The sequence below is a fragment of the Kribbella sp. NPDC048915 genome (genome assembly GCF_040649595.1).
Classification (GTDB): Bacteria; Actinomycetota; Actinomycetes; order Propionibacteriales; family Kribbellaceae; genus Kribbella.
Genome location: NZ_JBEZFT010000020.1, coordinates 1 through 95439 on the forward strand (window position 1 = coordinate 1; position 95439 = coordinate 95439).

Genomic DNA, 95439 nt, shown 5'->3' on the forward strand with positions numbered 1-95439 from the left:
GGTTGTACCTACGGACGGCGCACGAGCCGAGAGTGGCGCGGGCCGAGAGGCCAAGTGAGAGCGCGGGGTCCAGGCGGATCTGTGCAGGATCTGGGCGGGTCTGACGGGGTTTCGAGCAGCGTTGGTGGTGAGGGGCGCGACTTGGAGGGAAGGCTGGGTCAGGCGGCGGTGGGGAGAGGGCTGAGGCGTTTGCGGAGGGCTCGGTGGCCGCGGTGCAGGCGGGACATCACGGTGCCCAGGGGGATGTCGACGATGCCGGCGATTTCCTTGTAGCTGTAGCCGTCGACGTCGTGCAGGAGGACGACGCGGCGGTAGTGCTCGGGCAGCGACCACAGGGCGTCCTGGAGGCGCTCGTCGAGCACGGTGTCGATCACGACGGTTTCCGCGGAGTCTTCGACGTCGGCGCGGTCGATGCGGGAGTCGGCGGAGGTTTCCTCGGGTACGACGACCGGGCGGCGCTGGCGCTGACGGTACGTGTTGATGAAAGCGTTCTTGAGGATCCGGTGCAGCCACGCGTTGAGGTTCGAACCGGGCTCGAAGCGGCCGAAGCCGCGGTACGCGTGCAGGTACATCTCCTGCAGCAGATCCTCGGCGTCGGTGGGGTTTCCGGCCAGCCGGAGCGCGGCGATGTAGAGTCGGGGGCGGAGCGGCAGGACCTCGGCTTCGAATCGGTCCCTCAGCTCCCCTGAGCGGTGTGAGGTGCGGTGCGGGGTGTCCATACCAGCAGCATCCGCCGGATCGTCCGGCACGGCGTCGACGTGAGCACCCAACCGCGCAACCGGCTGCCGGTAAACCCGCAGTACCGGCTAGCAGGTATGCCAGAACAGACCAGAACCGGGCCGGACCACGACGGCCCGACCCGGTTGGCAACACCAACGACAACTGTATCAATCACCAATAAATCAACCACGTCCACGCCGTACGACGGCGTCGAAACCGGCCGCCAGCAACAGCACGGCGCCGGTCACGACCCACTCGTAGCCGGCCGAGTTCGCGCCCTGGATCAGGTCGCTCATCCCGTTGGTGATCACGGCCACGACCAGCCCGCCCAGTACGGCGTCGATCATCCGGCCGTGTCCGCCGAACAGTGACGTACCGCCGATCACCGCCGCACCGACGGCGAGCAGCAGCGTGTTCCCGGCGCCCGCGTTCGACTGAACGGACTGCAGCAGCGACGCCGCCACCACACCGGAGATCGCGGCCATCCCGGAACAGATCGCGAACGCCGAGATCCGGATCCGCGACACCACGACACCGGCCCGCCGCGCGGCTTCCTCGTTGCCGCCCACCGCGAACAGATGCCGCCCGTACCGCGTCCTCGTCAGCACGAAGTGCCAGGCGACGTACAGCAGCACGAGCAGTACGACGACCCACGGCATCCCCTGTGCCTTGTTCGCGAAGAACGCGTTCGAGGTCAGGTTGCGGTTGACGCTCATCTCGTACGTGAACAGCGCGCCGAGCACCGCCACCACGATCACCTTGGCCGCGATGACGGTCAGCGGCGGATGGCTGAGTCCGTCGCGACGCCGGCCCAGTACGTCGTTCACCTTGATGGCGGCGTACCCGACGACGAAGACCACGAGCAACGTCCAGCCGAGCCACAGCGGGACGAAGCTGTTCTCCAGCTTGATCAGCGGCGAACCGTCAGGCAGGTTCACCGACCCCTGTCCGCCGATCAGGATCAGCGTGATGCCTTGAAAGGCCAGGAACGTCGCCAGCGTGATGACGAACGACGGGATCCCGACCCGCGCCCGCAACCAGCCCATTCCCAGGCCGATCCCGACACCGGCCGCGAGGCCGACGATCAGCGCAAGCCACCAGGTCACCCCGTGCCGCAGGATCAGTACGGCGATGATCGCCGACGCCAGACCGCCCGTCGTACCGGCCGAGAGGTCGATCTCGCCGAGCAGCAGGACGAAGATCAGGCCCATCGCCATCACGATCACCGGCGCGGCCTGGATGACGAGCGCCTCCAGGTTGTACGCGCTCAGGAAGCCCTGGTGCACGATGGCGAAGACCGCGGTGATCACAATCAGCCCGGCGAGTGCCGGGATGGAGCCGAGCTCGCCCCCGCGGACCCGGGCGACGTACTCCTTGACGTAGCCGGCCAACGAGCTCGGTTCGTCCTGCGACGGCTGGAGCTGCTCGACGACGTCGGAAGTCTGGACGCTCATACGGCCGCTCCGGACGCCTGCTCGGACAGCCCGAGATCCCCGGTACGCCCGGTGGTGATCAACTCGACCACCTGGGTCTGGGTGACGTCGCGGCGGCGCACCTGCGCGGCCATCCGCCCGAGGAACAGCACGCCGATCGAGTCGGCGACCTTCATCACGTCGTTCATGTTGTGCGACACCAGGATCACCGCGACGCCCTGATCGGCGAGCCGGCGGACCAGGTCGAGGACCTGCGCGGTCTGCGCGACACCGAGCGCGGCGGTCGGCTCGTCGAGGACGACGACCTTGGACTGCCACAGCACGGACTTCGCGATCGCGACGGTCTGCCGCTGGCCGCCGGACAGGCTCGACACCCGCTGGCGGACGGAGTGCACGGTGCGGACCGACAGCGACGCCAGCGTCTGGCGGGCCAGTTTCTCCATGCCGTTCTCGTCGAGCGTGCGCAGCCGGGAGATCCGCTCCCGGCCGAGGAACATGTTCTGGACGATGTCGAGGTTGTCGCACAGCGCGAGGTCCTGGTGGACGATCTCGATTCCGAGCCGGGCGGCCTCCCGCGGATCGGCGACGGTCTGCGGCGTACCGTCCACGACGATCTGACCGGTGTCGATGCGGTGGATACCGCCGATGCACTTGACCATCGTCGACTTGCCGGCGCCGTTGTCACCGACCAGTGCGGTCACCTCGCCCGCGGCCGCGGTGAAGTCGACGTCGGTCAGGACGCGCACCGGGCCGAACGACTTGTCGACGCCATGCAACTCCAGCGTCGGTTGATTGCTCATATCTGTCACCTGTCTCTGTCGAAAGCGGGGCCGGCCGCGCGGCCGGCCCCACTGTTGAATGCTGCTCACGCTGTCGAGATCGGACGGCGTCGATCAGGGCACCTTGAGGCCGTTCGCGGCGCACAGCTTCGCGATCGCGGGCGTCGGGCACACGGCCGCGGCGCTCACGTAGCCGTCGTCCACCGGACGGGCGACGTTCGCCTTGGTGATGACGGTCGGGTCGGCCAGGTACGCCGGAACCTCGCGGCCGGTCGTCGGGTCCTTGACCGTCGTCGGCGCGCTCGGCTTCTGACCCGAGAGGATCTTCGCGGCCAGGTCGACCGCCACGTCCGCCTCACCGGCGACCGGCTTGTAGATCGTGAAGCACTGGGTGCCGGCCATCACGTTGTCCAGACCGCCGGCGGTCGAGTCCTGTCCCGAGACCGCGACCTTGCCGGCCAGTCCCTGAGCCTTCAGGACGTTGATGACCGACTGCGCCATGGTGTCGTTGGCAACCATCACCGCGTTCAGGTTGGGGTGCTGACCGAGCATTGTGGTGAACACGGTCTGCGCCGTCGCGGCGTCCCAGTTGCCGCTCTGGTCCGCGAGCTTGGTCCAGCCCGGCTGCTTGGACAGCACCGAGTTGTAGCCTGCCGCGAACTGGGTCGCGTTGTTGTCGGTCGCCGCGCCGTCGATCTCGACGTACCCGACCTGGCTCTTGCCCTTGACCTGCGGGCAGGCGGCCAGCGCGGTGCCCTGGTCCTCGCCGACCTTCACGTTGTCGTACGAGACGTAGTACGACGCCGAACCGCCGGTGGTCAGCCGGTCGTAGTCGATCGTCACCACGTTGTGCTGCTGGGCCAGCGCCTCGATCGCCTTACCGGATCCCGGGTCGAGGTTCACGACCATCAGGACGCCGACACCGGCGTTGATCAAGGCCTGTGCCTGCGACTGCTGCGTCGTCGCGCTGCCATTGGCGTTGTCGATGTAGCACGTGAGCTTGTGCTCGGCGCACTGCTGGCGCAACACCGTCGGGTCGGCCGAGACCCAGCGCGGCGAGGACGCCGTGTCGGGCAGCAGGATGCCGACCTTGGTGTTCGCCGGCGCCGAGCTGCCCGAGGAGCTGTTGCCGCTCCCGCAGGCGGCCAGACCGCCGAGCAGCATGACCGCGATGCCGGTGCTCGCCAGCGCGGTACGGAATGTCGTTCGCATCGATGCGTCCTTCCTAAGCCTTGGTCGAGCTCAGGATTCGCCTTCGGAGGGTGTCCGGGCGACGACGCGAGCGTCCATCTTCGGTACCCGCTAGTGGGAAGCGGGTGGTCCCGGCATCTGCAACGACTCCTCAGCTACCTGCCAGCAGGTAGCTGCGGAGTCAGGGCAACGGTCTTCGGCCCGCCGCGATCACGAGGCAGGCCGAAGCGGGCTGTGGGCAACGACCAGCGCTGACGATGAGTGTCGGGCGACGATCAGTGCCGGCCGACGACCGGTGCCGGCGTGAACAATCAGTGCTGCGAGCGGCCGAGCAGCTCGAGGATCGCCGCGGCCGACAGGTCGGTCTTGGCCAGGAACCCGGCGGCCGGGCTGGCGGCGATCAGGTCGCGGTAGTCCTGCTCGGCGTGCGTCGAGATCAGCACGATCGGCAGCTCGGATTCCCGGCACAGCCGCGCGGTCACCTCGAGCCCGCTCTCGCCGCCGAGGTCGATGTCCATCAGCACGACATCGGGCCGCAACTCCCCCGCCAGCCGCTCCGCCTCCACGCCGTCGTGCGCCGTACCGACGACGTCGAGTCCTTGCCGCCGCAACAATCGAGCTGCCGCCGCCAGGAACCCGGCGTTGTCATCCACGATCAGACAGCTCACCATCCCCCCACCCTCACACCGCGAGCACGCCCCGAGCATTCCTGCTAGCGGGAGTTTCGGCCACCATCGGTGCCAGCCGGTTGACAGCGAGTGCGCAGGTCGGGTTACGCTCCCGCGCCGCCGTCCACGGGAAGAATGGCTCCGGTGACCATCGAGGCTCGGTCGCTCAGCAGCCAGGCGGCGGCTTCGGCGACCTCGCGAGGCTCGGCCATCCGGCCGAGCGGGATGGTGGCGGTGATCCGGTCGATGGTCCCGGGCGCCGCCGCGTCCCAGGCGTCCATCATCTCGGTGGCGGTGCCGCCGGGCGTGATGCCGTTCACCCGGATGCCCCGCGGTGCCCACGTCACGGCGGCGGACTCGGTGAGGCTGTTGAGTGCGCGCTTCATCGCGCCGTACGCCGGCAGCACCGGGTTCGCCCGCCGGCTGCCGATGCTCGACGTGTTCACAATCGCGCCGCCCTCGCGCATCAAGGCGGCCTCGGCGGTCATCGCGATCCAGTGCGCGTGGAAGTTCACCACGAACTGCTCCTCGACGACCTCGTCCTCGAGCGTTTCGACGGCGCCGGGGTGTCGCTGCCCGACCGCGCCGTTGTTGAACGCGCCGTCGAGCCGCCCGTGCAACTGCTCGACCCGATCGACCGCGGCGCGGATACTCGACCGGTCCGTCAGATCGAGCGGCGTGGCGTCCGCGACACCGCCCTTCGCCCGGATCTCGCGGACGATGCGGTCGAGCGCGTCGGTACTGCGGGCGCCGAGCACGACCGCGGCACCATCGTCCGCGAAGAGTCGCGCCGCCGCCTCGCCGATCCCTCGGCTCGCACCGGTGATGAACACGACCTTGCCCTCGAGCAGGCCGATCGGGGCATGGTTCCTGGAAACGGTGGTTGTTGTCATGCAATCCACCCTGCGGCGGCCGCCGGCGCCGAGACAGGCACAGGTTGTACCAGGCTCCGCCGGCGCGCGACCTGCACACTGGACGCATGGACAAGCAGGAACTGGCAGCGTTCCTCCGCACTCGTCGCGAGCGGCTGCGCCCCGAGGACGTCGGCCTTCCGTCCGGTCAACGCCGCCGTACGCCGGGACTCCGTCGTGAGGAGGTCGCCGTACTCGCGCACATCTCAACGGAGTACTACGTCCGCCTGGAGCAGGGCCGCGCGCCGAGGCCGTCGGGTGAGGTGCTCGCGGGGATTTCCGGTGCGCTGCTGCTGACCGATGCGGAGTCCGACCACCTGCACGCACTCGCCGGTACGGCGCCGACGCGGAACGGCCTGCATCGCCGCGACGTCCGCCCGAGCATCCTCGCCCTGATCGAACGGTTGCCGCAGACGGCCGCGTTCGTGACGTCGGCGATCTTCGAGGTGCTCGCGTGGAACGAGCTCGCGGCCGCGCTCATGCAGGACTTTTCCGTCCTCGAGCCCGCGGAACGTAATCTCGCGCGGCGCGCGTTCCTCGGCTCGCGGGAGGTGGCGGGCAGCCTGTACGGCGTGTCCGATCCGGCCGAGTTTCGTCACCACGTGGTGATGGAGCTGCGAACCGCGCTCACCCGCTACCCGAAAGACCCGGAGGTGACCGGGCTGATCGACGAGCTGTACGACGTCAGCACCGAGTTCGCCCGGCTGTGGGATCGGCACGACGTCCAGGGAGCGCCGATGCTGAGGAAGACCTTCCGGCATCCGGCCGTCGGTGAGGTCACCGTCGACTGCGACTCGCTCACCCTCACCGACCGCGACCAGCACCTCGTGCTCTACAGCGCCCCGGCCGGCTCCCGCGACGCCGAAGCCTTGGCCCTGCTCAACGTCATTGGCGTCGGCGGTTCGTTCTGACGTTTCTCCAGCAATGCAGAAGTGCCCGAAACCTGCTCAAAACCCGGGTCGGGACCGGGTTCTGCATACCTGGAGGTACCGTCAGCGAACCCAGGTAGGGGTCCAGGTCTCGCCGGGCGGCGTGTTGCGGCGCTGCTCGTGCAGGTGGTCGAGGAATCCGAGCAACACCGGATGCCGGTTGTCGTCGCGCCAGATGATCGAGTGTGGGTAGACGGGGGTGGGATCCACGATCGGGATTCGGCGCAGGTCGTAGCGCTCGGGCCACAGGTACCGCGTCCCCTCCCCGACGAGAGTCGCCAGGTCGGCCGATCCGGCGAGCTCGTCGAGGAGAACCTCGACACCGAAGCTCGGTCCGACGGTGTCGATCCGCAGGCCGAACGTCGCGGACAGGTCGTCGTAGTACGACGCCCACTCGGTGCCGGCCTCCAGTCCGGGCATCCAGATCGGGTGGCCGTGGAGATCCGCGAGCCTGAGGCTGGTCGCGTCCGCGAGCGGGTGCCGCGGCCCGACGAGTAGTTGATGACGGTCGTCGATCGCCCGCGCGGCTCGGAGCGGAGGGTTCACCGGACGCGGCGACCGCAACGCCCGGAACGTCGCGTCAATGGTGCCGTCGGCAACGGCCTTCACGACGTCCGCGTCCGGTAGCGTCACCACCTCGAGCTCCGCATCGGGGTTGGCCAGGTGAAAGCTGTGCAGCGAGGTGGCCGGAGCGGTACGTCGATTGAGTACGTCGATGCGCAGCGGCCGGCTGCTCGTGCGGACCGCTTCTGCCGCACGCGCCGCGACCCGCACCAGCTCCCGCGCATGCGGCAGAAAGATCTGCCCGTCAGCGCTCAGCCGAGCCCCCCGCGCGGACCGGACGAACAGCGGGACACCGAGCGACCGCTCCAACGCCGCCATCCGCTTCGAGACCGCCTGCTGGGTGATCCGCAATTCGTCGGCGGCAGCCTGGAACAGCCCGGTATCGGGGCTCGAGCGCAACGTCTGGGTCGGCGCCTCGGCGCTCGTCCTGCAGGGCGTGACAGTCGGCGCGGACGCCGTCGTCGCTGCAGGCGCTGTGGTCACGCACGACGTCCCTGCACGGACGGTGGCGGCCGGCGTACCGGCGCGGGTGATCCGCGAACTCTAGTACTGCCTCTTGACGCGGTCTACGCCGTCGCCTGTCCCCGAGCGAGCTCAAGCCTGACCCGCGCTCCACGCCGGCGCGCTAGAGCTCAGGCCCCGGCCCGCGCTCTGGCACGGCGACCGCGAACATTGGCCCGGCAGGCGGGCTGGGCCTGGTCCGCGAGCTGGGGCCGTGGTCCGCGGGCTTCAGGCCTGGTCGAGGAAGCGGTCGAGGACGCGGGAGCCGAACTCCAGCGCCGACGTCGGCACCCGCTCGTCGATGCCGTGGAACATGCCCATGAAGTCCAGGTCCGGCGGCAGTTGCAGCGGCACGAAGCCAAAGCAGCGCACGCCCAGCCGGCTCCACGACTTGGCATCGGTGCCGCCCGACATCAGCAACGGAGCGAACCGGCTCTGCGGATCCTCGGCCTGCACGCACGCCTTCATCGCCTCGACCAGTCCACCGCTGAACTCGGTCTCCAGCGCGATGTCGGTGACCACGGTTTCGCGCTGCACCTTGTCGCCGAGCAGCTCGTCGATGGTCGCGTGGAACTCGTCCTCGTACCCGGGCAGGAACCGCCCGTCGATGTGCGCCTCGGCGTCGCCCGGGATCACGTTCACCTTGTAGCCGGCGTTCAGCATCGTCGGGTTCGCGGTGTTGCGGATCGTCGCGCCGAACATCCGGCTGAAGCTGCCCAGCTTCGCCAGCGTCCCGGTCATGTCCTCCGGGTCGAGCTCGACGCCGAGCACGTCCTCGAGCGTCTTCAGGAACTCGCGCACGGTCGGCGTGATCCGCAGCGGCCATTCGTACTCACCGATCCGTGTCACGGCCCGGGTCAGCTCGGTGACGGCGTTGTCGGTGTTGACCATCGACCCGTGCCCCGCCGTACCGCGGGCCTTGAGGCGCATCCAGTTCATGCCCTTTTCGGCGGTCTCGATCAGGTACAGCCGGAGGTCGTCCTTGACCGTGATCGAGAACCCGCCGACCTCGCCGATGCCCTCGGTGCAGTCCGCGACGGTGTCCGGGTGGTTCTCCACCAGCCACTTCGCGCCGTACACACCCCCGGCCTCCTCGTCCGCGGTGAACACGAGTCGCACCGGGCGTCGCGGCTTCACGCCGGCGCGCTGCCGAGCCCGCACGACCGACAGCACCATCGCGTCGAAGTCCTTCATGTCGACCGCGCCGCGACCCCACACGCAGCCGTCGAAGATCTCGCCCGCGAACGGGTCGACCTTCCAGTCCTTCGGGTCCGCGGGGACGACGTCGAGATGCCCGTGCACGAGCAACGGGTCGGCGCTCTGGTCCTCGCCTTCCCAGTGCGCGACCAGCGTCGCCCGGCCCGGCTCCGACTCGTAGATCGTCGACTCGATGCCGACCTCGTCCAGCCTGGCCGCGACGTACTCCGCGGCGCCCCGCTCGCCGTTGCTCTTGCCGTTGCCGTAGTTCGTGGTGTCGATCCGGATCAGCTCACTGCACAGCTCCACCACCTCGGCGTCGGGGGCGTACGACGTACGGTCACTGGGGGTCGTCATGAGGCCCATCCTCCCCCACACCTGGTCCGTGGACCACGTCAGGTCTGGGAAAGGTCCGGGCCGGTTCCGGGAAAGTTCCGGACAAGGTCCGATCTGGCCGGGGGCCTGCATCAGGCCTGGGTTTGGGTCGGGCCCGGGATCGGTGTCAGGTCAGCGTGATCGTGCCGCCGGTGATCGAGATCTCTTCCGGCGGCAGCGGGCGCGGCGCCGGCCCGGCGACGACCGCGCCGGTCGCAACGGCGTACTTGCTGCCGTGGCAGTCGCAGTTGATGGTGCCGTCCGAGACGGTGGCAACGATGCAGCCCATATGCGTGCAGACCGCGCTGAACGCCTTGAAGGTGTCCTTGTCCGGCTGCGTCACCACGACTTGGTTCGCTGCGAAGATCACGCCGCCGCCGACCGGGATGTCCGCGGTCTTGCCGAGCACGGTGTTGGCCGGCGCGGGCGCCGGCGTCGACGTGGGTTCGCCGTACTTCTGACACGCGGTGACGCCCGCGAGCCCGGCGGCGGTTCCGGCCAGGATGGCACGGCGGCTTGGTGCATCCACGACTGCTCCCTTCAGCGGATGATGCCGAACGTGGTGAAGAACCACAACGAGGACGTCAGCCACAGGCCGACGAGTCCGGTGAACACCGCGCCGCCGGCGACCGGCAGCAGCCAGCGCGGCGCGTCGGCGCGGGTGAGCGTCAGCATCTTTGCGACGAAGGCGCCGTAGAAGAAGCAGCCGAGCAGCGAGTGGATCAGTACACGCGGTTCGCTGTACTGGAAGCCCAACGCGTACCGGCGTGACGGCACTGGCCGCGGCCGGACTGCTGGTCTCGTTGGTGCTCGGGTGCCGGTCGGGGTGCCGGTCTGGGTGCTGTTCACGACGAGCAGGCCCACTCGGCTCGCCGCCAACGTCACCAACGGATTTCGCTGCCCCATGTCACCCCGCCCCGACACGAGGATCCCGCCCACGCAGCAGTCCGGTCAACGGCGTGGACGAGTACGTTGGGTTCATGAAGGGCGATCGCGTCGAGATCGTCGTCGACACCGGCAACGGCGTCTCGTCGTACGAGATCGCCGCCACCAAGGCCGGCCGCCGCGTCGAGATCACCACGAACCGCAGCGTCACCGAGGTGGCCGAGGTGACCCGATCCGGCACGCCCGTCCGCACCGCCCGCTTCCTGTCCGCTCGCGTTGTCGCCCTCGTCGAGCATCCGGCCGGCGAACCTTCCCCGGACGGCTCGGCCGCCACCGCTTGACCGAGCCGCCGCAGGGCTCACAGGACCTTGAGGCCGTACATCTCGCCGAGCGGGTCGGCGATCAGTTCGATCCGGGCGCCGTCTGGGTCGCGGAAGTAGATCGACGTACCGCTCTCCTCGAGGTACTCCACACCCGCCTCGTCCAGGTTGCGCTTCAGTCGCTCCCACTGCTCGGGCGCCACGGAGATCGCCAGGTGGTGCAGTCCGCCGAGCACTTCGGCGTACGGCCCGAGGTCGAGACCCGGGAAGTCGAAGAACGCCAACAGGTTGCCGTTGCCGATGTCGAAAAAGAAGTGCGTCGAGCCCTCGTAGTCCCGGTTGCCGACCATTTCGGTCAGCGGGAAGCCGAGCACGTCCTGGTAGAACCGCACCGTGCGCTCGACGTCCGAGCTCAGTAACGCAGTGTGATGAAGCCCACGTGCGGACGATTTCTGGCCCTTCTTCAGGTACGCCGACCTGATCCGGTCCCGCTCGGCTTCGATCGTGGGCAGGTCGATCTCGGTCATCCACTCCCCCTCAGATCCGGAAGAAAAGATTCAGGTACCGGTCGGCGACCGCCCGGTCGCCTCGGATCGTACCGGCGTTGCTGCGCCCGAACGCGGTCAGCACGAAACTGCCCGGATCGAACTCGATCACCGCGGGCAGGTCGTCGATCTCCCCGGCCGCGTAGTCCATGCCGTCCGGACCGACCGCCACCCGGGTGTCGCCCGCGTTCGGGCCGCTGGTGATCCGGATGCCGAGCTCGCACGGATCCTTCCCCCCGGTCGTGTACTTCCACAGCACGAACATGAACGGGACCAGCAGATCGGCGGCCTCGCCGGACAACCCGTGCGCCCGGCCGGTGCCCTGCCGGATGTCCCACGAGTGCACGCCGTAGTCCATCAACTGGAACGCCGGGAAGAAGAACGCGGGCAGCGGACCCATGTAGAAATGCGGCACGACGAACCCGCCCCAGTCGTCCGGCCTGAGCGCCTCGAAGATCCCCATCATCTTGTCGAAGTCGGTGCGCAACCGCTCGATCAGCTCCGCCTGCGGTACGCCGCGCAGCGCCAGCGCCTGTTTGTCCACCCGCTCGGCCATCCCCGGCAGCCCGTACGCCGGCGGCACCTCCTCCTGCGAGCGGGCCGCGTCGAACGCGACGAAGTACGACTCGGTGGTGTCCGTGAGATGCGCCACCACATCCCGCACTTCCCAGTGCCCCGCGCCGGTCGGCGCCTCCCAGACCCCGTCCTGTTCCACCATCCCGAAGAACAGCTCCGCCTCCTGCCGGACGACCCGGAGCAACGTCTCCTTACCCGCGTACGACATGCCGTTCCACTCGTCCACGGCGTCCTCACCTCCACCCCTGAGGCCACTGTTTGAATTTCAAACTACGCTGCCGACACGCCCCCGTCACCACCCCCGAGCCCCGATGTGAATTCCACCCCTGGAGTTTGCTACTGTTCTCCGGTCAGCACCGCAGAGGTGCGGATCACTCGTCCGGGTGGCGGAATAGGCAGACGCGCTAGCTTGAGGTGCTAGTGCCCGTTTTAGGGCGTGGGGGTTCAAGTCCCCCCTCGGACACCAACGCTAAAGCCACGCAGAGCGGGGCTCATGGCGACTTCAGCGGATCTGGTCTCGTGGTTGTAACTCACTTGCAGACCCAGGGCTTCATATAGCGATCTCATGTCGCTCGCGTCGGCCTGATCGAGAGCCACGGTCATGTCCCCCAGGTCCTGGACCATCTTGCGGATGTCCTCGGCCGACACCCGCTCGGGCACCTTCAACGCGCTGAGCTCGGCCTCTGCGGACCGCTTCTCGGCCGCCGCCGCGTTGTACTGCTCCGTCAACGCCACCGGATCCCAGCCGGCCTCCAGCGCCCGCCGCAAACGCACCATCGCGGCCTTCGCTGTCTGAACCCTCTGCGCCAACCGGGCCGCAACTGATGCCAACTCGTGATCATCGTCGACAGCCGCCAGCGCGTGCGCGGTCTCGTCGAGGTGCTCCGAGCTGAACAGCGTCGCGATCCAGGCGTTCAGCTTCCGGGTCAGGACGTCCTCGCGGAGGTACACGTTGGCGGGATGGAGGTCCGCGACCGGCGTACCTGGTACCAAGGTCCGCGCGCTGCACCGGTAGAAGATGGCGTGCTTCCTCGCCGCGCCCTGCATCTTCCGCCCGCACAACTCACACCTCACGCGAGCACGTAGCCGGTACACGCGCGTCGTGGTCACCCGCGTCCGCTCCCGCTTCGCCTGATCCGCCGGACCACTCCCCCGACGCACACGCAGCTCCAACTGCACGCGCGTGAACGTGTCGACGGACACGATCGCCGGGTGGGCAGGCTCGCGCGAACGCACGATCTTTGACTGCGGCGACCGCCGGAAGCGCACGACATGACCTGCAGCCACGTCCTCGGGATCCAGCAGTTCCTCGACCTTCTGCCACCGCCCGTAGATCGCGAAGCCCGTGTACCGCGGATTCTCGAGGATCGCCTTCACCGTGGTGTGCTGCCAACCGTCACCTCTACGGTGCCGATTCTGCTGAGGCGTGTGAGCCGATGGGCACGGCACGCCTTCGAGGTTGAGCGTCTCAGCGATCGACTTCAGCCCCAGGCCGTCGAGGTAGAGCTGAAAGATGCGCTCGACGACGGCCGCCGCCTCGTTGTCGATGGCAAGCACCCTGAGCCGGTAGCCCTCTTGCGCCTTCCGCGGATTCGGGTGTGGACCGGCGTCGACGACCACATACCCGTACGGCGCCCTGCCGCCTTGGTACCGGCCATCGGTGATCACCTGGGCCGCCATCGCCGCGCGTACGCGCCGTTGCACATGCTGACGTTCCGACTTCGACAGCCCACCCGTGATGGTCATCGCCATGTCGTGCACGGTGTTCTCAGGATCGAACTGCCCGCCGAGGCTCGGTATCCACAGCGAGACGCCGTAGCGATGGAACTTCGGCCAGGTCAAGCTGAACTGATTGCCGTACCAGCACCTCGTCGCCTCCCCCACCACGAGGCCGTCCCAGCCGCGCCGAGGATTCTTCAACTCCTGGAATACCCGGCTGGCCTCGTCGCGCCGCTCCCACGGCAACGACCGCGACTGCCCGATATCGAAGAACTCCTCGACGATCTCACCCCCGAGCGGCTCGACGAACCGCGCAGCCTCACCCAGTTGCCAGGCCAACGACGACTTCGGATCCTGGTTGTCCTCCGTCGAACACCGCCAGTAAAACGCGAGCCGCCCCATCCCCTCGCTACTCGCGGGTCGGTCCGCCAACGCCTCCATCCCAAGCAGGTCATCCAAGGTCGCCCACTCATCTACCCCACCCACGATGCGTCCTCCTCCGCCCGAGACCGCTGATCGGCCCCACGCCGCGACCTTGCCAGACGAATGATGATCCGCCGAAGCACACGAGCAGACTGTGGAGAAAGCACCGGGACCCGATCCGGCGTTTCCACTCCAACCCACGACTCACGCCGTTCCCGCTGAACCTCTCGCCCATCCGCCATGAACGCTCAACGCTCGCGGTCACGAGAGAATTGTCAATCAGGAACCGCTGCGAAACGTCGCGAATGACTGAGCAATCCGGGCCGAGGAGCGGCTTGCGTTGGGGACGGCCGACGAGCCTGCGGCTATGGCGGAACACCCACAGGTCGCCGAACTCGCATGCGACAAACCCACCGGTAACTGTCATCTGGCCAGCCGGCATCCACCGCGATCTCCGTCGCCCGCGCGCGCCCTCATCATCGCAACCGATTCATCTGCCCTCAGGGCCATCGACACCGCGACCGGTCCGGAATCTCCCGAACCGAGAACGGTTGCCGGTGTCACGTCGACCAATTGCGAGGCTCCCTGCACGGCTGAAGCATCACGGCTGAAACCCGTCGCCGAATTGCCGCCAGAACGCCTCGTAGCGACTCTTCACCTCAGGCCATTCATCGACGAAAGCGGCAGCGCCCTTCATGGTGAGGCCGCGCCACTCCGCCAAGCAGGCGATCGCTCCGTCTCGGGAGATCAATCCCTGATCCATGGCGATCCCGAGACTGTCGAGTTGCTCGATCAGGGGCGTCACCTCTGCGCCTCCGGCTGGTCGCTGCTCACGTGGAGGCGAGACGGAGCGAACGCGATCGACGCGCGCGTCCCGTCGCTCAGTCCCGCGGGTCGTACGGGCGCTGCGTCAGCCAGTCAGGACGAGCCATGTCACCGTCGTCCAACCACTCCACGCCCATCTCGTCCCGGTGATAACCCTGGTGATGACCGAGCACACAGTCCCGATCAGTCCTCGGGTTTCGCCCGTCGCAATCGAAGTCCTGGGCGGCCTTCAAGACCGGCCAATCCCGCATCCGCTCCTCGGTGTCATTCATCCCTGCCATGAAGCGAACCTAAGAGCAACACGCCTCGCTGCGCGACGAACTTGCACGAACTTGCATGACCTACTCGAGGGCCTCGATCGCCCCGGCGATCAGTCGCCGCGCGGGCGCACCTACGACAGCGATTTCCGCGAGCCGGGCGAACGCGTCGGCGTACGTCGCCACCTCTCCGGGCTGCGTGATCGTGAGGTATCCGGAGATCAGTTCGACATTGACCTGGGCGTCGTCGAAGATCCAGAAGTCCTCGACCGGTGGCATCGCCGTTCGGTCGGCGCCCATGGGCAGGATCCCGAGCGAGACCGACGGCAGCTCGCCAACGGTGAGCAAGTGCCCCAGCTGACCGGCCATGACATCGGAGTCGCCGATCACATTCCGCAGGACGGCCTCCTCAATCAGGACCGCAAAGGTCCGGGTGCCGTCGCGCAGCAGCCGCAAACGGTCCTTGCGTACCGCTACCGCGGCCTCGACGTCGTCCGGCAGGCCGCGACGGGCGGAGGTTCCGCGAAGAACGGCCCGCGTGTAGCTCTCGGTCTGCACCGCTCCGGGGATCAGCCACGGCGAGTACGTGCGGAAGCGCTTGGTGCGCTCCCAGAGCGGCAGTACCGCCTGCTGTGCGCGGCGCAACCCGGTCCGCTCCATACGACGCCACTCGACGAACATCCCCTCGATCGCTTCGAGGGACGCCACGAGGTCGGGGATCTGATCTGTGGCCCCACACTCGGCTGCCCAAGCACGGATGTCGTCCACAGATGGCGAGGTCTTGCCGTTCTCGATGCGCGACACCTTCGACTCGTGCCAGCCACAGGATGCAGCGAGTGCCCGCCCGGTGAGGCCGGATGCTTTCCGGATCTCACCGAGGCGGGCACCAAAGTCGCTCTTGGCCTTCTGCGCATTGGAGAAGGCGGGTGGTGTCGGCAACGGTGTCGCTCTCAGGTCGGCTGATACTCCTCGTGTGGGATGGCGCGATCCCAGACGGCGTCGAACGATGCTACGCAAGCCTTCGCGAGTTCCGGGTCGTCGACCCGCTCCTCGCCCACCCACGTTCCGTCGCCGTCGAAGAAGTTCCAGAGCACGATCTGCTCGTCGAACACCCAGAAGTCGTTCGCAGGCACCGTGAGCCCAGTGGCCTGCTGCCGAGGCAACCACCTGACTTGCTCGCCGGCCGCGACGTTGTGCGCCTCGGTCACGTCGTACTCGAACCGGACATACTCGCTGATCGGCTCAGACACGATCCTCGCCCGCCGGACTTCGACGCCGCGCCCCGTCGTCTCGCGCACCAGGTCATGAAAGGCCGCCCACCGCTCGGCCGGGTCGAACCGGTGACCGGACTTCCACTCGTTCCAGTCGGGATCGGCTGGCTCGTACAGGTCACGTGCCTCGAGGTGCAGTGCGCTGTGCTCGGCCTCCCCGAACAGTTGGAAGGCTGCCGGCTCAGCCGTCACCCATCGCCTCCTTCAGGTATGGCGCCATCCGCGCCGGGATCCGCAGCACCGTCTCGTGCTCCGGAATCGGAGCGGTCGCATTGACCTCCGCCGTCGCCGTGTCGTCCAACTTCCAGCCTTGGATCACCAAGCTGCCGTCCGCCTCGTCCACCCACACGGTCGGCGAGTTGGTGTTCGGCGATTCCGGATCCTTACCAATGAACCTAAGTGCCACGATCTGCTCCCCTCAGAGATCGAATTGCATGAACTTGCAGCGTAGGCCACACGGGCGCACCAGGACATCCGCCGACGGCGTGTCGGACCTCATGGGGTTCCCGGCTGAGCGAGATGCCAATCCGGGCGCCGCTCGAAGGTATCGGGACGGAGCGAGCCCAACCAGCACAGTGATCTGCTCGCCGTTGCTGCAGGCCTGCTGGGCCTGCTGGTGGCGCAGTTGTGCGGCCGAACGCTTGGAATACCAAGTTGGATGCGCGGATGCGGACCGGGCGGTTCAATCGGCATCGAGCACGCGCGCAAACGCGGGAGGAGCGCAGCGATGTCGACCAGAGCGGCCGCATAGCACGCGCGGGTAACCCCATTCCCCGACAGCATCACGTACCTGATACGTCCAGCCCGAGATGGCTGGGGCGATCACCAACCGCCGGATCTCAGGGGTGACTTCGAAGATGGTGTAGATGTCCTCCAGCCTGTTGAGCGTGTCGGCGGGACTATGATGATCTGCGGTGTGACCTGCCGTTTTGTGTCTCATGGGTGCCCGGTGGTCATCGTGGTTTGTCAGCGTTCCACGTAGCAGCGACGTAGCAGGAATTTGCCTCGGGCAATCTTCCTCGGAGGGCAGGCAATCCACTCGTGGTGCTCCGTGGCGCCGATGCCGATGGTGGAGTTTGGCGATCGGAGGTTGGTCGACCTGACTTTGTTCCAGCATCCGACCGGAGAACTCCAACGCCCAGGCAACCCGTCTCGAGCGGACCTCGATCAGGTACCCCGCGGTGTTGTGTGATCGCGTTTTCGACCGGGAGAGGGCTAAGCCGCACAACGTCCGCGACCCTGGTCGTCAAAGCATCCGGTGTACCTCAATGGCGGCGGCGTGACGCAGTAGCGCGACAGGCGTCGTCTTGTCATGTCACGTCATTCGTAGCGTCGAGTTCCTGTGCGGCTCTTGTCACCTGGTCGTCCATATCGACGACGCCCTGCTCGCCGAGCAGGTCCATCATCTTCCGGGATGCCTGTCTGACCGCTTCATCGGCGTCACGCAGACCGAGCGCGATGACCTTTGGAGCCGAGGTGACAAGTCCGTAGCGCGCCAGCGTCCCGGATTCGTCGCGTCGGAGGAGTCGGGTCATGAGGGCCACGGCCTCCCCGGGGTGGGTGCGCGCAGCTTCCTCGATGTGTTCGCCGATGAAGCTGCGGCCGTCGAAGTCGATCTGGTCGGCCACGTGGGCGAGACGGGGTAGCCACCAAGTGACCGGGAACTTGTTGCTGTGGACCCACCAGTAGAACTGGGCGAGTTGACCGGCGTCGGCATCGCCGCGATCGACGGCAGCTTGTCGAGCGTCCCAGATAGCTTCAGCCCGCTCGACGAGTTCCCGCGGAGGTTCGGTCGTGTTCATCAGGCGCCAGCCCACGTGCCCGAGCACGGATGCAGCGGCTTCGGTGCTCACGCGCGCGAAGTACGACTCCGTGCGTTCTGGCCAAGGAGAGCCTGAGCCCCACATGGCCAGGGTCATCAGGTGGTCGCCGACGGCCTCGTCGACGGATCGGTCCGACCGCCAGCCCATCTCGACAGGCTCATTTGCGGCAGTCCGGTCAAGGATGGCATCGATGCTGGGCCAAAGGTCGTTCAACAACTGTGTACTGGTCGTGTTGGTCGTCAGGGCGGTGGTGACGAAGACGTCGCCCCAGGCGTCGTTAGTGGTGGCGCTAGTGGTGGCGCTTCCTAGCCACGACGCGGTCCACGATGCGTCCGTCCACATCATCAGGCTCAGGCCCTCGCCGAATGCCGATGCGACTGCAAGACTGGCATCACGCGGAACGAGCCGGCTGTGGAGGCTCTCTTGAACGGCGGCTATGACCTGCGTCGAGTCGAACTCCTCGCGGTGAGTGAGCTTGGCCGCTCTCGCAAGACGAATCAGGGTACGAACCGCAACCGGGCGCGTCGTGTTAAACGCCTTGGTGAGGTGATCATTTCCGAGTGCGTCCTCGTCGCTCGGGTTCGGGTCGTCAATGCACGTTGCGACCATCGCGACAGCATCGGCGAGGAACGGCTCGGGAATTCGCGACTTCGGGCTGCTGACCGCCCGCTCGATCGTGTCGCACACCTGCTGCAGCAAGTACGTCGAGCGGCCGTCTTGACCGTCGATGATGCTGCGCAGGAGGCCGGCACCGAGCAAATAGGCTTCCCAGTCGATCGTCGACGCACTGGGCTCGACCGCGTTCCGGATGCCGTCCAGAAACCGGGACCGGTATGGGTCGTCCAATTGCACAAACCTCGGTGTCAAAGCGCTGAACTCGCCGACTCGGGCCGCGACGACGTCACGAAGCGACTCCGCAAGACCCTCCTTGGTACCGCTTTGAGTCTTGTCCGGTTTCCAATCACGCAAGGTGACGAGAACCTCCTCAGCCGGCATTCCAGCGAGTTCGACCGCGATGAGAGGAGCCTGTTCGCCTGTTGACGTCCAGTGCCAACTACGGAAGCCAGCGTGTTCATACTCGCCGAGGTCTTCGACGAGTGCGTTGTGTGTCTCGAGGAGACGACCTCGCAGGGCGTCTGCGCCAACGGCTGAGAGGAGTTCGTGGCGCCGCATGGTGGCGTACTCAACGAGAGCCTGCTCTTCGGTCTGTTCTTCCTTCCGGTGCTCCAAAATCCGCTGACGACGTTCGTTACTGACCTGAGGGCCCGCGTCCACGAGCGCCTCCCAGCGGGAGTAGTTGGCGTCGCTGAGCAGCGGCAGGGTTGCCGCGGCGAGCTCGGTGTATTCACGGAAGAACCACGGCCGGTGAAGGAGCTCCCGGTCGAGCACCCGCCCTGTTGCTACCTTGAGAACATCGCTTCGTTTACCGACCTGCGCCGACAACGCAAACGCAGCGATCCTCATTCCGATCGGCATCCTGTCGCGTTCGAGCGTCCCCATCACCGTCTCGAGGTCGGCTCCGGACTCCATCTGACGGATCGCAACGTCCCTCAGGGCATCAACCAGCGCGTCTGCGATGTCGTGGTGTCGATAGTTCTGTTCGTGGTCGCTGATCGATGGCCGCCAGATGATGCTTGGGTCCCAGTCTCTGTCTGGGTCCCAGGAATCGCTGAGTTGCTGCTCCTCACGCAGCCATGCGTACACGGTGCGGAGAAGGCGCGGGTCGGCGCTGAGTGCGGACGTCACCCGCTTCAGAGCCTCCACATACCAGTATGAGTCGATTCCGGCTCGTACATCCCGGCGGCCGACCCTTCCCCCATCGGACGAGAGACGCGGACGCAGCAGAGTCTGTGCGAGTCGCATCGCCGGCCGCATCTCTCCGGCTCCCGCTAGCCGTTCGATGAAGGTCACTACGTCGAGCGCGACATTCGGGTCCAGCTCGCCCTTGAGCTGCGACTGGATAGCCGATGCCATCGCTCGAGACTCCGCGACCGGCATCCGAAGAGCCGCTTCGAGGAGCCGAGCTTTCGCGGGCCATACCGTGTCCTCGCCGACGACTCGGAGCAACACCTGCCGCACCTCAGCGGGGCGGTGCTCAGCCATCCGCACCAGATAGTCCCCCGCCGGCCATAGTTGCCAGCGTTGCTCGGCGTCTGCGTTGACCGGATCCGGTGGCTCGAGTGCGCCGAGGCGATCCAGGGGCCGGATCCACTCAGGGTTGCTCAGCTGATCGAAGAAGATCCTACGGTGTTGAAGGCCGCCGATCCGTGCGAGCGTTGTCGAGACGGTGCGGTCAGCTGGTGGCGTCCAGATGCCCTCCCCGGCCTGCACATTTGCGGCGTCGACCACGTCCTGAAGCCTCTCCTTGACAGCGAAGAAGCCAAGAATGCGACTGGTGATCGCGTTCTCGATGGTACTCAGGGCGTCCTGATATGCGGCTCGGTCTACCGGCGACTCGGAGTCCGCCTTCGACGGATGGCGGAGGCGCTCGAAGGCGCCGACCGCGCCAATGACCACCCTGACGCTGCTGTCATTGGCGGCATCGGTCGTCCCCAGGACCAGCGCCGCTCGACGCGTCTGGGAGTTCGCCGTTATCTGGTTTTGCGCTTGAACCCACGCGTTGATGGCGTTCGCGACCTTGCTCGATATCAGTCTGGGCGCGGCGGTGCCGGCGGCGATATCGGCCTGGTACTCGTCCCACGCTGCCACGAGATCGTCGCGGAGTCGGGAATCGCGCACTCTCTCGGGGAGGTTCACGTCGCCGAGGACGGCAGGGAGCAGGTTGACAAGTTCGCGGACGGCGTGGCCAGCGACGACCAGTTTGCCGATGTCGAGAACAGGCGTTCCCAGGGCGTCGACAGCCTCTCGGTACAGCTGGCCGCACAGGGTGTTCTGCGAGGCGAGCGCGTCGTGGAGCTCCTCGCGCTGAACGGTCCAGAGCCCGCGATGAGCTCCGGGGCCTGAGGTTGGTGCGTCCGAACTGAGCGGAAGCGTGCCCCGGTCAATGGGTCCTTCGGCTGGGGTACCACTGTTTTGTTCGGTCAAGGCATGCGTCCCGGATCGTTTCCTTTGTTGCACCTGGGTCTCGTACACGAACAGATTAGTACTACAGCCGGAGATCGTGATCTGCGGCGGCGTCAGGCCACGATCCGGGCCCGATCCGGGGAGGATTTCACCCCAGGATCGGCCAGAAGTCCTCCCCAAATCCGCCAAGACAGGCACATAACGAAGACCGCTCCGGCCGGAGAACACGAAGTCCGGCTGTAGTATTCGACGGCGTGCGCATTTGTGCCAAATATCGGCGGTGATGGCCAAAAAGGGCATTTCGTTTACAGCTGTCCCTCGGGGCTGATCGGATTCGGTCACCACAGATCACCGAGAGGACACCATGCGTTCTTCTGCCCGCTGGCTGCTCGTGCCGGGCGCCGCGCTTCTCCTGATCGCCGGTCTCGCCGTTCCGACGACGGCCGGCGCCGAACCTCCCCCACCGCTCCCCACCACAAGCAACGCGACCGCGGGGACACCTCTCGACGTCACGCTCATCACCGGCGACAAGCTCACGGTCGCGCCCGGTCCCGGCCGCTCCGTGTCGGTCCAGGCGGTCGAACGTGCGCCACAGTCCACCGGCCCGGTGAAGATCAGCGTCGAGAACGGCGACACGTACGTCTACCCCGGCAGTGCGATGCCGTACGTCGCGACCGGGCAGCTCGACAAGCAGCTGTTCAACGTCAGCGAACTCGTGGCCGAGGGGTACGACGACACCCGACGCAAGGATCTCCCCCTGGTCGTCGCCGGCTTGCCGAATGTGGCCGCCAAGTCCGCGCGCCGCGAGGCGCTGCCGGGCACGACCACCACGCTCGACCTGCCGTCGATCGACGGCGCGGCTGTCAAGGCCGAGAAGTCCGAAGCGGCCTCGCTCTGGTCGGCGCTGACTGAACAGTCCGGTCTGCGGACGAAGTCGACAACCGCTACGGCGCCCTCGTTCGCGGCGGGCATCGGCAAGATCTGGCTGGACGCCAAGGCGAAGGCGATGCTCGCGGACACCACCACACAGATCGGCGCGCCCGCGGCCTGGGCGGCGGGCGTGACCGGCGCCGGCGTGCGGGTCGCGGTGCTGGACTCCGGTGTGGATCCGGGGCACCCCGACCTGGCGCCGCGGATCGTGGCGAGCAAGAGCTTCGTGGCCGGTGAGGACGTCGTGGACCGCAACGGTCACGGCACGCACACTGCGTCGACCGTCGCCGGTACCGGCGCGGCCTCGGACGGCAAGGAGCGTGGCGTCGCGCCGGACGCGGATCTGATCGTGGGCAAGGTGCTCGGCGACAGCGGGTCCGGTCCGATTTCCGGCGTCATCGCCGGGATGGAGTGGGCGGCGCGGACCCAGCACGCCAAGGTGATCAGCATGAGCCTGGGGACGGACGCCTGGCACACCCAGGACGATCCGGTGAGTCAGGCCCTGAATGAGCTGAGCGCCGAGACCGGCGCCCTGTTCGTGGTTGCCGCGGGCAACTCCGGGCACAACCCGTACAGCGTCAGTGCACCGGGTACCGCGGACGCCGCCCTGACCGTCGGCGCGGTGGACGGTTCGGACCAGCTGGCCGACTTCTCCAGCGCCGGCCCGCGGATGCTGGACGACGGTCTGAAGCCCGACCTGACTGCACCCGGCGTCGACGTCCTGGCCGCGAGGTCGCAGTACCTGGACTACGGCGAGGGCTACTACCGCACCGACAGCGGCACGTCGATGGCGACTCCGCACGTCGCCGGCGCGGCCGTCCTGCTCGCCGCGCAACACCCGGACTGGACCGCGCAGCAGCTCAAGGACGCACTGATGAGCACCAGCAAGCTGACGCCTGCGTACACGCCGTACCAAGCGGGGACCGGGCGCGTCGACGTCGCGGCGGCCACGCAGCACGGCGAACTCATCGCGAGCGGATCGGTCGACGCCGGGCTCGTCGCGTGGTCGCCGGAGCCGGCCCGGACGCCGGTGGAGCGGCAGATCAGCTACCGCAACACCACGGACACCCCGATCACGCTGCAGCTGTCCACCGACCGCGCTGAGATCTTCCGCCTCGCCGCGGCCCAGGTGGCCGTGCCGGCGAACGGCACCATCTCGGTCGGTGTCACAGCGGACCCGAACGGACTGGCTCCCGGCCAGTACGCCGCCCAGGTCGTCGCGACATCGTCGACCGGCACAGTGCACACCGCCGTCGGAATGTCCGTCGAGCCCGAGAAGTACAACCTCACCGTGCACCTCAAGGACCAGACCGGCAAGCCGGTCAGCGGCGAGGTCGAGGTCACCGGCGCGGACGGGAAGTCCAACCTGCTGTGGGCAGCGGACGGCAAGCTCACCAGCCGGTGGGCACCGGGTTCGTACACGATCGTCTCGACCCTGGACGTGCCCGGCAGCCACGGCCCGAACTCGCTCGGCCTGGCCTTCCTCACCGCGCCTGAGGTCGACCTGACCGCAGACCGGGAGGTCGTCCTGGACGCATCGCGCAGCCGTCCGATCAAGGTCGACACGCCCCAGCCGACGACCGTGACCACGAGCAGGTTCGACATCTTCCGGTCCTTCACGTCGGCGCAGCCGACCCCGGACGACCGGTCAGCACTGCACGAGATCTTCATGCCGCCGCCGGACTACGACAGCTTCTGGGCACTCCCCACGAAGAACAAGGTCCGTACCGGCAGCTTCGTTCTGACCACCCGGTTCCGGGCAGAGCAGACGCCGTTGACGATCAGGTACGACGGCCGTCGCCTCGACGATTCGCTGCTCGTCCAGCCCGGCTCCCCGGCGTTCCAGGCCGGCACGAAACGCGTGACACCCATCTTCGCCGGCACCGGCACGTCCGCCGAGTACGGCGGTTTGGACGCGCGCGGCAAGGCGGTTGTCGTCCGCAACAGCATCGACGTACCGCCCGCGGAGCGAGCCGCGGCGGCGCACGCTGCCGGCGCGGCCATGCTGCTCGTGGTCAACGATGGCATCGGCCGCTACAGCGACTGGTACGGCGGAGTCGACGGCCGGACCCTCGGTCCGATCCCCACGGCATCGCTCACCCTGGATGACGGCGAGGCCATGATCAAGAAGCTCACCACGCGCCGGACCGAGCTGACCGTGACAGCCAACCCGGTGCCGTCGTACCTGTACGACCTGGCCGATTACCACCAGGGCAAGGTCCCGGACGACCCGTCCGCGGCCACCGACCCCGGCAGCCTCGCCCGGATCGAGAACGACTTCACTCCTCCGAACGGCCAACAGGTCCTGGAGAGCCGTGAGGACAGCCCGGCGTACGAGTACTGGCCGGCCGCGTTCCCGTACGCCGTCTTCGGATCGGTCCGGGTACCGAAGTTCCCGGCGAAGCCCGCGGTAGGACATCGGACGGACTGGGTGTCGGCGGGCGCCAAGTGGCAGCAGTACGGCACGATCAACGGCTGGTGGACGTTCACGGACATCAAGAGCTACCAGCCGCGCAGCGTGCTCAGCCAGCGGTGGTTCGGCCCGATCGTGCGGCCCCGGATGGTCGAGTTCGAGCTTCCGCACCGGGTCGGCAATGCGATGGGCGGCATGATCGCCGGGTTTGGTGACGGCGGGTCCGCGCACAGCGGTGACGCGGTGATGTCGCGCAGCTTCGCGCTGTACCAAGGCGAGGAGAGGCTGGTCGGGAACGGCCCGCGGCCGGACTTCGGCGTGGGTGGCCTGGCGCCGGAGAAGCGTCCGTACCGGTTGGTGGTCGACACGGTCGGGAACCCCGAGCTGACGCCGTACTCGACGAGCACGCACACCGAGTGGACCTTCACGTCCGGGGAGAAGGAGAACGCGCCGCTGCCGCTGGCTCAGCTCGACTACGACGTGGACGTCGACGCGGCGGGGCGGGCGAAGCGAAACTCGGTCTTCACCGTCAAGCCGGTGGTGCTGGGCAGCAGCGCCCGGCAGGACGCGGTGGTCTCGGTCGGGCTTGAGGTCTCGTACGACGACGGCGCGACCTGGCAACGGCTGCAACTGAAGGAGCGCAAGGGCAGCTGGGAGACCCAACTGCACGCCCCACCACGGGCCGGCCACGTGTCGGTCCGCGTCACGGCCAACCAGCGCAACGGCGGCGGCATCACCCAGACGATCGTCCGAGCCTTCGGCCTCAGATAACGGGTAACGCCACAGCCCGGGAGGCGGCGCGGTGTCGCGCCGCCTCCCGGGCCCCGGCGGCCGGCCTCGTCCCCAGGTTCCTACGTGCGCTGCCGTGGACTACGCAGACCGGGGATGTTTACCCGCCACATCGGTGGAACTCTTCGCGAAAGGCCGCTGATCCGGCCAGGTGCGAGAGCGAACGGACCCCGCGCAAGGTTCCGGCCGCAGAACGAGATCCAGCCGGGAGGAAGCAACCAATGGCGACAGCAACGGCAACGACAACGACGAGCGACGAGGAGATCCAGCGGGAGGTCCTCGAGGAGCTCAAGTGGGACGCCCGCATACAGCCCAATGAGATCGGCGTCGCGGTGAAGGACGGCGTCGTGGTCCTGACCGGCTGGGTCGACTCCTACCTCAAGAAGTGGGCCGCGGAGCGGGCCGCGCACAAGGTGCGCGCGGTGGCCGCGGTCGCCAACGAGATCGAGGTCCGGCTCCCGACTTCCGCCGAGCGCACCGACGCCGACATCGCAGCAGCCGCGACCCGCGCGCTGGAATGGGATGCGGGAGTGCCGATCGAGAACCTCGAGGTCACGGTGTCCGGCGGGTGGGTCACTCTTCGCGGCCAGGTCGAGTGGCAGTTCCAGAAGTACGACGCGGAGCGAGCTGTTCGTCGTCTGTCCGGCGTGCGTGGGGTCAGCAATCTCATCACGGTCACCCCACGGGTCAAGCCGTCACCGCGCGAGCTGAAGAAGCGGATCGAGGAGGCGCTCGTGCGCAGCGCCGAGACCGACGCCGAACGGATCATGACCGAGGTGCGCGGGGACACGGTCATCCTGAAGGGAACCGTCCGCTCATGGGCCGAACGGAGAGAGGCGGAGCGAGTGGCCTGGTCCGCGCCCGGCGTGGCCACGGTCGACAACCAGATCACGATCGGCCCGTCCTGAGCCGACCCACCGGCACGACTACGGCCTCCGCGTGACCCAGGCGGTCCACCGTGACCACTGCGCGGACGCGGGATGTGCCGAGCGGCCTCGGCGTCGCAGCCTGGCAGGTGTGGCCTGGCAATCCGGCCGGCCGCAGCACGAAGGGAGCAGAGAATGGCGATGCCCGCAGCACGCACGAGGAACGACGTCGCCCGCTGGGACACGGCGAGCGAGTTCGACCGGCTGACCCAGCAGATGTCTCAGTTGTTCCAGGGGCAATGGCCGGAGTTGCCGTCGCTGCTCGGTTCGGACGGCTTCACCCCGCTGGCCGACGTGGAGGAGACCGACGACGCGTATCTCCTGGAGGTCGAACTGCCCGGCGTCAAGAAGAAGGACATCAACATCGACCTGGAGGGCCGGCGGATCGTGATCAGCGGTGAGCGCCCGGAACAGAAGCGGACCGGTTGGTTGCGCCGCCAGAACCGCTCCTGGGGACGCTTCCGCTACGAGGTCGTTCTGCCCGACCCCGTGGATGAGGATCGCGTAGAAGCCACGCTCAACGACGGCGTTCTGCACGTGCGGGTGCCGAAGAGCTCCGCCGGCCGACGCCGGCACGTGGAGGTGAAGTAGCCGCAGCCCGGATCGTGATCATCGGCGGTGGGTCGGCTGGGAGGCGTTCCGGTGTGGTGTTGTGCACCGGACAACTCAGCCGTCACGGGGAATGCGTGGGGTGCAGGTGCTCGTGAACCATGCGGATGGCGAAGGCGCCGTCCCCCACCGCCGCGGCCACCCGCTTCACCGACCCACTGCGGACATCGCCGACAGCGAAGACGCCCCGTCTGCTGGTCTCGAGCGTCTTCCGGCCGGCAAGCTGACTGCCGGTGAGGGCGAACCCGCGATCGTCCAGGTCGATTGCGCCGCCCAGCCAGCCGACGTGCGGGATACCGCCGATGAAGACGAACAAAGCCTTCGCCGGTACTGTGCGGCACTCGCCGGTCTTCAGATCCTCGACCACGACTTCCTCCATGGCGCAGGTACCGCGGACCTCACGGAGTTCGCTGTGCACCGCGACCTGGATCCCCACAGTCTGCTCGATCCGGTCGGCCAGGTAGCGGGACATGTCCTGACCAAGGTCGTTGCCCCGGACAACCAGCAGCACATCGGCCGCGTGCTGGGCCAGGAACACCGCGGCCTGCCCGGCGGAATTGCCGCCGCCGACGACAACCACCGGGTCGTTGCGGCACAGGTTCGCCTCCGCCTCGGTCGCCGCGTAATAGACGCTCGCCGACGTGAAGGCATTCAGTCCGCGCAGGTCGAGCTGCCGGTACCGAACGCCGGAGGCGATCAGCACCGCTCGGCCGCTGATCCGTGTCTCGTTGTCCAGCAGGACTACCTGGTGTCCGTCCCTCTCCTCCAGTGCGACGGCGGTGGCAGGCACGGTGATCTCGGCGCCGAAACGTCTGGCCTGGAGCTCAGCGCGGTCGGCCAGCTCGGCGCCACTGATGCCTGCCGGGAAGCCGAGATAGTTCTCGATCCTCGACGCAGTGCCTGCCTGGCCGCCGGTGGCCACGGCATCCAGGACCACCGTCGCGAGACCTTCCGACGCGCCGTACACCGCGGCCGCGAGACCGGCCGGCCCCGCACCGACAATGATCAGGTCCCACACCGACTCCACCGGCGCCGCACGGCGAAGACCCACCGCGGCAGCCAGCCGGGCATTCTCGGGGTTCCGCAGCACCTCCCCGCGCCAGATCACCACCGGGGTTTCGTTCCGCTCGACGCCGAGTTCGCGCAGCAGGCGATCAGCCTCCGCGTCGGTCTCCAGGTCGATCCAGTGATGCGGCAGCCGGTTCCGCGCGGCGAAATCGCGCAACCTGCGCGTGTCGGCCGAGAACCGGGACCCGATGATCGCGAAGCCCGCGCCGAGTGAGCAGTCGAGCGACCGGCGGATCAGGAACGCCCGGAGAACCAGGTCGGCCAGCCGTGGATCGTGCTGTACCAGCTCTTTGAGCCGGTCGAGCGGTACGGCGAGCACCTGCCCCGGCTCCAGCGCCATCGCGGTGAGGAACAGCGGCCGCCCGGACACGATGCCGATCTCGCCGAGGAAGCGGAGCGGGCCGTGGACGGCGACGACGCGCTCCGGCCGGCCTAGCTCCTCCACGACGGCCACAGTGCCGTCGAGCACGACGATGAACTCCTCCGGCGACTCCCCCGCCGCCTGCAGTATCTCGCCGGCACTGGTCGTGCGGCGTTCACCCACGCGCGCGAGCTTGGCCAACTGGTCGCGGTCCAGCCGCGGAAAGGCGCCGTACAGATCGGGCGTCTCCTTCATCCGGCGGCTCCGATCACGACGCGGTTTCCCTTGCCAGCGCTTCTTCCAGCCATGGGCGCAGCGCCGACGCCGGCGCCGCACCGATCTGCGTCGCGACCGCCTGACCACGGCGCCACACCATCAGCGTCGGAATGGATCTCACGTCGAAGCGCCGGGACAGCTCCGGCGCCTCGTCGGCGTTCACCTTGACCAGTTTGAGCTGCCCCGCCCGCTCGGTGGCGAGCTGTTCGAGCACCGGACTGACCATCCGGCACGGTCCGCACCACGGCGCCCAGAGATCGACGAGCACCGGCAGGTCGGACCGCTCCACGACCTCGGCGAAATCGTTGTCACCGGCATCGACGATCCAGGGCAGCGGCTGATGGCAGTTCCCGCACCGGGGAGTCCCTTTCGCCGCGCCGGGCACCCGGTTCCGGCGCTTGCACTGCGGACAGGTCACCACGTTCATGCCGCTGCCTCCACCGGGTTCTCGTGCCTGACCACGATGTTGCCGTCCTCGACGGTCACCCGGATCACTGCTCCGTCCAGCACGTTGCCGCTGAGGAGTGCACGACCGATGCGTGTCTCCACCTCGCGGGCGATGAAGCGGCGCAGCGGGCGGGCGCCGTAGACCGGGTCGAAGCCCTGAGCGGCGATGTGCCGAGCCGCCTCCGGCTCGACCTCGAGGGTCATCCGGCGATCCGCCAGCCGGGTCCGCAGGTCGTCGAACATCAGGTCGACGATGCGCTCGATCTCGGACATCGTCAGCGGCTTGAACAGCACGATCTCGTCGACGCGATTGAGGAACTCGGGCCGGAACTGCCGCCGCAGCTCTTCCATCACGGCGTCCCGCGCGTCCTCCTTGACCTGTCCGTCGGCGGTCACCCCGTCCAGCAGGTACGCCGAACCGATGTTCGAGGTCATGATGATGACGGTGTTGCGCATGTCCACGGTCCGACCCTGCGCATCGGTCAGGCGGCCGTCGTCGAGGATCTGAAGCAGCGTGTTGAAGACATCGGGGTGTGCCTTCTCGATCTCGTCGAACAGCACCACGGAGTACGGCTTCCGCCGAACAGCCTCGGTCAGCTGGCCACCCTCCTCGTAGCCGACGTACCCAGGTGGTGCTCCCATCAGCCGGCTCACCGTGTGCCGCTCCTGGTATTCGCTCATGTCGATGCGGACCATGTTCTCCTCGGTGTCGAACAGCGCCGCCGCGAGTGTCTTCGCCAGCTCGGTCTTTCCGACTCCGGTCGGCCCGAGGAAGATGAACGAACCGATCGGCCGGCGCGGGTCCTTGATCCCCGAACGGGCTCGGACGATGGCATCCGCCACCAGCTGGACCGCCTCGTCCTGGCCGACCAGGCGCTCGTGCAGCACTTCGTCCAGCCGCAGCAACTTCTCCCGTTCGCCCTCCTGCAGGCGGCTGACCGGGATGCCGGTCCACCGCGACACGATCGCCGCGATCTCGTCCTCGGTCACAACCTCGCGCAACAGCCGATGACCGTGCTGCTTCTCGGCCAGGCGCTCCTCCTCGGCGGCGAGTTGCCGTTCGAGCTCCGGAAGCCGGCCGTGCCGCAGTTCGGCGGCCCGATTGAGGTCGTAATCGCGCTCGGCCTGCTCGGCCTCCTGCCGGACCTGCTCCATTTCCTGCCGCAGCGCCTGCACCTTCCGCAACGCCTGCCGTTCGGCCTCCCACTGCGCGTGCATCGCATCAGCCTCGGCGCGGAGATCGGCCAGCTCCTTGCGCAGTTCGTCCAGCCGCTGCCGGCTGGCGGCGTCCTCCTCCTTGGCCAGTGCGGCCTCTTCGATCTCCAGCCGACGCACCCGCCGGGTCAGCTCGTCCAGCTCGGCCGGCATCGAGTCGATCTCGGTCCGCAGCATCGCGCACGCCTCGTCGACCAGGTCGATCGCCTTGTCCGGCAGGAACCGGTCGGAGATATACCGGTGGCTGAGCACGACGGCCGCGACGATCGCGGCGTCCTGGATCTTTACACCGTGGAAGACCTCCAGCCGCTCCCGCAGGCCGCGCAGAATCGAGATCGCGTCCTCGACCGTCGGCTCGTCCACGATCACCGGCTGGAACCGGCGCTCCAGCGCCGCGTCCTTCTCGATGTGCATCCGGTACTCGTCCAGCGTGGTGGCGCCGATCATGTGCAACTCACCGCGGGCCAGCATCGGCTTCAACATGTTGCCCGCGTCCATCGCTCCCTCGGTCGCTCCCGCGCCCACGACGGTGTGCAACTCGTCGACGAACAACAGGATCCTGCCCTCGGCCGCCTTCACCTCGTTGAGCACCGCCTTGAACCGTTCCTCGAACTCGCCGCGGTACTTGGCTCCGGCAACCAGCGACGCCAGGTCGAGCGCGAACACCGTCCGGTTCCGCAAACCCTCCGGCACGTCGCCGTTGGCGATCCGTTGCGCGAGACCCTCGACGATCGCGGTCTTGCCGACGCCCGGGTCGCCGATCAGCACCGGGTTGTTCTTGGTCTTGCGGGACAGGATCTGCACCACCCGGCGGATCTCGGTGTCGCGGCCGATGACCGGATCCAGCCGGCCTTCCGACGCGTCCTTGACCAGGTCCCGGCCGTACTTCTCCAACGCTTCGTACGACGCTTCCGGCATCGCCGAGGTGACCCGCTGGTTTCCCCGGACGGCTGTCAGCGCCGAGAGGAAGCCGTCGCGGGTCAGCCCCTGCTCGGCGAGCAGCCGCCCGGAGGTGCTCTGCCGCCCTTCTTCCAGCAAAGCGATCATCAGGTGCTCGATCGAGACGTACTCGTCCTTGAGCCGCCTGGCCTCCCGGTCCGCGGCGTCGAGAAGCCGGGACAGCCGCTGGGTGACCAGCACCTGGCCGGGCTCCACCCCCGGTCCGCTGACCTTCGGACGCCGGTTCAGTTCCTGTTCCACTCGGTCCCGCAGGCCGTCGGGATCCGCGCCGGCCTGCGCCAGCAGCCTCGGTGCCAGACCGTCGGGTTGCTCCAGCAGCGCGAGCAGCAGGTGCTCACCGTCCACCTGACTGTGGCCGAATCGCAGGGCCTTGGTCTGAGCGTCGTGCAGAGCTTCCTGCGACTTCTGTGTCAGCCGGTTCATGTCCATGTTCTGGCTCCTGTCCGGGCGAAGCGGCGGCGCTCCGCCTCCAGTACGGCGATCCGGTCCAGCAGATCCAGCACCAGCCCCATCGCCGCATAGTTCAAGGCGAACCCGGCTCGCAGCCGCTGGATCCGGGCCACCCGGCCCAGCTGCGGCGGGCTGAACCACAACTCGCCGTTGCGGTCGGTCGTGGCCTCGAGCAGTCCGAGCGCGACGAATCGCCTGAGCAGGTCGGGATGTAGTCCGGACAACCTGGCGAAGTCCTCCAGGGCGAACCTGGTGGGTCTGGTCAACTGACGACTCATGCCCGCCTCCTCGGGTCGAACTTCGACGTACCGGCCAGTTCCTCGAACAGACGCTTCTCCTCGCGGGTCAGCCTGTTCGGTACCATCAACCTGACCTCGGCGTACAGGTCGCCCGGTGTCCCGCGCGGGTTCGGCAGACCGCGCCCCTTGAGCCGCAGTCTGCGCCCGGTCGAGCTGCCCTTCGGCACCTTCACCGTCGTCTCGCCGCCCGGTGTCTCGACCGGGACCGTCGCCCCGAGCGCCCCCTCCCAAGCGGCGAGCGGCAGGTCGACGATCAGGTCACGGCCCGACAGCCGGTACCGCGGATGATCGGCGATCCGGACGACCAGATACAGGTCGCCGGCCGGCGCGCCGCCGGTGCCCTGCCCGCCCTGCCCGGCGAGCCGGATCCGCTGGCCGTTCACCACACCGGCCGGGATCTTGACGTCGATGGTCCGATCCGCCCCGGTCGGACTGCGCACGGTGAGCTTCCGGTTGCCGCCCCGGTAGGCCTCCTCCACGGTCAGCTCCAGCTCGACCTCCTGGTCCGCGCCCGGGATCCGGCCCCAGCCGCGCCGGGTCCGTCCGCCGAACATGCCGCCGAGCAGGTCGTCCAGATCGATGCTGTCGGCATCGAACGGGCTGCCTGCGGTCTGCCAGCTGCTCTCGTGCCAGGTCTGCCCGCCCCCGGCGCGGCCGGGCCCGGCACGAGAGCGCGCGTACGTGTCCGGGTCGACGTCCGGAGGGACGCGCCGGAAGTCTTCGCCGAAGGCGTCGTACCGTTTGCGCTGCTGCGGATCGGACAGTACGTCGTAGGCCTCGGAGATCTGTTTGAACCGTTCCTCGGCGCCCGGGTCCTTGTTGACGTCAGGGTGGTACTGGCGAGCGAGTTTGCGGTAGGCCCGCTGGATTTCGTCGGAGCTCGCGCCCCTGGACACCCCGAGGATCTCGTAGAAGTCCCTGGCAGGCATCAGCTCTCCTCCGCGGCGACGATGACGGCAGCCGGACGAAGCACCCGGGTCCCGTCGCCGTACCGTGGCCTGACGACATGCACGATCGTGCCGCCCGGTGTGTCCGGCGCGGGTGCGGTACCGACCGCCTCGTGCAGGGCCGGGTCGAACGGCTTCCCGCGGTCGTCGAACCGGGGGTAGCCGAGTCCGGCAAGGACGGCGAGCGCCTGGTCACGCACGGCCCGGACACCCTCGACGATCGCGTCGCGGTCGGCGTCGGCGTGCTCCAGCGCCAACTCCAGGTTGTCGACGACCGGCAGCCAGCTGGCGGCAACCAGGGCCCGTTCGGCCTCGCGCGCCTGGCCGGCCTCCCGAGCGGCGCGCTTGCGGAAGTTGTCCAGCTCGGCAACCGTGCGCCGCCACCTGTCCTCCATCTCGGCGGCCTGCTGCCGGGCTTCCTCCAGTTCCGCCGCGGTCGGCGGCGCCGTACCGGCCTCAGTCTCAGCCTCGGTCTCAGCGTCGGCCTCGGTCTCGGTCTCTTGATCGGCCATCCCCATCAGCTCGTCGTGAACTCGGCGTCGATGACGTCGTCATCACCACCGTCCGCCGGGGGCGTGCCGGTGGAGCCCTGCGGCGGCGGCGTCATGTTCAGCGCCTGGGCGACCTGCTGCAACTCCCCGGTCAGCGAACGGAGCCGCTCGAGGGACGTGTCCTGATCCTTCAGCGCCTCGCGCGCGTCGCCGACCAGCATCTCGGCCCGGGCCCGGTCGTGCTCGGCCACCGCGTCGCCGCGGTCGGCGAGGACCTTGTCCACCTGATAGGCGGCCGAATCGAGCGTGTTGCGCGCATCGACCAGTTCCCGCAGCCGGCTGTCCTCGCTGCGGTGTGCCTCGGCGTCGGCGATCATGCGTTCGACCTCGGACTGGTCCAGGTTGGAGGTCTCGCTGATCGTGACCTTCTGCTCCGCTCCGGTGTCCTTGTCCTTGGCGGCCACGTGCAGGATGCCGTTCGCATCGATGTCGAAGGTCACCTCGATCTGCGGCACGCCGCGAGGCGCCGGACGGATGTTCTCCAGCCGGAAGCGGGCCAGGATCCGGTTGTCTGCCGCCGACTCCCGTTCGCCTTGCAGGACGACCACGTCCACCGCGGTCTGGTTGTCCTCGGCGGTGGTGAAGGTCTCGGTGCGGCGGGCCGGGATGGTGGTGTTGCGTTCGATCACCTTCGTCATCACCCCGCCCATCGTCTCCAGCCCCAGCGACAGCGGGGTGACGTCGAGCAGCAGTACGTCCTTGACTTCGCCCTTGATGATCGCAGCCTGGACCGCGGCACCGATCGCGACCACCTCGTCGGGGTTGACGGTCATGTTGGGGTCCTTGCCGCCGGTCATCCGGCGAACCAGCGCCTGCACCGCCGGGATCCGGGTGGATCCGCCGACCAGGATCACCTCGTCGATGTCGTTGGAGGTGATCTTGGCGTCGGCCATCGCCTGCTCCACCGGACCGAGACACCGATCGATCAGGTCGCTGGTCAGCTGCTCGAAGGTGGATCGCATCAGCGTGGTGTTGAGGTGCTGCGGACCTTGTGCGTTCGCGGTGATGAACGGGAGGCTGATCGTCGTCTGGGTGACCGACGAGAGCTCGACCTTCGCCTTCTCGGCGGCTTCGAAGAGCCGCTGCAACGCCTGCGGATCGCTGCGCAGGTCGACCCCCACCTCGCGCTGGAAGTCGTCGGCCAGCTTGTCGACGATCCGGCGGTCGAAGTCGTCACCGCCCAGGTGCGAGTCACCGGCTGTGGCCCGGACTTCGACCACACCGTCGCCGACCGTGAGCACGCTGACGTCGAAGGTGCCACCGCCGAGATCGAAGACCAGAACCGTCTCGTTCTCCCGCTTGTCCATGCCGTAGGCGAGCGCCGCCGCGGTCGGCTCGTTGATGATCCGCAGTACCTCCAGGCCTGCGATCCGGCCGGCGTCCTTGGTCGCCTGGCGCTGGGCGTCGTTGAAGTACGCGGGCACCGTGATGACGGCTTCGGTGACCTTCTCTCCCAGGAACTTGCCGGCGTCCTCGACCAGTTTGCGCAGCACCAGCGCGGAGATCTCCTCGGGCGCGTGCAGCTTGTCCCGGATCTTGAACCTGACTGCTCCGTCCGGCCCGGCGACCACGTCGTACGAAACCGCCGACACCTCCGAGGAGACCTCCTCGAACCTTCGGCCGATGAACCGTTTCGCCGAGCTGATCGTCCCCTTGGGGTTGAGGACGGACTGCCGGCGTGCCAACTGGCCGACCAGCCGTTCGCCGGCGTCGGTAAACGCCACCACCGAAGGCGTGGTTCTGGCCCCCTCAGCGTTCGGTACGACCGTTGGCTGGCCGCCCTCCATCGCCGCGATCACAGAGTTGGTCGTGCCCAGGTCGATGCCGACGGCCTTCGCCATGGTCTTCCTCCTGTGTCCTCCGGGGCGTTCGTTGGCGTGTCACGGATGCACCCAGCTTGGTCTGGTCAGGATCGGAAGCACATCCCTGGAACATGCGGTTGCGGGCATCAGGCCACCGTCGCAGCCGAGCCTTCGATGGCGCGATCGGACATCTGCGCCGGCTTTCGCCGCGGCACCGCGGGCGCATCCCCGGATCAGGTGGTTTTCCGGCTCTCCGCGCAAGGCCAGGACACGGACAGTTCGGCCGCAGCCGGAGGACTGCGCGGACCCGGGATGTGCTGCGTCGTCGTCGCGTCGGAGGCTGACAACGGCGGGATCGGCACATCAGGGTCCGCACCAGGGCCGGTAGAGGGATTCCAGAGCTCCGCACGGGAACGCGAAGGGCTGAAGCAGCTGCCTGAGGAGGTAGGCATGTACGCGCAAGTCGGCGACCACATCCACGTGCACGGACACAAGGTCGGATGCCCGGTGCGAGACGGCACGATCATCGAGGTCCGAGGCAGCAACGGCACACCTCCGTACCTGGTGCGCTGGGTCGGCCTCCAGAACCCTGCCCTGGTCTACCCGGGACCGGATGCCCAGGTCGTCCAATTCCCTCCCGCCGGCACCCGGCGAGACCGGCTCTACGGGTGGTGAGTCGGCTGCTCGGCGGCGAACATCCACTCGTGCTTCTGCAGGCCGCCGGTGACACCGATGACCAGGTCCTGGCTGACGAGGTCGGCAGCGCCGAGCCTTTCGATCCGGCCCTGGTTGTTCTCGATCACCTTGCTCAACCGTTCGACGATCAGCGGTGCCACCTTCGTACTGTCGAGGAAACCGCGGGGGAAGCCAGTGAAAGGTGTTTCGGCCGCAACGGTCTCGACCCGCGCGTCGGCGGCGTCGCCGATCGTCGTCAGGCGCTCGGCGACGTCGTCGGACCAGAGCCTGACGTCATCGGCGAGTTCGTCGAGTTGCGTGTGAAGTTGCCTGAACCACAGGCCGCTGACGTTCCAGTGCGCCTGCTTCGCGATGAGTGCGAGATCTACCAACTCGATCAGCAGCGGGGCCAGTTCTCGTCCGACAAGCTGCCGCTCCATAGCTCTGCTCCTGCCTAGAGGGATCACCTCATCATGGCCAGCACCTCCAGTGGCGGCATCCCGCGACCGCGTAGCGCGTGATCACCCGGGTTCATCGATCGATCAACGATCCGCGGTCAGGACGACGCGGGTCAGCTCGACCCGGGACCGGACGTCGAGTTTGCGAAAAGAGTGCCGCAGGTGCGACTCGACGGTATGCGGGGACAGGCCGAGCTCGTCGGCGATGGCCCGGTTGGTGAGGCCGACGGCGGCAAGTCGCGCGACCCGGAGCTCTGCTGCCGTCAGGCTGGCCCAGCCGAACGAGGGATTACCGGTGGCCGGCGTTCCCCCGCGCGGGCCCGTGACATCGGCCAGCCGCTCGCGGGCGCGCTGAGCGAGGACCACGGCGCCGGCGTCGGTGTAGCCGGCCAGCGCCGACTCGAACTGTTCGACGGCCTGGGCGCGCCGACCCCGCTGAAGAAGAGCCTGTGCCGCATCCTCGGCGGCACGGGCTCGAGCCAGCGGGCGGGGACTCGCTTCGAACGCGCGCGCAGCCGCTACCAGGCGATCGGCATCGTCGTCGAGCAGGCCGCCGGCCTGCATGGCCGCGGCCACAAAGGAGGTCACCCCGCGGTTGATCCGGCCGAGGGCATCCGTCGCCTCGGCGGCCATGCCCGCCAGCGCGGCGTCGCCGACGCGCCTGGCCAGCCTGACCAGGAACGGTCCCGCCATGGGGTCGAACGCCAGTGCCTGCAACCCGTTCGGCAGCTGATCAGAGGCCGAGGAAAGTTCTGCCAGTACTCGGGAAGGGTCCTCGCCGGCCGCCTCGTCGAGCGCTGCCGTCGCCCAGGCCAACTGCTGGGCCCCGACGCTTCTGGGCTCGCTCACCGCGCTCACCCCACGGCGCAGCCGGCGGCGGCCCGGCTCGAACTCCCCGCGGTAGGCATGGGCCTGCGCGAGTACGGCGCACAACACGGGCACGTGCACCGACAACCCCAGCTCCTCGGCCTGGATGAGGCCTGAATTGCCTTCGGCAACGGCTTCGTCGAGGCGGCCCCGCTGCAACTGCAGCATGGCGCGGGAGATGTACCCCGGCACGTCCAGGTACTCCGTGCCGGCCGCACCCACCCATCGACTCCCGGCGTCGAACGCGGCCTGCGCCTCCTCGAAGCGATCGAGCGCCATCAAGGTGCGCCCGCGCGCCCACGAGGTTTCCGGATGCTGCACCCCCGCCGGATCGCCGGCCAGCAGGTCAACGGCTCGATCGACCAGTTCAAGCGCTCTCGTCAAGCGGCCGCGCACTCGCTCGGCCGCCGCCATGACGAGCAGCGCCCGGCCCGCGCGAACCGGCCTCGTGCCGACGGTGATCGCCTGTTCGCCGGCCCGCAGCGCCGCAGCGGCGTCACCGGCTACCAGGTGTGCCTTCGACGCCGCGGCGTACAGGAGGGCCCGCGTCGAGTCGTCGACGCCCCGGAGGCCCAGCGCGGTCGTGGCATGGTGCAGCGCGGAGGCCGAGTACCCGGCGATGCCGAGCGAGTCGGCCAGTTGGCACCGAAGTCTCGCCTCGATGTCGACCGGCAGGTCGGCCCGCAGCGCGTCTTCGGCCAGCGTTAGGGCGTCCGTCCTCCGCCCCGCCCGGAAGAGCAGCCCGGTCGCCTCCAGGAGGCGCTGCGGGCGGTCCGCGTCGGCGGTCGGCATCAGGTCGACAGCACGCAGCCGCAGGTCTGCGGCTGCGCCGGGATCGTCGGCCGCGACCTCGTCGGAGGCACGAACCAGCAAGGCGACGAAGTGCGTGTCGCCGCGCTCCGCGCCGATGATCGCATGGGCGGCCGCCTCGGAGATCGAGCCGCCGGTGCCGAGCAACGCGTCGGCAGCCTCCCGGTGCAGACTCTTCCGCGCATCCGCCGGCAGCGCATCGTAGGCCGCCTCACGGACGAGGGCGTGCTGAAAACTCAACCGCGCGCCCTCCTCCACCAGCAGCCCCACCCCGAGCGCCTCGTCGATCGACGGCAACAACTCGGCGACCTGACAGTGCAGAACCCGAGCGACGGGTGGTAGGTCGAAGGTTCGGCCGAAGATCGAGGCAACGCTCAGTAGTTGCCGGGTGAGCGGACCTACCTGCGTGAGCCATCCGCGAAGCCGCTGTTCCGGTGCGGGTCGAAGCCGGGCGAATGCTGCGTCGATGACCAACTCGTGGTCGTCGGCGAGCGTCGAGAGCAGATCCACGATCATGGAAGGGTTGCCGGCGCATTTGTCCAGCAGTTCCAGCAGCATGGTGTCGGGCGTCGCACCCAGCAGATCACCGGCCACCCCCGTCACCGCGGCCGGCGGCAGCGGCGCCAACTGGAGTCTGACCGCGCCGGCCGCGGCCAGGTCGGAGACCAACGTGTCCAGCGTTGGCATCGACGGCCAGGGGCGTCGGCTCAGCAGCCATAGCACCGGGCTGGTCGCCAGGCGTTCGGTCAGAGCCCGGACAGCGACCACTGTGAGTAGGTCCGACCACTGCAGGTCGTCCAGCGTGATCAGCACGGGGTGACGTGCGACCGTTCCCCGGAGCGCCGTCTCGAGCTGGTCGATGAGCCGGGTGGCGCCGTACTCCAGCACCTGCGCGGGAGCGAACTCCGTCTCGCTGAGGATCGGTGGACTACTGTTCCGCATCGCCTCCAGCAGCGGTGCCAGCGGCGTCGTCCGACGGAACTTCCCGGCGGCTCCGGGTGCTACGGCGACCCCGAGGCGCCGCGCTTGGATCGCCGCCTCCAGCACCAGCCGGCTCTTTCCGAGGCCCGCCGTGCCGTCGACCACCACGACACCTCCCTGGCCGGCCGCCGCTGCCGCGACAGACTCACCGAGACGGCGGACCTCGGTCTCCCGGCCGTACAAGGGTCGGTGCGGTGGGCTGGAAGTCGGCGTACTTCGGACCTCTGCCCGCGTCGGCCGTCCCGTCACGTCAGCGCGCCGGCGGAGACGTCATCGCCGGCGCGCTGATCGCGTTCGCCGTGCACGAACGCGCGCGTCAAGTCCACGCGGCTGCGGATGCCGAGCTTGCGATACACCTTGCGCAGGTGGAAGGACACGGTGTGCGGCGACAGGAAGACGCGCTCCGCCACCTCGCGATTGGTCAGCCCTTGGGCGACCAACTCTGCCACCGTCCGCTCGGTGCCGGTGAGCGCTTCCCACGCCTCGGCGCGACGTCGCGGCCCGTCGGCACGGCTGTCCGCCCACCGCAGTTCGTGGCGCCTGTTCAGACCCCGCACGGATGTTTCGCTCCGCCGGTCGGTCCCGGGCGCCGCCGGCAGGAGCGTGGAAGGCCGTCCGTTCCCCGCTGCCTGACCACGCAGCGCCAGACGCACCGCCACCGGAACGCCGGCGGCCACCGACTGCCGGACCAGTTCGTGGTGGAAGCCCAGCACATCTTTTCCGACGACCGTGAACAGGTCTGCCGCGACGACATCGCGGAGCCCCCGCCGCACCTGCTCGTCCGGCCACCCGAGGAGATCGGTCAAGTCGTCCACGCCGAACAACCGATCCAAGGACGCGGTGACGCCGAGGAGGTGGCGCGCCGTGGAGCTGAGCCGCATGAGCCAACCGCGCACGACCTGACGCACCTCCCCCGGTGGTTGCTCGGACAGCAGCCGTGCCCGGCCGGCGATCACGGCGACGCCGCCCTCCTTTCGAAGCCCGTCCAGGAGCGCTCTGACAAGGAGCGGGTTCCCCGCCGCACCGCGAGCCATGGCGAGCAGGTCGTCGTCCGGCCGCGCCATCAGCACGTCCGCGATGACCTCGGCGACCGCCTCGTCCGTCAGCGGTCCGAGCGCAATCCGAGCCGCTCCCTGGCGCTCCCACTCTCCGAACAGCCATTCTGCCGAGCGCTGCCGTGTCCCTGTCCGGCGCACCAGCGCCCATCCGACCGGCTGGTCCGTCCCCAGCAACGTCGGCAACTCCCGCAGCAACATGACAGTCGTCGCGTCGGCCCACTGAACGTCGTCCACGGTGATGAAGACCGGACCTCGTGCCGCCAGCCTCCCGATCCGAGCCGCCACCTTCTGGAGGCACGCGAGCCTGTCCATCGCGGCTGTGGGCGCCCGGGCAGGCGGACCGCCCAGTGGTGCCAGGTCCGGTCCGGTGAACAGGGACGCCAGTGGCCCGGGCCATGGCAACTCATCGACTTGAGCACTCACGAGGGTGAACCCGTCCTGCTTTGCCCGCTCCTCGGCCGCGGCGAGCAGCTGGGTCTTCCCGATGCCAGGCGTACCGTCCACCAGCAGGATCCCTCGGTGACCGGTCGCCACGGAGTCGAGGAGGCCGGCGATCGCCCTGGATTCCTCCAACCGTCCGCGAAGCCCGCCGTCCGGAGATCTCTGCGTGTCCATGGGAGCCGCTCCCTCGCTCATCGGGTGCGTCGCCGTACACCTGGACACTCCTCCGACGACCGGCGACCCGCCAGCTTTGTCGAGGAAGTGCCGAAGGCAGCTACACCTGCGGAGCACCTTGCCCAGCCTCAAAGTCATTCAGCGGCTGCGCGGGGACGAGCACGATCCCGTCGGCGGTGAGCTGGAACTCCCTGACACCGGAGCGGTGGTTGGCGGCCCGTGTCTTCAGCACCGTCAACGTGCGTGACATCGGGCCGGTGAGGCCTCTGTACTGCAGTAGTACGACGTTGTCGGCCATGTGCGACACGGCCACGTCCGAAACTTTCGAGACGCCGGACAGCTCAGGGAGCTCATAGGTCATCATCAGGCTCGTGCCGTGCCGCGACGACCTGTGCAACAGGGAATAGAGGTACTCCCGAAAGCGCAGCTCGTCCGGCGCCGCGGCCTGCAGGTCTCCGAGGCTGTCCAGGAGGACCCTGCTCGCGCCGGTCGTCTCGATCAGGTCGAGAAGCTCGTACACCCACTGATCCACGTTCAGGTCGACAGGGCTGCGGTACATCACGGTCAGGTTGTCGGTCTTCACCGACCAGCCGAACTGCGACGCCGTCCGCTCCAGCTGTGCGGGATCCTCCTGCATCGTCGCGATGATCGCGGCGTCGCCGCGGCCGACGGCATAGGACACGAAGTGCAGTCCCATCAAAGTCTTGCCGATCCCGGTGGGTCCGGCCACCAGCGTCGAGGACCCCGACCAGTAGCCGTCCTCGAGCATGTCGTCGAGCGCGTGGATACCGGACGGAATCCGCTCACCGAGGAGGTCGTAGTCCTTCGCATCGGCCGGGTCCGCGAGCCGCGGATAGACCGTGAATCCATCCGCCGACAGGCGGTAGGAATGTGACCCTGCCAGGAAGCCGCCGCCGCGGAGCTTGTGGACCTGGAGAGCCCGGGACGTGCGCTCGGCGGAATGGACGCTCTTCAGCCCGATGATCGCATCGGCCACCGCGAATTCGGGCGAGCGCGGGATCTCGTCCTCCTGATACTCACCGATCCACATCGAGGTCGCCGGGAACGCGCTCAGCATGCCCGCGAGATCGTGGAGGAACGCCCGAAAGGCCCCACTCCGACTGCCGGCGTAAGCATGCGTCGCCTTGAAACTGTCGATCACGATCATCGCCGGCTGCTTGACGCGGATGAGCTCGCGTACGCGCTCGAGAACTCCCGGCAGGCCCTGCTCGCGCAGCGTCCCTCCGAGATCCTCGTACCACACGCTGCGCCCGACCGCGGCCGGATCGAAGAACGACAGCAGCTGGCCGTACCGCAGGATCTTCTCCAGCGGCTCGGAGACCGTGGACAGGTACAGGGCCGGCCGATCCGGGGTGGCGTTCGCGAACACCCATTGCTGCGCGAAGATCGTCTTGCCGGCGCCGGGGGCACCCATCACCAGGACGATCGCGTTGCGGGGCAGTCCGCCGCCGAGCACGACGTCGAGCGGCTCCGATCCCGACGTCATTCGGCCGTTCATGGGCTCCGTTTCGCAGCGGCCGCCGACCCCAGGTCGGCGCTTTGCCCCAGCAGATCCCGGACGACCGACATCAGCCGCAGCGGGTCCAGCGGTTTCCTCAGGAAGGCGGCCGAGCCTGCCTCGAGCGCCTCGTCCCGGAGGTCGAGCGTCGAGATCGCCAGCACGGGAAGGTCGAACTGCTGTCGTAACTGGCCACAGAGCCACAGTCCCTGCGCCCCGGAGATCAGCAGATCGATCAGGACGAGATCCGGAACCTTCCCCACGGTTTCGGCCAGCGCCTGCTCAGCCGTGGAGACAACGTTGACTCGGTACCCTTCGGTCCGCAGGAAGTAGTCGGCGAAGTCGGCGGCGAACGGATCCTGCTCGGCCAGCATGACGAGCCGCCCTTCTCCGCCCGGAATCCTGGCCGGCTCCAGCTGTACGCCGCTGGCGAGGCGGCGCTCCAGGAGGCGGTAGGCGTCACTGGCTGCCATTCCGTCCGACAACCGGTCGCGGACGAAGTGGAGTTGCTCGACCTGCACGCGTGAGTACAGACGGTGGCCGCCCGGACTCCGCTCGGGCACGACGACGCCGTAACGGTCTTCCCAGGACCGCAGCGTCGCCGCCGGTATGCCGAGCATCCGCACGAGGGCCCCGATACTGTACACAGGCGAATCAGGCATGGGCCGAACGCAATTCTCCCCGTTGGTACGACACGCGTTCCACCGGCGAAGGCGGCCGGTCGGGCTCCTGATCGCTGGAGCATGGGTGCTCGGTGCGAATACCTATTGTGAGTCGCAGACTACCTCATCGCGCGGCAGCCGACGCTGGAGGCCCAGGCGGCGGACTACAGGTTTCCGGGATGCCGGCGGGCGTCTCTTCGACGAGACTCGGCACGCGTCGAGACAGGAGGCGAACCGTGGACCCGCACGTCGCGGACGTTCTCTGCGCCCGGGTACGCAGAACGGGGTGAACAGCATGTCCGCCGTCACAGCCGGCCGATCGGCGCGTCGACGCGGCCGCCGGGCGTGGGCGCGGATCCTCGGCGGTGGCTTCCTTCTGTGGCTCGCCTGCCTCGTCGTCACGCTGTTGACCGCCAACGCCAACCTGGTCCCCACGCTGATCCTGCTCGGCAGCTTTCTCATCCCCGTCACGTTCGTCGCCTGGTCGTTCCAGAGATGGCGGGACGATCACGTCACGGCCGAGCTCATCGTCAGCGCTTTCGTGGTCGGCGGACTGCTGGGAGTGTTGTCGGCAGCCTTGCTGGAGACCTACCTGCTGGCGCCCTCCGCCTGGCTGTTCCTCGGCGTCGGCCTCATCGAAGAGGCGGCCAAGCTGGGCGGGCTCGTCTTCGTCACCCGCCACCTGACGCAGCGCCACGGCCGGGACGGATTCGTACTCGGCGCCGCGGTCGGCTTCGGGTTCGCGGCGTTCGAGTCGACCGGCTACGCATTCAACGCCTTGCTGACCGTCAAAGGTCTGTCACTGACTGCTCTTGTCGAGACGGAGCTGGTGCGCGGCGTCCTGGCGCCGTTCGGACACGGGCTGTGGACGGCGATCCTCGGTGGGGTCCTGTTCCTGGAGGCCCGCGGCGGCCGGCTCCGCTTCAACGGAGTGGTTCTGCTCATGTATGTGTGGATCTCGATGCTGCACGCATTGTGGGACTACACGCACAGCATTGCGCTCGCACTCACCTTCTTGCTCACCGGTACGCCGTGGCAGTACCGGCTGCTGTCCGTGGGCTATCTCCCGACGCCCACCGCAGAGCAGGTGCACGTGTTCACAGTGCTCTCCATCGGCTTCCTCGCTTTGGTGTCGCTGCTCGGCGTCGCGACGCTCTGGGTCACCTGGCGAAGGACCCGGCCCAAGAACGCTCGTTCGGCAGTGCTGCCGTGAGGTCCGGAGCGACCGCAGCTGCTGAGTGCGGTCTCAGGGATGGACCGACCGCACACGTCCGTCGCAGGCGATGATCATGGACGGATCGTTCGTGCGACCGGCGGTCACCTTGTCCGTCGCGGTGGTCGTGGCGTGGGCGGCGGCATTCGCCGTCGAGCGACTGGTCCGTCGTCAGCGACTGCGGTCGGACGCGACACTGTGGCTGTCGCTCGGACGGCGCTGCAAACGTTCGTTCCGGATCACTGTGATCGTCGCCGCATTGCTCCTGGCACTCCCGTACGCGGGACTGGGCCGGACCCTTGTGTCGGTGGGACGGCACGTCCTTCTCCTGGCCCTGATCGCGAGCGTTCTATGGCTGCTCATTCAGTTGAGCGGCGTCTTCGAAGACGTCACCGTCGCGCGCTTCGACATCGGCGTCAGCGACAATCGGCGGGCCCGCAAGATTCGGACCCAGGTCGTTCTGCTGCGCAGGATCTCGATCGCGGTCCTGGTCGTCGTAGCGGTCGCCACCGCGGTCATGACCATCCCTTCGGCACGTTCCGTCGGTGCGAGCTTTCTCGTTTCCGCGGGCGTGCTCAGCGTCGTAGTAGGTCTCGCTGCGCAGACGACGCTCGGCAACTTGCTGGCCGGGCTGCAGATCCTGCTCACCGACCCGATCCGCATCGACGACGTCGTTGTCGTGAACGACGAATGGGGTCGCATCGACGAGATCACCCTGACCTACGTCGTGGTCCGGGCCTGGGACAATCGGCGGCTCATCCTGCCGATCTCGTGGTTCACGACCAACGTCTTCCAGAACTGGACCCGGCAAGAGGCGCGGGTGATCGGCAGCGTCGTGCTGCACGTCGACTTCAGCGTGCCGATCGAGGAACTCCGCGCCGAGATGCACCGCCTGGTCCAGGAGTCACCGCTGTGGGACGGCCTGGACTGGGTGCTGCAGGTGGTCGACGCGACCCCGACGACGATGGTCGTCCGCGGTCTGGTGAGCTCCGCCGACGCGCCCAGCAACTGGGATCTGTGCTGCGAGGTCCGCGAGAAGCTGCTCACGTTCCTGCAGCAGCATCACCCCGGCGCACTACCGAAGGTTCGCGCCGACGTGGTCGAATCCGCAGTACCGATCCGTCTTCCGAGCACGAACCGGGCGGACGGCATCGGCCCGGACCATCGATCCGCACCGGACCACGAGGTGGAACGCTGACCTGATCGGGCCGATCTCCACAGGGCCGGCGCTGCTCTACACGTTTGCGTGGTGACGAGCACGGTTCGCCGCGGCAACATTGCGACAGCCGGCGTGCCTGCGACGAACTGTCCGGTCGTGGAACACCCGCACCTGAAGGAGGCTGCATGACGGTCATGGCTGTGCACAGGTTCGAGCGCTTCTTCCGCGCCGCCGCGGGCCTGGACGTCGACAAGGACGACCTCAAGCGCTACAGCGACTTCATCAGCGACAAGCTCCACGATCTCCTGGTGATCGGCGAGGGCACGGCGAAGGCGAACGGCCGGGACATCGTCCAGCCCCGCGACCTGCCCATCACCAAGGGATTGCAGGAGAGTATTCATGCCTTCCGCGAGATCGACGAGGAGATCGAGCTGCAGCCGATCCTGGCCCAGCTGGCGAAGTACGCGCCGTTCGACGTAACTGTGAGTGAGGAGACCGAGTCCCGGTTGCCGGAAGTGGTGGGAGGACTGAGCGTCGCGCTCGCTCGCACGTTCAAAATCATCGACCCCGAGGTCAAGAACCCGCAGGCGGCGCACTGGGAAGACGTGTTCCAGATTTTCGGCCTGCTGCTCTAGTTCCGGCAGCTGCCCGCCGTCCCTTCGCCACTCCCCCTCAGCGGGGCGGGCGGAGGACGGCGAAGGGGTCGGTGACGGTGAGTTCGCGGGTGACGAACTTGTAGACGGTCGCGGGACGGCCGCCGCTTTGCCCGGGGGTGGCTCGGCGCTCGGTCGGGTCGATCACGTGCCGGCGGGTCAGGACGCGGGTGAGGTTGGTTGCGCCGAGCTCGTAGCCGAGGGCGGCGCCGAACAGGTCGCGGAGCTCCGCGATGGTGAACTCCAGCGGCGCGAGCGCAAAGCCGATGTTGGTGTACGACAGTTTCGCGCGCAAGCGGGTGACCGCGGCCTCGATGAAGAAGTGATGGTCGAACGCGGTCGGCGGCAACTCGTCGACGGGGTGCCATTGCGTGTCCGACGGAAGCTTCGGCTGGACGTCGGACGGAACCAGACCTAGGTAGCCCGTCGCGAGCACCCGCGCCCGCGGATCGCGGTCGATCGCGCTGTGCGTGGCCAACTGCTCCAGGTGCGCGACGTCGCGCACGTCGACCTTCGCCGCAAGGTGACCGGTGATGGCTTCCCGGAGCCGCTCGGTGGGCTCGACCCCGCCGCCGGGAAGCGCCCAGCGGCCGCGGTACGGGCTCCGCGCACGTTTCCACAGCAGTACACACAGCCTGCCGTCGCGCACCGACAGGACCACTGCGAGCACCTCGTGCGGGTAGCTGGGGAAGTTAACCGGATCACCTTTCTTGGCTGTGGACACGAGGCAGATGGTAGCGTGTACCCAGTTATCGCCTCGCAGGCGAAAACCGCACGGAGAGCAGGGCAGCAGATGCAACTGACGACGGAGACGGTCCGGACCGCGGTGGCGGCCGCACTGCTCGAGGACCAGGCGGCGGACGACGTCACCACCAGATGGAGTGTCCCGGAGACCCCGCAGGCCGAGGCGGTGCTGATCGCCGAGCAGGCGGGGGCGCGTCGCCGGCCTGACCACCACTCCCCCACCGCGCTGGACATCAGTCTGCTGGTGACCCGCTGAACCAGGCTCGTCCCCGACATCATCACGCCTAGTTATCGCCTGTTGAGCGAAAACTTTCCGAACGAAGGATCTGTTGTGACCTTTGAGCAGCGCACCACCATCAACTGGCAGGACGAGGTACGGCGCCTCGCCGCGGAACGCGATGCCGTGATTCTCGCCCACAACTACCAGGAACCGGCGATCCAGGACGTGGCCCACCATGTCGGCGACTCGCTCGCCCTGTCGCGGATCGCGGCCGAGACCGAGGCGTCCACGATCGTGTTCTGCGGCGTGCATTTCATGGCCGAGACGGCGAAACTGCTCAGCCCGGACAAGACCGTGCTGATCCCGACGGCCCAGGCCGGCTGCTCGCTGGCCGACACCATCGACGCCGACCAGCTGCGGGCCTGGAAAGCCGAGCACCCCGATGCCGTGGTAGTTGCCTATGTCAACACCAGCGCGGCGGTGAAGGCCGAGGCCGACATCTGCTGTACGTCGTCCAACGCGGTGGAGGTGGTGAACTCGATTCCGGCGGATCGACCGGTGCTGTTCCTGCCCGATCAGTTCCTCGGCGCGCACGTGCGGCGGCAGACCGGCCGGGACAACATCGAGGTGTGGATGGGCGAGTGCCACGTCCACGCCGGCATCAGCGCGGCCGACCTGCGCGCTCAGGTGGCCGCCGATCCCGAGGCCGAGATCCTCGTTCACCCCGAGTGCGGCTGCGCGTCGTCGGCGGTCTGGCTCGCCGGCGTCGGTGACCTTCCGGCCGAGCGGACCCACATCCTTTCCACCGGCGGCATGCTGGACGCCGCCCGCGGCCTGACCTCGAAGACGGCCCTGGTCGCGACCGAGATCGGCATGCTCCACCAGCTACGCAAGGTCAATCAGCAGACCACTTTTCTGCCGGTGAACCCGAAGGCCTCGTGCCGCTTCATGAAGATGATCACCCCGGAGCTGCTGGTGCGCTGCCTGCGGGAGGGACGCGACGAGATCCAGCTCCCGCCCGAGGTCGTCGAGCGGGCCCGGCGGTCGGTCGAGCGGATGGTCGCCATCGGTAAGCCTGCGGGTGCGCGATGACCCGCACGACCGATGTCGTCGTGATCGGCTCCGGGGTGGCGGGCGCGTCGGTCGCGCTCGGTCTCGCGGCGACCCGTCGGGTGATCCTGCTCAGTGCCGGCGACGGCAGCACACCTTGGGCGCAGGGCGGCATCTCGGCCGCGTACGGCGAGGACGATCCGCTCGACCACTGGCACGACACCGAGATCGCGGGCGCGGGCTTCTGCGATCCCCGGAATCTCCGTGCGCTGGTCGAGGAAGGACCGCAGCGGCTGGCCGAACTCATCGCGCACGGGGCACGCTTCGACCGGGACGCGGCGGGCGCACTGTTGCGCACGCTGGAAGGCGGCCACAGTCGGCCGCGGATCGTGCACGCGGGCGGTGACGCCACCGGCGCAGAGGTTCATCGCGCGCTCCACGGCGCCTTGCAGCGCAGCGGCGTTCAGATGATGACCGGGCGTACGGTCGGTCTGCTGCAATCCGATTCCGGAAGCGTCGTCGGGGTGCTCGTCGAGACGGGCACCGAAATCCAGCAGATCGACGCGCGCGCCGTCGTACTGGCCACCGGTGGCATCGGCAATGCGTACCTGGCCAGCACCAACCCCGCGACGGTACGCGGTGACGGGATCGCCTTGGCGCTGCGGGCCGGCGCATCGCTGGTGGACATGGAGTTCGTGCAGTTCCACCCGACCGCGCTCCACACCGGCGAGACCAGCGGTCAGTTGCCTCTGGTCACCGAGGCGGTCCGCGGCGCGGGCGCCGTACTGCGCGACGCCGACGGCCGCCGCATCATGGCCGGACGGCATCCGCGCGCTGACCTGGCGCCCCGCGACATCGTCGCTCGCGCCATCGAAGCGACGATGCGCCGCGACGGAACGGACCATGTCTGGCTGGACGCGACCGGGGTCGCGGCGGACGTACTGCGGAAGCGGTTCCCGACCGTGCTGGCCTCGTGCGCACGCATCGGCGTCGACCTGTTGTCCGGGCAGATCCCGGTTGCGCCGGCCGAACATTTCCTGTGCGGCGGCGTGCGGACCGATCGGAACGGCGCGACCGACGTACCCGGCCTGTACGCCGTCGGCGAGGTGGCTGCGACCGGCGTGCACGGGGCCAACCGGCTCGCCTCGAACAGCCTGCTGGAAGGGCTCGTCTTCGGGCGCCGCGTCGCGGCGGCGCTGACCCTCGACCTCCCCGCGAAGGACCTCGGCCGCACTCGTGAGGTCCTTCTCGGCGACGATCGTGAACCGGAGCGGATTCGGACGATCCTGAGCAAGTACGCCGGCATTCGTCGCGACGGCGCGGGTCTGAACGCCGCCGCGGAGGAACTCGACACGATGGGCACCGGACCGCTCGCGACGGTGGCGCGGGCCGTCGTCGTCGCCGCGACCGCACGGCAGGACAGCCGTGGCTGTCACTGGCGTTCCGACCATCCGCACACCGACGAACGATGGGGCGAGCACATCGTCGTACACCTGGACCGAGAAGGGCGTCCGACCACCCGCCAGCTCCTCCCGACAACGACGTGAAGGATGCCCTTTCGGGCAGGTGATCACTCCTCAGGCACCGGGAAGAAGAAGCGGAACTTGCCGTGACCGGGCCCTCCAGGCCTCGGTTCTCCCAGGTCAGCTCGGTCGTGCAATCCGCCGAGTCGGTGCGGATCCGTTGATGATTCAAGGATCCCGCGACGCCGGTTCACCCGCGCGGGTTCGTGCGTTTCGTCGGCGTCGCGGTGAGCGGGTCTTCGGGCCACGGATGCCGGGGGTAGCGCGCTCGAAGGTCGGCGCGCACTTGGGGGTACCCCTGCTGCCAGAACGAGGCCAGATCGCTGGTGATCGCGACCGGGCGGCGGGCGGGAGACAAGAGGTGAAGGACGACCGGGACACGGCCGTCTGCGACGGTCGGTGTCCTGGTCCAGCCGAAGACTTCCTGCAGTTTGACCGCGAGGACCGGCGGCTCGGCGCCGTCGTACGCCAGCCGCACTTGGGAGCCTGACGGGACCTCGAGCCGTTCCGGTGCGAGTTCGCCGAACCGGGTCGCTGCCGGCCAGGGCAAGAGGCGTTGGAGCGCCGACCTCACGTCGATCTGGGCAAGGTCGCGGGCGCCGCGCACCGAGGCGAGCTCGACACCCAACCAAGAGTCCAGATCGGCCAGCAGTGCTTCGTCCTCGACCGCGGGCCACGGCGCTCCGAGATGGGCGTGGCAGAACGCGAGCCGTTCCCGCAACGACACAGCAGCCTCCGACCAACGCAGTACGGTCAAACCGCTGCGCCGGATCCCCTCGCGGACCGCCGCCTGGACGAGCACGGGATCGGGATCGGCCAGCGGGACGTCGTTGAGCACGATCGCTCCAAGCGTCTCGACCCGGCGCGTGATGATCCGGCCGTCCTCCCAACGGATCCGGTCGGTGGTCGAGACCAACTCACCGGCGAGGTCCCGGGCGGTCCGCTCGTCGATCGGCGCCGCGGAGCGGATCCTGGCGTCGGCGCGACCAGGAGCTCGGTCGGCGGCCGCGATCGCCAGCCACGTCGTACCACGCAACGGCGACTGCGGATCGAGCGCGGCGCCCGTGCCGTTGGCCATCTGGTACGACGTCGAGTCGGCGCCGCGGGTCCGCGCGATCCGATCCGGATACGCCAGCACCACCACCATCCCCACCGCGAGGTCGTCCGCCACCCGGCTGTCCATTGGTGCCGCCCATGGTTCGCCGCGGTCGAGGCGTCGTACCTCGTCTCGCCAGCGAGCCGTGGCGCCGCGATCGTCGCCGCGGCGCAGGGCCCGCAAGCGCGCCGGCAGATCGTTGCCGACGTCGCGGCCGGAGTCGTCGGAGAGCATCGCAACAATCTCGCGGGCGCGGTCCGGACCAACGCGCGGCGCCCCGTCCAGCAGCGCACGCGCCAACCGGGGATGCGTCGCGAGGGCCGCCATCCGCCGGCCCCTCGGAGTGATCCGGCCGTCTTCGTCAACGGCGCCGAGGCGGCGCAGCAACTCGGTCGCCGCGGTCATCGCGACGACCGGCGGGGCGTCCAGCAGCGTCAGACCGTCCCCACTCGGCGCGCCCCACGCCGCGAGGTCGAGCGCGAACGCCGCCAGATCGGCGGTGGCGATCTCCGGCGCCGGATGATCGTCGAGATGCGTGTGATCGGTAGCGGACCAGCAGCGATAGACCCGGCCCGGCGCCTCCCGCCCGGCGCGACCCGCTCGCTGGTCGGCCGACGACTTCGACACCCGGCAGGTGACCAGCGCGCCGAGGCCACGGGACTGATCGGTGCGCGGCTCCCGGGCAAGACCCGAGTCGACCACGACCCGAATCCCCGGGACCGTCAGCGAGCTCTCCGCGACCGACGTCGTGACCACGATCCGGCGGGTCGCGGTCGGTGTCAACGCCCGGTCCTGCTCCGCCTTCGACTGACGACCGAACAGCGGCAGTACGTTCAGATCTGCCAGCCGGCGCGTCACACCGTCGATCTCGCGCTCCCCCGGGACGAACACGAGGATGTCACCGTCGTCCTCGGTCCAGGCCCGCCGTACGACGGCCGCGACGTGATCCAGCAGGCGCGGATCGACCCGCCCACCGGGAAGTAGCGGCACGGGGATCGCTGGCGGGGTCCACTCGACGGCGACGTCGTACAGCGCGGCCGACGCGGTGATCACCGGGGCCGGACCGTCGCCGCTGCTGAGCGCGCGGCTCAGCCGAGCTGTGTCCGGGGTGGCCGAGGTCGCAACGATCGCCAGGTCGTCGCGGAGGTTCGTCCGGATGTCGACGCCGAACGCGAGCAGCAGATCGGCGTCGAGGTGCCGCTCGTGGCACTCGTCGATCACGATCGCTGCGACGCCCGGCAGGTCGGGGTTCTGTTGCAGACGCCGTACCAGGAGCCCGGTCGTGACCACTTCGACGCGGAGTCCGCGGCCGCCGCTACGTTCGCCGCGCATCGCGTAGCCGATCCGACCGCCGAGCGGTTCGCCGACCAGCGTCGCCAGTCGGCTCGCGGCCGCGCGGGTCGCCAGCCTCCGCGGCTCGGCCACGACGATCGTGCCCTCGAGCGCGTCGCCCAGCGCGAGCGGCAACAGCGACGTCTTACCGGATCCGGGCGGTGCTACGAGGACCGCCGTACCGTGCGACCGCACCGCCTCCACCGTGGCAGGCAGAACCGCCCGCACGGGCAGATCAGCCCCAGGCACCGACGAATCAGGCAGCAACACGCCCCGACGCTATCCGACCGGCACGGCCGTACTACGCCACGGGTTTGAGCGCGCGCGTGGCGAAGTACCCGGGCAGCCAGCCGGCGGTGGCGTCGGAATGGTGCGGGGCTTCCTCGAACCCGGTGATCACGAAGCCGGCGGCGAGCTGCCCGCCGAGCTGCTCGGCCATCGTGTGGCTGTACTCGAGCGGCGCGTCGGCTCCCCAGAGCCGTTCGCGTTCCTCGGCCGGGACGTGCGTCAGGTCGCTGTACGGCAGGCGATGGCGGACGATCAACTCGCCGCGGGTGTCCAGTGCCTCGTTGTCGAACAGATACACGTCCGGGTTGAGGAATCCGCACAACAGGCTGCCGCCCGGCCGCAGTACCCGGAAGCATTCGCGCCACACAGGTTCGAGTTCCGGCACGAACAGGTTGGAAACCGGGTTGAAGACGAGGTCGAACGAGGCGTCGGCGAACTCCGACAAGTCGCGCATGTCCCCCAGCACCGTGCGCAGTTCCAGCCCTTCGCGCTCGGCGACAAGCTGATCCTGAGCGAGCTGCCGCGGCGAGTTGTCGAACACCGTGACTCGCGCACCGGCCGCGGCGAGCGTCGGCCCCTGCTGCCCACCACCGGAGGCCAGACAGAGAATCTCCACCTCCGCCAGATCCGCGGGGAACCACGCCCGGTCGACCGGCCGGTACCCGATCAGAACAACCGACCAATCACCGGCGCGAGCCCGCGCGACAGTCTCGGCCGACACCGGGCGCGACCACTCGTTCCCGCTCTCAACCTGAAGGTCCCACGCCAAGCGATTGTGCGCCACCGGATCAACTGTCACCCGCCTACCGTAACTCTCCCGGACGACCGGCCCCAGTGCGACGTACACCGACGCCGGCGCGGCCGCAGATCATGGTTGTTGCGCACCAGGTTGACGAGCAGTTACTGCCACTGGATCGGGCCACGGCCTGAACCCGATCGGACTCACCGGTTGCCGTAGACAAGGTCCGCGAGAAGGTTCTGCCACTGGTCCGGCGTCGGCTCGCTGAGCAACCTGGTTTTGCGGCCCGCGATGATCATGCTCCGGCATTCCGTGTCCAGACCTTCGATGCGGGTCGAGCGGATCTCCCGGTGGGTGCGAAGTTCGTACACGCGCACCTGATACGTCGCGCGCAGCATCGGCAGGGTTTCGGTCGCGGCGATCCCACCGGGGCCGTACGCACAATCAGTCGCACCGGTTCTCTCGTTCGCCGAGATGAGTTTCAGACAGGCGACGAGCTGGACCTCGCTCGCCTTCTCCGGGTCCGACGGTTTCCACGTCGTGTTGCCGTCCAGAAAAACCGTCTCGTGCTGCAGTACCGCGTCCTCGTCGTCCTTGAAGATCGCGATCGGATGCGGACCGCTGCCGGCGTACGGCTTCGCGTCTTCATACGTCTTGCCCGCGCACGCGTCCACCAGGTCGTACGGCCGGTCCGGCAGCCGCCCCATCCACCACTCGACGACATACAACCCACCGGCGGCCAGGACCGCGATCACCACGATCGCCTTGAGCCACTTCATCGGTTCACGCTGACCAGGTTGCCGAGGAGCTTTCCGACCTCGTCCGCCATGAAGATCACGATCGGCTGTGGCCCGCCACCCACGTACGGCTTCGCCTCGCCGTACGCCTTGCCCGAGCGAGCCTTGTCGAGCTCGTCCGCCACGTCAGGCCTCCGTCCTTGCCACCAGTACACGAGAAGCACCGCCCCCCAACACGACCGCGAGCAGCGTGAGCCACCTGGTCGCCCGTCCTTCGACCACAGCCGCTCCCTCGCGAACTCACCGGCAAGTCGAGTTCAAGCTAGCGCGGGACACCTCATCGAGTCAGTGCATGGCAGCTACCGGACATGTCATGGGTTCAGGGTGATGTCGATCGTGTGGTGGCCCTGGAGGGACGCTGGTACGCCGAAGACCTGGTTGGGCGAGCCGTCGACGGCGAAGGCGCGGATGACGGTGCCCGTGCCGCGAAGAGTCACCGTCAGCACGGCGTCGCGGTACCGCAAGCCGCTCAGTGTGACCTCACCCCAGCCGGACGGGAGGGACGGCGTGAACGTGAGACCGCGGTCGTCGAAGGTCATGCCGAACAGTCCGGTGTGCATCATGTCGATGAAGGCGGTCGCCGACCACGTCTGGTCCGGCTCCGAGGCCCAATGGCGTTTCAGTACGCCGCTCGCGCCTTGGTGGCCGCCGTCGACCGCGCCGGTGTTGCCGTTGTAGATCTCCCAGAAACCGCCGCTGTTCCTGACCAGCTCCGCGAGCAGCCTGGTCTCGGTCGCGAACTCCTCGACCTCGCCGCGACCCGCCAGCGCCTTCGCCCAGAGCCCCTGCACGAGCGGCCAGACGATCCCGTTGTGCCGCCCAGGTTCAGCGTCCGAGTACCGCGCCCAGTGCGGATAGGTGTCAGGCATCCCCCAGGTCATCCGCTGCGCGTTCGAGATCAGCGCACTGGCCTGCACCTCGTCGGCGATCCCGAACAGCAGCACGAACGCGAGCCCTGCGCCTTCCTGGTAGACACCCGGCGTGCCGTCGGCCCTGAGCTCGTAGTTGTAGCTGCCGGTCTGCGGATTCCAGAAGTACTGGTTCACCGCCTGCTTGATCGCCGCCGCCTTGCCGCGGTGGTCGTCTCCCGGTACGCCGAGCACGTCAGCCATGTCCGCCGCGCGCGTGTAGGCGGCGTAGTACAGCGCGTTGGTGCTGAGGTACATGCCCGACACGACATCCGGGTACGACGTACTCTCGCTGCCGAGCGACTCGCGCGCGTCAGCCGTCGGCGCCGGGAAGCCGGACACGCCGTCGTTGAAGAACGACGGACCGGTGAACAAGCCGTACTGCTCCGAGCGGCCGAAGACCGTGGCCTGCTCCCGGAACGCCAGCGTGTTCGTGACGACCTCGTACGCACGCGCCAGGAACTCCCGGTCGCCGGTGACCAGATAGTGGTGCCAGGCGCCGACCACCCACACCACCTGGTCCCACTGCTGACTGTCCTGCTGCACCCTGAGCTTGCCGTCGGCATCCTTCTCGACGACCGCCCACAGGGTGTTCGCGGCCAGCTTCGGCGCCAGCAGGCTGGTGGCGTTCCAGCTGTTGATCGTCGCGTCCCGGGTCCACGGCTGCTCGTAGCCGCCGCCGGCGCGGACCATGCCGACCGCCGGATCCATCAGCCCGCTCCGGGCGTAGATCGCGCCGAACGGGACGGTGTTGGTCTTCAGCAGGTTCTCGAGCGCCACCTCGTACGTCGTCCCGTAGAGCGCCTGGCTCTCCGGATTCCCGAACTGCAGCGTCGGCCACGAGTCTGTTGTCGTCATCCGCCCATTCCATCAAACCCGACCCCGAACATTCTCCGCCGGTGAGGCAACCGCATGCTGGCGCCAGGACTCGTGCAAGGAAAGGGGTCGACTCTGGGGAACGTCAGGTGCCGGTTTCGCGGTGGAAGGCTTCGACGGCGGTGGGGAGCGTGTAGAACACGCGGTCAGGGCCGAGGCGGTCGAGGAAGCCGGCCGCCTCGAGGTCGTCGCGAAGATCCTGCTTGACCCGCGCGAGCGCGAGCACGATGCCCCGGGCGGCGAGCTCCTCGCGGAGGGTGTCCAGGGCGTCGATCGCCGTGATGTCGATCTCGACGTTGGCCTCCGCGTTCAGAAGCAACCAGCGCACCGGCGCCGGAGCATCGTTCACCGCGGCCAGTGCCCGCCGATGAAAGTCATCGGCGTTCGCGAAGAACAACGGCGAGTCGTACCGGTACACCACCAGACCGGGTACGGCGCGGGCGTCCGGGTAGTCGTCGATGTCGTGCATACCCGCGATACCAGGCACATACCCGAGGATGCCGTCGTGCGGCCGCGCGACCCGGCGCAGTACGTCGAGGACCGACAACCCCACCGCGACGAGGACGCCCCGCAAGACACCGAACGTGATCACCCCGAGGATCGTCGCCAACGCCAGCACCAGCTCGCTGCGGCGGAACGACGCGATCCGCTTGAACTCGGGTACCTCGATCAACCGCAATGCGGCGTACACCACCAAGGCGCCCAGCGCGGGGATCGGGAACGTCGAGAGCAGCGACCCGGCGAACAGCAAGGTCGCGAGAATGGCTCCTCCGGCCGCGAGCGAGTACACCTGGGTCCGTGCCCCGGCGGCATCGGCGAGGGCGGTCCGGCTGCTGCTGCAACTGATCGGGAACCCCTGCGCCACGCCGACCGCGACGTTCGACACTCCCATGACGAGAAACTCCCGGTTGGGATCGATCCGTTCGCCGCCACGGGTCGCGAACGCCCGGCCGGTCAGCACGGTGTCGGTGTAGCCGACGATCGCGACTCCCACAGCTGGGAGGAACAACTGCGTCACGTCACCCACGCTGACATCGGGCCACTGGAGCCCCGGTAGCCCGGTCGGCACCGCGCCGACGACGGGCACCCCATGACCGTCCAGGCCGACGGCCCAGGTCACGAACGCGGCGACCGCGACCACGATGATCGGACCAGGCAGCCGAGGCGTCCAGCGCGCGAGCGCCAGCAGTGCCGCGATCGAGAGCACCGAGAGCACCACCGGAGCGACCTGCCACTCGCCGATGAGCGTCATCGCGGACCACAATTCCGTCGCCGGTGAATCACCCTCGACTGGCGCACCGGTCAGACGCCCGAGTTGGCTGGTGATCATGATCGCGGCGATACCGGCCATGTAGCCGACGAGCACCGGCTTCGACAGCAGGTCGGCGAGGAAGCCGAGACGTGTGGCCCACGCGATCAGGCACACCGCACCTACCACCAGGGCGAGCAGGGCGGCCAGTCCGGCGTACCGGGCCGGATCGCCGCCGGCCAGCGGAGCGATCGCGGTGGCGGTCAGCAGGGCGGTCGTCGATTCGGGGCCGAGCGAGAGAAGTCGCGAAGATCCGAGGAAGAAGTACAGCACGATCGGTGGCAGCGCGGCCCACAGACCAGCGACGGCCGGTAGCCCAGCCAGCTGCGCGTAGGCCATGACCTGCGGCACGAAGTACGCGGCGACCGTGAGCCCCGCGACCACGTCCGGTCGCAGCCAGCTGAGCCGGTACGCACGCAGCGTCGCGATCCCTGGCACCGAGAACGTCATCACCTGGCCCCCGAACAGCGTCGGTCCCCCCCAAGGCCATTCTCACCTCACCGACGACCGCGCGACACAACCCGCGGACACAACCGGCGGTACAACAGCCGACACAACAGCCAGCACAGCAGTTGGCACAGCAGTCAGGACCGAGGGCCTGGCGGAGTCAGGGCCTTCGACCGCGTCCGCGGTCGCCGCCGGGCGGCAGCGTGGTGAGTAGGAACGAAACGATCGCCGGTCGGAGATGGCTTCGATGACAGCACGCCACGGCATGACCAATCCGCTGACGTCCGCCGCACTCGGCGTCCTGCTGAACGCTGCCGACGTCGCCCCGACGCTGCAGGTTCCTCGCGCATGGCGCATCGAAATCGACGGCAACCTGCTCGACATCTACCTGGACCACACGCGCATCGCGGGCGATCCCGACGCGCGGGTCCAGCGGATCGCGACCGGTGCCACGATCTTCAACCTGCGCTGTGCCGCCGCCGCGCTCAGCTACGACAGCTGGGTCAGTCTGTACCCGTACCTCAGCAATCCGACGCTCGCGGCCCGCATGCTCGTCCAGCCCACCGGCCTGCCCGATCAGGAGCTGCAGCAGCTGTACACGGCGATCCTGTCGCGTCACCTGGTGCGCCCGCCGACGCCTCCCGATCAGCGAGTACGGCGCCTGCTCGAACGGGCCGCCGCGCTCGAGGACGCTCACCTGACCTGGCTGCCGGTCGACGAGCTCGCAACCGTCGTAACCCGCGGCGCCAGCCCGTCGGACCAGATCCAGGCCGGCGTCGCCCTCGAACGCGTCCTGCTGACCGCGACCGCGCACGACATCCGCGCCGATTGCCTCAATTACACCCTGATCCGCTTCGGCGAACAGTCGGGCTCCGAAGCATCCACCCAGGAGGAGGCTGGTGATGACCATCGCGGTTCCACTCCCCGTCGCGGCCGGTGACGAAATGCGTCGCCTGGCGGCGTTCCACCGCGACGTCCGCTGGACCGGCACGATCGAAGCCGACGGCATGGGGCCCGGCAGTCCGGCGATGTCCGCAGTCGGCGAGGGCCGGCACCACACCATTCAGGACGGTCTGTGGATCGTCGGCGACTACCAGCAGGACCAATACCTCACCGACGGGACCTTCGTCCTCCGCTGGGACCTGCACTGGGTGGCCGGCTGGGATCCGCAAGCCGGCGAATACCGCGCCTCGGTGGCCGACAACTACGGCCATGTCGAACTACTGTCCGGCAGCATCGCTGGCGACACCCTGACGTTCCGGAGCATCGGCGACCCGCCCGTCCGGCTCCGGCTCACCTGGCAGCTCGTCGACGACGGCACGATCACCTGGCGCAACGAGGTCTCCGTCGCGGGACGCCCGTACCAGCTCGTCGAGACGTACCACTGCACGACGATCCGCTGAAGCCAACAGCCATCCACTGAAGCATCGGCCGTCCGCTGAGGCCAAGCGGCCCCTCCTCGCCAGCCGGAAGCCCTTCCAGGTCGGGACCCTGGCCCGCAGCCCGAGCGGCCAAAGGCGGCGATGCTGGGAAGTGAAAGGGGTGGAGGTCGTCATGAGCACACTGCGGGCGGAAGTCGATCAGTGGGAGCGCGAGCTCCAGCAGATCGCTGAGAGCAGCCTGGCCGAGAACTGGTTCCTGGAAGAGCGACGGCTCGCCGAAGCTCAGTACACGCTGGCCGCATTCCGCGGTCGCATCCTCCCGTTGCTCGACGCGCAGCGCACGTACGACGCGATCGTCGTCGACGAGATCGAGCACCTGCTCAACAGACTCGAGGACCTGCGCAACGACCTGTTCAACACCGTGCCCACCGTCCAGTCCCACCTCGAGGTCGCCGAGACCGTCGCCGCGCTGCGCGCCCTCGGCCAGGTAGCGCTGCGCTTCGAGCGGACCTACGAAGACGCCTCCTGAGCGTCCTTACCTCCTGGGCGCGACAGGCACAGTGACCGGCATTGCGCTCAGATGTCGAGTTGGTGTTCGCGCAGCCGCGCCCGCGCTTCGTCGAATTGCTCGGCGGTGATCTCACCGGCGGCGAAACGGCGTTCCAGAATGTCCAGCGGCGACGGCAGCGAGCGCGGCGGCTGCCGGCGGGTCCGGCCGATGATCACGACCGCCGCCCACGCGGTGCCGCCGAGCACGAGGGCCCACAAGACCAGCGCCGCGATCCACCAGAACATCGAAGCGCCCATCGTGTGCATCATCGTCGGTCACCCTCCTTCGGGCGGACGTGTGTCGAGCCGGTCACTCGCTGGGGTGCTGGACGAGGATTTCCTTCAGGCCGTCGATGAAGTTCAGCGAGTCGTCGTACCCGCGCTGCCAGACGTTCCGGCCGAAGATCAGCCCCAGCCCGCCGGCGTCCATCGCCTGCTCAGCCTTGCGGTACATCGCCTCGTCGCCGGCCCGCTCGCCGCCGGACACCAGCACCAGCGTCCGGTTCGCCGAGCGCACCACATGATCGATCGCCTGCTGCGGCGAGAAGATCTCCTCGTACGGCGGCCTCACGTGGTCGCGCCGGTCCGGACGCGGGAAGTTCACCTTCACCACATCCGCACCCAGCTCGCTCGCCACCCGTGCCGCGTAGTCGACGGCGTAGAACGAGTCCTTGCCGCCCTTCGCCTCGATCGCCTCACCGCGCGGGTACGCCCACACGATCAGCGGCATCCCGAGCCGCTGCGCGTCGGCGCGAATCGTCCGGTACTGGGCGAAATCCGCCTCCTGCGCGGGCGAACCGACGTACAACGTGTAACCCACCGCGTCGGCCCCGAGCCGTACGGCGTCCTCGACACCGGCATGCACCGGCGACAACGCCGCCGCGTCGGACGGGATGTCGGTCTTGCCGTTCAGCTTGAGGATCAGCGGGATCTCACCGGCGTACTCCCAGAAGAACTTCTCCGCCAGCCCGATCTGGATCGCGACGCCGTTGAACTCCCCGGCGACCGCCAGCTTCATGATGTACCGCGGATCCGACGCCTCCGGGTTCGCGAAGAAGTCCCGCGGTCCGTGCTCGAGGCCCTGGTCGTACGGCAGGAACAACGCCGTCCCGTTCCGCAGACCGTAGTCGAACAGGATCCTGCGCAGCCGGGCCTTCTTGCCGATGCTCAGGCCGAGCTCGCTCAATGCTGCACGCTTCTGCATGATCGTCACCCCCACGTCACAGTGCGGCGGCGACGAGCTCGGTCAGGTCCAGCAGGCGGCTCGTGTAGCCCCACTCGTTGTCGTACCAGCCGAAGACCTTGACCAACCGGTCCTGGACCTGGGTCAGTTGCGCGTCGAAGATGCACGACGCCGGGTCGCCGACGATGTCGCGGGACACGATCGGATCCTCGGTGTAGCGCAGGATCCCCTTCAGCGGACCGGCCGCTGCATCGGCGAAGACCCGGTTCACCTGCTCGACGCCGACCGCCTCGGACACCTGGACCGACAGGTCCGTGAGCGAGCCGTCCTCGACCGGCACCCGGACGGCGACGCCGTCGATCTTGCCGGCCAGCTCCGGAATCACGAGCCCGACCGCGCGGGCGGCGCCGGTGCTCGTCGGGATCAGGTTGGCGGCGCCGGACCGTCCGCGCCGCAGGTCCTTGTGCGGCGTGTCGAGCAGCACCTGGTCATTGGTGTAGCTGTGGATCGTCGTCATCATGCCGTGCTCGATCCCGAACGCCCGGTGCAGCACCGACACCATCGGTGCCACGCAGTTCGTCGTACACGAGGCGTTCGAGATGACGTCATGGGTCGCCGGGTCGTAGTCGTCCTCGTTGACACCCAGGACGACGGTCGCGTCCACGTCCTTGCCCGGCACCGACAGGATCACCTTGCGTGCCCCGGCCGCGAGATGTGCCCCGGCGGCTTCGCGGGTGCGGAACTTGCCGGTCGACTCGATCACGATGTCGACGCCGACCGCGGACCACTCGACGTCCGCCGGCTCCCGCACCGCGGTCGCCCGGATGCTGTGGCCGTCGACCGTGATCACGCCCTCGCCCCAGCCCACTTCCTGCTGCAGGGGACCGTACGTCGAGTCGTAGCGGAGCAGGTGCGCGAGTGTCGCGGGCGCCGCGACGTCGTTGATCGCGACCACCTCGATCCCGCTGGATCCGCGGTCGAGCAGACACCTCAGATAGTCGCGCCCGATGCGTCCGAACCCGTTGATCCCCACGCGGACAGCCATGATCTCCCCTTCGGCCGATGGTTTCCTCGCTTCCCATCCATCCATGCCGGCGCGGCGCCGAGCAGGGCCGAAGGTCCCCGCTCCGGTGTCCTTCGGTCCATGCAGCGCAGGACGGTGACCGCGCAGGACGTGACCGCGCCGTATCGTGCTGGAATGGAGCGACTGCCGAAGAAGCGGTACGAGCGCGAGCTGCTGCGGCTGCAGGCCGAGCTGGTGAAACTGCAGGAGTGGGTGCGGGTCGAGAAGGCCCGGGTCGTCGTAGTGTTCGAGGGGCGCGACGCGGCCGGCAAGGGCAGCACGATCAAGCGCGTCACGCAGTACCTGAATCCACGTGTCGCCCGGATCGTCGCGCTGCCCGCACCGACCGATCGCCAGCAGAGTCAGTGGTACTTCCAGCGGTACGTCGAGCACCTGCCGGCCGGCGGCGAGATCGTCCTGTTCGACCGCAGCTGGTACAACCGCGCCGGCGTCGAGCACGTGATGGGGTTCTGCACGAACCAGGAGTACGCGCGGTTCCTGCACCAGTGCCCGATCTTCGAGCGACTGCTGGTCGAGGACGGCATCCTGCTACGCAAGTACTGGTTCTCGGTCAGCGACAGCGAACAGGAGAACCGTTTCCGCAGCCGCCTCGAGGACCCGATGCGGCGCTGGAAACTGTCCCCGATGGACCTGGAGTCGATCACCCGCTGGGAGGACTACTCGCGCGCCAAGGACGAGATGTTCGTCCACACCGACATCCCCGAGGCGCCGTGGCACGTCGTGGAGAGCGAGGACAAGCGCTCCGCCCGGATCAACATGATCGCCCACCTGCTGTCGACGATCCCGTACCACGAGGTCCAGCGACTGCCGCTCGCACTACCGCCGCGCCCGCCGTCGAAAGGCTACGAACGCACGCCGCGCGAACTGCAGACCCACGTCCCCGACCACGCCGCCCGGCTCCGCGAAGAATCCCATCACCACCACTGAGGACAGGCAGCTCCGCGCGGACGACGTACCGACTGGATCTGCTCGAGTCAGCTCGGGTCAGCTGTGCAGGCGGGCGCGCTCGTGAGTGATCGCCTCGATGTCGGTCGCGGCCGCGTGCAGCAGTTCGTGGGCCAGGTCCGAGAGGGCTCGCGCCACGGCCAGCTCGTCGCCGATCTCGGGGACGTCGCTGTCCGCGGGATTACGGCGGGCGGTGCCGCGGCCGACCAGACTCGTCCGGTCGTTGGTGTGCAGACGAGCCTCCGCACGGGTGATCCGCTCGTCCTCGTACTCGTCCACAAAGATGTCGACTCTCCAGCGCCTGGTCGTGGTCATCGCGTCCGCCCTCCCGAGCTGCCCGGCCGTCGCCGCCTGCCGGCTCCGCCGTCACTGTCATGGTCGGAAACCGGAGGCCCGCGAGCCAGGGCCCTCCGGTCCACCGCGGACGGGAACTTCTGCCCTGTCCCGGCGCCGGGCGCGGCATGTTGGCTGGGAGTGCGAGGAAGGAGTGAGTCATGAGCGACCTCGAGAAGAGCCGCATCCAACGGGACGTCCGACGCTCCGCCGCCACCCGCCGGGGCTCGACCACCGCGACGCAGGCACTGATCCGTCACCTCGGCGTCGAGACCTACCGCGAGAGCCGCCGCTCGAGCGGTACGCCGAAGCAGCCCGAAGCTCCCGGTGCGGACGTCCGGCGTCGTACGGCACCGTCCGAAAAGTAGGCGAGAGGAGCCGCGGCAGGTGGCTCCTCTCGCCATGGTCAGGCGCGCGTGTCCCGGTCACCGGACAGGTCCGCGGTCGCGGAGGTTCCGGGACCGCACATGTTCCGGAACCGCACGGGCCGGGGTGTTCGCGCGCGCGGGGTGAGATCAGTGCCAGTCGTTGTTGCGCATGGCGGGACACCTCCTCCAGGACGCATCCGCCGGACCCGGGCGGCCAGGGTTGGGGCGGTGACCTTGGGTTAGTTCTCGGCTACCCTGGTACGACGGCAAGTGAGGCTTGTGGGGGTTACTTCCGGTGTCGAGTATCCGGCATTGGCGACGGTGGCGGCAGCGTCGGCGCACCGATCGCGAGCGTGCGCGCGCCTGGCGGCCGACCCAGTGGTCGCTGTGGTCGGCTCCGCGCGTGGTGATCGGGTACGTCCTGGTCGTCGATATCGCCGCGTTCGCTGTCCTGATCGGCACCCTGCAGTTCGTCGACGTCCACCGGCGGGACTGGCTGTGGCTGGCCGTCCTCGCGGTCGGTTCGGCCATCCACATCGAGGGCGCGCGCGGGATCGAGCGGTTACGCGAAGTCGCCGCCGAGGGCGTGCCGTACGTCAACCTCAAGGGCATGTGGACGTTCGCCGGCGTCCTCGTGCTGCCGCCGCCGCTCGCGGGGCTGCTGATCGCGCTCACCTACGCCCATTCGTGGTTCCGGCTGCGCAGGGTGACACCGCACCGCTGGCTCTTCTCCGCCGCGACGATCGTCCTGGCCGGCGCGGCCGCGGGTGTCTGCCTGGTCGCGATCGACGCCGACAGCTACCCCGGGTATCCAGCCGGCATCGTCGGGCTGTTCGCCGTCACAGTCGCCGGACTGGCCTACTGGTTCACCAACTACGCGCTGGTTGTCGGCGCGGTCCTGCTGTCGAACCCGGAGGCCAACGCCAGGGCGGCTCTGGGCCGGTTGAGCGACCAGGCCATCGTCGCCGGCTCGCTCGGGCTCGGGGTCGCGGCAGCCAGCCTGTTGCGGCACGAACCGTGGGTCGTCGTGGTGCTGCTGCTCACGATCCTGGGGCTGCATCGCGCGCTGCTCGTCGGGCAGTTCCAAACCGCGGCGCGCACGGATCCGCAGACCGGTCTGGCGAACAGCGTGTTCTGGCACGAACTGGCGCGCAAGGAGCTCGCCAGGGCCGAGCGCACGAACACTCCGCTCGGAATCGTCTTCCTCGATCTCGACCGCTTCACGTCGATCAACGATGCGTACGGTCATCTCGCCGGTGACCAGGTCCTGAAGGCGGTTGCGAACACCCTCAGCCGCGAGTTGCGCGCCGACGACCTGGTCGCGCGGTTCGGCGGTGAGGTCTTCGCCGTACTGTTGCCGGCCGGCGACGCCGTGGACACGGTCGCCACCGGTGAACGGCTCCGCACCTTGGTCGAGGGCCTCCGGATCCCGGTCAACTCCCCCGGCGGCAAGGTCGAGCTGTCGGAGCTGACCTGCTCGGTCGGCGTGGCGACGTATCCCGCGTCCGGCACCACCCTCGAGCAGTTGATCCTCGCCGCCGACACCGCGACGTACGCTGCGAAGAAGGCAGGTCGCAACCGGGTCGTCACGGCCCCCGATCGGACGCCGGACACCCCGCACCCCGCCTGATCGAAACGACGCGGTGCGGAGCGGAGACGAACCGAACTGCGGCAGCGCGCCCCCGAGAGCTGTGCCGTGGCCTCCGTCGAGCAAGGCCCGCTGATCTGGCGCCTGGCATTCCGCCGCCGCTGATCCGCGTCGCGGCGTACAGGCCGAGGAGGGCGAGCGCGCCGCCGGCCACGCCGTCGAAGACGAAGTGGTTGGCCGTCAGCACGATCGCCGCGAACATCAGGATCGGCATCACCCAGCCGAACAAACGGATGATCCAGTGGCCGCCGAGCAGCACCAGCGCGATCCCCATCAACAGGTTCCAGCCGAAGTGCAGGCTCGGTACGGCGGCGTACTGGTTCACGAAGGCCGGCGGCTGCAACACCCGGTACGCCGAGGTCCGCTCGGTGACGGTGTCCGCGAACCCGCATTCGGTCAGGAACCGCGGCGGCGCCACTGGGAACGACGCGAAAATCACCAGCCCGACACCACCGGAGATCAGCATCGCGTTGCGGAACAGCCGGTACGCCTCGCGATGCCAGACCAGCAACCACAGCAACGTGCTCAGTAGGACCGGCCAATGACCGTAGATGTAGATGTAGCCGAGCAGCTCGACCAGCCAGCCGTGCCCGATCACCGCGCGCTGCAGTTCCGGCTCCACGAAGACCCCGAACGCACGCTCGAGGTCGATGACGTAGCCGGCGTTTCGGAAGGCGACGTCGACCCGGCTCGTCATCAGCCCGCGAACACCGAAGTACAGCACGATCGCAGCCGTGATCAGCACCACCTCACGGGCCACCTGCCGCTTCCGGCTGCTCGCGTGTAGCACCGCCGCCCCCTCCCCCTCTGCACACCTTCCCTTCCACAATTACGTCCTTTCGCACGCCAGGACCAGGGCCGGATCGCCCCACCCGCCAGGCTGATGGCCCTTGCGCGGGTCCGCTATCTTCCGGATAGTTGAACGCCAGGCCCGGAAGGAACCCCTCTATGACAGTGGGCCGTCAGCCCCGTGTACACGGTCGCCCACACCGTGTTGTTGATGGTGTTGCCAATGGTGTCGTACGTCGCGTTGCGCGCGGTGTACGCGCCGTCGTCGCGCACCGTGGTGTCCGCGTCGCCGTACTGGTCGCTGCGGTCGCGCTGTCGCTGTGGAACGTCGACCGCGTTCCGGACACCGCCGTACTTCCCGCCGCGCTCGGTCTGCTGCCGTTCGCGATCGGCAAGTACGTTCTGTGCCCGTTGCGGTGGCACGCGATCTCGACCAGCGGCCGGACGCGTCGCTGGCATCTCCGCGCCTATGCGGAGAGTGAGGTGATCGGCCTGATCTCGCCCTGGCACGCCGGAGCCGATCTGTGGCGGGTCCATCGGCTGGAGAAGGTCGGTGTCCGGCGGTCCAGCGCGGCCGCCGAAGTCGCGCTCGACCGGTTCGTCGGCGCCATCGGACTGATCGCCGCTGTGCTGGTCACCGGCGTGACACTGCCCGCGACGGTTATCGCGATCGCGGCCGGATCCGCCGCGCTGGTGCTCGCGGTGGCCCTGCTCGTCCGGCGCCGCCGCCCGAGCCTGACCGCGCGCTGGCCATGGCCGTCACCGAAGGTCTTCGCCTTCGGGATCCTGTTGTCGATCGGCTATCAGGCGACGATCCTCGGCCTGCTGTTCGCCTCGATCTCCGCGGTCGGGGGCTCGGTCTCAGCGCTGCAACTGGTGGCTGTGTTCGGCGCGAGCCAGCTCGCGGGCGTGCTGCCCGGGGTGCATGGCGCCAGCCCCCGGGAAGGTGCGCTGGTCGCCGGCCTGGCAGCGATCGGTGTCTCGTGGACGGCCGCGTTCGGCGCGGTTGCCCTGACCGCGTTGCTGTACTGGGTTCCGGCTTTGCTGCTCGGTGGCAGTTTGCTGTTCCTGCGCTGGCGCGGCTGGTTCACCGAGCCGCATCCGGAGACGTCATGACGCAACCGCTGGTGATCGCGCACCGAGCAGGCAACGACCTGACCACCCTCCGGGCCGCGCTCGACGGCGGCGCCGATCTGGTCGAGGCGGACATCCATGCCTACCGGGGCAGGCTCGAGGTCCGCCATCACAAGACGCTCGGCCCGTGGTTCCTGTGGGAGCGACACGAGCTGGTACGGCGTCGCACGGTGCCTCAGGTGGATGAGCTCCTCGCCGCGGCCGCCGGCGATCCGCGGTTGATGCTCGATCTCAAGGGCATCCATCCGCGCCTGGTGCCCCGGCTCGCCGCAGTCCTGCCGGACACACCGATCACTGTGTGCACACAGCATTGGTGGATGCTCTCCGCGTTCCGGCACCTGCCCCACGTCCGCGTCGTGCTGTCGGCCGGCAGCCGTCGCGGGGTCCAGCGGCTACGTCACCGCCTCCGCCGCGGCGCACCGCCGTACGGCGTTTGTGTCCATCGGCGGCTGCTGACGCCGCAACTGGTCGCCGAGCTCCGGCAGGCGGCCGAGGTTGTCTTCACCTGGCCGGTGGACACCGACCAGGACCGCGATCACGCGAGCCGGCTCCGAGTCGACGGCGTGATCGGGACGGCGTGGTGACGCCGGCTCAGAGGTCGTTGCCCGCGTAGGACAGGTTGAAGCTCTTGTTGGTCAACGGGAAGTCCGGGACGATCGTGTCGGCGAGTGCCACCGGGAGCGCGGGCCAGTTGAAGAACGACGGGTCGACGATCTTCCACCGCGCCACAGTGCCGTCCGGGGCCAACTCGACCCGCTGGGTGATCGTGCCACGCCAGCCTTCGACCAGACCGACACCGGACGATCGGCGAGCGGCGAGGTAGCTCGGCTCAGCGGCCTCGGCGCTCAGCGGCGGCCGGGTCGCGAGCAGCTGGCCGATCAGTGCAACCGAGGCGTGGATCTCGCCGACGCGAGTACGCAGTCGCGACAGGACGTCCCCGTCGGTGTGTACCGCGGCCATGACACCGCGGGTCAGCGGTGAGAACGGGTGCGCGCGGCGCGCGTCGAGGTCGAGTCCGCTGGCGCGTGCGACGTACCCGAGGGTGCCGATGCCCTGTGCCTGTTCCTTGGTCAGCACAGCGGTGCCCGCCATCCGGTCCAGCACGACGCTGTTGCCGAGGGCAATGTCCACGATCAGTTGGATGTCCGCGGCGATCGCGCTGAGCTCTTCGCCGGTGGGCAGGCTGCGGACTCGGGCCACGCCCGGCTCCACCGCGCCACGGAGCAGCCGGTGCCCCGTGACTTCCTTGTTCAGACGCAGCAGGCGTTCGCGGATTCGCTGGGCATGCGCGTTCGCGATGCCGTACCCGACGTCGTTGCAGAGGGCACCGATATCGGTGACGTGGTTGTACAGCCGCTCCAGCTCCAGGACGATCGCGCGGAGCACCTGGGTCTGCGGCGGAACCCTCCAGTCCCGGGCTTCCTCGAGCGCCAGGCAGAACGCCAGCGCGTGCCCGACGGCCGTGTCGCCCGAGACGCGTTCGGCCAGTGCGAGCACGTCGTCAACCTGTTTGCCCTCGGCAAGCTTCTCGATGCCTTTGTGCACGAACCACAGCCGGGCTTTGAGTTTCAGGATCGTCTCACCCACGACCGAGAACCGGAAGTGTCCCGGCTCGATCAGGCCGGCATGGATCGGCCCGACCGGGATCTCGTACACGCCGGCGCCGTCGACGGTCAGGAACGGGTACGGTACGTCGACATCGCCGAATCCGCCGTACTCGCTCGGATCTCCCGCGTCGCGGCGCATCGGGTACCAGCCTTCGGGCCAGTGCTGGTGGGTCACCAGTCGTCGCGGCAGCGGGTGACCGGTCGCCTCGATCCCGAACAGGTCGTGCAGCTCCCGCTCGAACCGTCCGGCCGGGAAGGACACCGCGGCCAGGCTGGGGATCCGGGGCTCGGACCGGCTCGTCTTGAGCACGAGCTCGACCCGTCGATCGGGGTCGCCGGCGACGAACAGGTACACGACCCGGAAACCGTCCGGATCGTCGTGGCCGGACATCAGCGCCAGCCGGAAGCCCTGGTCCAGCAGTTCCTTCGCCCGCTGTACGAGAGATCCGGCGTTGACCGTCACCTGGCGGCGGTTCGGGTAGGTTCGGACGTCCGGACTCATCGGGTCCCCGCGATCTCGGCAGCAGTTCGGAGCAAGGCGGCGAGCGGCCACTCGACGACACCGATGACCCCCACGAGCACCAGGCCGGCGACGAGCGGAGCAGCGGTCGACACGCGCAGCGCGGCACGTCCGCCTGAACCTGAGCCAGAGCCGGAGCCTGGGTCGGCGCCTGGGTCGGCGCCGAACAGCATGCCCGCCGCCTTCCCCGCGATGCCCGCGAAGACCACGAGCAGCAGGATCAGTACGGCCGCGGCCACCCACCCGAGCCCGGCGTCCATACTCGCGCGGAGCAGCCCGAGTTCACTGACGAACAGGCTGAACGGCGGCAGGCCGAGCAGCGCGACGAGTCCGATCGCGAAGACGCCCGCAAGCACCGGCGTCCGCGCGAACAAGCTCCGGACGGCGTCGATCCGCGTACTGCCTTCGCGCGCAAGGATCTCCCCCGCGCCACAGAACAGCACCGCCTTGCCCACACCGTGGCCGACGATGTGCAGCAGGACGGCCAAGAACGCGAGCGGTGTCCCGATCGCCACGCCGATCGCGGCCAGCGACATGTGCTCGATGCTCGAGTACGCCAGCAACCGTTTGTAGTCGCGTTGCGCAAGGATCAGACCGGCTGCGAGCAGCAGCGACCCGAGCGCTATGGCCAACAGCAGCGCGCGGACAAAGCCCGGGCCCGCACTGCCCACGGCGATGACCCGGTAGCGCATCAGGGCGTAGATCGCGACCGGCAGCAGAACGCCCGACATCAACGCCGAGACCGGTGCCGGTGCCTGGCTGTGGGCGTCGGGAAGCCAACTGTGCAGCGGGATCAGACCGGCCTTGGTCCCGAAGCCCAGCACGAGCAGGGCGAACGCCAGTTGCATGACACCCGGGTCCAGATCCCCGGCGTGAGCCGCCAAGGTGCTCCAGGCGAGCGTTCCGTGCTCCTCCACCCCGGCCTGCTTGGCGGCGTAGTTCACCAGCACGGTCCCCAGATAGGCGAGCGCGATCCCGACCGAGCAGATGACGACGTACTTCCACGTCGCCTCCAGCGACCGCCGCGATCCGCGATGCCCGACGAGGAACGCGGTGACGACCGTGGTCGCCTCGATCGCCGCCCACAGCAGCCCGAGGTTGTTCGCTTCGACCGCGACCACCATCGTCGCGAGGAACAGCGGCACCAGTACGCCGTACCGCCGGGCGCCGGTCGCATCCGAGGAACCGGTCCGCAGCTCGTCGTCGACGTACCCGACACCGAACCAGGTCGCGATCACCCCGACGAGGCCGATCACCACCAGCATCAGCCCCGACAGCGCATCGATCCGCAGCCACTCGCCCGCCTCGACGACACCGCCGTCCGCGGTCCGGACCGCCGTACCGGCGCCGACCGCGAGCGCGACCGCAGCGGCTGCGATCGCGCCGGTGGCCACCGAGCGACGCCAGCCGAGCAGGATCGTCGCGGCGGCCGCGAGCACCGGCGCGACGATCGGCGCGGCCACGAGCAGGACCGCCGTGCCGCCGGTGAGATCTGTACTCATCGGATCTCCTCGTTCATGCGTCCCGCAACTCCTGCAGCTCGTCGATGTCCGTGCCGCCGAACGTCGCGCGCAACCGTACGGTCAGGACCTGCAGCACCAGCACGACCAGCAGGACGTCGAGGGACACGGCGAGCTCGACGACCCCGGGCACCCCACCGGTGAGCAGGAACGCCGTGGTCGCGATCCCGTTGTCGAGCAGCAGGAACCCGACGATCTGCGACAGCGCCCGCCGCCTGGTCACCAGCACGAAGAACCCGATCAGCACCATGGCCAGCCCGACTGGCACCGCGTGGGTCTCCGCCGTCGGCGTCAACCGGACGATCGGCCGGCTCGCCGCGTACGCGAGCAGAGTGAGCAGCGCCGCGGCCACGATCGACGCGGGCACGTTGATCAGCGGCGCGGTCTCACGGGCCTCGCCGCTGTCGCGCAGTACGCGACGCAGGACGCCCGGCAGCACGACCGCCTTCAGCACGAGTACGCCGACCGCGACCACGGCGAGCTCTATGCTTTCCAGCCTCGCGGCCAGCACGCCGGCCAGCACACCGAGCAGGACACCCTGCAGCGCGAGCAGCCTGACGATCGCGGACAACTCACGCCGCCACAGCACCATCACCGTCGACAGCAGCAGCCCGCCGCAGATCAGATAGAGCCCTTGGGTCATCGCGATCACGCCAGGAAGAAGGAGGACGACACGGCCAGGACACCGAACAGGAACGAGCCCGCGAGCAGTTCGGGGACCCGGAACAACCGCAGCTTGGCCATGAAGACCTCGCCCGCGGCGAGCAGCGCACCGACGGCCGCCAGCTTGACGACGAACGCCGCGCCGCCGAGCAGCAACGCGACCGGCGAGGCGGTCGTGGCGATCCCCCACGGAACGAACAGGTTCACCCACAGGCCCAGCAGGACCGTCAGGCGCAGCGCGGACGCGAACTCGACCAGCGCGAGGTCCCGGCCGGAGTACTCCAGCACCATCGCCTCATGGATCATCGTCAGCTCGAGGTGCGTCGACGGATTGTCGACCGGGAGCCGGCCGGCCTCGGCGATCACCACCACGGCGAGGGCCACGGCCGCGAGCAGCGACGCGGGCGACAGCAGGTCCGCCGGTTCGCGGCTGCCGCGCTCCATGATCGCCGCGAGGTTCGTCGTACCGACCCGGACCGACAGCGCGAAGCCGGCCAGCAGGATCGTGGGCTCGGCCAACGCCGCAACCGTCATCTCCCGGCTGGCGCCCATCCCGCCGAAGGCCGTACCGGTGTCCAGCCCGGCCAGGGCGAGCGCGACCGTACCGAGGAGCAGCAGCGCGACCACGGCGAACAGGTCGGCGATCTCGCTCAGCGGTGACACCGTCGTGACGAAGGGCGCGACCGCCGCGATCACCAGCGTTGTGGCCACCAGCGCGGCCGGAGCCGCGACGAACACCCAGCTCGAACCTTCGGGCGAGATCGGCTCCTTGCGGAACTGCTTGCGCAGGTCGCGCCACGGCTGCCCGATCCCGGCACCCGCCCGGCCTTCCATCGAAGCCCGGACCTGCCGCATCAGTCCGACGAGGTACGGCGCCAGGACCACGAGCAGCGCGAACTGGAGACCTGCACCGATCGTGCTCATGTCACCAGCCCCACGACGACCAGGACCACGATCAGCCCGACCAGACCGAGTGCGAGATAGCGATGCAGGCTGCCGTTCTGCAGGCGGCTGAGCGTCGACCCGAATTTGTTGCCACCAGCAATCACCGGCGGGTACAGCAGCTGCTCGACGCGGTCGTCCACCCGTTGCCGGTACTTGACGCCGCGCACCAGGTACTGCGACTCCTCGTGGTGTGTCACATCGACATCCGACTCGGGACGCAGGACATCGTCGAACACGCGCGTCAGCGGCTCGGCGAACGACGTCGCGGTGTACTCCATCCGCGGATCCAGGCGGGTGCCGCCACAGCCCCAGACGAGCGACCGGCGCCGCGGAAGTCCGGACCGGACCAGCGCGACGGCGAGCACCGCGGCCAGCAACAGGCCGGTCAGGATCAGGAACGGTGACATCTGGCCTTGCAGATCGGTCAGGCGCAGGATCACCAGGCCGTGGATCGGGACGCCGTCACGCACCGTCGGCAGCTCCTGGAGTACGGCGGTCAACGCCGGACCGGCCGCCGCGGGGACGATCGCCAGCGCGGCGCAACCGGCCGCCGCGAGGATCATCGCCACGCGCATGCTCAGCGGCGATTCCTTGGCGTCCGCGGCGCGGGCCGAGCGTGGACGGGCGAGGAAGCCGACACCGAATGCCTTGACGAACGTGACTACGCCGAGGCCCGCGGTCAGCGCGACCACGCCGACAGCCAGCGGCATCGCGACGGTGACGACTGTGTCCGCGGTGGGCAGACCGTGGATCAGCCCCTGCACCAGCAGCCACTCGGACACGAACCCGTTGCCCGGCGGCAGCGCGGCCGCGGCCAACGCGCCGACCCCGAACAGAGCGGTCGTGGCGGGCATCCGGGACACCAACCCGCCGAGTCCGTCCAGGTCGCGGACGCCGGTGGCTCGTAGCACGGACCCGGCGCCGAGGAACAGCAGCGCCTTGAAGGCGGCGTGGTTGAGCGCGTGCAGGACCGCGGCCGCGATCAGCAGGCTCGCGAGCGTCCGGTTGCCGTCGGCCGCGAACATCCCACCGGCGCCGACGCCGAGGAACACCAGGCCCAGGTTCTCGGTGGTGGAGTAGCCGAGCAGGCGTTTCAGATCCGTCGCAACGCTGGCCTGCAGGACGCCGTACAGAGCGGAGATCGCACCGGCAATCAGCACCAGCAGCCACCACCAGCGCGGACCACCGGCGAGCAGGTCGAGGCCCACGCGCAGGACGCAGTACAGGCCGAGCTTCACCATCGCGGCCGACATCAGCGCCGACACCGGACTGGGCGCCTCCGGGTGGGCGCGCGGCAGCCAGACGTGCAGCGGCACCAGGCCGGCCTTCGAACCGAAGCCGACGAAGGTCAGCACGAAGACGAGTGAGCGTGTGGTGCCGGACAGCTCTGCCTCGCGCAGCGCCGCGAAGGACTCACCGCCGGCCTTCGACGCGAACAGCACCAGGCCGAGCATGATCGTGATCAGACCGGCATGCGTCATGGCGCCGTACCAGACCCCCGCTTCGCGGACCGCCGCTCTGGACCGATGCTCGGTGAGCACCAGGATGAGCGAGGCGAGCGCCATCAACTCCCAGAGCACGAGGAACGTCGTCACGTTCGCGGCGACCGGGACGAGGATCATCGCCGCGGCGAACAGCGGCAGGACGCCCAAAGGAGTCTTGGCCGCTGTGTGGCCGCTGAAGTAGCCCAGGCTGTAGATGCCGGTGACGATCGCAACGCCGCCGATCAGCAGGCAGAACATGCCCGACAGCGCGTCGGCCGCGATCTCTGCCTCGCTCAGCGGGAGCAGCTCAGGCATGGTCGTCGAGTACGTCGCTCCGCTCAAGGCGAGCGCACCGACGAGCACACCCGCGGCGCCGACGGCGACCGTCGACCAGCCGGCGATCAGCACCCGGAGGCGTGGTCCAGTGGTGAAGGCACCCAGCGCACCCAGCCCGGCGGTCACCAGTACGCCGAGCAGCGCCCAGCCGATCGTCATCGTCCGGTCAGATCCCGCAGCGCTTCGATGATCCGGGGCGGCTCCGGCGGGCAACCCCTGACAACGACGTCGACCGGGATCACGTCGGCGACCGCCCCTTCGACACCGTAGCCGCCCGTGAAGACACCGCAGTTGTGCGCGCAGTCACCAACCGCGACCACCCGCTTCGGTGCGGGCGTCGCGTCGTACGCCTTGCGCAGCGGCTCGGCCATGTTCTTCGTCACCGGCCCGGTCACGAGCAGTACGTCGGCATGGCGCGGCGATGCGACCAGGCGCGCGCCGTACCGCTCGCCGTCGTACACCGGGCCGAACGCGGACCCGATCTCGATCTCGCAGCCGTTGCACGAGCCGGCGTCCACGTGCCGCACCTGCACCGAGCCGCGCAGTACGTCGTCCTGCTTGTCGTTGTTCGGCGTCGTGCCGGGCTTTTCGTCCGGCCGCTGTGGTGCGGGCTCGGCGACGCGGCCGGTGCTGCGGATCTTGTGGAAGAGCGCTCTCACCGCGCGGCCCGCCGTCCTCGCGAACGCTCCGAGGCAGCGTCCGCGCGCAGGCCGTCCAGCAGTTCGACCTGCTCGGACAGCACCTCGGTCAGAATGACTCGCGCGACGGCGAGCAGCTCGGCCACCTTGGGGCTGGCCAGCGAGTAGTACACCTGTGATCCCTCACGGCGGGTCGTCACCAGACCGGCGCGGCGCAGGACCGCGAGCTGCTGCGACAGGTTCGACGCTTCGAGCCCGAGCTCCGGCAGTAGTTCGCTGACGGCCATCTCACGCTCGCTCAGCAGCTCCAGCACGCGGATCCGCGCGGGATGCCCGAGGGTCTTGAAGAACTCCGCCTTCAGCTGGTGCAGCGGCGTCGTCATCTCGTCCCCTCGACCGGTCCACTCTTTTCGCAATCTATGCGATCATGAATTGAAGAATTCTGCAACTCGTACATGACTGGTCGAGGGGATGTGGGGCGTTCATGGACGCGTACGGCGAGGCTCTGCTCCAACGGATCGCCCTCGCCCGGGAAGAACTCCGCACCGCCCGCCGGGCCGGCGACCTCGACGCCGAACGCATCTACGCCGGCGAACTGGACAGCCTCACCCGCCAAGCCGCCGACAACAACATCGCCGTCCCACCGGACTCCTCCGCCACGTAACCGGCTGGTAGGGCGACGGGCTGCAGCTTGTGGCCCCGTTACTGCGGGGTTGGCTGGAGTGGTCCCGCAGATTTCGGGACCTTAGACCCTGACCAGCCCGTCGCGGCGCTGTCTTCATGGTGGGGATGAACGATTCGAATCCGCTGGACGCGCTCGCAGCCCGCGCCGGCCTCCGCGAACTCGCGGAACAGTTGTCTCTCGAATACGCCGGCGCCGTCGCGCCCGGCCGCGTCCTCAGCCTCGTCCTGACCACCGGCCACCGGATCCGCCGCCAGCACCCGGACTGGGACGACCTGCTCCGCGTCACCAAGTCCGCCGTACGCGCCAACCTGACCACCCTGATCGGCACCAACCTCGCCGCCGGCACCCACCGCCCAACGACAGCACCCACCCGGCGAGCTGCGCAGACCCCGATCCACACCACACCGCGCCGCCGGCACGCACCACGCCAGGTCGCCCGCGCTTTCTGACTTCGACTTCCAGCCGGCGGCGCCATCGCCCGTTGGCGCGCCGCACGATCTGCGCCCCGGCGATCAGCCGTCTCAGCCTTCGTGGTCGGGGTCGGCCTTCGTGGTCAGGCTCGGCCTTCGTGGTCAAGGTCGGCCTTCGTGGTCGGGGTCGGCCCTCGTGGTCAGGGGCAGCCTTCGTGGTCGGAGGTCAGCCTTCGTGGTCGGTGAGGAAGCGGCGGGGGTCAGTGGCGGGTCCGGCGGCGGAGCCGAGCCAGGCCTGGAAGCCTTCGGGGTCGCGGCGTTCGAGTTCGTCGAGGCAACGTTGTCTGTCGGCGACGATCCGAAGCCGTTCGAGTTCCGAGTCGGCGTTGCGGAGGGCGTCATAACTGTTGAGCCAGTCGCGGCACAGCCTGTCCGTACCGACCTCGGCGACGACCGGCGCTTCGACCTGGCGCCCGATCCCGAGCAGCGACGCGTACCGACGTACCGCCGGCGGAGCCCCGGCCGCCAGGAACAGCAGCAGTACCAACGCACCAGCCCCAAGCACCGCCGCGAACCCCAGCACCGCCGCAACGCCCACCGCGGCCGCCACCCCGACCAGAATCGAACGACCGACCGACGGCCCTTCGCCCGTCTCCGGATCATCGCCAACAACCATCGCCAACGCGACCACGACCGCGAGCAGCCCGAACACCCCCCAAGCCGCCATCGGCAGCACCACGAACCCGATCACCACCCCGACGACGCCCACCACGCCACAGGTGACCTGCCACGCTCGCCGATACCGCTCCACCACACACCCCCAAACCTCACCCAGGATCGGCACTCTCAGTACCCGTCCGACGCCACTTCATGCCCCACCCCCAGCCGCACCTCCCCCACCCCGAACTCCCTCGCCCGGCACCCCGCGCTGAGCACCCCCACTACGCGCGCCCATCAACCCGCCCGCCGCCCGCCGCCCGCCGCCCGAGCAAGCCTCGCCCACCGCCGGAGCATCCCTCGCGCGCCGGCCCGGACCGCGCGAGCCCCGAAAACGCCCAGTCGCCCCACACCAGAGCGACTTTGTGCACCAGATCCGTACGACACGCCGATCGCCGTACGGATCCCATGCACAAAGTGATCCCGGACCCCAACGGCCATCTCCACACGGGCGGCGGAAGCGCGGGCTCAGCGGATGGACCGGGTCCGCCCGCGGCAGCCGACGCTCGGCAGCGGCGGGCACCCGCGTTCGCCCGGATGCGTGCCGCGCGTGCCCACTTTGTGCACCAGATCCGTACGACACGCCGACCGCGGTACGGATCCCATGCACAAAGTGGCCCAACCAGCAACCACCGACGCCACGACCGTCACCACCCGCGGACCGCGCCACCGCGGACCGCCCCAGCCTGGGAACGCCCAGCCGCCGAGCGGCGCAACCACTTTGTGCACCACATCCGTACGACACGCCGACCGCCGTACGGATCCCATGCACAAAGTGATCCCGGACCCCAACGGCCATCTCCACACGGGCGGCGGAAGCGCGGGCTCAGCGGATGGACCGGGTCCGCCCGCGGCAGCCGACGCTCGGCAGCGGCGGGCACCCGCGCTCGGCCGGATGCGTGCCGCGCGTGCCCACTTTGTGCACCAGATCCGTACGACACGCCGACCGCCATACGGATCCCATGCACAAAGTGGCCCGTCCAGGCGCCGACGGGGCGCGCCACCACGCCGGCGTAGAGCGGGTTCGGTGGGTGGTACGGCGTGACCGGGGGCTGGTGTTTTACGGCGCTCGGAGGGTGAGGCCGAGGCCGGCTCGGGTGAGGAGGGTGAGCGTGTTCTGGGTGCGGGTATAGGTGACCGTGGTCCCGACGGTCGCGATGATGGCGGCTTCTACGGGGGCTGAGCCGGGTGGGCAGGGGTGGGTGGTGCGGGTGACGGCCGTGAACGTCAGTTGGGTGTTGGTGCGGGTGACGGTAGCGGTGAGGCGGTTGTGCCCGGTCCACGCGGTGAGGCGGTCGCCCTGGAACATCAGCCACGCTTCGGCCGCGCGGTGGTGGTAGTGGCGGAGGTCGGCGTTGGTGATGGTTGCGGCGACCTTCCATCGGGTGCCGTCGAGCGGGAGGTCCGGTTCCGCGATGCGCCGGTCCAGCAGGGTGATCGTCGTACCGTCTGCGTTCAGCGTGAGTTCGTCGCCGTTCAGCCGCCATGAAGGTCTGCTCATCAGGAATGCCTTCAACCACTCCTCCTGGTCTCGCAAAGGTGGTTGACTGCGGATCGCGGTACCGCCGAATCCGTCGATGTGGAGCGTTCCCTGAATCAGCAGTTGGCCGGCTGCGACGGCTACGGTCATCCGGTTGCGGCCGGCGTGCGCGCGTACGACGTCGTACACCCGCGGGCCGTCCGCGTTCTGGTTCGGCACCCGCTCGAACTCGAGCTGGATGCGCGTCCCCGGTACCAGCTCCCTGGACTCGCGGCCTTCCAGCACCGCCGTGGAAAGGTAGGCCTTGCCGAGGGGTGTCGGCCCCGCGTCCTGTGGCGCCATCTCGGATGCGAACTCGCGCAATCTGTCCAGCAGTACGTCGACATCCGCCGCGTGACCGGTGCGATCGATACTCAGCTGACCCTCACGATCGACGCGGACTGTCGTACCGATGCCGTACGACGCCTGTTCGCGGAGATGGTCCGCGTCAACGATCACCGTGCCGGGAGCGGAAGCACGATCCGCCACAGCGACACCGTACAGGTAAGAAAAGCTTTCCCAGAGCAGCGCCAGCGGACCCCAGGAACCGTTGAAGAACAGCACGCGACCGTCCGCAATCGCCGGCGCCAGCCATTCGGGCATCGTTGGATCCAATCGGATCGGCGCGAGGACGGAGACCCGTTCGGCGAGCGCGAAGTCGACCGCGGCCAGCGCGTCGTCGGGGAGGTCGAGGTACCGGTACAGCTTCTCCCGCGCGCCGGCCGAATGCACCGAGATCCCGAGCCGCCCGTCGTGCGAGTGCCAGATCAGAGCATCAGGATCGGAGGCAACCCCGCCGTACGGCATCGGACCGGGCCACGTCACGACCACGGCCGCACCCGCCCGCAGCCGATCGATCGCCTGCAACTGGGCGCGGTCGAGCTCGGGCAACTGCTCCATCACCTCCGAAGTATCGGCCCACCCATGCCGGGACGGCTACCCGGTTTCGGTCGTGCGCGGTACGCCGATCGACCCGCGCGTACGCCGTCCGAGGTGCGAGGCCCGCCTCCACGAGACGATGCGTCGAACGGCCGTGATCGCTGAGGGAGCTGATCCGACCGAACGACACCGGGCAGCACGCTTCTAACACTTGGAGCGCGGCACCTCGATGACCCACCGCACGGCGGTCGCCGTGGTGTCCGCCTCGATGGGTTGCTCTTGGCACGCCGTACTTGCGACTCATTGAACAGGTGTTTAATGTATTGAACATGCGTTCAACAAGGCAAGCCGACGACCTCTCGACGGCTGCGCGGATCCGGGACGCGGCGATCGTGCGGTTCGGGCGGGACGGGTTCGGGGCCGGACTGCGGGCGGTTGCGGCGGACGCGGGCGTGACCGCGGGCCTCGTGGTGCATCACTTCGGCTCGAAGGACGGGTTGCGCGCCGCGTGTGACGCGCATGTGCTGGGCGTGATCCGGTCCGAGAAGTTGAAGGTGACGACGCGCAGCCTCAATGCGATCACGCAGCTCGCCGACGTCGAGCAGTATGCGCCGTACGCGCTGTATTCACTGCGCAGCATGCAGGCGGGCGGCGAGCTCGGGCGGCAGTTCGTCGACCGGATGGCCGAGGACGCGCTCGAATACCTCGAGGTCGGCGTGCAGGCCGGGACGATCAAACCGAGCCGCGATCCGGTCGCCCGGGCCCGGTATCTGACGTATCACTACACCGGCTACCTGTTGCTGTGGATGTCGCTGTACGGCGGCCCGGTGGAAATCGAGCAGTTCCGGACCGAGCTACGGCGGCTGGCCGATGAGGTCACGCTGCCGGCCCTGGAACTGTTCACCGACGGTCTGCTCACCGATCGCACGATGCTCGACGACTACGTCGAGTACGTCAACGCTCCGCCCAAGCCCTAGGCCCGACGGAAGCAACCACACCCCGACACCCTCTCCCACGGAGGTTCGCTGTGCCCGATGCCCTCGCGATCTCGCAGTTGTACAAGTCTTTCGGTCAAGTGCGGGCCCTGGACGGCCTCGACCTGACTGTCCCCGCCGGCCAGGTCGCCGGTTTCCTCGGCCCGAACGGCGCCGGGAAATCCACCACGATCCGGATCCTCCTCGGCCTGCTCCGCGCCGACTCCGGCGAGGTGTCGGTGCTCGGCAAGCACCCGTGGTCCGACGCGGTCGCGCTGCATCGCCGGCTCGCGTACGTCCCCGGCGACGTCAGCCTTTGGCCGAACCTGACCGGTGGTGAAGCCATCGACCTGCTCTCCCGGCTCCGCGGTACGGCGAACCCCGCCCGGAAGAAAGAGCTCCTCGAACGCTTCGAACTCGACCCGACCAAGAAGGGCCGCACCTACAGCAAAGGGAACCGGCAAAAGGTCGCCCTCGTCGCCGCGCTGGCCGCGGACGTCGACCTCCTGATCCTCGACGAACCGACCTCCGGACTCGACCCGCTGATGGAAACGGTGTTTCAGCAATGCATCGCGGAGGTGAAGCAGGCCGGGCGCTCCGTGCTGCTGTCGAGCCACATCCTCGCCGAGGTCGAGAAGCTGTGCGACACCGTCACGATCATCCGCAACGGCCGCGCGGTCCAATCCGGCACGCTCACCGAGCTGCGCCATCTCACCCGGACGACGATCACCGCCACCCTCGAGCAGCCCCCGACCGGACTGGCCGATGCCGCTGGCATCCACGATCTGCGGTACGCGGACGGCGAGGTCACGTTCGACGTGGACGCCGACGAACTGCCGGCCGCGGTGCGGTTGCTCGGGCAGTACGGCGTACGCGCGCTGCACAGCGCACCGCCGTCCCTCGAGCAACTGTTCCTCCGGCAGTACGGCGACGAACTCGTCGGAGCGGACTCATGACCGAACTCACCGGCACCGGCACGCTGATTCGCTTCGCGCTGCGCAGGGATCGCGTGAAACTGCCCATCTGGATCGGTGCGATCGGCCTCGGCATGCTGTACGCCGTCAGCGCCCTGCCGACCGTCTACGGAACCCCGGAGGAACGCCGGGTTCGCGCCGACCTGATGAGCTCCCCCGCGGCGAAGCTGATGTCCGGCCCTGGCTACGGCCTCGACGACTACACGCTCGGCGCGATGATCAGCAACGAAATGGTGCTGTACCTCGCGATCCCGGCGGCGATGATGAGCATCTTCCTGATCACCCGGCACACGCGCGCCGAGGAAGAGACGGGTCGCGCCGAGCTGATCCGCTCCACCGTGGTCGGTCGGCACGCCGCCACCACCGCCGCGCTCGTCGTCGCCTTCATCGCCAATCTCGGCGTGGCGCTCGTGACCACCCTGGCGATGCTCAGCGGCGGCTTGCAGGCCACCGATTCCCTCGCGGTCGGTACCGGCATCGGACTCGCCGGATTGTCCTTCGCCGGCGTCGCGACGATCACCGTCCAGCTGACCGAGCACGCCCGCGCCGCGTCGAGTCTCGCGATGGCGGTGGTCGGCGCCGCGTTCCTGCTGCGCGCAGTCGGCGATGTCGCACAGCCCGGCGGCAACCTTCTGTCCTGGTTGTCGCCGTTGGCCTGGACACAACAGGCCCGTCCGTTCGTCGAGCTGCGGTGGTGGCCGTTGTCGCTGTCGGTCCTCGTCCTCGCCGCAACCGTAGCCTTTGGCTACCTCTTGTCGGCGCGCCGCGATGTCGGCGCGGGCGTCGTACGGCCGCGACTCGGGCGGGCCGATGCGGCCGGCTCGTTGTCGACACCGTTCGGCCTCGCCACCCGGCAGCAACGAGCCGGCCTGATCGGGTGGGGCGTCGGGCTGTTCGTGTTCGCCGTACCGATGGGATCGCTGAGCGATTCGGTGACCGATGCCGTCAGCAACAATCCGCAGCTGGCCGAGGTCTTCACCGCAACCGGTCAGGATCCACTCGATGCCTTCTACTCGACCATGGCGCTGTTCTTCGGCCTGTTGGTCGGTGCGTTCGCAGTGATCTCCGTACTACGCTTGCGTGCTGAGGAGCGCACCGGCCACACGGACGCCGCGCTCGCCACCGCGGTGTCGCGGCAACGGTGGTACTTCTCGTGGTTCGGATTCACCGCGGTCGCGTCCGCCGTACTGCTCGCGCTCAGCGGTCTGGGCATCGGCATCGGTGCGGCGACCGGAAGCGGCGGACCGGAGGCCCTCGGCAAGTCGGTCCTGGCCACCTTGGCGTTTCTGCCCGCGGTGTTGGTGGTGGCGGGTCTTGCGGCGGCGCTGTTCGGCGTACGGCCGTCCTGGTCGGCGCTGGCCTGGATCGTGGTCGGGTACGCCGCCTTCACCGGCTTGTTCGGTGCGCTGCTCGACCTGCCCGCCTGGGTCGCAGATCTGTCGCCGTTCGCGCACATCACGCCGAGCCCGCTGTCAGACCTCGAGGCAGCGCCGCTCGTCGTGCTCGCGATCCTCGCCGGTGGTCTCGCGGTGGCGGGCAGTACTGCCTTCACGCATCGCGACATCGAGGCCGGTTAGCCGATGCCCTCGCGGCTTTCGGGCTTGGCGGTGAGCCTGCGGTCGGACGAGTGGTGCGTGTGACCGTTGAGGCCGTTCAGCGGATGGCTGATGATCGGTCGCGGACGCAGGGCCGGGCGAGACTCCTGAGCTTGCGGTGCGGCATCGGCCTGCGGCTCGAGCTCGTCCGACGAGGCTTCCGAGAGGTCGCCGCGTTCGCCGTGCCAGTACGCGAGTCGTCCGGCGCGGCTGACCGCGCGCAGCCGGCGCTCGACGTCCGGCCGGCACTCGTCGGTGACCGCGAGCAGCAGGTGGTCGTTGGCGCGTAGCACGGTGTTCGGCTCCGGCACGAACAGCTTGTTGTCGCGGTGGATCAGCGTGATGACCGCCTCGCCAGGCAGCCGCAGTTCGGCGACCGTCACCCCGGCCAACCGGGAGCGCTCGGGCACGGTGAACTGGAGGACGGTGGCGTCCACCTCCTCCAGCGGCGCGGACTCGATCGTGACGTCCCGTGGAGCCATCGACTCCGCCACCCCCAGCCGGCGCGCGGCGAGCGGCAGCGTCGGCCCCTGGATCAGGGTGAACACGACCACCAGCAGGAAAACGACGTCGAAGATCCGTTCCGCCGAGGGCAGCCCGACGGTGATCGGAATGGTCGCGAGCACGATCGGTACGGCGCCGCGCAGGCCGGCCCACGACATGAACGCCTGCTCGCGCCACGGGATGCGGAACGGCGTCGCACACAACAGCACCGACAACGGCCGCGCGACCAGCAGCAACGCACCGCCGACGATCAACGCGGGAAGCAGCGCACCCGGCAGCCGGGACGGGCTCGCGAGCAACCCGAGCATCACGAACAGACCGATCTGGGCCAGCCACGCCAGCCCCTCCGCGAACCCCTGTGTGGTGCCGCGGTGCGGCAGCGCAGCGTTTCCCAGCCACAGACCGGCGATGTACACGGCAAGGAACGGACTGCCGCCGGCGATCCCCGCGGTGGCGAACGCGAGCATGGCGATCGCGATCGTCGCCAGCGGGTACAGCCCGGCGGCCGGCAGTGCGCTGCGGGACAGGATCCACTGCCCGACCCGAGCGATGGCCAGACCAACGACCGCGCCGATCACGAGCTGGCGCACCATCATCAACGCGACCGAACCGGCGCCCGCCTGGTCCCAGGCATCCGAGGTGACGACGGTGACGAGGATGATCACCGGCGGGTCGTTGAACCCGGACTCCGCCTCGAGCGTCGCCCGCAGTCTTCGTTGCAGCGGTAGCCGTCGCATGACCGCGAACACGGCCGCCGCGTCCGTCGAGGAAACGACCGCGCCGAGGAGCAGCGCCGTACGCACATCGACGTCGAGAGCCCAGTACGCCAGCCCGGCCGTCACCACAACACTGATCGCGACGCCCGCGGTGGCCAGCACGAGCGCGAGCCCGGCCGCGGGGCGGATGACCTCCCACCGCGTCGTCAGCCCGCCTTCGGCCAGGATCACCGCCAGCGCCAGCGAGCCGAGGATCATCGTGAGCCCGGTGTCCTCGAAGTGCAGGCCGAGGCCGGCCTCACCGATGGTGAGACCAATGGCCAGGTAGAGCAGCAGGCTCGGCAGTCCAGCCCGGATCGACACGCGGACCGCGGCGACCCCTGCAAGCAGGACCAGCGTCCCGGCCAGGACGACGGTGTTCAGGTCGGACGGGTTCATCGTCGGCCCGGGGTACGGAGAGATCGACAGTCACAGCGGACAACCGCGGCGCTCCGAACGCGCACGTCCGCCGCCCCCGCCGCAGAGCTCGCGGTCACGACAACTCCTCCCCTCCGGCCGGCTACACCTTCCTCCAGTCGGTCGTCGTACCCGGTGGAACGACCACCTCCTCACCAGTTTTCCGCCGTACCGAGTGCGGCTGTATGCGGTCTATCACCCATCTTTCGACGACCGGACTCAGAGCGACGTACGGCGGCGCGGGGGCGGCGGGGTGGTTCGACGGCGCCGGTACGACGGCGCGAGTGCGGGACGAGTGCGGCGGGGCCGGGTGGTCGCGCAACCGGCGAGGAGGTGCCGGAAGGACCGGGTGACCGGTGACCTTGGTCCCTTGGCAGCAGTGTCAACGGGCGTGGACTGGAGGTAGGCGAGGGGAGTCACTCGGACACGAAGCGGCGGGCCCCCTCCCCCGCGAACCGTGCCCGGTGTCTGCCGAACCCCGGCAGTCCACTCCCCTCGCCGCCACCCGCCGGCTTTGTGCATGGGATCCGTACGACCACCGGCGTGTCGCTACGGACACCGTGCACAAAGTCGCGGGAACCGGGTCACCAGCGGGAGTTCGGACCGCTGCCGGCGTGGCGTGTCAGCTCGACAGGACGAGTCGCCGACCAGGTGGTGCACTCGCGCGTAATCGGGTTCGCGCGCACGCCGGCCAGCGGCACACTTCCTGTCGAGCTGACACGCAGCCGGCGCCGTCGGGGCGATGGGCCGACCGAGGGGTCAGCGCTGCCCGGGCGCGCGAGTGGGCTGTCGGTCTGCGTGGGCGTTGCGCGGTTGGCCGGTGTCCGTGTGCGACTGGGCTGCACCGGCATCGACGGGCGCTTCCACGTCGGCGGCGGGGCGTTCTGCGCCGGCATCGGCGGATGGTTGGGCTCCGTCGGCAGGTTGACCGTCTGCGTCGCGGTACGCGGGTGGGGTGGGGGTATTGAGGGGTTCGTCGGGGGTGGGGGCTACTTCGGTGTCGGTCCAGGCTTTGCGGTGGGAGAGGAAGGTGGCGAGGGGGCCGGGCAGCTCGGCGGCGCGGTCGCCCCAGTCGTAGACGACGGCGGTGCCGGCGATGAAGTCGTGCAGGGCTCGGTGTTCGTGGTGCAGGAGGACCGGGAGGAAGCCGAGGCCGAACGCCAGCGTGTTCAACGGAAAGGCGAGCGTCCGCACGAACGCGGACCGCACCGGAAGCGTCGCGCCGTTCTTGCGGACGACGCGCAACCCGACGATCGACTTCCCCACTGTGCGCCCGGTGATCGCCAATCCGGTGAACACGTACAGGAAGGCCCACACCACCAGCGCGATCGTCGACACCCGCCCGGACCATCCGGTGAACGACGCGTCGAACAGCACGTTGATCAGCAACTTCAGTCCCGCGTGCGCGAGCGTGTACGTCGCCATCAGGATCCCGATGTCGATCAAACTCGCCACCGTCCGCGTGACCGCATTCGCATACCGGCCGGTCACCGTACGGCGGACCTGCGCCACAGCCGGCCCCCGCGCCCGCAGCAACTCGGGCGTGTCCGGCAGGTGCCGCCGATCACGCCGCAGCAACCGATCGACGACCCGCCCGACCAACGCATCCAGCCCGACGAGCTGCCGCCGCCCCAGATCAAGGGCCGATTTCGCCGCGTGACTCGTACTCGCTGCGACCACCTCGGGGACACCGGACCGGCGGACGACCGCCTCGAGGTCGACCTCGCGGAGTACGGCGTCCAGATCGATCGACTTCAGCAACTGGTTCAGGTCGGCGCGCTGTAAGAGCCGGTCGATGTCGATCCGGTCCAGGACCCGGTTCAGGTCGACGTTCTCGAGCAGGTCGTTCAGGTCGATGCGGTCGAGGACGCGGTTCTCGTCGATCCGGTCCAGCAACCGGTTGATGTCGATGCGTTCGACCAGCGCCTCGACGTCCACGAACTCCAGGACCACGTTCGGATCGATGGTCTCGGCGACGCGCCCCGTCATCGCCCCCGTGACCCGGCCGAGGAAGCCTTTCGAATCCCGCCGATCGGGTTTGTACAGGTTGGACGCCATGCGCTGCTCCACGTGGGGATCGCGGTCCCGTGCCGCTGCGGCTCGTGGCGTCAGGTGAGCGCCACAACACCCAGCGACTCCATCGTTGGCACAGCAACGAACAGCCCGCCTCATCCAAGTCGGATGAGGCGGGCCCGGACGACTGTGAGCTCAGATCGGCAACGGCTCGTAGTTGGCACCGAACGGCGCGTCGGGCCGGGTGAACTCGCCCATCAGGGCTCGCCGGAGTGGTGTGGTGCGCTCGAGGAACTCCGGGTCGTTGCCGAACCGGTCGGCCGGGCGCACCCACGGCGGGCTGTACACGTAGTGCGTGGTGAAGCGGTCGTAGTCGCCGTCGTGACGGAAGGTCCGGTGCCAGACGCCGTTGTGGAACACCAGGACCGACCCGGCCTCGGCACACACCACATGACCGATCGGTACGTCGCCCTTGTTCGCGCGCACCGAGTCCGGCAGCGGGACCCGCGACCGATGACTGCCGGGAATCAGCTCCATGTTGCCCATACCCGGCTCGGTCTGATCGGTCAGCAGGTACGACACCCGCAGCTGCAGCAGCGGCACCGGGTACCCGAGGTCCTTGAAGTCGTACGCCGACGACCCGTCCTGATGCCATCCGCCGTTGCCCGCATGCGCCGGCTGCATGGTGTTCCACCCGGCTTGCAGGACGAAACGGTCGCCGAGCAGCCCCTTCACCTTCGGCAGTACGTCGGGGTGGTCGATGAGCCGCTCCAGCACCGGCTCACTCTCGTACGTCCGCCCGATCTGCCCGAAGGCGCGATCGCGGTGCCCGTGCAGGCGTTGCGACACGTCGTACGCCTCGGCGGCCTCGTCCTTGGTCAGCACATCGGGGATCAGGAAGTACCCCCACGACTCGAAGATGAAGCGGTCGGTCTCGGTCAGCTCACCTTTGCCCACAACGGGATCAAGCATGGCTCTGTCCTCTTCCTCAGGGATGGCGGAACAGCGGTGATGGTCGAACAGCGGTCGGCAGGAATCACGACAGCGACGCCGGTACGTCGGCAGCGCAGCCACCGCCCCGGGGTGATCCGCGGGTGGGTGGCGAAGGGACCGGCGAACTACTCAGAGCCGCAGCGCGGGCGACCAACGCCGACGGCGGCTCGCCGGGCGGAGCACCGGCGAGATGAATGCGGCCACGAACCTGACGCGCGTCATGTCTCGACGATAGATCGATTTCCGGCCGACAGCACTCCCATCGAGCGCGTCGTCTCGCCTGTTGACACCCTCACGCCGGTCGCCTCGGCCTCACCGTGACGTGAACTGTGGGCGTCTGCTCAGCAGGAGAACGCCGAGAACGATCAGCCAGACGGCCCACAGGTAGCTGCCGATCAGGCCGCCGAGGTCCCAGACCGGGAAGTTCGGTACGGCGGTAGCGAGAATGTCGCCCTGGTTCACCAGGTAGAGCGCGCTCGCGATCAATCCGAGCCAGCCGGTCCAGGTCGGCAGCACCCGCGTTCTCAGAATGATGACGCTGACGGTCACCGACCACGCGATGCCGAGCAGTTGTCCGAGGTGCTCGCCCAGCAGCGCGCCGCCGTACTGGTGTTGCGCGGTCCATGCCGCGGCGATCGCCGTACGAGCGCCGACCCCGCCGGCCACGTAGGCGTCGGCCAACGGCGGTACGACGAAGACCCACCGCAGGAACCCGATCAGCGCCAGCACGACCGAGATCGCACCGGCGAAAGTTGCCGCGCGCAACGCCACGTCGTCGCGCCGGTCCAGCGCCGCCGGCAGCAACAGGATCGGCACCAGCAGGATCGCGTACGTCCAGGCGACCGCGAACCACGTCCACACCAGACCGGTCCCGCCGTCGGCGAACTCAGGCAGGACCACGTTCGCCGGTTCGCGCAGAATGTCGGGCCAGTCGAACGTCATCGACAGCACCGTCGCGGCCACCAGGAAGGCCCCGGTGGACACCAGAAGGAGAACGCCTGTCGTTCGCGCAATCCGCGGCCGCGGCTCATCCCCCGTCGCGGTTGCGGTGACCTTCGTCCGGCTACTGGTCGTGCTCATACGATCGCCCCCCGCACGACATCGATGCCGTTGCCTCCGAACCGGCAACGATCAATTCCCAGTCGCGCTACTGCCCAGCATCCTCCCGCCCGGATCGGGTGTCCATGTGGACAATCCGTGCCCCACCCGCGCATGCTGAATGCACAATCCGCAGCTCGCGCCGGGTGGGGATCATGGCGCACGAGCTTTGCGCTCCGGGGGGAGATTCAAATGGGTACTGTCATCGATCGGCGCGGCCTGACCACCGACGTCCGAAAAACGGCGACGATCACCGGGTGGCTCATGGTCGCCACTTTCGTGACCTCGATTCCGGCGTATTTCTTCTGCTACGCGCCGGTGCGAGATCACCCCGAGTACATCACCGGCATCGGACCGGATCCGACCGCGAGCGTGGCGCTGGGCGCGGTGCTCGAACTGTTCCTGATCATCGCCAACGTCGGGACCGCGGTCGTGCCGTACGCGATCTTCCGGCGCTACAGCGAGTCCCTCGCGCTGGGGTACGTGACCGCGCGGGTGCTCGAATGCACGTTCATCGCGATCGGAATCATCAGCATGCTGACCTTCCTGCTGATGCGGCAGGACGGTACGGCGGGTGACAATGCGGCCTTCGGCGAAACCTTGGTCGCGATCTACGACCGGTCGTTCCTCGTCGGCCCGGGCTTCTTCGCCGTCGTCGCGAACGGAATGATCCTCGGTTACTTGATGTTCCGCTCCGGATTGGTACCGCGCGGGCTGGCAATTCTCGGGCTGATCGGAGGTCCGCTGCTGGCGGCGTCCAGCATCGCGGTGATGTTCGACCTCACCGAGCGGGGCTCGACGATTCAGGGTCTGGCAACGATTCCGGAGTTCATCTGGGAGCTCTCGTTCGGCATTTACCTGATCGTCAGGGGATTCCGGCCGTCGCCGATTCTGGAGGCTGCTCCGCGATGAATTCAGGCCGGGTCCGGTCGGACGCCGGTCAGTTCGGCGGTGCGCGTCCACAGGCGCGCACGCAGCAATGGGTCGCCGGCCCGCGGGTCGACGCGGGCCGGGCCTACGCCGCCGAACAACTCGCCGAACTTCCGCGGCCCGTAATAGCCGCCGCCAAGGGCCTCGGGCGCCGTTGCCGCGAACAGCAGCGGCAACGTGCCCTCGGGTACAGACTGCGACACGGCTTTCGTCATGGCGTTGAGGGGCTTCGCGAACCGGCCGAGTCCTTGGTTGCGCGCGCCCGCGGCGGCAATCTCCGTGGCGGTGAAGCCCGGGTGGGCGGCCAGGCTGATGACGGACGAGTCCGCGGCCCGCAGCCGCTCCTGCAGTTCGAGCGCGAACATCAGGACCGCGAGCTTCGACTGGGAGTACGCGTACGCCATCCGGAAGCGCCGCCGCTCGAAGTCGAGGTCCTCCACGTCGAATCCTTTACCGCGCTGCGCGATGCTCGACACCGCGACGACGCGGGCCGCATCCCCGGCCCGCAACGCCGGCATCAGCTGCCACGTCAACGCGGCGTGACCGAGATGGTTCGTGGCCAGGATCGACTCGTGCCCGTCGACGGTACGGCGTAGCTTCCCGGCCGGAATGCCCGCGTTGTTGATCAGCAGCTCGACGCGATCGCCCGTACGCTCCCGGATCTCGGCCGCGGCCGCACGCACCGAGCCCAGGTCGGAGACGTCGAGCAGGACGAGCTCCCCGCCGACGGCGGCCGCCGCAGGCTCGCCGCGCTCGCGGGACCGGCAGGCGAGGATCACGCGCGCCCCTTTGCCGGCGAGCACGGTCGCCGCGCGCAGGCCGAGGCCCGAGTTCGCACCGGTGATCACGACCGTACGGCCGCTCTGGTCCTTGATGTCGTTCTCGCCCCAAGCGGCCATGGACGAGGATGCTAGCCCGTGGCAAGGTCCCGGCCGCCGCCCGTTCCGCGTCGCGCACGGTCGGCGTGGCAGATGGACTCGGCCGGTAGGCGTTGACGAGGATGCTGCAGGAAGTTTGAGATCGCGTGACGTTCGGCGTCCGCCCGGGATCGTGACCTCCTGACCGCGTTAGACAGGTGCCGTCAGAGAGTCGGAGCAGGTTGGGGCAGTGAGTCTTTCGATGGACGTCCACCGGAGTGTCCGGTCGGTGCTCGCCGCTGCGCTCAGACGAGTCGTTCGCCGCCGTGCCCCCGGCGCGGGTCCCGCGGACACCAGGTTGCACGACTGGACCGACACCGAGCTGTACTCGGTCTGGTGCGCGACCGGCACCGAGCTCCTCAAGGCAGTGCCTGCCGAGGACGCCGGCCGCACGCTGACTGCCTCCGAGGCGCGCCGCTACCTGATCACCGAGATCGAGCGCCGCCGTCCCCGCGAAGCGTCGGCCTGGCTCACGTCGTCCTCGGCCCTCTCCGGCGAACCCCCGAGGTTCCTGCTGCGCTGAGCCCTGAGTTCGTACCGCGGTTGTGGCTGCGGTTGTTGCTGCGGTGCGTCCGGGATGCCGGGTCGTTGACGCGGACATTGAGAGTTCTTGACGTTCTGCGGCGAGCGTTCACCGCGGGTGAGGTCGTGGATTACGGTCGCGCTCAGGCGCGGCCCGTGAACAGGCGCGAGGGCCGGGCCGGTCGGGTGCCGGACGGCGATCGTTGAGGGGCGACCGCCGCCCGCACCCGCCACCCTCCCGCATCACCCAGCACCACCGAGCAGCACCGAGCACCGTCTGGCACCGGCAGCGCGCCACGCCGTGCGGACCAGCGGGAAAGCGTTTTCGAGGTGATCCTTGTCAGGAGGAACACCGCCAAGGCCGGCCGTACGTGAGGAGCTCGACAGATGCGCTCTCCTTCCCCCACCGATCGGACCGCCCCGACGCCGACGCAGATCGCCACGCTGTGGATCGCCGGTGCATTCATCGCGTTGGCGAGCTTCGGTCTTGTGCGCCACATCGATGCCTTGAGCCCCTGGGTGCCGGGGCCGGATTCGGTGGTGTTCGGGCTCTTCAACGCGCCCGTCACAGACACCGTGGTGCACTTCGCGCTCGGCGCGGCCGGACTGTTCGCGGCCGGATCGATCAGGTCCAGTCTGATCTTCCTGTCCGCGACCGGCGTCCTGCTTCTGCTCCTGGTTGCCTACGGGCAACTCGACCCGAGCCCGCCGCTGCCCGGCGTCATCCCCACGCAGGCCGCCGACGTGGTGCTGTACGTCCTGCTCGCCGCCGCCACGGTCGTCGCGTGCGTCGCCGCCCTCGCCCACCGCAGGATCCCCGTCCGGCGGTAGCTCAGTCCACCTGCACTCACGTCTCGCCCGGCAGGCAGCAGATCAGTCCGCGTCCGCTCGCTTCTCGTCGGCATCGTGGACGCGGACATGCACGTCCGACGCGATGTCCAGCGCCAGCAACGCACACTGCAGCGACTCGAGATCAGGCTCGCCGCCGAACGGTACGGCGTACAGACACAGCGCACGCCGGCCGTCGGTTGTCCATCCCGCTTCCTCGATCTCGCCCGCGTCGTCCAGCAGCGGCTCCCAGCCGTCCTGCGCCAGATGCTCGAACGCACTGCGCAGATCGGCCTCGTACAGCGACAGGCCGGCCTCGCCCTCGGCGCCTTCCAGACAGTTGTCCCAAGCGGCCTCGACGAGCGGATCCTGCGGCGCGGGCACATCGGTCGACGGGCGCGGCAGCACGAGATACCCGGTGCCGGTCAGCGGATCCAGGTAGGCGGTGTGAGCGGCGAACTCCATCACAGTCACGTCGACGTAGCCGGGGTGGCTGGGTTCGCGATCAGGTCGATTCACAAGCGGTGATACCTCACAGGACCGGGTCGGGCGGAGCCGGCAGCGCGGCGGGTCAGGCGGCCTCGACGTCGAAGACGCGGTCGAGGCCGGTACGACGCAGTACGTCGGACATCTTGCGGCTGGCGTGCCGGATCACGACTCCGCCCCCGCGCTGACGGCAGACGCGGTGGGTGTCGAGCAGGGCGGCGAGCACCGTGGACGACAGCTCGGCGAGATCGGACACGTCGATGACGACCAAGCTCGCTCCGTCCATCACCAGCCCGCGCAGCCGCCAGCGCAGCGACGTCAGCCCGCCGATCAGGTCGGCCTCCGTGATCGTCACCACGGCCTTCTGCGGGAGCGGACTGTGCAGCGCGTCGGTCATCGAAGGTCGCCTTCCGGAGAATGTGGCAGTACTACCAGCCCTACCAGCCTGCGCTACCGACATTGAGAACGCTCGGCGTCCTTCTTGACGATCGGATGACATCGGGCACCCCGCGGCAACGATCGAGCTGTTGCTTGCGACCATGGACCCATGCCGATGCAGGTCCTGATCGTGGAGGACGACGACCGTATCCGGGCTGTCCTGCGCCTGGCCCTCGAGGACGAGGGGTACCAGGTAGCCGAAGCAGCCGATACCCCGTCGGCGCTGGCCGAGGTACGGTCCTCGATGCCCGACCTGATGATGGTCGACCTGATGCTCGGGGAGGTCGACGGCTATACCTGCATCCGGGAGGTGCGGCGACTGAGCGACATCCCGATCGTCATCGTCAGCGCCCGCTCCGACACCCACGACATCGTCGCCGGGCTGGAGGCGGGCGCGGACGACTACGTCACCAAACCCTTTCAGGTCAAGGAGATCACCGCGCGGCTGCGTGCCCTGCGCCGGCGGCTGCGCAGCAGCACCGACCCCGTCGAGGCCGACATCGTCCTGGATCCGGCCGCGGACCACCGGCTGGTGCTGTCGACGTCGCGTGGCGCGGTCACGCTCAACGGCAAGGACGTTCCGCTGACCGTCACGGAGTACCGCCTGCTGGTCGAGCTGGCGCAGCCGCCGGGTCGGGTGCTGAGCCGATCGGCGCTGCTGGCGTCGGTCTGGGAGCACGGGTACTACGGGGACGAGCGCATCGTCGACGTGCACATCCGCAGGCTGCGCACGAAGATCGAGCGCGACCCCGGCAAGCCGCAGCTCGTGGTCACGGTGCGAGGGATGGGCTACCGGCTGGATCCGCAATGAGCACAGGGCTGCGCGTACTGAGCCGTCCGTGGGGTTTGCGGCGCCGACTCGTCGTCGTTTTCGCGCTGGTCGCCCTGCTCGTGTCGGCGGTCTTCGCCGTCAGCACCTACCTCATTTCCCGCAGCTATCTGCTCGCCCAGCGCGAACACGTCGTACAGCACCAGGCATTCGCCGATGCCGTGTTCGTGCAACGCCGGCTGCAGAGCGCGGGCGCCGACGTCTCCGCCATCCTGACCGCGGCCGGAACACCCGCCGGACACACGATCATCCTCAACTGGCGAGGTCAGTGGTACGCGTCGGCGCTCGATCAGGGCCAGGACGCCATCCCGGCCTCGGTACGGCGGGACGTCGCAGCCGGTACTGCGTCCAGCCAACGTTTCCACACCGCGGACGGGCCGGCGATGGCAGTCGGCGTACTGGTTCCGTCGGTCGATGCGGAGTTCTACGAGATCGCTCCACTGCACGAGCTCGACGGGACGCTGCGATTGCTCAGTGGGATCCTGCTCGGCAGTGCGTTGCTCGCGACGGCCGCCGGGGCAGCGCTCGGGGTGTGGGGCAGTCGTTCGGTGGTCACGCCGCTGAATCGGGTTGCGGCGACAGCTGCGTCGATCGCGGGCGGGGATCTTGATCGGCGGTTGCCTGCCACGCTGGACCCTGAGTTGGCGACGATCGTCGGTTCGTTCAACAGTATGGTCGACACGCTGCAGCAGCGAATCAATCGTGATGCTCGGTTGGCCGCGGACGTTAGCCACGAGTTGCGTTCGCCGTTGACGACGCTGGTCGGCAGTGTCGATCTGCTCAACGCGCGCCGCTCCGAGTTGTCAGAACGATCCCAGCGCGCTCTTGATCTGGTGACCGCCGACCTGCAGCGCTTCCGGCGCCTGCTCGAGGATCTGCTGGAGCTCGCGCGGTCGGACGGCGGGCTCGATGCGCGACCCAGCACGGCTGTCGAATTGGCACCGCTGCTGCGGCAGGTGCTCGGCGAGGTGGGATGCGATCAGTCGCTGCTGTCCTGCCCGGAGGATCTGTCGGTGCTGGCCGACAAACCTCGGCTGGGGCGCCTTTTCCGCAACCTGTTCGAGAACGCACAGCGCCACGGCGACGGGTTGGTCGGTGTGCAGGCGGCGCGATCCGGGGAGGACGTCGTGGTGTTCGTCGACGACAACGGCCCCGGCGTACCCGCCGACGACCGGGAGCGAATCTTCGAACGCTTCGCCACCGGGCCCGCCAAACGCGGCTCGTCCTCCGGCACCGGTCTCGGCCTGGCGCTGGTCACGGAAACGGCGGCCGCCCACGGCGGTGCGGTCTGGTGCACGACAGCCCCTGGCGGCGGAGCCCGCTTCGTCGTCAGGTTGCCGGAGGCATCCACATGAACCGGCGTCCGCTCCGCGATGCGTGGTCGATGGCAACGATCGTCCTGGTTGCCGTGGCGGCACTACTGGTCGGATGCGGCGTACCTGTCCAGAACGAGCCGAGTCCGATCGACCCGGCCGCCGTACCGACGCGGCTCCACAGCCCCACCTCGCCGCGCTCCGCTCCCCCGGCCGCAACCCCGGGCCGGGCGACGATCCAGGTGGTCTTCGTCCAGAAGGAGCAGCTCGTCACGCTGGTCCGCGACGCCTCCGACCCCGATCCCTCGGACCGCCTCCAGACGGTGATCGCCGCATTGCTGGCCGGCCCGACCGCGGCCGAGCAGGCGAACGGCCTGACCTCCGCCCTTCCCCCCGACCTCCAACTCTCCGTCGGCGCCATTGAAGGCACCCGTCTCGAGCTCGAACTTTCCGGGGAGACCGGTGGTCGTTCCGCCGCCGAGAACGTCTTGGCAGTCGGGCAGATCGTCCTCTCGGTCACCGCCGTACCGGGGATCGACGAGGTGACGTTCTCCCGGGACGGCAAACCGGTCGAAGCCCTGCTCGCCGACGGTGCCCTCACCGGCGCGCCCTTGAAGGCCACGGATTTCGCCGCCCTCCGCGCCCGCTGACGCAGCTCTGAACAGCTGCGGGCCGGGGTGGGTGATTGTTGCCTCGACACCTAGTTGCATGCGGCGTCAGATTGTTTCCGGGCCGGAGGCTGCGTCGGGATTGAGGCAATATTGAGAGTTCTTGACTTTTTGCCCTTGAACGTTCCAATGACCCAGCGGTTTGCCTAGCGTCCTTGCCCAGGTTCGGTGGATTCGTTGGCGCGAAAGCCGAGCCCGGTGGATGCCGGCGGCGCCCGCAGACGCCGTCGGCATCCCACCCCAGACCCCGGTGCCCCGTCCACCCGCAGCCCGTCGGTCCGTCCCCCGCAGCCCGTAACCGTCAGGCAGCGCCAGTTGGGCTTGACCTCGGCCCCGGTCCTGCGCTGTCTCGAGTAACCGTCAGGCAGCGCCAGTTGGGCTTGACCTCGGCCCCGGTCCTGCGCTGTCTCGAGTAACCGTCAGGCAGCGCCAGTTGGGCTTGACCTCTGCCCCGGTCCTGGGCTGTCTCGACGGTGCTGATCGTCGAGGGTTCGCTCGGCATCCGGGTCGGAGCCTCCTGAGTGACCGTGGTCATAGTGGATCGCGCGGGCCAGACACGATGGGTGACCCCCTCGTGTTGGGGCTTCTCTGTTGGTACACGAGCAGACAACCCCCAACACGAGCGGATGTCCCACCCTTGTGAGCGATCCGTGGGTGGCCCGGGTGACCGAGTTGCCGCCCACGTTGGACCACGCCCGACCGCGCTCGACCGCGCTCGACCGCGCTCGACCGCGCACCGCCGGTCAGATGACCGCTGATCGGATCGCCGCCGACCGGATCACCCGTTGCTGGAGCCGCATCTGTGGAGGGTTTTCCCGCGTATGGCGGTCAAAAGCCTCCAGTGTCGTGCGGAAAACTCTAGCGGGTCG

General features: G+C 68.6%; 92 protein-coding genes and 1 tRNA gene. 34 read left to right on the forward strand and 59 right to left on the reverse strand.

Going from position 1 to position 95439, the window contains the following annotated elements; genetic code table 11:
* Nucleotides 1-158 precede the first annotated feature (158 nt).
* The 6 genes from AB0B82_RS13340 to AB0B82_RS13365 all read right to left on the reverse strand — a co-directional run bounded on the left by AB0B82_RS13340 (nucleotide 159) and on the right by AB0B82_RS13365 (nucleotide 5684).
* Nucleotides 159-719 carry a sigma-70 family RNA polymerase sigma factor gene (locus AB0B82_RS13340; protein ID WP_360166351.1) on the reverse strand — a complete coding sequence of 187 codons (561 nt, stop codon included), beginning with the start codon at nucleotides 717-719 and terminating at the stop codon, nucleotides 159-161.
* Nucleotides 720-902: 183 nt separating this feature from the next.
* Nucleotides 903-2174, reverse strand: a complete 1272-nt coding sequence (locus tag AB0B82_RS13345; RefSeq protein WP_360166354.1) for an ABC transporter permease — start codon at nucleotides 2172-2174, stop codon at nucleotides 903-905.
* Nucleotides 2171-2953 carry an ATP-binding cassette domain-containing protein gene (locus AB0B82_RS13350; RefSeq protein ID WP_360166357.1) on the reverse strand — a complete coding sequence of 261 codons (783 nt, stop codon included), beginning with the start codon at nucleotides 2951-2953 and terminating at the stop codon, nucleotides 2171-2173. The genes AB0B82_RS13345 and AB0B82_RS13350 overlap by 4 nt, the downstream gene beginning before the upstream one ends.
* 93 nt (nucleotides 2954-3046) lie before the next feature.
* Nucleotides 3047-4144 carry a substrate-binding domain-containing protein gene (locus AB0B82_RS13355; RefSeq protein WP_360166360.1) on the reverse strand — a complete coding sequence of 366 codons (1098 nt, stop codon included), beginning with the start codon at nucleotides 4142-4144 and terminating at the stop codon, nucleotides 3047-3049.
* Nucleotides 4145-4434: 290 nt separating this feature from the next.
* On the reverse strand, nucleotides 4435-4794 hold the full coding sequence (locus AB0B82_RS13360; protein WP_360166363.1) for a response regulator transcription factor: 360 nt from the start codon (nucleotides 4792-4794) through the stop codon (nucleotides 4435-4437).
* 101 nt (nucleotides 4795-4895) lie between these two features.
* Nucleotides 4896-5684 carry an SDR family oxidoreductase gene (locus AB0B82_RS13365; protein ID WP_360166366.1) on the reverse strand — a complete coding sequence of 263 codons (789 nt, stop codon included), beginning with the start codon at nucleotides 5682-5684 and terminating at the stop codon, nucleotides 4896-4898.
* An 86-nt stretch (nucleotides 5685-5770) separates the two neighbouring features.
* Here AB0B82_RS13365 and AB0B82_RS13370 point away from each other — a divergent pair, with 86 nt between their 5' ends.
* The gene (locus AB0B82_RS13370; protein WP_360166369.1) at nucleotides 5771-6613 is read left to right on the forward strand and encodes a helix-turn-helix transcriptional regulator; all 843 of its coding nucleotides are present in this window, start codon (nucleotides 5771-5773) and stop codon (nucleotides 6611-6613) included.
* 81 nt (nucleotides 6614-6694) lie between these two features.
* Here AB0B82_RS13370 and AB0B82_RS13375 read toward each other — a convergent pair whose 3' ends face one another.
* Nucleotides 6695-7678 (reverse strand): LysR family transcriptional regulator, encoded by a 984-nt coding sequence (locus tag AB0B82_RS13375; RefSeq protein WP_360166372.1) that lies wholly within the window; start codon nucleotides 7676-7678, stop codon nucleotides 6695-6697.
* Here AB0B82_RS13375 and AB0B82_RS13380 point away from each other — a divergent pair.
* On the forward strand, nucleotides 7623-7742 hold the full coding sequence (locus tag AB0B82_RS13380) for a hypothetical protein (protein ID WP_360166617.1): 120 nt from the start codon (nucleotides 7623-7625) through the stop codon (nucleotides 7740-7742). The two genes, AB0B82_RS13375 and AB0B82_RS13380, sit on opposite strands and share 56 nt — an antisense overlap.
* A 182-nt stretch (nucleotides 7743-7924) precedes the next feature.
* On the opposite strand, the gene AB0B82_RS13385 is transcribed toward AB0B82_RS13380, so the two are convergent.
* From AB0B82_RS13385 to AB0B82_RS13395, 3 genes are all read right to left on the reverse strand, one after another.
* A complete protein-coding gene (locus AB0B82_RS13385; RefSeq protein WP_360166375.1) occupies nucleotides 7925-9259 on the reverse strand; it encodes a M20/M25/M40 family metallo-hydrolase in 1335 nt (444 codons plus the stop codon).
* Nucleotides 9260-9395: 136 nt separating this feature from the next.
* Nucleotides 9396-9797, reverse strand: coding sequence for a Rieske (2Fe-2S) protein (locus AB0B82_RS13390; protein WP_360166378.1), 402 nt, complete (start codon nucleotides 9795-9797; stop codon nucleotides 9396-9398).
* An 11-nt stretch (nucleotides 9798-9808) separates the two neighbouring features.
* Nucleotides 9809-10174, reverse strand: a complete 366-nt coding sequence (locus tag AB0B82_RS13395) for a DUF6529 family protein (protein ID WP_360166381.1) — start codon at nucleotides 10172-10174, stop codon at nucleotides 9809-9811.
* A gap of 53 nt (nucleotides 10175-10227) precedes the next feature.
* Here AB0B82_RS13395 and AB0B82_RS13400 point away from each other — a divergent pair, with 53 nt between their 5' ends.
* The gene (locus tag AB0B82_RS13400) at nucleotides 10228-10494 is read left to right on the forward strand and encodes a hypothetical protein (RefSeq protein ID WP_360166384.1); all 267 of its coding nucleotides are present in this window, start codon (nucleotides 10228-10230) and stop codon (nucleotides 10492-10494) included.
* 17 nt (nucleotides 10495-10511) lie between these two features.
* Here AB0B82_RS13400 and AB0B82_RS13405 read toward each other — a convergent pair whose 3' ends face one another.
* Nucleotides 10512-11000 (reverse strand): VOC family protein, encoded by a 489-nt coding sequence (locus tag AB0B82_RS13405; RefSeq protein ID WP_360166387.1) that lies wholly within the window; start codon nucleotides 10998-11000, stop codon nucleotides 10512-10514.
* Nucleotides 11001-11010: 10 nt separating this feature from the next.
* Complete coding sequence (locus AB0B82_RS13410) at nucleotides 11011-11820, reverse strand: maleylpyruvate isomerase family mycothiol-dependent enzyme (protein ID WP_360166390.1); 810 nt, start codon at nucleotides 11818-11820, stop codon at nucleotides 11011-11013.
* A 151-nt stretch (nucleotides 11821-11971) separates the two neighbouring features.
* Here AB0B82_RS13410 and AB0B82_RS13415 point away from each other — a divergent pair.
* A tRNA-Leu gene (locus tag AB0B82_RS13415) sits at nucleotides 11972-12060 on the forward strand.
* Here AB0B82_RS13415 and AB0B82_RS13420 read toward each other — a convergent pair.
* From AB0B82_RS13420 to AB0B82_RS13450, 7 genes are all read right to left on the reverse strand, one after another.
* Nucleotides 12039-13799 (reverse strand): recombinase family protein, encoded by a 1761-nt coding sequence (locus AB0B82_RS13420; protein ID WP_360166393.1) that lies wholly within the window; start codon nucleotides 13797-13799, stop codon nucleotides 12039-12041. The two genes, AB0B82_RS13415 and AB0B82_RS13420, sit on opposite strands and share 22 nt — an antisense overlap.
* 538 nt (nucleotides 13800-14337) lie before the next feature.
* On the reverse strand, nucleotides 14338-14541 hold the full coding sequence (locus tag AB0B82_RS13425) for a hypothetical protein (protein ID WP_360166396.1): 204 nt from the start codon (nucleotides 14539-14541) through the stop codon (nucleotides 14338-14340).
* 76 nt (nucleotides 14542-14617) lie between these two features.
* Entirely contained in the window at nucleotides 14618-14842 is a 225-nt protein-coding gene (locus tag AB0B82_RS13430) for a hypothetical protein (protein WP_360166399.1), read from the reverse strand.
* A 60-nt stretch (nucleotides 14843-14902) separates the two neighbouring features.
* Nucleotides 14903-15757, reverse strand: coding sequence for a helix-turn-helix transcriptional regulator (locus AB0B82_RS13435; protein ID WP_360166402.1), 855 nt, complete (start codon nucleotides 15755-15757; stop codon nucleotides 14903-14905).
* A gap of 11 nt (nucleotides 15758-15768) precedes the next feature.
* On the reverse strand, nucleotides 15769-16281 hold the full coding sequence (locus AB0B82_RS13440; RefSeq protein ID WP_360166405.1) for a DUF6879 family protein: 513 nt from the start codon (nucleotides 16279-16281) through the stop codon (nucleotides 15769-15771).
* On the reverse strand, nucleotides 16271-16495 hold the full coding sequence (locus AB0B82_RS13445; protein WP_360166408.1) for a hypothetical protein: 225 nt from the start codon (nucleotides 16493-16495) through the stop codon (nucleotides 16271-16273). Before AB0B82_RS13445 ends, AB0B82_RS13440 begins: the two co-directional genes overlap by 11 nt.
* A 904-nt stretch (nucleotides 16496-17399) precedes the next feature.
* Nucleotides 17400-21005 carry a hypothetical protein gene (locus AB0B82_RS13450; protein WP_360166411.1) on the reverse strand — a complete coding sequence of 1202 codons (3606 nt, stop codon included), beginning with the start codon at nucleotides 21003-21005 and terminating at the stop codon, nucleotides 17400-17402.
* A gap of 295 nt (nucleotides 21006-21300) precedes the next feature.
* Between AB0B82_RS13450 and AB0B82_RS13455 the strand changes: the two genes are divergently transcribed.
* From AB0B82_RS13455 to AB0B82_RS13465, 3 genes are all read left to right on the forward strand, one after another.
* A complete protein-coding gene (locus AB0B82_RS13455; protein WP_360166414.1) occupies nucleotides 21301-25050 on the forward strand; it encodes a S8 family serine peptidase in 3750 nt (1249 codons plus the stop codon).
* A gap of 239 nt (nucleotides 25051-25289) precedes the next feature.
* A complete protein-coding gene (locus tag AB0B82_RS13460; RefSeq protein WP_360166417.1) occupies nucleotides 25290-25976 on the forward strand; it encodes a BON domain-containing protein in 687 nt (228 codons plus the stop codon).
* A 153-nt stretch (nucleotides 25977-26129) separates the two neighbouring features.
* The gene (locus AB0B82_RS13465) at nucleotides 26130-26585 is read left to right on the forward strand and encodes an Hsp20/alpha crystallin family protein (RefSeq protein ID WP_360166420.1); all 456 of its coding nucleotides are present in this window, start codon (nucleotides 26130-26132) and stop codon (nucleotides 26583-26585) included.
* Between the two features lie 82 nt (nucleotides 26586-26667).
* Here AB0B82_RS13465 and AB0B82_RS13470 read toward each other — a convergent pair whose 3' ends face one another.
* From AB0B82_RS13470 to dnaK, 7 genes are read right to left on the reverse strand one after another with little or no spacing between them, the layout of a single operon-like run.
* Entirely contained in the window at nucleotides 26668-28287 is a 1620-nt protein-coding gene (locus AB0B82_RS13470) for an FAD-dependent oxidoreductase (protein WP_360166423.1), read from the reverse strand.
* Nucleotides 28288-28300: 13 nt separating this feature from the next.
* Nucleotides 28301-28735, reverse strand: coding sequence for a thioredoxin TrxC (gene trxC, locus AB0B82_RS13475; RefSeq protein ID WP_360166426.1), 435 nt, complete (start codon nucleotides 28733-28735; stop codon nucleotides 28301-28303).
* Entirely contained in the window at nucleotides 28732-31359 is a 2628-nt protein-coding gene (gene clpB / locus AB0B82_RS13480; protein ID WP_360166429.1) for an ATP-dependent chaperone ClpB, read from the reverse strand. Before clpB ends, trxC begins: the two co-directional genes overlap by 4 nt.
* Nucleotides 31350-31658 carry a chaperone modulator CbpM gene (locus tag AB0B82_RS13485; protein WP_360166432.1) on the reverse strand — a complete coding sequence of 103 codons (309 nt, stop codon included), beginning with the start codon at nucleotides 31656-31658 and terminating at the stop codon, nucleotides 31350-31352. Before AB0B82_RS13485 ends, clpB begins: the two co-directional genes overlap by 10 nt.
* Nucleotides 31655-32608 carry a DnaJ C-terminal domain-containing protein gene (locus AB0B82_RS13490; RefSeq protein ID WP_360166435.1) on the reverse strand — a complete coding sequence of 318 codons (954 nt, stop codon included), beginning with the start codon at nucleotides 32606-32608 and terminating at the stop codon, nucleotides 31655-31657. The genes AB0B82_RS13485 and AB0B82_RS13490 overlap by 4 nt, the downstream gene beginning before the upstream one ends.
* Nucleotides 32608-33138 (reverse strand): nucleotide exchange factor GrpE, encoded by a 531-nt coding sequence (locus AB0B82_RS13495; RefSeq protein ID WP_360166438.1) that lies wholly within the window; start codon nucleotides 33136-33138, stop codon nucleotides 32608-32610. The genes AB0B82_RS13490 and AB0B82_RS13495 overlap by 1 nt, the downstream gene beginning before the upstream one ends.
* A gap of 5 nt (nucleotides 33139-33143) precedes the next feature.
* Complete coding sequence (gene dnaK / locus AB0B82_RS13500) at nucleotides 33144-35018, reverse strand: molecular chaperone DnaK (RefSeq protein ID WP_360166441.1); 1875 nt, start codon at nucleotides 35016-35018, stop codon at nucleotides 33144-33146.
* 411 nt (nucleotides 35019-35429) lie between these two features.
* Between dnaK and AB0B82_RS13505 the strand changes: the two genes are divergently transcribed.
* A complete protein-coding gene (locus tag AB0B82_RS13505; RefSeq protein WP_360166444.1) occupies nucleotides 35430-35654 on the forward strand; it encodes a DUF1918 domain-containing protein in 225 nt (74 codons plus the stop codon).
* Here AB0B82_RS13505 and AB0B82_RS13510 read toward each other — a convergent pair.
* From AB0B82_RS13510 to AB0B82_RS13530, 5 genes are all read right to left on the reverse strand, one after another.
* Nucleotides 35642-36094, reverse strand: coding sequence for a DNA starvation/stationary phase protection protein (locus AB0B82_RS13510; RefSeq protein ID WP_360166447.1), 453 nt, complete (start codon nucleotides 36092-36094; stop codon nucleotides 35642-35644). The two genes, AB0B82_RS13505 and AB0B82_RS13510, sit on opposite strands and share 13 nt — an antisense overlap.
* Before the next feature lie 102 nt (nucleotides 36095-36196).
* Nucleotides 36197-39019 (reverse strand): AAA family ATPase, encoded by a 2823-nt coding sequence (locus AB0B82_RS13515; protein WP_360166450.1) that lies wholly within the window; start codon nucleotides 39017-39019, stop codon nucleotides 36197-36199.
* Entirely contained in the window at nucleotides 39016-40443 is a 1428-nt protein-coding gene (locus tag AB0B82_RS13520; protein ID WP_360166453.1) for an AAA family ATPase, read from the reverse strand. Before AB0B82_RS13520 ends, AB0B82_RS13515 begins: the two co-directional genes overlap by 4 nt.
* A gap of 100 nt (nucleotides 40444-40543) precedes the next feature.
* Entirely contained in the window at nucleotides 40544-41962 is a 1419-nt protein-coding gene (locus AB0B82_RS13525; protein WP_360166456.1) for an ATPase domain-containing protein, read from the reverse strand.
* Nucleotides 41959-42624 (reverse strand): response regulator, encoded by a 666-nt coding sequence (locus tag AB0B82_RS13530; protein WP_360166459.1) that lies wholly within the window; start codon nucleotides 42622-42624, stop codon nucleotides 41959-41961. Before AB0B82_RS13530 ends, AB0B82_RS13525 begins: the two co-directional genes overlap by 4 nt.
* A 295-nt stretch (nucleotides 42625-42919) precedes the next feature.
* Between AB0B82_RS13530 and AB0B82_RS13535 the strand changes: the two genes are divergently transcribed.
* The 3 genes from AB0B82_RS13535 to AB0B82_RS13545 all read left to right on the forward strand — a co-directional run bounded on the left by AB0B82_RS13535 (nucleotide 42920) and on the right by AB0B82_RS13545 (nucleotide 45631).
* Entirely contained in the window at nucleotides 42920-43837 is a 918-nt protein-coding gene (locus AB0B82_RS13535) for a PrsW family glutamic-type intramembrane protease (RefSeq protein ID WP_360166462.1), read from the forward strand.
* A 76-nt stretch (nucleotides 43838-43913) separates the two neighbouring features.
* Nucleotides 43914-45035 (forward strand): mechanosensitive ion channel domain-containing protein, encoded by a 1122-nt coding sequence (locus AB0B82_RS13540; protein WP_360166465.1) that lies wholly within the window; start codon nucleotides 43914-43916, stop codon nucleotides 45033-45035.
* A 146-nt stretch (nucleotides 45036-45181) separates the two neighbouring features.
* Entirely contained in the window at nucleotides 45182-45631 is a 450-nt protein-coding gene (locus AB0B82_RS13545) for a DUF1931 family protein (protein ID WP_360166468.1), read from the forward strand.
* A gap of 37 nt (nucleotides 45632-45668) precedes the next feature.
* Here the strand turns inward: AB0B82_RS13545 and AB0B82_RS13550 are convergent, their stop codons facing one another.
* Nucleotides 45669-46373 carry an NUDIX hydrolase gene (locus AB0B82_RS13550; protein ID WP_360166471.1) on the reverse strand — a complete coding sequence of 235 codons (705 nt, stop codon included), beginning with the start codon at nucleotides 46371-46373 and terminating at the stop codon, nucleotides 45669-45671.
* A gap of 69 nt (nucleotides 46374-46442) precedes the next feature.
* Here AB0B82_RS13550 and AB0B82_RS13555 point away from each other — a divergent pair, with 69 nt between their 5' ends.
* The 3 genes from AB0B82_RS13555 (at nucleotide 46443) to nadB (ending at nucleotide 49210) form a co-directional block, all read left to right on the forward strand.
* Nucleotides 46443-46649: a hypothetical protein gene (locus tag AB0B82_RS13555; protein ID WP_360166474.1), complete on the forward strand. Its 207-nt coding sequence runs from the start codon at nucleotides 46443-46445 to the stop codon at nucleotides 46647-46649.
* Between the two features lie 75 nt (nucleotides 46650-46724).
* Nucleotides 46725-47705 (forward strand): quinolinate synthase NadA, encoded by a 981-nt coding sequence (gene nadA, locus AB0B82_RS13560; RefSeq protein ID WP_360166477.1) that lies wholly within the window; start codon nucleotides 46725-46727, stop codon nucleotides 47703-47705.
* On the forward strand, nucleotides 47702-49210 hold the full coding sequence (nadB, locus tag AB0B82_RS13565) for an L-aspartate oxidase (protein WP_360166480.1): 1509 nt from the start codon (nucleotides 47702-47704) through the stop codon (nucleotides 49208-49210). Before nadA ends, nadB begins: the two co-directional genes overlap by 4 nt.
* Nucleotides 49211-49376: 166 nt before the next feature.
* On the opposite strand, the gene hrpB is transcribed toward nadB, so the two are convergent.
* The 6 genes from hrpB to AB0B82_RS13595 all read right to left on the reverse strand — a co-directional run bounded on the left by hrpB (nucleotide 49377) and on the right by AB0B82_RS13595 (nucleotide 56981).
* Nucleotides 49377-51884 (reverse strand): ATP-dependent helicase HrpB, encoded by a 2508-nt coding sequence (gene hrpB / locus AB0B82_RS13570; protein WP_360166483.1) that lies wholly within the window; start codon nucleotides 51882-51884, stop codon nucleotides 49377-49379.
* A gap of 31 nt (nucleotides 51885-51915) precedes the next feature.
* Nucleotides 51916-52701, reverse strand: coding sequence for a methyltransferase domain-containing protein (locus AB0B82_RS13575; RefSeq protein WP_360166486.1), 786 nt, complete (start codon nucleotides 52699-52701; stop codon nucleotides 51916-51918).
* Nucleotides 52702-52844: 143 nt separating this feature from the next.
* Entirely contained in the window at nucleotides 52845-53420 is a 576-nt protein-coding gene (locus tag AB0B82_RS13580) for a hypothetical protein (RefSeq protein ID WP_360166489.1), read from the reverse strand.
* On the reverse strand, nucleotides 53417-53563 hold the full coding sequence (locus tag AB0B82_RS13585) for a hypothetical protein (RefSeq protein WP_360166492.1): 147 nt from the start codon (nucleotides 53561-53563) through the stop codon (nucleotides 53417-53419). Before AB0B82_RS13585 ends, AB0B82_RS13580 begins: the two co-directional genes overlap by 4 nt.
* A 186-nt stretch (nucleotides 53564-53749) precedes the next feature.
* The gene (locus tag AB0B82_RS13590; protein WP_360166495.1) at nucleotides 53750-55204 is read right to left on the reverse strand and encodes a glycosyl hydrolase family 65 protein; all 1455 of its coding nucleotides are present in this window, start codon (nucleotides 55202-55204) and stop codon (nucleotides 53750-53752) included.
* A gap of 103 nt (nucleotides 55205-55307) precedes the next feature.
* Nucleotides 55308-56981 carry a SulP family inorganic anion transporter gene (locus tag AB0B82_RS13595; RefSeq protein WP_360166498.1) on the reverse strand — a complete coding sequence of 558 codons (1674 nt, stop codon included), beginning with the start codon at nucleotides 56979-56981 and terminating at the stop codon, nucleotides 55308-55310.
* A 244-nt stretch (nucleotides 56982-57225) separates the two neighbouring features.
* Between AB0B82_RS13595 and AB0B82_RS13600 the strand changes: the two genes are divergently transcribed.
* From AB0B82_RS13600 to AB0B82_RS13610, 3 genes are all read left to right on the forward strand, one after another.
* Nucleotides 57226-57918, forward strand: a complete 693-nt coding sequence (locus AB0B82_RS13600) for a hypothetical protein (RefSeq protein ID WP_360166501.1) — start codon at nucleotides 57226-57228, stop codon at nucleotides 57916-57918.
* Nucleotides 57881-58381: a DUF1579 family protein gene (locus tag AB0B82_RS13605; protein WP_360166504.1), complete on the forward strand. Its 501-nt coding sequence runs from the start codon at nucleotides 57881-57883 to the stop codon at nucleotides 58379-58381. Before AB0B82_RS13600 ends, AB0B82_RS13605 begins: the two co-directional genes overlap by 38 nt.
* Nucleotides 58382-58532: 151 nt before the next feature.
* The gene (locus AB0B82_RS13610) at nucleotides 58533-58889 is read left to right on the forward strand and encodes a hypothetical protein (RefSeq protein WP_360166507.1); all 357 of its coding nucleotides are present in this window, start codon (nucleotides 58533-58535) and stop codon (nucleotides 58887-58889) included.
* Between the two features lie 47 nt (nucleotides 58890-58936).
* On the opposite strand, the gene AB0B82_RS13615 is transcribed toward AB0B82_RS13610, so the two are convergent.
* The 3 genes from AB0B82_RS13615 to gap are packed head-to-tail and all read right to left on the reverse strand — an operon-like array spanning nucleotide 58937 to nucleotide 61137.
* Entirely contained in the window at nucleotides 58937-59179 is a 243-nt protein-coding gene (locus tag AB0B82_RS13615) for an SHOCT domain-containing protein (protein WP_360166510.1), read from the reverse strand.
* A 40-nt stretch (nucleotides 59180-59219) separates the two neighbouring features.
* Entirely contained in the window at nucleotides 59220-60113 is an 894-nt protein-coding gene (locus tag AB0B82_RS13620; protein ID WP_360166513.1) for a fructose-bisphosphate aldolase, read from the reverse strand.
* A 16-nt stretch (nucleotides 60114-60129) separates the two neighbouring features.
* A complete protein-coding gene (gene gap / locus AB0B82_RS13625; RefSeq protein WP_360166516.1) occupies nucleotides 60130-61137 on the reverse strand; it encodes a type I glyceraldehyde-3-phosphate dehydrogenase in 1008 nt (335 codons plus the stop codon).
* 153 nt (nucleotides 61138-61290) lie between these two features.
* On the opposite strand from gap, the gene ppk2 reads away from it, so the two are divergent.
* The gene (gene ppk2, locus AB0B82_RS13630; protein ID WP_360166519.1) at nucleotides 61291-62103 is read left to right on the forward strand and encodes a polyphosphate kinase 2; all 813 of its coding nucleotides are present in this window, start codon (nucleotides 61291-61293) and stop codon (nucleotides 62101-62103) included.
* Nucleotides 62104-62160: 57 nt separating this feature from the next.
* Here ppk2 and AB0B82_RS13635 read toward each other — a convergent pair whose 3' ends face one another.
* Complete coding sequence (locus tag AB0B82_RS13635; protein ID WP_360166522.1) at nucleotides 62161-62436, reverse strand: DUF1876 domain-containing protein; 276 nt, start codon at nucleotides 62434-62436, stop codon at nucleotides 62161-62163.
* Nucleotides 62437-62615: 179 nt separating this feature from the next.
* Here AB0B82_RS13635 and AB0B82_RS13640 point away from each other — a divergent pair, with 179 nt between their 5' ends.
* Nucleotides 62616-62822, forward strand: coding sequence for a hypothetical protein (locus tag AB0B82_RS13640; RefSeq protein WP_360166525.1), 207 nt, complete (start codon nucleotides 62616-62618; stop codon nucleotides 62820-62822).
* Between the two features lie 295 nt (nucleotides 62823-63117).
* Nucleotides 63118-64452 carry a GGDEF domain-containing protein gene (locus AB0B82_RS13645; RefSeq protein WP_360166527.1) on the forward strand — a complete coding sequence of 445 codons (1335 nt, stop codon included), beginning with the start codon at nucleotides 63118-63120 and terminating at the stop codon, nucleotides 64450-64452.
* Here AB0B82_RS13645 and AB0B82_RS13650 read toward each other — a convergent pair.
* Nucleotides 64409-65230 carry a phosphatase PAP2 family protein gene (locus AB0B82_RS13650; RefSeq protein WP_360166530.1) on the reverse strand — a complete coding sequence of 274 codons (822 nt, stop codon included), beginning with the start codon at nucleotides 65228-65230 and terminating at the stop codon, nucleotides 64409-64411. The genes AB0B82_RS13645 and AB0B82_RS13650 overlap by 44 nt on opposite strands.
* 188 nt (nucleotides 65231-65418) lie before the next feature.
* Between AB0B82_RS13650 and AB0B82_RS13655 the strand changes: the two genes are divergently transcribed.
* Together AB0B82_RS13655 and AB0B82_RS13660 are read left to right on the forward strand one after the other, a co-directional pair.
* Complete coding sequence (locus tag AB0B82_RS13655) at nucleotides 65419-66375, forward strand: lysylphosphatidylglycerol synthase domain-containing protein (RefSeq protein ID WP_360166533.1); 957 nt, start codon at nucleotides 65419-65421, stop codon at nucleotides 66373-66375.
* A complete protein-coding gene (locus AB0B82_RS13660) occupies nucleotides 66372-66977 on the forward strand; it encodes a glycerophosphodiester phosphodiesterase (protein ID WP_360166536.1) in 606 nt (201 codons plus the stop codon). Before AB0B82_RS13655 ends, AB0B82_RS13660 begins: the two co-directional genes overlap by 4 nt.
* 7 nt (nucleotides 66978-66984) lie before the next feature.
* Here the strand turns inward: AB0B82_RS13660 and AB0B82_RS13665 are convergent, their stop codons facing one another.
* From AB0B82_RS13665 to AB0B82_RS13695, 7 genes are read right to left on the reverse strand one after another with little or no spacing between them, the layout of a single operon-like run.
* The gene (locus tag AB0B82_RS13665) at nucleotides 66985-68502 is read right to left on the reverse strand and encodes an NADH-quinone oxidoreductase subunit C (RefSeq protein WP_360166539.1); all 1518 of its coding nucleotides are present in this window, start codon (nucleotides 68500-68502) and stop codon (nucleotides 66985-66987) included.
* Complete coding sequence (locus tag AB0B82_RS13670; RefSeq protein WP_360166542.1) at nucleotides 68499-70022, reverse strand: proton-conducting transporter membrane subunit; 1524 nt, start codon at nucleotides 70020-70022, stop codon at nucleotides 68499-68501. Before AB0B82_RS13670 ends, AB0B82_RS13665 begins: the two co-directional genes overlap by 4 nt.
* Nucleotides 70023-70035: 13 nt before the next feature.
* A complete protein-coding gene (locus AB0B82_RS13675; RefSeq protein ID WP_360166545.1) occupies nucleotides 70036-70683 on the reverse strand; it encodes a hypothetical protein in 648 nt (215 codons plus the stop codon).
* Nucleotides 70684-70688: 5 nt separating this feature from the next.
* Nucleotides 70689-71627, reverse strand: coding sequence for an NADH-quinone oxidoreductase subunit H (locus AB0B82_RS13680; RefSeq protein WP_360166548.1), 939 nt, complete (start codon nucleotides 71625-71627; stop codon nucleotides 70689-70691).
* Nucleotides 71624-73627, reverse strand: coding sequence for a proton-conducting transporter membrane subunit (locus AB0B82_RS13685; RefSeq protein ID WP_360166551.1), 2004 nt, complete (start codon nucleotides 73625-73627; stop codon nucleotides 71624-71626). Before AB0B82_RS13685 ends, AB0B82_RS13680 begins: the two co-directional genes overlap by 4 nt.
* Nucleotides 73624-74127 carry an oxidoreductase gene (locus AB0B82_RS13690; protein WP_360166554.1) on the reverse strand — a complete coding sequence of 168 codons (504 nt, stop codon included), beginning with the start codon at nucleotides 74125-74127 and terminating at the stop codon, nucleotides 73624-73626. The genes AB0B82_RS13685 and AB0B82_RS13690 overlap by 4 nt, the downstream gene beginning before the upstream one ends.
* Nucleotides 74124-74489 (reverse strand): metalloregulator ArsR/SmtB family transcription factor, encoded by a 366-nt coding sequence (locus tag AB0B82_RS13695; protein ID WP_360166557.1) that lies wholly within the window; start codon nucleotides 74487-74489, stop codon nucleotides 74124-74126. The genes AB0B82_RS13690 and AB0B82_RS13695 overlap by 4 nt, the downstream gene beginning before the upstream one ends.
* Before the next feature lie 101 nt (nucleotides 74490-74590).
* Here AB0B82_RS13695 and AB0B82_RS13700 point away from each other — a divergent pair, with 101 nt between their 5' ends.
* Together AB0B82_RS13700 and AB0B82_RS13705 are read left to right on the forward strand one after the other, a co-directional pair.
* On the forward strand, nucleotides 74591-74770 hold the full coding sequence (locus AB0B82_RS13700) for a hypothetical protein (RefSeq protein ID WP_360166560.1): 180 nt from the start codon (nucleotides 74591-74593) through the stop codon (nucleotides 74768-74770).
* A 125-nt stretch (nucleotides 74771-74895) separates the two neighbouring features.
* Entirely contained in the window at nucleotides 74896-75240 is a 345-nt protein-coding gene (locus AB0B82_RS13705) for a hypothetical protein (protein ID WP_360166563.1), read from the forward strand.
* 187 nt (nucleotides 75241-75427) lie between these two features.
* Here the strand turns inward: AB0B82_RS13705 and AB0B82_RS13710 are convergent, their stop codons facing one another.
* On the reverse strand, nucleotides 75428-76015 hold the full coding sequence (locus AB0B82_RS13710; protein WP_360166565.1) for a hypothetical protein: 588 nt from the start codon (nucleotides 76013-76015) through the stop codon (nucleotides 75428-75430).
* 963 nt (nucleotides 76016-76978) lie between these two features.
* A complete protein-coding gene (locus AB0B82_RS13715) occupies nucleotides 76979-78337 on the reverse strand; it encodes an META domain-containing protein (RefSeq protein ID WP_360166620.1) in 1359 nt (452 codons plus the stop codon).
* Nucleotides 78338-78645: 308 nt separating this feature from the next.
* Between AB0B82_RS13715 and AB0B82_RS13720 the strand changes: the two genes are divergently transcribed.
* Genes AB0B82_RS13720 through AB0B82_RS13730 form a run of 3 tightly spaced genes read left to right on the forward strand, consistent with a single transcriptional unit; the run spans nucleotide 78646 to nucleotide 81841 of the window.
* Nucleotides 78646-79293, forward strand: a complete 648-nt coding sequence (locus AB0B82_RS13720; RefSeq protein WP_360166568.1) for a TetR family transcriptional regulator — start codon at nucleotides 78646-78648, stop codon at nucleotides 79291-79293.
* A gap of 50 nt (nucleotides 79294-79343) precedes the next feature.
* Entirely contained in the window at nucleotides 79344-80246 is a 903-nt protein-coding gene (locus AB0B82_RS13725; RefSeq protein ID WP_360166571.1) for an ABC transporter ATP-binding protein, read from the forward strand.
* Entirely contained in the window at nucleotides 80243-81841 is a 1599-nt protein-coding gene (locus tag AB0B82_RS13730; protein ID WP_360166574.1) for a polyketide antibiotic transporter, read from the forward strand. The genes AB0B82_RS13725 and AB0B82_RS13730 overlap by 4 nt, the downstream gene beginning before the upstream one ends.
* On the opposite strand, the gene AB0B82_RS13735 is transcribed toward AB0B82_RS13730, so the two are convergent.
* The 4 genes from AB0B82_RS13735 to AB0B82_RS13750 all read right to left on the reverse strand — a co-directional run bounded on the left by AB0B82_RS13735 (nucleotide 81838) and on the right by AB0B82_RS13750 (nucleotide 87621).
* Complete coding sequence (locus AB0B82_RS13735; protein ID WP_360166577.1) at nucleotides 81838-83517, reverse strand: potassium/proton antiporter; 1680 nt, start codon at nucleotides 83515-83517, stop codon at nucleotides 81838-81840. The two genes, AB0B82_RS13730 and AB0B82_RS13735, sit on opposite strands and share 4 nt — an antisense overlap.
* A gap of 777 nt (nucleotides 83518-84294) precedes the next feature.
* Nucleotides 84295-85593, reverse strand: coding sequence for an RDD family protein (locus AB0B82_RS13740; RefSeq protein ID WP_360166579.1), 1299 nt, complete (start codon nucleotides 85591-85593; stop codon nucleotides 84295-84297).
* 150 nt (nucleotides 85594-85743) lie between these two features.
* Nucleotides 85744-86520, reverse strand: coding sequence for a phytanoyl-CoA dioxygenase family protein (locus tag AB0B82_RS13745; RefSeq protein WP_360166582.1), 777 nt, complete (start codon nucleotides 86518-86520; stop codon nucleotides 85744-85746).
* Between the two features lie 333 nt (nucleotides 86521-86853).
* On the reverse strand, nucleotides 86854-87621 hold the full coding sequence (locus tag AB0B82_RS13750) for a DUF4386 domain-containing protein (RefSeq protein ID WP_360166585.1): 768 nt from the start codon (nucleotides 87619-87621) through the stop codon (nucleotides 86854-86856).
* Between the two features lie 210 nt (nucleotides 87622-87831).
* Here AB0B82_RS13750 and AB0B82_RS13755 point away from each other — a divergent pair, with 210 nt between their 5' ends.
* Nucleotides 87832-88551 (forward strand): DUF4386 domain-containing protein, encoded by a 720-nt coding sequence (locus tag AB0B82_RS13755; protein WP_360166588.1) that lies wholly within the window; start codon nucleotides 87832-87834, stop codon nucleotides 88549-88551.
* 2 nt (nucleotides 88552-88553) lie between these two features.
* Here AB0B82_RS13755 and AB0B82_RS13760 read toward each other — a convergent pair whose 3' ends face one another.
* A complete protein-coding gene (locus tag AB0B82_RS13760) occupies nucleotides 88554-89468 on the reverse strand; it encodes an SDR family NAD(P)-dependent oxidoreductase (protein WP_360166591.1) in 915 nt (304 codons plus the stop codon).
* 208 nt (nucleotides 89469-89676) lie between these two features.
* Here AB0B82_RS13760 and AB0B82_RS13765 point away from each other — a divergent pair, with 208 nt between their 5' ends.
* Together AB0B82_RS13765 and AB0B82_RS13770 are read left to right on the forward strand one after the other, a co-directional pair.
* Entirely contained in the window at nucleotides 89677-90009 is a 333-nt protein-coding gene (locus AB0B82_RS13765; protein WP_360166594.1) for a hypothetical protein, read from the forward strand.
* 386 nt (nucleotides 90010-90395) lie between these two features.
* Nucleotides 90396-90839, forward strand: a complete 444-nt coding sequence (locus AB0B82_RS13770) for a DUF4383 domain-containing protein (RefSeq protein WP_360166597.1) — start codon at nucleotides 90396-90398, stop codon at nucleotides 90837-90839.
* A 42-nt stretch (nucleotides 90840-90881) separates the two neighbouring features.
* Here the strand turns inward: AB0B82_RS13770 and AB0B82_RS13775 are convergent, their stop codons facing one another.
* Nucleotides 90882-91355, reverse strand: coding sequence for a hypothetical protein (locus tag AB0B82_RS13775; RefSeq protein WP_360166600.1), 474 nt, complete (start codon nucleotides 91353-91355; stop codon nucleotides 90882-90884).
* Between the two features lie 52 nt (nucleotides 91356-91407).
* Nucleotides 91408-91719, reverse strand: coding sequence for an STAS domain-containing protein (locus AB0B82_RS13780; protein ID WP_360166602.1), 312 nt, complete (start codon nucleotides 91717-91719; stop codon nucleotides 91408-91410).
* A 150-nt stretch (nucleotides 91720-91869) separates the two neighbouring features.
* Here AB0B82_RS13780 and AB0B82_RS13785 point away from each other — a divergent pair, with 150 nt between their 5' ends.
* The 4 genes from AB0B82_RS13785 to AB0B82_RS13800 all read left to right on the forward strand — a co-directional run.
* Entirely contained in the window at nucleotides 91870-92571 is a 702-nt protein-coding gene (locus AB0B82_RS13785) for a response regulator transcription factor (protein WP_360166605.1), read from the forward strand.
* Nucleotides 92568-93944 (forward strand): HAMP domain-containing sensor histidine kinase, encoded by a 1377-nt coding sequence (locus tag AB0B82_RS13790; protein WP_360166608.1) that lies wholly within the window; start codon nucleotides 92568-92570, stop codon nucleotides 93942-93944. Before AB0B82_RS13785 ends, AB0B82_RS13790 begins: the two co-directional genes overlap by 4 nt.
* Nucleotides 93941-94552 carry a GerMN domain-containing protein gene (locus AB0B82_RS13795; protein WP_360166611.1) on the forward strand — a complete coding sequence of 204 codons (612 nt, stop codon included), beginning with the start codon at nucleotides 93941-93943 and terminating at the stop codon, nucleotides 94550-94552. Before AB0B82_RS13790 ends, AB0B82_RS13795 begins: the two co-directional genes overlap by 4 nt.
* 681 nt (nucleotides 94553-95233) lie before the next feature.
* Nucleotides 95234-95439, forward strand: a 206-nt coding sequence (locus tag AB0B82_RS13800) for a hypothetical protein (RefSeq protein WP_360166614.1), incomplete at its 3' end; no start/stop codon positions are given.

Bases quoted from the DNA above. Each gene is read 5' to 3' on its own strand.
- AB0B82_RS13340 (WP_360166351.1), bottom strand. From the start codon at position 719: ATGGACACCCCGCACCGCACCTCACACCGCTCAGGGGAGCTGAGGGAC.
- AB0B82_RS13345 (WP_360166354.1), bottom strand. From the start codon at position 2,174: ATGAGCGTCCAGACTTCCGACGTCGTCGAGCAGCTCCAGCCGTCGCAG.
- AB0B82_RS13350 (WP_360166357.1), bottom strand. From the start codon at position 2,953: ATGAGCAATCAACCGACGCTGGAGTTGCATGGCGTCGACAAGTCGTTC.
- AB0B82_RS13355 (WP_360166360.1), bottom strand. From the start codon at position 4,144: ATGCGAACGACATTCCGTACCGCGCTGGCGAGCACCGGCATCGCGGTC.
- AB0B82_RS13360 (WP_360166363.1), bottom strand. From the start codon at position 4,794: ATGGTGAGCTGTCTGATCGTGGATGACAACGCCGGGTTCCTGGCGGCG.
- AB0B82_RS13365 (WP_360166366.1), bottom strand. From the start codon at position 5,684: ATGACAACAACCACCGTTTCCAGGAACCATGCCCCGATCGGCCTGCTC.
- AB0B82_RS13370 (WP_360166369.1), top strand. From the start codon at position 5,771: ATGGACAAGCAGGAACTGGCAGCGTTCCTCCGCACTCGTCGCGAGCGG.
- AB0B82_RS13385 (WP_360166375.1), bottom strand. From the start codon at position 9,259: ATGGGCCTCATGACGACCCCCAGTGACCGTACGTCGTACGCCCCCGAC.
- AB0B82_RS13395 (WP_360166381.1), bottom strand. From the start codon at position 10,174: ATGGGGCAGCGAAATCCGTTGGTGACGTTGGCGGCGAGCCGAGTGGGC.
- AB0B82_RS13405 (WP_360166387.1), bottom strand. From the start codon at position 11,000: ATGACCGAGATCGACCTGCCCACGATCGAAGCCGAGCGGGACCGGATC.
- AB0B82_RS13430 (WP_360166399.1), bottom strand. From the start codon at position 14,842: ATGGCAGGGATGAATGACACCGAGGAGCGGATGCGGGATTGGCCGGTC.
- AB0B82_RS13455 (WP_360166414.1), top strand. From the start codon at position 21,301: ATGCGTTCTTCTGCCCGCTGGCTGCTCGTGCCGGGCGCCGCGCTTCTC.
- AB0B82_RS13460 (WP_360166417.1), top strand. From the start codon at position 25,290: ATGGCGACAGCAACGGCAACGACAACGACGAGCGACGAGGAGATCCAG.
- AB0B82_RS13465 (WP_360166420.1), top strand. From the start codon at position 26,130: ATGGCGATGCCCGCAGCACGCACGAGGAACGACGTCGCCCGCTGGGAC.
- AB0B82_RS13470 (WP_360166423.1), bottom strand. From the start codon at position 28,287: ATGAAGGAGACGCCCGATCTGTACGGCGCCTTTCCGCGGCTGGACCGC.
- trxC (WP_360166426.1), bottom strand. From the start codon at position 28,735: ATGAACGTGGTGACCTGTCCGCAGTGCAAGCGCCGGAACCGGGTGCCC.
- clpB (WP_360166429.1), bottom strand. From the start codon at position 31,359: ATGGACATGAACCGGCTGACACAGAAGTCGCAGGAAGCTCTGCACGAC.
- AB0B82_RS13485 (WP_360166432.1), bottom strand. From the start codon at position 31,658: ATGAGTCGTCAGTTGACCAGACCCACCAGGTTCGCCCTGGAGGACTTC.
- AB0B82_RS13490 (WP_360166435.1), bottom strand. From the start codon at position 32,608: ATGCCTGCCAGGGACTTCTACGAGATCCTCGGGGTGTCCAGGGGCGCG.
- AB0B82_RS13495 (WP_360166438.1), bottom strand. From the start codon at position 33,138: ATGGCCGATCAAGAGACCGAGACCGAGGCCGACGCTGAGACCGAGGCT.
- dnaK (WP_360166441.1), bottom strand. From the start codon at position 35,018: ATGGCGAAGGCCGTCGGCATCGACCTGGGCACGACCAACTCTGTGATC.
- AB0B82_RS13505 (WP_360166444.1), top strand. From the start codon at position 35,430: ATGTACGCGCAAGTCGGCGACCACATCCACGTGCACGGACACAAGGTC.
- AB0B82_RS13510 (WP_360166447.1), bottom strand. From the start codon at position 36,094: ATGGAGCGGCAGCTTGTCGGACGAGAACTGGCCCCGCTGCTGATCGAG.
- AB0B82_RS13520 (WP_360166453.1), bottom strand. From the start codon at position 40,443: ATGGACACGCAGAGATCTCCGGACGGCGGGCTTCGCGGACGGTTGGAG.
- AB0B82_RS13525 (WP_360166456.1), bottom strand. From the start codon at position 41,962: ATGAACGGCCGAATGACGTCGGGATCGGAGCCGCTCGACGTCGTGCTC.
- AB0B82_RS13530 (WP_360166459.1), bottom strand. From the start codon at position 42,624: ATGCCTGATTCGCCTGTGTACAGTATCGGGGCCCTCGTGCGGATGCTC.
- AB0B82_RS13535 (WP_360166462.1), top strand. From the start codon at position 42,920: ATGTCCGCCGTCACAGCCGGCCGATCGGCGCGTCGACGCGGCCGCCGG.
- AB0B82_RS13540 (WP_360166465.1), top strand. From the start codon at position 43,914: ATGGACGGATCGTTCGTGCGACCGGCGGTCACCTTGTCCGTCGCGGTG.
- AB0B82_RS13545 (WP_360166468.1), top strand. From the start codon at position 45,182: ATGACGGTCATGGCTGTGCACAGGTTCGAGCGCTTCTTCCGCGCCGCC.
- AB0B82_RS13555 (WP_360166474.1), top strand. From the start codon at position 46,443: ATGCAACTGACGACGGAGACGGTCCGGACCGCGGTGGCGGCCGCACTG.
- nadB (WP_360166480.1), top strand. From the start codon at position 47,702: ATGACCCGCACGACCGATGTCGTCGTGATCGGCTCCGGGGTGGCGGGC.
- AB0B82_RS13580 (WP_360166489.1), bottom strand. From the start codon at position 53,420: ATGAAGTGGCTCAAGGCGATCGTGGTGATCGCGGTCCTGGCCGCCGGT.
- AB0B82_RS13590 (WP_360166495.1), bottom strand. From the start codon at position 55,204: ATGACGACAACAGACTCGTGGCCGACGCTGCAGTTCGGGAATCCGGAG.
- AB0B82_RS13595 (WP_360166498.1), bottom strand. From the start codon at position 56,981: ATGACGTTCTCGGTGCCAGGGATCGCGACGCTGCGTGCGTACCGGCTC.
- AB0B82_RS13600 (WP_360166501.1), top strand. From the start codon at position 57,226: ATGACAGCACGCCACGGCATGACCAATCCGCTGACGTCCGCCGCACTC.
- AB0B82_RS13605 (WP_360166504.1), top strand. From the start codon at position 57,881: ATGACCATCGCGGTTCCACTCCCCGTCGCGGCCGGTGACGAAATGCGT.
- AB0B82_RS13610 (WP_360166507.1), top strand. From the start codon at position 58,533: ATGAGCACACTGCGGGCGGAAGTCGATCAGTGGGAGCGCGAGCTCCAG.
- AB0B82_RS13615 (WP_360166510.1), bottom strand. From the start codon at position 59,179: ATGATGCACACGATGGGCGCTTCGATGTTCTGGTGGATCGCGGCGCTG.
- AB0B82_RS13620 (WP_360166513.1), bottom strand. From the start codon at position 60,113: ATGCAGAAGCGTGCAGCATTGAGCGAGCTCGGCCTGAGCATCGGCAAG.
- gap (WP_360166516.1), bottom strand. From the start codon at position 61,137: ATGGCTGTCCGCGTGGGGATCAACGGGTTCGGACGCATCGGGCGCGAC.
- ppk2 (WP_360166519.1), top strand. From the start codon at position 61,291: ATGGAGCGACTGCCGAAGAAGCGGTACGAGCGCGAGCTGCTGCGGCTG.
- AB0B82_RS13635 (WP_360166522.1), bottom strand. From the start codon at position 62,436: ATGACCACGACCAGGCGCTGGAGAGTCGACATCTTTGTGGACGAGTAC.
- AB0B82_RS13640 (WP_360166525.1), top strand. From the start codon at position 62,616: ATGAGCGACCTCGAGAAGAGCCGCATCCAACGGGACGTCCGACGCTCC.
- AB0B82_RS13655 (WP_360166533.1), top strand. From the start codon at position 65,419: ATGACAGTGGGCCGTCAGCCCCGTGTACACGGTCGCCCACACCGTGTT.
- AB0B82_RS13660 (WP_360166536.1), top strand. From the start codon at position 66,372: ATGACGCAACCGCTGGTGATCGCGCACCGAGCAGGCAACGACCTGACC.
- AB0B82_RS13665 (WP_360166539.1), bottom strand. From the start codon at position 68,502: ATGAGTCCGGACGTCCGAACCTACCCGAACCGCCGCCAGGTGACGGTC.
- AB0B82_RS13670 (WP_360166542.1), bottom strand. From the start codon at position 70,022: ATGAGTACAGATCTCACCGGCGGCACGGCGGTCCTGCTCGTGGCCGCG.
- AB0B82_RS13675 (WP_360166545.1), bottom strand. From the start codon at position 70,683: ATGACCCAAGGGCTCTATCTGATCTGCGGCGGGCTGCTGCTGTCGACG.
- AB0B82_RS13680 (WP_360166548.1), bottom strand. From the start codon at position 71,627: ATGAGCACGATCGGTGCAGGTCTCCAGTTCGCGCTGCTCGTGGTCCTG.
- AB0B82_RS13685 (WP_360166551.1), bottom strand. From the start codon at position 73,627: ATGACGATCGGCTGGGCGCTGCTCGGCGTACTGGTGACCGCCGGGCTG.
- AB0B82_RS13695 (WP_360166557.1), bottom strand. From the start codon at position 74,489: ATGACGACGCCGCTGCACCAGCTGAAGGCGGAGTTCTTCAAGACCCTC.
- AB0B82_RS13700 (WP_360166560.1), top strand. From the start codon at position 74,591: ATGGACGCGTACGGCGAGGCTCTGCTCCAACGGATCGCCCTCGCCCGG.
- AB0B82_RS13705 (WP_360166563.1), top strand. From the start codon at position 74,896: ATGAACGATTCGAATCCGCTGGACGCGCTCGCAGCCCGCGCCGGCCTC.
- AB0B82_RS13715 (WP_360166620.1), bottom strand. From the start codon at position 78,337: ATGGAGCAGTTGCCCGAGCTCGACCGCGCCCAGTTGCAGGCGATCGAT.
- AB0B82_RS13720 (WP_360166568.1), top strand. From the start codon at position 78,646: ATGCGTTCAACAAGGCAAGCCGACGACCTCTCGACGGCTGCGCGGATC.
- AB0B82_RS13730 (WP_360166574.1), top strand. From the start codon at position 80,243: ATGACCGAACTCACCGGCACCGGCACGCTGATTCGCTTCGCGCTGCGC.
- AB0B82_RS13735 (WP_360166577.1), bottom strand. From the start codon at position 83,517: ATGAACCCGTCCGACCTGAACACCGTCGTCCTGGCCGGGACGCTGGTC.
- AB0B82_RS13740 (WP_360166579.1), bottom strand. From the start codon at position 85,593: ATGGCGTCCAACCTGTACAAACCCGATCGGCGGGATTCGAAAGGCTTC.
- AB0B82_RS13745 (WP_360166582.1), bottom strand. From the start codon at position 86,520: ATGCTTGATCCCGTTGTGGGCAAAGGTGAGCTGACCGAGACCGACCGC.
- AB0B82_RS13750 (WP_360166585.1), bottom strand. From the start codon at position 87,621: ATGAGCACGACCAGTAGCCGGACGAAGGTCACCGCAACCGCGACGGGG.
- AB0B82_RS13755 (WP_360166588.1), top strand. From the start codon at position 87,832: ATGGGTACTGTCATCGATCGGCGCGGCCTGACCACCGACGTCCGAAAA.
- AB0B82_RS13760 (WP_360166591.1), bottom strand. From the start codon at position 89,468: ATGGCCGCTTGGGGCGAGAACGACATCAAGGACCAGAGCGGCCGTACG.
- AB0B82_RS13770 (WP_360166597.1), top strand. From the start codon at position 90,396: ATGCGCTCTCCTTCCCCCACCGATCGGACCGCCCCGACGCCGACGCAG.
- AB0B82_RS13780 (WP_360166602.1), bottom strand. From the start codon at position 91,719: ATGACCGACGCGCTGCACAGTCCGCTCCCGCAGAAGGCCGTGGTGACG.
- AB0B82_RS13785 (WP_360166605.1), top strand. From the start codon at position 91,870: ATGCCGATGCAGGTCCTGATCGTGGAGGACGACGACCGTATCCGGGCT.
- AB0B82_RS13790 (WP_360166608.1), top strand. From the start codon at position 92,568: ATGAGCACAGGGCTGCGCGTACTGAGCCGTCCGTGGGGTTTGCGGCGC.
- AB0B82_RS13795 (WP_360166611.1), top strand. From the start codon at position 93,941: ATGAACCGGCGTCCGCTCCGCGATGCGTGGTCGATGGCAACGATCGTC.